Source organism: Flavobacterium sp. P3_A6, from assembly GCF_056403035.1.
Window position 1 is genome coordinate 1 of sequence record NZ_JBFUGG010000012.1, and the last position, 115,343, is coordinate 115,343.

The following is a 115,343-nucleotide window of genomic DNA, read 5'->3' on the forward strand; positions in this document are numbered from 1 at the left end:
CTGTCTGTTTTACCATGATTCGAGTCTTTCCAAAGGAGTAACGCATCTGCGGAGCATGAAAGCTGCCAAAATAGAGTATTTGGCAGACGGTTCAATTGTTACTTTAGATCCTTATGATAGAGATAAAAAAGAATGAATAATAATAGATAAGAACATAAAAAAAGCAGGTTAAATATTTTTTTTTAAATGTTAACATTTTTTTTAAAAAACTATTTTTTTTATTGGATAAAAGTGAGTAGTTTAGCATACCAGAACAGAACAGTATGATTGACGAGAATCAAGAAAAATTTGTCTTTGTTATTAATCATGAAAGTGATATTCCAAAATACCAGCAATTGGTAAACGGAATCACTAATGCAATAGCAGAGAACATATTACAGAAAGGAGAATTGCTGCCATCGGTTAATAGTATCTGCAAAACAAATCAGCTGTCAAGAGATACTGTTTTTAAAGCGTATTCGATATTAAAAGAACAAAAAGCTATTGAGTCTGTTCCTAATAAAGGCTATTATGTTTCAGGCGAAACGAGAAAAGTGCTTTTGGTATTGGATACTTTCAAAGCGTATAAAGAAGTTTTATATCATTCCTTTGTAAACAATCTGGCAGACAATGTAATTACTGATGTGCAGTTCCATCATTATAACATAGATGTTTTTAAAACGATAATTAATAACAGTGTCGGAAAATATTATAAGTATGTGGTCATGAATTTTGATCATAAAGACATAATCCCCACGCTGTCGGTAATTTCAAATGATAAATTACTCCTAATTGATTGGAATATACATTCAAAAAAAGAGAATAATTATATTTTTCAAGATTTTGGAAAAGCCTTTTACGATTCTTTGACACAGGCGGTCGATTTGTTTAGGAAATATAAAAATATACAGTTTGTATTTCCTGATTATACAAATCATCCAAAAGAAACAGCTGTGTATTTTAAGAAATTCTGTGTGGATTATGATTTTGATTATAAAATAATCAAAGATCCAAAAGAGTTTAGCATAAAAAAAGGAATTGCCTATATAAGTGTAAGCGATAGGATTTTGGGACATTTTTTAGAACAATGCAAAGAGAAGAATTTAGAGCCTGGAACAGATGTTGGTTTTTTGTCGTATAACGAAACGCCAATGAAGAAATTTATATACAAAGGAATTTCAGTTGTATCAACTGATTTTGCAGCATTAGGAACAAAAGCAGCAGCATTTATTACACATGACGAAATAGTTCAATGTTATGTGCCAACAAATTTAATATTAAGAGAATCATTATAAAGTTATGTATTATATAGGATATGACATTGGAAGTTCTTCGGTTAAGGTAGCCTTGGTTGAAGCAGCGACAGGAAAAAAAGTAATTGTTTTGAATGAACCTCAAAACGAAATGGAGATTGTTTCCCTGCACTCAGATTGGGCAGAGCAAGATCCTGAGATTTGGTGGCAGCATATTTGCGTAGCAACCAAAAGAGCTATTCGTGAAGCCAATATTGAAGCTTCAAAAATTCAAGGGATTGGTATTTCGTATCAAATGCACGGGTTGGTCGTTGTTGGTGAAGATGGCAGTTCTTTACGCAACTCTATCATTTGGTGCGATAGTAGAGCAGTTGAAATAGGAAACAAGGCTTTTGCAGAATTGGGCGAAGATAAATGTATGTCACATTTGTTGAATTCTCCAGGAAACTTTACTGCTTCAAAATTAAAATGGGTAAAAGAAAATGAGCCTGAGATTTACAAAAAAGTGTATAAATACATGCTTCCAGGGGATTATATCTCTTATAAATTGACAGGCGATATTACTACAACCAAAAATGGTTTGTCCGAAGGAATGCTTTGGGACTATAAAGAAAATAAAGTAGCTGATTGGTTATTGGAGTATTACGGAATTGAAACTTCAATGACACCAACGATTGTTGAGAATTTTAGCAATCAAGGAGTTACAAACGAAAAAGGTTCTCAGGAATCAGGGCTTCCTGTTGGAATTCCGATTGTGTATAGAGCGGGAGACCAACCTAATAATGCATTGTCTTTAAATGTTTTAAATCCGGGTGAAGTAGCTGCAACAGGCGGAACTTCAGGAGTTTTTTATGCCGTAACCGATGCTACAATTGGAAATAGTACACGTGTAAATAATTTTGTGCATGTTAATTTTGAAGAAAAAAATCCTCGAATCGGGAAGTTATTAAATATCAATGGAGCTGGAATTCAGTACCGATGGCTGCGTAACAATATGGGGGATGAAACCTATGAATCTATGAACCACAAAGCTGCTAAAATTGCAATTGGTTCAGAAGGGTTGGTAGTAATCCCTTTTGGAAATGGTGCAGAGCGTATGTTTAATAACAAAAACATTGGGACTCATTTTTTAAATCTAAATTTAAACATTCACAGTAATTCTCATTTATTCAGAGCCGCTTTAGAAGGAATTGCTTTTTCTTTTGTGTACGGAATGGAATGTTTGAAAGATGACAATGCAACCATTGGAGTTATTCGTGCAGGGAATGATAATTTATTTCGTTCCGAAATATTTTCGAATACCGTTGCCTCTTTAATTGGACACGAAATTGAAATTTATAATACAACAGGAGCAGTGGGGGCAGCAAGAGCAGTAGGATTAACGGATGGTGATTTTGAAAAATTTGGTTCGAATATTTCGAAAAATGATCACGTTATGACATTTTTGCCTTTGCAAAATAGCGAACCATATCAGGAAGCTTATCAAAAATGGAAAAAAGAATTAGAATTAATATTAACAAATAAATAGTAGAGAAATGATAGTTTTAGGAAACAAAGAGTACTATAAAGGTATCGGACAAATTAAATTTGAAGGAAAAGAATCTGATAATCCTTTGGCTTTTAAATATTACAATCCAGACCAAGTTGTAGCTGGTAAAACAATGCGTGAGCATTTTAGATTTGCCATTGCATATTGGCATACTTTCTGCGGACAAGGGAGCGATCCTTTTGGACCAGGCACACAGCATTTTGCTTGGGATCAGCCTGCTGATGCGATTGAAGCGGCAAAAGAGAAAGCAGATGCTGCATTCGAATTCATTACTAAAATGGGCTTTGGTCACTATTGTTTTCATGATTATGACTTGGTTAGAGAAGGTGCAACTTTTGCAGAATCAGAAAGCAGATTAGCTACAATAACTGATTATTTGAAAGAAAAACAAGCGGCTTCCGGAGTAAAATTGCTTTGGGGAACTGCAAACTGTTTTTCTAACCCACGCTACATGAATGGTGCTGCAACTAATCCAGATTTTAATGTATTGGCAAGAGCTGGAGGACAAGTAAAATTGGCTTTGGATGCTACTATCGCATTAGGAGGAGAAAACTATGTGTTTTGGGGAGGACGTGAAGGTTATATGACTTTGCTTAACACCGATATGGGAAGAGAATTGGATCACATGGGGCAATTTTTGGCGCAAGCTAGAGATTATGCAAGAGCGCAAGGATTCAAAGGGAATTTCTTTATTGAGCCAAAACCAATGGAGCCATCAAAACACCAATACGATTTTGATTGTGCTACTGCTATTGGATTTTTGCGTCAATACGGTTTGGAGAAAGATTTCAAAATGAACATCGAGGTAAACCACGCGACATTGGCACAGCATACTTTTCAGCATGAGATTGAAGTAGCTGCCAAAGCTGGAATGTTAGGAAGTTTGGATGCCAACAGAGGAGATTACCAAAATGGTTGGGATACAGATCAGTTCCCAAACAATATTCAGGAAACTACCGAAGCTATGCTGGTATTCTTGAAAGCAGGTGGTTTGCAAGGCGGTGGAATTAATTTTGATGCTAAAATCAGAAGAAATTCTACGGATATGGAAGATGTTTTCTTAGCACACATTGGCGGAGCGGATACTTTTGCAAGAGCATTGCTGACTGCGGATAAAATTATTACTTCTTCTCCTTATGAAAAATTAAGAACAGAAAGATACAGTTCTTTTGATTCTGGAAATGGAAAAGCTTTCGAAGAAGGAAAATTAGATTTGCAGGCTTTGTATAAAATTGCTCAAGAAAATGGAGAATTAAATCTTCAGAGCGGTAAACAAGAATTGTTCGAAAATATTATTAATCAATATATTTAATAGTTAAAAGCGAATATTGCAAAAATGTGTATTTCAGTAATTGCCTGCTTGATTTTTATATAAGATTTTGGATTAAGATTTAAAGGTTTAGTTGCTTTTTTTATAAATCTTAATATAAAATGGAAAGTTAGCTCTAGGGATGTTTTTAGGTTATTTATCAAATGGTTTCTTAAAGACTAACGCAATTGGAATGCACATTTTTACTCATTTTCTTGAATTAATCAGAGAATCTGATTATTGTTTAAAGTTTAATAAAAAAAGAATATGAAATTTTTTATAGATACAGCCAATTTAGAAGATATTAAAGAAGCTCAGTCATTGGGAGTTTTAGACGGGGTTACAACAAATCCGTCTTTGATGGCTAAAGAAGGAATTGCCGGGAAAGAAAATATCCTGCAGCATTACCTTGATATTTGCAATATTGTTGAAGGAGATGTTTCTGCCGAAGTTATTTCAACAGATTATGACGGAATGGTAAGAGAAGGTGAGGAGCTTGCAGCTTTACATCCGCAGATAGTAGTGAAATTGCCTATGATTGCTGATGGCGTAAAAGCTTGCAAATATTTTTCGTCAAAAGGTATCAGAACTAATGTTACTTTAGTATTCTCAGCTGGTCAGGCACTTTTGGCTGCAAAAGCCGGGGCAACTTATGTTTCTCCTTTCTTAGGAAGATTAGATGATATTTCGACTGATGGAATCCATTTAATTTCTGAAATTAGAGAGATTTATGATAATTACGATTATCAAACCCAGATTCTTTCAGCTTCAATCAGACACACTATGCATATTATAGATTGTGCAAAAGTTGGATCGGATGTGATGACTGGGCCGCTTTCGGCAATCAAAGGTTTGTTAAAACATCCTTTGACGGATATTGGTTTAGCGCAATTTGTAGCAGATGCCAAAAAGATGAATCTTTAAAGGTTCACTTGTGATTTTTAAATCATTATTAACTCTCTTCAAAAGGCATTGAAGGGAGTTTTTTTTAACTAGTATTTTCGGCAACTTATTTTTATATTTTAAAAATAACAAAAACAACCGATTGTGTTACTTGAATTATTTAATATATTTGAATGAATTACATCAAAAAATATGGCAGTATCTAATAGTTATTTCATCTAACGGATTATCACAATAAATTTTAAAAGAAGTACAATGAAAGTTTTAGCAAAATTTATTTTAACACTTATCACAATCTGCTCTTTTAGCCCATTAAAAGCAGCCGAACCTTTTATTACGACCGAAAAAAAACCAGATGCAGTTGTTCTCAAGGAAAAGTCATTACGGCTTTCTTTGTTTGTGAATAGTGGGGCAGATAATGGTGTTGTGCGTGCAGTAAACAATCTGCAGGCTGATTTTGAAAAAGTTACAGGAGATAAACCAGTTATTTTCAATCAAATTAGCAGCTCTTCATCTGCATTTATCATCATTGGGACAATTGGTACTAATTCGGCAATTGACGATTTAATAAAACAAAGAAAAATTGACGGTAAAGAACTGAAAGGCAAAAATGAAAAATTTATTATTCAAAGTGTTAAAAACCCTTTCAAAGGAGTAGAGGAGGCTATTATAATTGCAGGAAGCGACAAACGGGGAACTATTTACGGGATTTACGAATTATCCCGTCAGATAGGTATTTCGCCTTGGTATTACTGGGCAGATGTGCCAGTCGAACATAAGGAGAATCTATATTTTAAAAAAGGAATTTATACTGATGGCGAACCAGCTGTGAAATATAGAGGTATTTTCCTGAATGATGAGGCACCAGCTTTAAGCGGTTGGAGCAAAGCCACTTTTGGAGGATTTAACAGTAAGTTTTATGAAAAAGTTTTTGAATTGCTCCTTCGTCTCAAAGCAAATTACATGTGGCCCGCTATGTGGGGAAATGCTTTCTATGATGATGACGGCAGCAATGGCCCGCTGGCAAATGAAATGGGAATTGTAATGGGAACATCTCACCACGAACCAATGGCTTTGGCACAACAAGACTGGAAACGGTACATTCAAAAAAATAATCTCCCGAATGTTTGGGATTATTCCAAGAATAAGCAGGTCTTAGATGAATTCTGGAAAACTGGAATTGAGCGCAGTATGAATTGGGAAAAATTAATCACCATTGGAATGCGTGGCGATGGGGATGAAGCAATGAGCGAAGATACCAATATCAGTTTACTGGAGAATATCGTGAAAAATCAGCGTCAGATTATTGAAAAAATAACTAACCAAAAAGCAGAAAAGACCCCGCAGGTTTGGGCTTTATATAAAGAGGTTCAGGAATATTATGATCAGGGAATGAAAGTTCCAGATGATGTAGTTTTGCTGTTTTGTGATGATAATTGGGGAAATGTGCGTAAACTCCCAGATCCAACAAAACCTCTGCATAAAGGAGGTTACGGAATATATTATCATTTTGACTATGTTGGCGGTCCAAGAAACTCAAAATGGATCAATATTAGTCCAATACAAAGAGTTTGGGAACAAATGAATCTTAGTTATGGACACGGCGTTGATAAAATTTGGATTGTAAATGTTGGCGATCTTAAACCTATGGAATTTCCAATTAGTTTCTTTTTGGATATGGCTTGGAATCCAAAGCAGTTCAACTCTAAAAATCTTTTTGAATTTACCGAAAATTGGGCAGCGCAGCAGTTTGGAAAAACACACGCAAGAGAAATAGCAAGATTATTAAACACCTATCCTAAGTTTAACCGCCGTATAACTCCCGAAATGCTGAACAGTAAAACATATAGTCTTGAAAATTATAACGAATTTGAAACCGTAGTAAATGATTATAAGAATTTGACGCTGGATGCTTATCGTCTTTACGATGAAATTCCTCAGCAATACAAAGACGCCTATTTCCAGTTAATACTATTTCCTATTGATGCATGCAGTAATTTGTATGAAATGTATTTTGCACAAGCTAAAAATCAAAAACTGGCCAAAGAAAAAAATATTTTAGCTAATTATTATGCTGATAAAATGAAAATGCATTTTTTTCGTGATTCTATTCTTCAGAATAAATATAATAATGAAATTGCAGGAGGAAAGTGGGCACACATGATGGATCAAATGCATATTGGATATAATAGCTGGCATGATGAAGCAAAAAATATCCTTCCGGAAGTGACCTATATTTTAGAAAATGCAAAACCGGCTAAGAAAGTATTTATGGAAAAGAATGGTTATGTTTCTATAGAAGCTGAAAATTTTTCTAAATCAAATAATTCAGATAAAATTCATTGGGATGTGATTCCCGATTTTGGAAAAACAAAGTCTGGCATTACTACATTTCCACAAAATGCTTATCCAAAAGAGGATGAAAATGTTTTTGTGGAATATGATATTGACTTTGTTTCCAGTGGTGAGTTTACTGTTGAGATGCTTTTGGCACCCACTTTAAATTTTAATAGCAATAAAGGATTGCGCTATGAAATTTCTTTTGATGGAGAAAAACCGCAAATTATAAATTTCAACGGTCATTATCGCGGAGAATTAGGCAAATGGCAAGCAGAGCAAATAATAAGGTCTTCGGTTAAGCTTTCTGTTTCGAAATCAGGAAAGCATACACTTCGTTTTCGTGTTTTAGAACCTGGCATTGTTCTGCAAAAAATTTTGATAGATACAGGTGGATTACAGCCGTCCTATTTGGGGGCTCCAGAAAGCGAAGTTATTGATTAAAACTGTCTTTGAATTTTCTTAAAGGATTAACTTTCCTCTATAAATTATTAACTCCCTTCATTATTAAATGAGGGGAGTTTTTTTGCTTTTATAAGCAACCGATTGCTGTTTAAAATCTTTTATAGAAATAGTTCTCATCATTAAAGCACTTATTGTTTATTGAGATACGAAATGTGGCTTTTTATGTTTTTTTTATGTTTTTGCTTAAAAATATTTATTTTCTACAACGTTTTCGCTGTGTGGTTAGCTGTTTTTGATGAATATTTAAAATTTTACCAATATAAATAAGTATAATATTTTTTTAACCTTTATTTTTTTTCATATTTCTAATAAAAAACAACACAACCGATTGCATTTTATTGTTTTTTATGTATATATTTGTTTCAAGGATGCCTTATTATATGTTTGATTTTAATATATAATAAGGTATTATAAAAACTAACTAAACCATTCTATTAACTAATTAAAACAATTATTTATGACTAACTTTTTAATTACTAAAAGCAAATCAAAATACTTTAAAAACTTGGGATATCTATTCCTGATGTTAGTATTTTCTGCTGCGGTAAATGCTCAAACGACTGTTTCAGGGACAGTTTCTGATAGTGGGGGACCAATTCCTGGAGTAAACATTATTGTAAAGGGAACTGCGATCAGTGCTGTTTCCGATTTTGACGGTGGCTATACTTTAAAATCAGTCCCAGCTAATGGAGTTTTGGTTTTTAGTTTTGTAGGTTACAAAACCAGAGAAATTACAGTGAATGACAGAGCCAAAATCGATGTTGTTCTAATAGAAAATGCAAATGACTTAAAAGAAGTTGTGGTAGTTGGGTATGGTACTATGAAGAGAGGTGATTTAACGGGGTCTGTTTCTACAGTTTCAAGTAAAGCAGTTGCTCAAACGGTAACCACATCTATTGAACAGGTTTTGCAGGGACGTGCTGCTGGTGTTCAAGTATCGCAAAATAGTGGAGCGCCAGGTGCTGCTTCCTCTGTTCGTATCCGTGGTATAAGTTCATTAAACGCATCAAACGAACCAATTTATGTTATTGATGGCGTAATTATTGATGGTGCAACTAGTAATAACAATAGTAATCCTATTGCATCGATTAATCCTTCGGATATTGTTTCTATTGATATTTTAAAAGATGCTTCTGCTACAGCAATTTATGGTTCTCGTGCCGCTAATGGAGTAATTATGGTAACTACCAAAAGAGGTAAAAAAGGAGAATTAGCTTTGTCATTAGACAGTTATGTAGGATGGCAGGAATTGCCAAAACATTTAAATGTCCTTAATCTTCAGGAATATGGAACACTCAAAAATACCCGCTCTGATTTAGGAATTGTAGAAAGAGATCCTAATTTTATCCGCGTTGATTTATTAGGAGAAGGTACTGATTGGCAAAATGAATTGTTTACTACTGCTTTGGTTCAAAGCCATAATTTATCAGCTTCAGGAGGTACGGATAAGAGTACCTATTATATGGGGATTGGTTATTTGGATCAAAAAGGTATTGCTGTTGGTTCTGCTTTCGACCGTTTGAATTTAACCAGTAATCTAGATTCGCAGGTAAAAGATTATTTTAAGGTTGGTCTGAATTTCGCATTGAGCAATTCTAAGCAAAAAACTACAGTTACTGACCAGTCTTTGATTCCTACTGCGTTAAAACAAACGCCAAATGTAGCAGTACGTAACGCTGACGGATCTTTTGACGGTCCGGATACAGATCAATTTGTACAAAACAACCCAATTGGTTTGGCAAATATTAATGACAACCATAACGAAAACATAGGAATTAGAGCAAATACTTTTGCCGAAATTACTTTTACAAAAGGATTGACTTTTAAAACTCAATATTCTTTGAATTATGGTTTTACAAACGATTACACTTTTAATCCTTCATATACTTTTGGAGCTATTACAAATGATATTCGTCAAGGTACCCGCAGCAAAGGGTTTAGTAAATTTTGGAATTGGAACAATGTCTTAAATTATGCACGCACTTTTGATAAGCATTCTGTAAACGCGATGTTGGGTCAGGAAATGCAGGAGTCTTATTGGGAAAATTTATATGGATACATTTCTGGATATTTAACCAATACTTCAACGGATTTGTCTATGGGAGATCCTACAACTGCAAGAACAACGAATAACAGTAGTAACAGTTCGTTAAGTTCATATTTTGGAAGATTGTTTTATTCTTATGATGATAAATATTTGTTAACAGCAACAATACGCCGTGACGGCTCTTCGAAATTTTACGAAGATAACCGTTGGGGCTGGTTTCCTTCAGCCGCTTTTGCCTGGAAAGTTTCTAATGAAGATTTCTTAAAAGATAATGCAGTTATCAATAATTTAAAACTTCGTTTGGGCTGGGGGGCTGTCGGTAATCAAAATGTGCCAAATTATGCATATACTTCTACTTATAATTCTAGTGCTACTGCTAATTGGGGAACTGGATTATTAGCTTCGAATACTGCAAATAAAGATTTGAAATGGGAAACAACTTACTCATCTAATGCTGGTATTGATATAGGCCTTTTTAATAGCCGTATTGAGTTAGTAGCCGATGTGTATTACAAAAAGACGGATGATTTATTAAATCAGTTAGCATTGCCGGCTTATGTTGGCACATCTGGGCAAGGATCAACTTCGGCACCTTGGTACAATATTGGATCACTTGAAAATAAGGGACTTGAAATCGCTTTGAATACGATTAATTTTAAAAATGAAAATTTTAGTTGGATTTCAAACTTTGTTTTCTCAATGAATGAAAACAAAGTGCTTTCATTAAACAGTGAATCAGGACATTATGATGAAGCAATCCAGCAGGGATCTGATGTTACGGTAGTAACCCGTACAGCAGTAGGACAGCCAATCAGTCAGTTTTATGGCTACAAAGTAATTGGCCGTTTTGAAAAAGCAACCGATTTTTATTATAAAGACGGCGCAGGGAATGTTGTGCCAACAGCTTTGCCAAAAAATATGAAAATTAGTGAAAATGGTGTTTGGATTGGTGACTATATGTTTGATGACGCTAATAAAGATGGTGTAATTGATGAGAAAGATCTGCAATATATTGGAACTCCTTTGCCAAAATTCACTTTTGGTATAGGTAATACGTTTTCTTATAAAGGGTTTGATGTGAATATCTTTCTAGATGGATCTTATGGAAATGATGTAGTAAACTACCAGCGCCGATGGTTAGACAATCCTCGTGAGAATACTAATTTATTCTCAACAGCTTTGGGTTATGCCCAATTAGGCTTAATTGATCCAACTGGTCCAAATGATTATCGTAATGTACAAATCGTAGGAGGTGATCCTTACATGCCTCGTATTGCTGCTTCATCAGCTTCATCGGCTTCCAACTTTCGTTTTAGTGACCGCTTTGTAGAAGATGGATCTTTTGTACGTATCAAGAATATATCAGTAGGATATAATCTGCCAAGCTCTTTTGTTTCCAAAATTGGTGTAGCAGGGATTAAAGTATATTCTAACATGCAGAACATTCTCACATTTACTAAATATTCCGGGTATGATCCTGAAGTAGGTTCGTTAAACCAAAATGCTCTGATTTCAGGCATTGACAATGGCCGTTATCCTTCACCACGTTTTACAACCTTTGGAGTGAATGTTAAATTTTAAACATAAAATAATATGAAAAAGATACATATTAAACGCATTTTTCTTTTTGCTGCTTTGTCTTTTTTGGGAACAGGCTGTAATGATGACTTTCTTGATAAAGAGCCAAATGATTTGATAACTAAAGAGAATTTTTTCAAAACAGAAGGTGATTTTAAAGCGGCTACTGCTCCCTTATATAACAAAGTATGGTTTGATTTTAACGATAAATTTTATTACGGATTAGGAGATGGCCGTGCATACAATTTATACGCTCCTTATTCAGATTATATTTATCCTTTTGCTGATTTGACAGAAACAGGATTAACAGGGCCATTAGTATCGGCTTGGGGATCTTTATACAATGTAGTGCAGCAGTCTAATAATGTTATTTTAGGGATTGAAGGCAGCAGTGAAAGTACGGCTGTTAAAAACAAATACATTGCTGAAGCCCGTTTTATGCGAGGAACTGCCTATTGGTATTTGGCATCTTTATGGGGTAATGTAATTATTTCTACAGATCCGGGAGTTTTAGTGCAGAATCCTGTTGTGAATACCAATCCAACAAAAGATGTATATGAATTTGCTATTCGCGATATGGAATTTGCGGCAAAATTTCTTCCAGATGCTGCGCCGCAAACAGGGCGTTTAACAAAGTATAGCGCATACGGAATGTTGTCTCGTTTGTATTTGTCAGTTTCGGGTTTAAGTGATAATCCCAATTCAGGCACCAGAAGCCAAGCTTATCTTGATTTGGCTAAAAAAGCAGCTTTAAAAGCAATTAGCGGCCCTTATTCATTAATGGCTAATTATGCGGATTTATTTAAAATAGACAATAACAATAATGTTGAATCGATGTTTGCTTTGCAGTGGGTACCTAACGGAAGTTATGGAGTAACGAATACGCAGCAGGCTTATTTCGCTTTAAGTTCAGATATTACAGGTGATGATGCCGCTTGGGGCTATTGGACAAGAGCTTCAAATGATATCTTGTACGAATATGAAACAAAAGATAAAAGACGGCATGACACTTGGATGGCAGATGACGATTTTTATCCAGAAATTAATAAGGCAAACGGAGGGTATACTGTAGATCATGCGAATACTTTTGTGAATGTTAAAAAAGGAGTTGTTGGATCAACCAAAGACAACAGTAAGATTTCAAAACAAAACTCAGCTTTGAACACTTATATGTTACGTATGGGGGAAGTGCTTCTTAATTATGCTGAAGCGGCTTTAGGAAATAGTGCCTCTACTTCGGATGCTACTGCTTTAGAATTTGTAAATAAGCTTAGACTTAGAGCCGGACTTGATGCGAAAACATCGCTAACGTTCAAAGATCTTATGCACGAACGCAGAGTGGAGTTGTGCATGGAAGGGCAGTATTGGTATGATTTAGTAAGAAGATCTTATTATAAACAGCAAGAAGTTGTTAATTATATCACTGGCCAGTCAAGAGGAGTTATTGTGCCAATTACTTATGCTGCAGCTACTAATACTGTTTCAGTAGATGCTACAAGGGATAATTCACCAAGAGCGATAGGAGCTATAGATACTTCAATCTTTTTATTGCCTTATCCAGAATCAGAAGTAATTCAGAATCCATTATTAAATGAAGCACCTGTTCCTTATGATTTCAAAGAGGCTAAAATAACTGATTTATTTAATTAAACTGAAAAGACAAAATATGAAAAATTATATTTTAAATAAAAAGTATTGCGCTGCTATTACAATTGTATTCGTGATGCTGGCATCGATGTTATTCAATGCATGCGATAACAATGACAGCAGTGACGGTGAGCCAATAACTATAAGCAAAGTTTATCTGGAGGATGTAAATTCATCAGTGCCGGACAGAGAAGTTACTTTTGCACGTTTAGGACAGTTGATTCGTGTTGAAGGAACTGGTTTTACGGGTTTAAGAAAAGTGTATATTAATGGTTTTGAAACCTATTTTAATGTAGTATTTGTTTCGGATACTTCTATGCTGGTTAATATTTCAGCCGATACACCAACAATTGGTGCCGATCCAGCGGTTCGCAACACTATTCGTTTTGTAAATGATTCTAATGAGGTTATTTATTCTTTTAATATTCGTTCAGGAGCGCCAAAAATTACTTCTATTTCAAACACGCTGCCAAAAGCAGGTGAAGTGATCACCGTTTATGGAACAGGTTTAACCGAAGTTAAAAAAGTAGTTTTTCCAGGTAATATTGCAGTAACCAGCGGTATCGTATCTGATGTTAAAGGGGAATTTTTTACAGTAACTGTTCCAGCAGGAGTTTCTCCTGAAGGCGGTTCTTTATTAGTGGAAAGTGCCAATGGAGGCGTGTATTCTCCTGCTTATTTTAATTTCAAAAAAGGGGTTATCCTTGATTTTGACGGAAATGGGACACAAGGTTTTTGGGGAAGCACAACCAGCATGATTAAAGACACTGATTTATTATCTTCGGTAATCGGTGCAGGCAATGTTTCTCAAGGGAAATATGTACCGCATCGTCCATCACGTATCGCTTCTTTTGCAGCAGCTACTAACCGCTGTACTGAAGTTTGGACAGCTGGAAATGGGGTAGACAATTGGAGAGGTCAATTGACCCCATATATTCCTGCCTCAACATCATTAGAACAAGTTGCTTTGCAATTCGATATTTATGTTCCGACTGCATGGACAAATACTGGTTTCTTGAAAGTATGCTTAATTAATAATTTTAATGGCGGCGAATGGACTGGAGCAACTTATAATTTTGTGCCTTGGATAACAAGTGAAGGTAAAGTTGTGCCTTTTCAAACAACAGGCTGGCAAACAGTAACCATTCCATTGAATAAATTGTACAGTTTTTCAAAAGCAGCTTTTACATTTGATGATGTTCTTAAGGCTAGAGAAGCAGCAACCTATCAAAACTTTGGTATCTATTTTGAAAATTCTGATATCAAATTGACTAATGTAACCGGACAAGCGAGTGAAGTTGTATTAGCATCATCGGCTACTTCGGTAAGTGTATATACAGATAATTGGAGAATTGTATCATTGAAAACACCAACTTACAGCGATTTTCCTAATTAATAAAGACTTTGATATTGTTTTGAATCCTAATAAACAATAACATATTAGTTTCACCTTAAAAAAGAATTAAATGAAATATAATAAAATACTGCCAGCAATTGCTTTGTCTTGTATCTTGTTTTCATCTTGTGATGATAATTTGATGGAATGGGGAAAAGATCCTTCGCATGGAGACATAGCCTCTTCAGAACTTCCTTTGGAATTAGCTGAAAAAATAAGCCGTTATGAACCGCTTAAAACGTATACAGACTTCAAACTTGGAGCAGGAATAGGATTGGACGAGTACATGAATGATGCCGATTATCGTAAGATTGTAAACGAAAATTTTGACGAGGTGACTGTGGGGTATGCAATGAAACACGCTCCAATGGTAAGTGCCACAGGTGTTATTAACTTTACTAAAGTTGATGCTTTTATTGCCAAAACAAAAGAAGCTGGGCTGTCTGTTTTTGGACATACCTTGGTTTGGCATTCCAATCAGAATGCAAGTTATTTGAACAGCTTAATTGCTCCAACTATAATTCCGGGTTCCAGCGGTCCAAACACAATAAGTCTGACAGGCTTGAAAGACGGAACTTTTAGCGGTTGGTCAAGAAATAACCCTGGAGCAGGAATCACATTGGTTGACGCTGCTGGATTGTCAACATCATCCAAAGCTATTAAGTTAGTTTCCAGTGCATCTTCATCTGCAGCTTATAATCTGCAGTTAACTTCTCCTGCTATACCTGCGGTGAGCGGACACAGATATGAAATTTCGTTTTTTATCAAATCCGATCAAGCGGGTAAAGGACGTATTTCTTTTGACAGTAATGTTGCAAATCAATATCCTTATGCAGACTGGTATGCTACTGGCGGGGCTTATACAGAAGCTTTTGCAACGGCATCACTATGGAAACAGGTTAAGTTTACTATTAATAATACTAAGGCAGGTTCGTCAACATTTGCATTTAATTTCGATTTAGGATATTTACCTAATGTAACATATTATATTGATGTAAATAATATTGGCGTAGTTGATCTAGACGCTGCTCCAACAGTTACAAATCTGGTTGCTAATGGCAATTTTAATACTGATATATCAGGCTGGTCCAAATGGAATGGAGATGCAAACGCATTAAATCTGGGCACTGCAGCTGAGGCTTATGAAGGAAATGGATCAATGAAAATAATTAATTCAACTAACAATCCTGGCAGCCAGTATAAAACTCAAATTCATGCTAATTTCACAAGTAAATTAAAGGCAGGTACTGCATATACTATTTCTTATTATATTAAATCAGATGCTATAGGTTCTGTACGTTGTTCTACCACAGGAAATGCGATGTACCAAGGAGATCAGAATACTTCATCAGTTTGGAAATATGTGGAATGGAAAATTACAGGAACTGGTGCTGAGGATGGATTCAACTTTGATTTAGGAGCCGTTGCGGGAACTTATTACATTGATAAAGTAGTAGTAACTGATGGAGTTGCTAGTGGCGGTGGAGCTGGTACACCGGCAGTAACTATTGAAAAAACAGATGCTGAAAAAGCTACCCTTATTGGTAACGCTATGACAGATTGGATTTCTAAAATGGTGAGCCATTATAAGAATGATGTTAAAGCTTGGGATGTGGTAAATGAACCAATGAAAGAAGGAGGAACCTTGCGTGACGGAGTAGTTACAACATTAGCTTCTGATGAGTTTTATTGGGTAAAATACCTTGGTAAAGATTACGCTGTTAAAGCATTTAAATTAGCTCGCCAATATGGAAATGCTACCGATATATTGTTTATCAATGATTACAATTTAGAAGCTAGTTTACCAAAATGTGACGGATTGATTGACTATGTAAAATACATCGAAAGCCAAGGCGCGACAGTTGATGGTATTGGTACGCAAATGCATATTTCATTGACTACAGATAAAGCCAAAATTGTTGAAATGTTCAAAAAAATGGCAGCTAGCGGTAAGCTGATAAAAATTTCGGAATTGGATGTAAGATTGGGAACAGCTACACCAACTTTAGAACAATTAGCAAGTCAGTCTGCAATGTACCAATATGTTATTGATTCTTACAGACAGTATATTCCTAAAGCACAGCAATACGGAATTACTATTTGGGGTATTTCAGATAAAAAAGAGGAGCACGTAAACTGGCTGCCAAACGAATCTCCAAACGTGTGGGATGCTAGTTACAAACGCAAACATTCCTATAAAGGTGTTGCTGATGGTTTAGCTGGAAAAGACGTAAGTTCAGGATTTTCTGGAGATTTAGTAAAAAAATAAATATTTTTACTGATTAATAATAATCCATAGTATAAATTCATCAAAGAGTTTATGCTATGGATTATTTATTTCTTAACTTTTCAATTCTATTTTTAATATTAAAATATAAAAGATGTTTCATTTTATAAACAGCAGATTTCTTTTAACCGCATTATTGGTTACGCAACTGGGATTTTGTCAAAATTCAATACCAAGCCTTCAAAAAAAAGGGAATAAAACACAATTAATTGTCAATGATAAGCCATTTATTATACGGGGAGGTGAGTTAGGAAATTCATCTGCTACTAGTATGGAGAGTATGGAACCCATTTGGTCAAAACTGACCGATATGAATCTTAATACCATTTTGACGCCAATTTATTGGGAACTTATAGAAAAGGAGGAAGACAAATTTGATTTTTCTTTAGTTGATGATTTGATTCTTAAAGCCAGAAAAGAAAACCTTAAACTAGTTTTTCTTTGGTTTGGATCATGGAAAAACAGCATGTCAAGCCATGCTCCGGCTTGGGTAAAACTGAATCAGAAGAAATACCCAAGAATCAAAGATGATAAAAATAAAAGTCATGAGATCTTAACGCCTTTTAGTGAAAACAATTTAAAAGCAGATTTAAATGCTTTTCAGAAACTAATGGCACACATAAAAGATTTTGACCAGAAAGATCAAACCGTTATAATGATTCAGGTGGAGAATGAAATCGGAATGTTGCCAACAGCAAGAGATTATCATTCATCAGCAAACGAAGCTTTCAAAAAAGAAGTGCCCAAAGAATTGTTGCAGTACATGCAAAAAAACAAAGAAAAACTGGTGCCAGAGTTTTTAGAATTATGGAAAAATAATGGTTTTAAAACCTCTGGAAACTGGGAAGAAGTTTTTGGCAAAGGACTGCAGACTGATGAAATTTTTATGGCTTGGTTTTTTGCAAAATTCACGAATACAATTGCCAAAGCAGGGAAAGACAGTTATGCAATACCCATGTATGTGAATGCAGCTCTAAATGCTCCTGGAAAAAAACCAGGCGAGTATCCAAGTGCTGGTCCTCTGCCGCACGTAATGGATATTTGGAAAGCAGCAGGAAATAAGATAGATTTTCTAGCACCGGATTTTTATAATCCTTCCTTTAAACAATGGAATGATTTATTTACTCGTCAAGGCGACCCATTATTTATACCAGAACATAAGTTTGATGCTACAGCGCCATTCAAAGGGCTGTATGCAATTGGTCATTATGAAGCTATTGGTTTTTCCCCATTTTCTATTGAATCGGTTGAAGATGGTAAAAAAGAACCGTTGGGAAAGATATATGATCTGATCAAGCAGTTAACTCCAGTTATTGAGCAATACAAAGGGCTTGGCAAGATTGACGGTGTGTTTTTGGATAAAGAAAATGCGGTCCAGATTATTACATTAGGCAATTACGAATTTACTTTTAAACACGATTACACTTTAAATTGGTCTGATGATGCCAAAGAAGCGGTTTGGCCAATGTCGAGTGCCATTATCATAGAAACCGCACCAGATGAATTTTATATTGCCGGCTCTGGAATTGTGGTGACTTTTAAACCATTAAAAAATAATGATCTAAATGCCGGAATTTTAAAAGTTGATCAAGGACGATTTGATGATGCTGTTTGGAGAACAATTCGTCATTTTAACGGAGATCAGACGCATCAGGGAAGACATCTTAGAATTGCTGTAGGTGATTATGAAATCCAAAAACTGAAATTATATACGTACGAATAATTCTATTTGAGATATAATTCCTCAGCCACTCCCTCTCCAAAGGTGAGGGAGTGGCTGAGGATAATTTTTTTTTAAATGCTATTTTTTACAGTTATAATTCTTTTAATCAGTCCGCTGCTGGATGCGTTATGTTCATCAGGCTGGTGTCCGCCTACTGCAATTTCTACTTTACCGTCCAGTTGTCGAAGTTTGCCCTCTTCGGTAACATAAGACAGATCTTGAGGAGTCAAGGTAAAGGCTATAGTTTTGCTTTGTCCCGGATTAAGTGAAACTCTTTCAAAACCTTTTAGTGTTTTTATAGGAACTTTTATTTTTTTGCCTTGGTCAAGCACATAAAGCTGCGCCACCTCTTCACCTGAAAATTTGCCCATATTTGTAATGGTTACTGATACTTTGACATTTTTATTTTTTTCAGTCTGCATCGGCATTTCTAATTTGCTGTATTTAAAAGTGGTATAGCTCAGCCCGAAACCAAAACCATATTGCGGTACGCCTTTGAAATATCTATAGGTTCGATTTTCCATATTATAGTCATTGAAAGAAGCCAGGTCGCTGTCTCCTTTGTAAAATGTTACAGGCAAACGGCCTGATGGATTATAGTCGCCAAATAAGATATCTGCAACTGCGGTTCCAGCTGACTGGCCTCCATACCATGCATTTAGGATAGCAGGAATGTTTTCGGACTCCCATGGCGTAGCGATGGCACTTCCTGTCATCATCACAAATATTACGGGTTTGCCAGTTGTTTTTAGGGCTTTCATTAGTTCAGTCTGTACAGTGGGCAGTTGTATTGAGGTGCGGTCTCCTCCCTCAAAGCCAGGGTCACTTACTTTCATTTCCTCGCCTTCAAGCTGTGGAGATATCCCTCCTGTAAAAATAAAAGCATCGGCATCTTTGTATCGGCTTGCAATTTGATTATAATCGGTTTTAACGTAGCTGCCCGCATTCATTTTGATATAGGCGCTTCCGTCACCCTGCCAGTATTCTGCAATTAAGGTGTAGTGGGAGTCTTTTTTTACTGCAAGCTCATAGGTTTTTGAGCCCCAGCGGTTTTTCCCCCATGAATCAATAACAATTGTGCCGTTTACTATAAATCGGTAGCCGTCATCGCCTTGGAGTTCAAAAGTTATTGCACCATCTTTATCAGCTTTAAAATCTGTAGTATATCTGGCCGAGAAATTATTAGCTCTTATAGTGCCGGTTACTGTTTGGCCTTCCTGCCAGATATTGTCCACTTTGGTCTCACGAGTTATCACAGGAGTACCTTCGAGGTCTTTGTTATTGTAATATTCGGCTTTAAATCCCTGTTTTCCTTCGTAAGAATATTGTTGGGATAAATCCTGATACTGTAAAAGATTGTTATTGGTAAAGTTGATTGCTTTTTCAAAAATAACTTGGGTATTTGCGCCAACTTTATCTTTTATGCCTTGGAGTACTGTTTTCAGCTTAGAGGGTGTTCCATTGTAATTGCCTAAAATAGCTATGGGATTATCTGCATTTGGCCCTAGCACTACAATCTTTTTTAGTTTTTTGCTTAGTGGCAGGGTTTGGTTTTCATTCTTTAGCAATACCATTGACTGTTGTGCCATTTTTAGGGCATGGTCAGCGTGTTCTTTGCTTTCCAGAACATTATCAGGTGTTTGTGCATATTTAACCATAGAGGCAGGATCAAACATACCCAATCGGAAACGAACCATAAATAAGCGCTTAACCGAAACGTCTATCTGTGCCTCTGTAATTTTGCCCTGTTTTACTGCTTGAACTAAGGCTTTGTAGGCATCAGTACCGCAATCAATATCTGTACCATGAAATACTGCGTCTGCTGAAGCCGATGCAGCATCCGGGTGTGTTTTATGATTTTTGAAAAAGTCATCAATTGCCCAGCAGTCGGAGGTTACGTAGCCATCAAATTTCCACTGATTTCTAAGTATGTCAGTCATTAATATATCGCTGGCGCAGCATGGCTGTGTCCTGAAGGCATTATAGGCACACATGACTCCGACAACATGAGATTCAGTAATTAATTTTTGAAAAGCAGGAAGGTATGTATCCCAAAGGTCGTAGGCACTAACATTTACATCAAAAACGTGTCTTAGAGGTTCAGGACCGCTATGCACCGCATAATGTTTGGCGCAGGCCGCCGCCTTAATATATTTTGGGTCATCACCCTGAAGCCCTTTTACAAAAGCATCACCTAGCACGGCAGTGAGGTAAGGATCTTCCCCATAAGTTTCTTGTCCGCGTCCCCAGCGCGGATCTCGGAATATATTAATGTTTGGTGTCCAGTAGGTAAGTCCTAAGTATCGTTCGTTTGTTCGGCCGGAAGCGACTGCTTTATTATAAATGGCTCGTCCCTCAGTAGCAGAATAATCGGCCATAGTAAACAGCGAATTTTTATCAAATGTTGCCGCCATAGCAATGGCTTGAGGATAAACGGTCACTTTGAAGGGGGTGCGTGCCACTCCGTGCAGTGTTTCGTTCCACCAGTCATATGCAGGTATGCCCAAACGTTCTATGGCAGGGGAGGAGTTAAGCATTTGTGATACTTTTTCTTCAAGAGTCAGATGAGATACAAGGTCATTTACCCGTTCTTCAAAGGTTAAATTATAATTTTGAAAACGATATTGGTTTTGCGCTGCACAATTGAAAGTACTGTAGGCAATACTAATGATTAGGATTATAAAATTTTTACTTATTTTCATTGTAAAGTTTTTTTAGCTGAAAGGAGTATAATTTAATGTTGCAAGACCATAAATGGAGTGATGTTTCCTTAATCCAATTGATGATTTTCGCGAAGATATAAAAAAGATGCTATTGATGAGATAAAAAAAGCAACCGATTGTTTTAAAAATAAAAAAGATAGCATTGAATATTACTTCAATGCTATCTTTTTTATAAAATGATTAAATATTCTAAGAAATACTATTTTTTACTTTATGGCCAAATACACCAAAATAAAGAATAATCACAAAACAAACCAACGGAATAATGTACCCCGCCTGAATATCATCATGTTTCATATCAATTAATGTTCCCATAGAATAAGGAAGTATTGCACCGCCTACAATTGACATTACTAACCATGACGAACCCGTTTCGGTATTTGATTTTAAGCCTACTAATCCCAAAGAGAAAATAGTTGGAAACATGATAGACATGAAAAAGCCTAATCCGCCTAACGCGTAAATAACGTAAATACCTGATCCGTAAATAGCTATTAAACAAAGAAAAACACTGATTATGCAATAAATGGAAAGCAATACGTAATCTTTAATAAATCTTAGAAAGAAGGTTCCAATAAAGCGTCCAGCCATAAACAAAAAGCCGTAAATCCCGAGATAATACCCAGCGGTTTTTTCGTCTAATCCTGCACCTTGCTGTGCAATTCTGATAAAGAAACTAGTTATACAAACCTGTGCGCCCACATAAAAGAACTGAGCCACAACTGCCCAGCTTAAATGTGAAAATTTCAAAACAGAGAAAAAACCCGGTTTAACTTCTACTTCTGTATGCTGAGGTTTCATTGAGGGCAGATGCATAAAATAGAACAATATAGCCACCAAAACCAATACGCTTCCTAAAATGATATAAGGCAGTTTTACAGCCGAAGCTTCTTCCAGTAAGTATGCTGCTCTCGTTGCGTCTGGCATCGCAGCCATTTGCTCTGGAGTATTAGTTTTTCCCGAAAGGATAAACATCGAACCCACAATTGGAGCGACCATTGCAGCCAATCCATTAAATGAAGCAGCTAAATTCAATCGTTTCGATGATGATTCGGCTGGACCTAAAATAGCAGCATAAGGATTGGCACTGGTTTCCAAAATGGTCAGACCGCAGCCAATTACAAATAAGGCAAACAGGAACAATTCATAAGTTCTAGTATTTGCAGCTGGAACGAAAAGAAAAGCTCCGGTTGCGAAAACCAATAAACCAATGATGATGCTGTTTTTATAACCAAATCTTTTAATTAGCATTCCCGCAGGAATTGCCATAATAAAATAGGCAAAAAACACCGAGGTATCAATCAATGTCGATTGGCGATTGTTTAATTCACAAGCTTTTTTTAAGTGCGGAATTAAGATAGAATCTAGATTATGCGCCATTCCCCAAAGGAAAAATAAGCTGGTAATTAAGATAAAAGGCAACAAATATTTAGTTCCTGTTCCTTGTTCTGTTGGCACTTCGTGTTGATCGCCAATTTGGTTTGTTACTTGCATGGATATAATTTTGGTTTAAGGTTATTTCTTTTTTATTAATAATAAATGATTGCACATTGGCACCACTTCTCCTTTTTGGTTGATGATTTTAAGATGCTGGGTAATAGTGCCCATTTAGGGTCTTTTGGCTTCTCTTTTTTAAAAATAGTAATTTCCGAATGGATGGTGTCGCTAATGTGAACGGGTTTCACAAACCGCATTCTGTAATAGCTTTTAGAAAAAGCTTCCGGATTTATTTCAAATGCTGTCAAGCCGATGCCAATGCTGAAAATCATTGTCCCGTGGGCAATCCGCTGTCTGATAAAGGATGTATGGCATTGGTTTGCGTTCCAAAACCAGTCCACGGATGGCCAATGACTAACAGGTTAAATCTTTTTGCTAAATCTTCAATAGATGCATCGGTAAATTCCTGTAAACTTTTTTTCTCCCGGCTAATTTCAATCTCGGGATTAAGTTTGGTAAAACGCTGCGCTGTGGCAACCATAGGTAAAAGTCCTCTAGTATGGTTCCATGTTATGCCTTCAAGTTTTGTCATTTTTTATGATAAATTGATTGTTTTTTGGCTTAAAAATTATAAATGTGAAAAATACAATTACAAATGTATAAATTATGTTTGGAATATTAATATTTAAAATTACATTTGTGTAATCGATTACATTTTTGAAGGTTTTTTTGTATAGAAAATTACAGCAAAAAGTTAAAGAAATTAAAATAATATTAGTGACGCAAGGATGAATAATAGACTAGGAATTGATTTTTTTGCAAGGATATGTCTGATGTTTGTCTTGTTAGTGTCAGGAAGTTATAGTATGGCTCAAACAACCGAGATTGGAATAGCTTCTGGAAAACAAAAAAATAAAATTTCGGACAAACTGAAATGGTCTGAGCGAATGGCCTTGACTCTCATGCAGCGTCATCCGCAGTCCTATAGTATTGATGATGCAAAAAATCCTCATTGGGATTATGTACATGGATTAGTTTTATATGCTTTTGAGGAATTGAATAAACAAAAAAAGGATCAAAAATATGCTGCTTATATCAAAGAATATGCAGATGATTTAATTGATGCCGAAGGGAATATCAAAACCTATGAATTTAATTCTTATAATATTGATAATATAGTCGCAGGGAGATTATTGTTTGGTTTATATAAAAAAACAAACGATAAGCGCTACTTAACTGCTATTCAGACTTTAAGCAAGCAAATACAAGAGCAGCCACGAACTCCAAGCGGAGGATTTTGGCATAAAAAAATGTATCCTAACCAAATGTGGCTGGATGGGCTGTACATGGGAGAACCATTTTATGCACAATATACTGCAGTGTTTGAAAATGGTAAAAACTTGGATGATGTAGCCAAACAATTTGAATTGATCCAATTACATGCTACCGATAAAAAAACAGGATTGTTATACCACGCCTGGGATGAAAGCAAAGCAATGCCTTGGGCGAATAAAACAACGGGCACTTCTCCCAATTTTTGGTCAAGATCTATTGGCTGGTACGTGATGGCTTTGGTTGATGTATTGGATTATTTTCCTAAAGAACATCCGAAAAGAAAAGAATTAATTGGTTATTTGAATACTATTTCAAATGAATTAATTAAATTTCAAGACAAATCTGGCATGTGGTATCAAGTAACAGATATGGGAAGCAGAGAAGGAAATTATTTAGAATCTTCAGGTACTGCTATGTTTGCTTATGCTTTTGCAAAAGGAGTAAATAAGGGATATTTGCCCGAAAAATTCAAAAAAATTGCAAATAAAGCATTTGACGGATTGACAAAACAATCAATGAAAATTGATTCAAATGGCGAAATTGAATTAACTAATGCTTGTGCTGTAGCAGGTTTGGGTGGAAATCCGTATCGCGATGGTTCTTTCGAATATTATATTGCCGAAAGAAAGAAAAATAATGACCCGAAAGTAACTGGGCCTTTTATTTTGGCAGCTTTAGAATTGAATAAATAAAATTAAATTTTAATAAATATGTTTTCATTACAAAATAAAAAAGCAATAGTAACAGGAGGAGGCAGCGGTATTGGCAGAGCCATAGCTACGCTGTTTGCTAAACAAGGAGCTGAGGTTCATATTATCGATTTAACGATCGAAAGCGCTCAAGAAGCTGTGGAAGATATTAAACAATCTGGAGGAAAAATATTTTCTTATGCTTGTAATGTAGCCAATCAAAAAGAAGTTATTGAAACTTTTGAAAAAATAGGGAACATCCATATTTTGATAAATAATGCAGGAATTGCTCACGTAGGAAAAGTAGACACTACGCCAGAAGCCGATTTTGACCGAGTGATGAATGTAAACGTAAAAGGAGTTTACAATTGTTTGTACGCTGCAATTCCACAATTTCGATTGTCAAACGGAGGGGTAATTTTGAATATGGCTTCTATTGCTTCATGGGTTGGGATTCCTGATCGTTTTGCTTATTCTACAGGAAAAGGTGCTGTAATGGCAATGACTTTGTCTGTTGCTAAAGACTACATTAATGAAGGCATCCGCTGTAATTCAATTTCGCCTGCGAGAGTCCATACACCATTTGTTGATGGTTTTATCAATAAAAATTATCCTGGAAAAGAAGCCGAAATTTTCGAAAAACTATCAAAATCGCAGCCTATTGGAAGAATGGGCAAACCAGATGAAGTTGCTGCATTAGCACTGTATTTATGCAGTGATGAAGCAGGTTTTATAACTGGTTCGGATTACCCCATTGACGGAGGTTTTATCAAGTTAAATAACTAAAAATGTGACTAAGCCACTAAGCGAATTAAGATTAAAAAAACTTAGAAACTCAGCAACTTAAAAAAATAACTAATTAAAAAAATATAAAAAAATGAAATTAATACGTTTTGGAGCTATAGGACAGGAAAAACCAGGAGTTATCATTGGAGAAAAAAGATATGATGTATCTTCAATTGTAACCGATTTTAATGAAGCTTTTTTTGAAGAAAATGGATTAGAAAAATTAAAAAAAGCATTAGAGAGTAATCCTGTTTTACCAGAAGTAGGTGCGAATGTACGTTTGGGTTCTCCTGTGGCGAGACCATCAAAAATAATCTGCATTGGTTTAAACTATGTAGATCACTGTAAAGAAACCGGTGCACCTATTCCAGCAGAACCAATTATCTTTTTCAAGTCAACTACTTCTTTATGCGGTCCAAATGATGATCTGATTATTCCAAAAAACAGTGAAAAAACAGACTGGGAAATCGAATTGGCATTTGTTATAGGCAAAAAAGCAAGTTATGTGGAAGAAGCAGAGGCTTTGGATTATGTAGCGGGTTATGCTTTATTAAACGATTACAGCGAAAGAGCTTTTCAAATCGAAATGGGAGGACAATGGGCTAAAGGGAAAGGCTGCGATACGTTTGCKCCACTTGGGCCATTTTTGGCTACTCAAGATGAAATTGCCGATGTAAATAATATTCCGATGTGGCTGACGGTGAATGGTAAAAAATTCCAAGACAGCAATACCTTAAACCTGGTTTTTAAAATTCCATTTTTAGTGCACTATTTAAGCCAGTTCATGACATTAATGCCGGGTGATATTATCAGTACAGGAACGCCTCCAGGAGTTGGGTTAGGAATCAAGCCAGATCCAATTTATATCAAACCCGGTGACATTATTGAGCTGGGAATGGAAGGTTTGGGATCTAGCAGACAAGTAGCAAAAGCATACAGTAAATAATGCAAATTTAGAAGTTATAACTCTCAAAAATTAATTCTATTAAAATGAAATATATTGTTTGCGAAAAACCGAAAGAGTTTCTGATGAAAGAGAAACCAATGCCAGAACCCAAAGAAGGAGAAGTACTTTTGAAAATTAAAAAGATAGGAGTTTGCGGTACCGATATTCACGCTTTTGGAGGAACACAGCCTTATTTTGAATACCCAAGAATTTTAGGCCACGAATTGGCTGCTGAATATATAAAAGGAAATGCCAAAGGTTTTACACCTGGAGATAAAGTAACTTTTATTCCTTATTTCAGCTGCGGAAAATGTGTGGCCTGCAGAAACGGATTAACTAATTGCTGTGCCAATATTAAAGTTTTTGGTGTGCATATTGATGGCGGAATGGCAGAGTATGTGACTGTTCCTGAGCAATATTTACTGCACGGACAAGGTTTGGATTATGATGAATTGGCTTTGGTAGAACCGCTTGCCATTGCTGCTCATGGTATCCGCAGAGCAGCTGTAAACGCAACTGATACTGTTTTGGTAATGGGCGCAGGACCTATCGGATTGGGATTGATTCAATTTGCAAAAATTGCCGGAGCCAAAGTTATTGTTATGGATATCAATGAATACCGTCTTAATTTTTGTAAAGAAGCACTGCAGGCAGATGAAACAATAAATCCTTTGCATGATGATGTGGCAGCAAGATTAGCAGAGCTTACTAATGGAGACATGGCCAATGTGGTGATTGATGCTACCGGAAACCAAAAAGTGATGAATAGTGCTTTCAACTATATTTCTCATGGCGGCCGATTTGTTTTGGTTGGTCTTCAGAAAGGGGAATTGAGTTTCAGCCATCCTGATTTTCATAAAAGAGAATCCACTTTAATGAGCAGTCGTAATGCTACCATCGAAGATTTTGAATATGTAATGCAATGTCTTAAAGCAGGTAAAATTGATCCTAAAAAATACATCACGCACAGAGCTGATTTTTCGGATATGATTACCGAATTTGAAAAATGGATTGATCCCAAAAATAATACTATTAAAGCAATTATTGAATTGAATTAATGCTAAAACAACAACAATTATGGATTTAAATTTAAAAGGAAAAATTATAGTAGTATCAGGTTCGGCTGGAAAAGAGGGAAGTATTGGTGAAACCATCATCAATCGATTGGCAGATGAAGGTGCGATTCCAGTTCTTGTGGATAGAAACAGCAGAGGTTTTGGATATGCCGAAGCATTGCAGAAAAAAGGAATCGACTCTTTATTTGTTCAAACGGATGTTACTAATCCTGATGAAATGCAGAACGCAGTCAATAAAATTGCTGCAAAATATGGAAGAATTGATGCAGTTATCAATAACGTAGGAGTAAACGACGGTGCAGGATTAGACGCTTCTTATGAAGAGTTTATGAATTCATTAAAACTGAATGTAGTGAGCTACTTCTTATTGGTGAAATTTGCGCTTCCGTACTTGAAAGAATCAAAAGGGAATATCTTAAATATTGGTTCAAAAGTTGCTTTGACAGGGCAGGGAGGAACTTCAGGTTACGCCGCCGCAAAAGGCGGAGTACTAGGATTGACTAGAGAATGGGCTGTAGACTTGATTCAGTTTGGTATCCGTTCGAATGCGATAATTATTGCTGAATGTTATACTCCAGCATACGAAGACTGGATCAAAACGGTACCGGACGGTGAAGCAGTTTTGAAAAAAATCAATAAAAGTATTCCATTTGAGGGAAGAATGACCAAAACAGAAGAAATTGCAGATACAGTACTTTTCATAATTTCGGATCGTTCGTCACATACAACAGGGCAATTTGTTTTTGTTGAAGGGGGTTATGTACATCTTGATCGTGCCTTAATTAGTGATGTAAATTAATTAGGAATGAATAAACGAATTGATTCCCACCAGCATTTTTGGAAATTCGATCCAGTTAGAGATAGCTGGATCGACGATTCGATGCAAAAGATTCAAAGGGATTTTTTACCCGAAGATTTACTGCCTTTGCTGACCGAAAATAAATTTCAGGGCTGTGTAGCAGTCGAAGCGCATCAATCGGAAGAACAGACTAATTTTTTAGCTGATTTGGCTTCTAAAAATGATTTTATAAAAGGTGTTGTAGGCTGGGTAGATTTACGCAATAAAAATGTAAGCGAAAGACTGAATCATTTTTCGGCTAATAAAATCATCAAAGGTTTCCGTCACGTAGTACAGGCCGAAGCCGATGATTTTATGCTGCGAAATGATTTCAGAAATGGAATTACATCACTTGCCGCATTTGATTTCACGTATGATATTCTCATTTTTCATCGACAGTTACCGGCTGCAATAGATTTGGTAAATCGCTTTCCGGAACAAAAATTTGTTATCGATCATATCGCGAAACCGAATATCAAATCGGGCGAAATTGTTTCTTGGGAAAAAGATATTAAAGAGATTGCTAAAGCTGAAAATGTATTGTGCAAAGTTTCCGGAATGGTCACAGAAGCCGATTGGAATAAATGGAAATCGCAGGATTTGATACCATACCTTGATGTTGTTTTTGAAAATTTTTCTACAGACAAATTGATGTTTGGATCGGACTGGCCTGTTTGTAATGTGGCTGCCAATTATTCGGAAGTGGTTGGGATTTTAGAGCAGTATTTGGCTCAGTTTAGAATTTCGGAACAGGATAATTTTTGGTTTGAGAATGCTAATTCTTTTTATAAACTGAATATTTAATAGTATTGTTATAGAAATTAAAAAGTTTATTGGTTGAAAAATCAATAAACTTTTTTTTATGGTTTTCAATGAATTTTTAAATAGAAAATTGATTGTATTAACAGGTGGGTACAGGATGGTCTTTTTGTTTGTTCATTTTAAATTGCTTGCTAATTCAGAAAAGAATTTTAAAAAAAGTAATAACAAGGTTTAAATGGGGTAAATAGTATTTTGAATCGTTTAAATCTTGTCTAAAATAAAGCAAAATGCGTCTAAAGACTTTTAAAATAATATTGTCCGTTTTTTTAATAATGAGTTCCTTGTTTTCGGCCAATGCCAGCGAAATCTGGGTTTCACCTCAAGGAAAAGACACTAATCTCGGAACAAAATCCAGTCCTTTAGCGACGGTACAAATGGCAGTAAGAAAAGCCAGAGAATTACGCCGTCTGAAAGATGCTTCCATAAAAGACGGAATTCGTATTATTGTAATGAACGGAACGTATTATTTGAACGAACCTTTATTCGTAAGGCCTGAAGATTCGGGAACAACCGACAGTCCAACTACTATTGAAGCGGATGCGAATGCTAAGCCTATTTTGAGCGGCGGAATCGAAATCAAAAACTGGAAAAAATCTACACTTGCCATAAACGGCTTAAAAACAGGAACAATTTGGGAAGCCGATGCGCCACAGCAGGCGGGAGAAATTATCAATTACCGTCAGTTATGGGTGAATGGCAAAAAAGCGGTGAGAGCCAAGAACACTGCCGGAGATAAAATGGACAGAATTTTGTCATGGGATGCTGCAACTGAAACCTGCTGGATTCCTTTCAAAGATAAATCGGTGAAGTTCGAGCCGGGAATGGAAATGTACATCGTGCAATGGTGGGCAATTGCCAATCTTCGAATCAAAAATATCGAAATCAAAAAAGACAGTGCCCGACTTTCTTTCGAACAGCCGGAAAGCCATATTCAAAGCGAACACCCATGGCCAGCACCTTGGATTTCAAAAAATAACGGAAATTCAGCTTTTTATTTAAATAATGGCATTTCGATGCTGAATGAATCCGGAGAATGGTATCTGGATAGAAAAAAGGGCAAAATCTATTATATTCCAAGAGATGGAGAAGATTTGGCTTCGGCTAAAGTAACTGCTCCGGTTTTGGAAAATTTGGTAAAAATAGAAGGTACTTTAGATACTCCCGTACAGCATTTTAATTTCAAAGGAATTTCATTTCAGTACAGCAATTGGCTTCGTCCTTCGCAGCAAGGTCACGTCCCGTTGCAGGCAGGAATGTATTTATTGGATGCCTATAAATTGAAAATTCCAGGAACTCCTAATCAAGCCAATTTAGAAAATCAGGGCTGGGTAGGAAGACCAAGAGCAGCCGTTGAGGTAAACTATGCCAACAATACTCAATTCGAATCCTGCAGTTTTGAGCATTTGTCTTCAACAGGTTTGGATTTGCACAAAGGAACAAATCATAATACCGTAAAAGGAAATTTATTCAAAGACATTGGCGGAAACGGAATCAATCTGGGCGTTTTCTCCGAAGAATCTGTAGAGGCGCATTTGCCTTATACCGTAAAAGACGAAAGAATAGTTTGTTCGGACGAATTGATTTCGGATAATTTGATTACTAATGTTGCTAACGAAGATTGGGGATGTTTAGGAATTGCAGCCGGTTTTATAAAAAATCTGACCATCGAACACAACGAAATTTCGGATGTGGCTTATAGCGGCATTTCAATGGGCTGGGGCTGGACTCACACCGAAAATGTGATGCGCAACAATAAAATTTTGGCAAATAAAATTCATCATTATGCCAAGCATTTGCACGATGTGGCCGGAATTTACACGCTTTCATCACAGCCTGACAGCCGGATAGAAGAGAATTACATTGACAAAGTCTACAATAGTCCGTATGCACATGATCCGTTTTTGTGGCTGTATCTGTATACCGATGAAGGAAGCCAGCATTTCACCATTAAAAATAACTGGATTCCGATTCAGAAAATATTAAAAAACAACAATGGTCCCGCTGGAAATATCTGGCAGGACAATTATGCTTTTGTAGATCCTAAAATCAAAGAAAACGCAGGAATCCGTGCACCATACAGTAGTTTATTGGCTAAAGAAGTTGTCGTTGACGAAGCCTGGGGCTTACAGGAAATGCCAAAAGCGGTTGCGATTGAAGTAATCGGAAAAGATCTGGATATCGAAAAAATCAAATCGACCATAAAAGGGTTTCGAATTGTAGGCGAAGAATTGTATCAATGGGAAAATCATCTGGTGATTTACGGATTGATGAATCAGCCGGAAAGAACGAAGAGAAAACTGGCTTTAGCTTTCCCTAAACTGGAAATTAAAATCTACGAAAATCCAATTTATGATTTTCAAAATTTCGAAAGATGCAAAGATGCAAAAATAGCTTCGGAATGGGAAAATATTGTTCTTACTGCGAATTTGATAGAAGACGAAAAACTGCAAAAAGAATACGTGGATTACCACACAACCCAATTCGAAAAATGGCCTGAAATTGCCAAAGGTTTCTGTAATGCCGATTTTCAGCAATTGCAGGTTTTCAAAAACGGGAGACAATTGATACTAATCATCAGCATTCCAAAAGGAGAAAATTTGGATAAACTGAATCCAAAAACAACCGAAAACAATCCGCGTGTAGAGGATTGGAACAACTTAATAAAAAAATACCAAACGGGAATTGAAGGTGCAAAACCAAACGAGACCTGGATATTTTTGAATAAAGTAAATACAAAATAATCACACATAAGTTTTCTGACAGGTTTCCAAAACCTGTAAGGTATGTTTTAAGCCATCAATAAAATATTAAGCCACAGATTAGAATGATTAACAGAGAATAAAATTTTTCAAAGAAAGTCCGACTAATTCAATTGTAAGGAATCAAATTCTTTAAAAAAATAGATGACAATTAAAACCAATCTAAAATAATTAGTTCTAACTCGTTATACCCAGCACGAACCTTTTAGTATGGTATTAGATATTTCTCCAAAAAATGCTCCCAAAAACGGGAGCATTTTTTTATTTCAGCATAGCACAGGACAGTACAGGATGTGAAATGTAGAAACAACACTTATCTTTATTGCTAAAATATCTTTTTATGCGAAATCGATTTCTAAATTTTAAAAAATTATTTGTTTTTACAGTTTTATTTTCTTCCGTTTTTGTATTTGCTCAGGAAAATAAGCCTGCGACTTGGATTTGGTATCCAGGTGATTTTGAAGTTTGGTTAAGCAATAAAATGCAGGTAAGACGTACAGAACGCGAAGCAGTATTTCCACCGCTTTGGCAATATTATAGTCCGTATGCTCTGGTAACTTTTCAAACAGAAGTAGATATTCCAGCTCCAGACGAGGCAAAAATTTACTCGGAAGGTTCTTTTCAATTACTTTTAGATGGTGTTCAAATTTACGGACAGCCAAAATCAATAAAAATTCCTGCTGGAAAACACAAAATTTCCTTTAAAGTATATAATCAGGAAGTGTTGCCGGCTATTTATATTGCGGGTAAATATGTTAAATCTAATGCATACTGGAAGGTGACCAATGAAGACAAACTTTGGATTGATGAAGCCGGAAAAGCACAACAATCAGGAACACCATGGGTACCTGTAGGTTCCTGGAATTTTGATTCACCAGAAAATAAACCTTCCGGATTTAAGTTAACAACCACACCTTGGAACGCTAAAAAAACAGAAAAAATAGGAGCTGGTCAGTTAGTCGATTTTGGCAAAGAAACTTTTGGCTATATTAAAATTCACGGTTTAAAAGGAAAGGGAAAACTAGCACTTTATTATGGTGAATCTCGTGAGGAAGCTTTGGATTCTGCCAAATGTGAAACATTAGATCATTTATCTTTTGATGGAAATCAGCCAGAAACCTACACACATAATGGATCGAAAGCATTTCGTTATGTTCAGGTGCAGGCAGATGCAGGGGTAAAATATGATTCTATTTCGATGCTTTATGAATATTTACCATTAGAATATCGCGGTGCATTCAAATCTTCTGACCAGGAATTGAATAAAATCTGGGATGTGTCGGCTTACACGATGCATTTAACATCCCGCGAATTTTTTATAGACGGAATTAAACGTGACCGCTGGGTTTGGTCTGGCGATGCTTATCAAAGTTATTTAATGAATTATTATTTATTCTTTGATTCGGCTTCAGTAGAACGAACGCTGTTGGCGCTTCGCGGTAAAGAACCTGTGACGGCTCACGTCAATATCATAATGGATTATTCGCTGTATTGGTTTGTCGGTGTTTACGATTACTATTTACACACGGGCGACACGAAATTCATCAAAACTTTTTATCCACGAATGAAATCATTGATGGAATTCTGCTTGGAAAGAAGAAACAAAAACGGATTCCTGGAACCATTAGAAGGAGATTGGGTTTTTATTGACTGGGCGAACGGATTGCCAAAAACTGGCGAGGTTAGTTTTGAGCAAATGCTTTTAGCCAGAAGTTTAGAAGCCATGGCAGTTAGTGCTAAAATTGCAGGCGAAAACGAAGACCAAAAACAATATCAAAAATTATCAGATGATTTAAAAACAAAATTATTTGACGTGTTTTGGGACAAGAAAGAAAACGTGATGAAGCATCAGCGTATCGATGGTAAAATGCAGGATATTGTAACCAGATACGCTAATATGTTCGGTATTTTTTTCAATTACTTTAATGAAGAACAAAAACAAAGCATCAAAAATAAGGTGTTGCTCAATGATAAAGTGCTGAAAATTACAACACCATACATGCGTTTTTACGAGTTGGAAGCCTTGTGTGCCATGGGCGAACAAGATTATGTGCTGAAAGAAATGAAAGACTATTGGGGCGGAATGCTAAAAGAAGGTGCTACTTCTTTTTGGGAAGAATACAATCCAACGAAAAAAGGAACAGGACATTTAGCAATGTATGGACGCCCTTATGGAAAAAGCCTTTGCCATGCTTGGGGTTCCAGTCCAATTTATCTGCTTGGAAAATATTATTTAGGTGTAAAACCAACTGCTCCGGGTTATGCTGAATATGAAATCAAACCTAATTTAGGCGGACAGCAATGGATGGAAGGAAAAGTGCCAACCCCAAACGGAGAAGTCGCCGTATATTGTAGTACCACAGCAATCAAAGTAAAAGCATCTGAAGGCGAAGGAAAATTGATTTTCGAAAGTTCAAGCAAGCCAAAAATAAGTTCAGGAACGATTACAGAATTGGCAAAGAACAAATACCAATTAACGGTAAAACCGAATGTGGAGTATAAAGTAAGTTATAAAGCGATTTAAGTTCTTAGTGATTAGTCCTTAGTTCATAGTTTGCGACGCTATTTTTGTCATTTCGACGTAAGGAGAAATCACACACGTAACCACAAAGATTGTCGATTATAGTTGCGGAGTTTCCAATGTGATTTCTCCTCCGTCGAAATGACAAGATTGAACTTTTAAAAAATAAAACAATGCTTTTAAAAAACACAAAATACAATTTCAAATTAAAAACAGCTTTTCTGCTGTTGCTTTCAGTATGTCTTCAATTTTCAGTCTTGGCTCAAAACTCAGCATGGAAACCAGCACCTTTTGAAGTAGTCAACAAGTACAAAACTTTCAAAACAACACAATACGCACACGTTTTTTCAGGAAGCAAACACAATATTGTCAAACTTGCTCCGGAATTACAAGGATTAACAGGAGTTGAACTTCCTTTAGCTTCATATAAAAACGGAACAAACGCGCCTCTACAATTAAAACTTAAAGAACCAGTTCAGATTTTGATTGGCGTATTTCAGGAATCAGACAACAAAGAATTTCTTCAGTCGAATGCAATAGAAAACGGGAATCTGATTCTAAAAAACGGAGTTACCATTACAGGTTTAGCTCCCGTAAATGTATATGCGATTGCGTATCCAAAAGGAACACAAACCATCAATCCCGGAAAAGGATTATTCGCCGTTTTAGGAGTAGTAAAAGCTTCTCAAAAACTGGAATTCAGAAATGTAGAACTTCCAGATGGGAAATTGTGGAATCCAACCTATATCGTTGAAGGATTTTCAGATGAAAAACCACTTTTCGAAATCATTGGCGGAGAAAATAAAGCCGTTATCGATGAAGGAATGCCCGGAACCGAAGATATTCAGGGAGGTTTTGAAGGCGGACGAGTGGTAAAAGTAGGCGATACTTATCATATGTTTCCAACCGAAAGAGCAGGAGAAAAAGGCGTTGATTACTATTACGATCGTGTCAAAACTAAAATCGGACATTGGACGAGTAAAGATGCGATTCACTGGAAAAGGGAATCCACGATTTATCAGGCCAGCGGAGTGTATGCCGTTACCGAAGATGATAATCCGATGAATGACCGACGTTCGGCAATCTGGTCGTATATGCCGGTTTTTAGCGAAAAGGCAAACAAATGGTACGGCTATTATTTAGCTTACACAGTTAGTAAGACTATAGAACCAAATCACTCTTTCGGAAGAATCTGGCGTTGCGAATCGACTGTCGATGGAATCAACGGAATTGGTGGTCCTTACAAAGATATGGGCATCATTATGGAACCGGGTTTGGATTCACAACCTTGGGAAGGACGTCAGGGAGTAGCTTCGTTTTTTCCGTATAAAGTCGGCGATAAATATTTCGGATTTTACAGTGGAGCCTATCCATTTGCCTCCTGGGCAGATTATCCGAAGAAATCAGGAAAAGGCTGGTTCGTTGCTTTGGCAGAATCGAATAGTCTCGAAGGTCCGTGGAAACGATTAAATAAAGGTTTGGAACCGATAAAAACTTTACACCCACAATTTGTTGAAAATCCGATTGTGAGTCAGTTGCCAAACGGTTTATACATCGCCATTTTTGATGGAGGCCCGGAAGGCTGGGGACATCATTTACCCAATATGATTGGATATTCACTTTCGAAAGATGGAATCAATTGGGGTGAAGCAAGATATTTACCAATAGAAACCAAAGTCGATAAATGGTGGGATATTATGCGAACGCCATTGTGTTTAATCCCCGAAGGAAATGATATTTATACCATCGTGTACAACGCCATCGATCTGAAAAGAAGATTTCACCCGACAGGAATGGTAAAAGTAAAACTGAATAAAGATGTAATGGAATCGCGATTAAAGGAATTGAAATAAAAGATGGAACGCGGATGAGGCGGATTTACTTCGTAAAGACGCGGATTAAAACGGGTTTTTAATAATTCAAAATAATAGAAATCTGCAAAAATCCTTTTAAATCTGCGTGAAAAAATATAGCACGCAGATTTAGCAGGTTTTATGTTGATAGATTAAAGAAAAAAATCCGCTTTAATCAGTTTAATCCGTGTCATCCGCGTTCCATTGAAGCAAATTATTTGAAATGAAAAATAGAATACAATATATCGTAATTGGAATCACAGCTTTGCTGATAGCGAGTTGTGCCACCAAATACAAAAAAAGGGAAATCAACGAAACCGTAATGCAGGAGATTTACAACGAAATCAAAACGCCTTACAAATACGGTTTGGTAATGGTTCCAACGGACAACTCCTATAAAATGGACTGCCCGAGCGTGTTCCGAAAAGACGGAAAATGGTTTATGACCTATTTAATTTACGATGGAAGAGGCTACGAAACCTGGCTGGCAGAAAGCGATGATTTATTGCATTGGAAGTATTTAGGAAAAGTAATGTCCTTTTCAGAAAATGAAAAACACTGGGACGTGAACCAAAAAGCAGGATATATTTCACTACAAGATCCAACCTGGGGCGGAAGTTACGAATGGGAAAAATACGATGACAAATACTGGATGAGTTATTTTGGCGGGAATACTAAGGGATATGAAGCTGGTGTTTTATCAATCGGAATGGCTTATACTAAAGAAGCCCCGACAAAACCACACGAATTTCAAAGATTGGAAAATCCAGTTTTGACACCAAAAGATAAAGACGCTAAGTGGTGGGATAATAGTACGATGTACAAAAACAGTGTGATTCGTGATAAGGATAAAGTAACAGGACACAATTTTATCATGTATTATAATGCCCGTGGCGATAGTTTAAATCCTGCAAAAGGCGCAGAGCGTATTGCGATGGCAGTATCGAACGATATGAAACAATGGAAGCGATATGGCAATAAACCATTAATCAATCATCATAAAGGAATCTCGGGAGATGCCTATATTCAGCGTATTAATGATACTTGGGTGATGTTCTATTTTGGAGCTTTTTGGACGGGTTGGAATCAAGGTGCATTTAACCGTTTTGCAGTTTCAAATGATTTAGTAAACTGGATCGACTGGAAAGGCGATGATTTAATTAAATCTTCTGAGCCTTATGACAATATGTTTGCGCACAAATCATTTGTGGTAAAACACGACGGCGTTGTCTATCATTTTTACTGCGCAGTGAACAAAGCAGAACAAAGAGGAATTGCAGTAGCAACTTCGAAGGATTTAGGGAAAAGTAAAATGAATTTTGTGGCTCCGCCAGAGAAAAAAGAGAAGAAATAATGAATAATTTTAAGGTACTAATTTTTATATTATTTGGAATAACTGTCCAAGCGCAATCCGTAACCGGCGAACCTGCAGGAATTCCTGAATTGCACAAAAAATACGAGTTTGCTCCTTGGGAAGATCCAACAGTTACCAGTATTAATAGACAGCCTTCGAGAGCAACAGCATATTCGTACACGAGTGTTGAAGATGCGCTAAAAGGCGACAGAACCAAAAGCCGAATTCAAATGCTGAACGGCGATTGGGATTTTAAATACGCGGTGAATCTTGAAAAAGCATCAAAAGATTTTTATAAAGCCACAGTTTCAGGCTGGGATAAAATTGAAGTCCCTTCCAACTGGGAAATGAAAGGGTATGATAATCCAATTTATAAAAGTGCCGTTTATCCGTTTCGGCCAATAAATCCGCCTTACATTCCTAAAGATTATAATGGGATTGGTTCGTATCAACACAGTTTTACCATTCCTGCCAATTGGAAAGATATGACGGTGACCTTGCATTTTGGCGGAGTAAGTTCCGGTTTTCAGGTTTGGCTGAATGGAGAGTTTTTGGGTTATGGAGAAGACAGTTGTTTGCCTTCGGAATTTGATATTACACCTTATTTAAAAGAGGGAGAAAATGTGGTTTCGGTTCAGGTAATCCGTTGGGTGGATGGTTCGTATCTCGAAGATCAGGATCATTGGCGTATGAGCGGAATCCAGCGTGAAGTGTTTATTATGGCAGAGCCAAAACTGCGTATTCAGGATTTCTTTGTGCAAACGAAATTAGATAAACAATACACAGATGCTATTTTTAAAGTGCGTCCAAAAGTAGAGAATCTGACTGGAGAAAAAGTCAAAGATTACACTATGAATGTTCAGTTGTACGATGCCAACAATGTGGCGATGTTCAAAGAACCGCTTCAAAGGCCTGTGATTGATTTAATCAACGAAAGTTACCCGCGTCTAGACAATGTGCGTTTTGGATTTTTTCAGGAAACTATCAAAAATCCAAAAAAATGGAGTTCTGAAGAGCCGAATTTATACACGATGGTCATTTCCATAAAAGATAAAAACGGTAACATCACAGAAGCGAAAAGCTGTAAAGTAGGTGTTCGTTCGATCGAATTTTCGAAAGAAAACGGTAAAATGTTAATCAACGGAAAAGAGACGTACGTATATGGCGTAAACCGTCACGATCATAATCCAATCCGTGGAAAAGCGGTAACAAGAGAAGATATCAAACAAGATATTACAACGATTAAGAAGTTCAATTTCAACTTTATCCGGACCAGCCATTATCCAAACGATCCCTATTTTTATGAATTATGCGATCAATACGGAATTATGGTGATGGACGAAGCCAATCAGGAAACTCACGGAATTGGCGGAAAATTAGCCAATGACCCAAAATGGACAAACGCTTATTTGGAACGTATGTCCCGAATGGTCGAAAGAGATAAAAATCACCCATCGGTGGTAATGTGGAGTTTGGGTAACGAAGGCGGAAAAGGACCAAATCATTCCGCAATGTCAGGTTGGGTTCACGATTTTGACATTACACGTCCCGTACATTATGAGCCTGCACAGGGGAATGCAAAATTAGACGGTTATATCGATCCGCTTGACCCGGGATATCCTAAAACAATCGATCACGCCTACCGATTCGAAAACCCGCAGGATGATTCGTATGTCGATATGGTCAGCCGTTTTTATCCAGGTGTTTTCACTCCGAAATTTTTAGTGGATCAGAAAAAAGATACCCGACCAATTATTTTTGTGGAATACTCACACGCAATGGGGAATTCCGTTGGAAATTTAAAAGAATTATGGGATGAATTCCGTTCACTTCCAAGAGTGATTGGAGGCTGTATCTGGGAATTTAAAGATCAGGGATTGGTGAAATTCGATTCCAGATCAGGTCAGAATTATTTTGCTCACGGTGGAGATTTTGGTGAAAGATACCACGATGGAAATTTCAATACCAAAGGAATTGTCGATTCCAACGGAAAACCAAAAGGTTCACTTTTTGAAAATAAATGGGTGTATCAGCCCGCAACTTCAACGTTGAAAGAGAATAATCAATTAGAAATAAAAAATCGCAGTGCTGTAAAATCTTTAGCAGATTACATTCCGGTTTTGAAAATTCTGGAAAACGGAAATGTGATCAAGACGCAAATTTTAAAACCTTTCAATGTAGAAGCAGGACAATCGACCACTTTAAATGTAAGTCAGTATCTTCCAAAAATGAAAGCAGATGCAGAGTACATTTTGAATATCGAATTCCAGCTTTCGAAAGATGAACTTTGGGCTTCAAAAGGATACGCTGTCGCAGAAGATCAGTTTCTGCTGAAAAAGAAAGAAGTTGTTTTAGAATCCAAAAAAGGAAATCTAAATGTTTCCGAATCAGATTCAGATTTTAACATCAAAGGAAAAGCTTTCGATATAAAAATTAATAAAACAAACGGAGCCTTGAGTTCGTATGTTTTCAACGGAGAAGAACAGGTTTTTGCACCTTTGCTTCCAAATTTCGTTAGACCGCTTACGGATAATGACAAACGAGGATGGAAATCGCAAAAGCTGTTGAAACAATGGTATAAAGTAAAACCTAAATTGGTCAATATTTCAATTGATAAATCAGCTTCTGAAATCAAAATCACAAGCGATTACGAAATCATAAAAGACAGTGCGAGCGTAAAAGTAGTGTACAATATCAAACCAGATGGCGTGATAAAAGTAAACTACAGTTTAAAAGCTTCGGACAAACTGCCTAACATTCCAAAAATAGGAATGCAGATGGGAGTTCAAAGAAAGTTTGACCAAATTTCATGGTACGGAAAAGGAGAATTGGAAAATTACAACGACAGAAGTTTCGGTTCGTTTGTTGGCAAATATTCGCTTCCAATAAATGATTTTATCGAACATTACCCAAAACCGCAGGAAAACGGAAACAGATGTGATGTAAGATGGATGGCGCTTACAACCCCTCAGAAAAATCAAGGTTTTTTAATTACAAATGATACCAAAGTTTTGAGCATGAGCGCATGGCCTTACACACAGGAAAATTTAAGCGGAGCTTCACATACTTACGATCTAAAAGATCCGGGATTTTTGACAGTAAATATTGATTTAATGCAGATGGGAGTGGGAGGAAACGACAGCTGGACATTGGTTGCACAGCCAATTGAACAATATCAGATTAAGTCAGGAGATTATCAATATAGTTTTTATTTGACACCTTTCAGCGGTTCAAAAAATCAATTGGGAAGTAGTTTGAAGAAGTTTAAGTATTAGAAAAAAATAAAAAAGAATCTGCCTAATCTGCTAAATCTGCGTGCAAAAAATATACTCACGCAGATTTAGCAGATTCAGCGGATTTAATAAAAGTAAATTCAGCAATGTTTCAAAAAAAACACCTCTTTTTTATCTTACTCCTTGCGGGAATCATTTCCGCACAGGAAGTCCATAAAAAAGAAAATATATCGTTTCAACCAACAATCGAATCCTCAAAACCCTGGGTGTATTGGTATTGGATGAAATCGGCATATTCCAAACCCGGAATCACAGCCGATTTAGAAGCGATGAAACAAGCCGGGATTGCAGGTGCCTATTTAATGACTATCAAAGGTCCGGCAAATCCGCCATTAATAGATCCACCAGTTTTACAGCTGACACCCGAATTTTGGGATATGATTCATTGGGCTTTTAAAGAAGCCAACCGATTAGGATTGAAAATTGCTTTTCACGGAGCCGATGGTTTTGCCGTTGCAGGCGGACCCTGGATTACACCTGAAATGTCGATGCAAAAAATCGTTTGGTCAACAATAGAAATTGCAGGAGGAAAATCGATTAATACAAAATTACCAGTTCCGGAACATTACAAAGATTATTATAAAGACATTGCGACTTTTGCTATTCCGATAAAAGAATATCAAACCAACTCGCAAATTCTATTACCAAAAGTTACAACATCTAATAATACAGATGCTTCGTTTTTGGCTGATCCTAAAAAGGATGAAAATTTTAAGTTTGCCGAGAAAGGCTGGATTCAATATGAATTTGAAAAACCGTTTACCTGCAAATCCATTGTAATCGAAACCAAAGGAAGAGATTTTCAGGCACAGCGTTTAATTGTTGAGGTTAGTAATGATGGAGTTAATTTTAAATTTCACGAAAGAATGGTTGCCCCGCGCCACGGTTGGCAGGACATGGATTTTTCACACACACATACCATTACACCAGTCACCGCAAAATATTTCAGATTTGTTTATGATCCGGTTGGAACAGAACCCGGTGCTGAAGATTTGGATTTTGCGAAATGGAAACAGAATCTGAAAGTGAGTAAAATTACACTTTCGAATCAGGCGTTGATAGATAATTTCGAAGGAAAATCAGGAGCCGTTTGGCGTCTAAGTCCGGAAACTTCTTCAAAACAAATTCCGAATTCCGAGTCCTTCAAAAAATCTGAAATCATCAACATTACCAATTTAGTAGATGCCAACGGAAATTTAAACTGGAAAGCACCCAAAGGAAAATGGAAAATTATCCGAATGGGACATACTTCTACCGGACATGAAAATGCAACGGGCGGAGCAGGAAAAGGTTTGGAAGTAGACAAATTTAATCCTGAGTTAATTCGTTTTCAACTCGATCATTGGTTTGGTGAAATGATTCGTACAATCGGGCCTGACTTGGCTTCTAAAACTTTAGAAATTCTGCATTTTGATAGTTGGGAATGCGGAAGCCAAAACTGGTCCTCGGTTTTTCAGGCCGAATTTCAAAAAAGACGCGGTTATAATTTGGTAGATTATTTGCCTGTAATGGCAGGAATTCCAATTGAAAGTGCTGAGGTTTCAGAGAAAGTTTTATACGATGTCCGAAAAACAATTTCCGAATTAGTAGCAGATAATTTCTACGGAACTGTTGCCCAGATTGCCAAAGAAAATAATGTAAAATTAAGTTCAGAAAACGTGGCACCAACTATGATGAGTGATGCTTTGTTGCATTATAAATATGTTGATTATCCGGGAGGCGAATTTTGGTTAAAAAGCCCGACACACGATAAACCGTTTGATATGATCGATGCTATTTCAGGCGGGCATATTTACGGAAAAGATATCATTCAGGCAGAATCTTTTACGGCTTTACGAATGGATTGGGACGAACATCCGGGGAATTTAAAGACGCTGGCGGACAGAAATTATGCTTTAGGAATTAACCGATTGTTTTATCATGTTTTCGTACATAATCCTTGGACGGATAGAAAACCTGGAATGACTTTAGACGATATCGGAACTTTTTTCCAAAGAGACCAAACCTGGTGGAAACTCGGAAAAGCTTGGTTTGACTATTGCCAAAGAGTACAATTACAATTGCAAAAAGGAAAACCGGTTATAGATTTAGCAGTTTTTATTGGCGAAGATTTTCCTTCACGCTCTTTTGTGCCGGATCGTTTAGTGCCGTTTATTCCGAATGTGTTTGGCAAAGAAAGACTGGAAAGTGAAAAATTAAGATTAGAAAATGAGGGTCAGCCCACTGCAAAAATGCCGAAAGAAGTGACGTATTCTAAAAATATTACCGATTTATCGCAATGGATTAATCCTTTAAATGGATATCAATACGATTCATTCAATGCTGATGTTTTGATCAATCGTGCGAAAATAGAAAACGGAAAAATCACTTTTGGTGGCGGAATTGAATACGGGGCTTTATTGTTTCCGGGAAGTCATAAAATGGCTCCCAACAAAATGATTTCTTTGGCTTCCGCCGAAAAAATCCTGCAATTGCTAAATAATGGTGCAACGATTTTTGTGGATGAAAAACCAAACATTCAGCCGGGAATTCAATCAGAATCCGATCATAAAAAATGGCTGAATGTTATTGATGAAATTTGGAATAACGCTAATTCATCAACATGGAAAATAGGAAAGGGTACTGTTATTAAGTTACCGTATTTAGGAAATGATTTTGCAGAAATCGGAATTACGCAGGACATTTATTTTCCAAAATTAAACAGAGCCGATTCACAAACTATTGCCTGGACGCATCGTAAATCTGAAACTGAGGATATTTATTTTCTTTCAAATCAAAAAGAGGAAAAACGTTCTTTTGAAGCTTCATTTAGAATAGATGGGAAAATTCCGGTTTGGTACAATCCTGTTACTGACAAAACATCGGCTTTAACCAGTTGGAAAATCGAAAACGGAAGAACAATTGTTACAATTTCATTAGCTGAAAATGAATCCGGTTTTGTGATTTTTAAAGATAAAACCGAAATGATTTCTGTTAAAGCAACACGAAATAATTCGGAATTTGAAACGGTTCAGACTTTAGATGAAAATTGGGAATTGCAGTTTGATCCTGAATCTAAAGGTCCGAAAGAAGTCGTAAAAACGAACAAACTTTTCGACTGGAGTACTTCTGAAAATGATCAGATAAAATATTATTCGGGAACAGTACTTTATAAAAAAGAGTTTGTCTGGAAAGGAAAAACCAATTATAAAATTTGGCTGGATTTGGGTACAATTGCCAATATTGCTGAGGTAAATATCAACGGAAAAGACTGCGGAACAATCTGGACTTTTCCATACAAAATAGATATTTCAGAAGCCTTAAAAAAAGGAAAAAACAAAATAGAAATTAAAATCACCAATACCTGGGCCAACCGATTAATTGGTGACGAGAAATTACCAAAAGAAGAAAGGTTAACGTGGACAACCGCTCCTTTTAGATTGGAGGGAGAACCATTGCTGAAAGCGGGATTATTGGGGCCGGTTACGATTGTAAAAGAAAAAACAGAAAAGAAATGATACATTTTAGAAACCATATTATTGCGATTTTTTTGATTTTAGTAAGCTTTCAAATCAATGCAAAAATCAAACTGCCGGCATTGTTTACTGACAATATGATGTTACAGCAAAAATCGAATGCACCAATGTGGGGCTGGGCAGATAAGAATGGAAACGTGAGTGTAAAAATATCTTGGAATTCTAAAATCTACAAAACAAAAGCCGATAATCAGGGAAAATGGCGTGTAGAATTACAGACTCCTGTGGCAGGTGGGCCTTTTACGATTGAAGTCAATCAGGGAAAAGAAACCATTGTGATAAAAAATGTATTGATTGGCGAAGTCTGGCTATGCTCTGGTCAGTCTAATATGGAAATGCCTTTGAAAGGTTTTCAGGGTCAGCCTGTAAAAAACGGAAACGAAATTATTGTCAGATCGACCAATAAAAACATTCGTTTAATTACGATTCCACGTGCTACCGTTTTAGAACCTAAGGATGATTTTGAAGGAAAATGGGAAGTTGCTTCACCAAAATCTACGGCTAATTTTAGTGCGACTGCCTGGTATTTCGGCTCACTTTTACAGGAAGTTTTACAAGTTCCGGTTGGATTGATTCACGTTTCGTATGGCGGTTCAAGTATGGAAGCCTGGATGAATCAGGAAATGCTGAAAGATTTTGCAAGCGCTAAAATTCCAACTACTAAAGAAGAATTGGCAAAAGACCCAAATCGTGTTCCTACGACTTTGTTTAACGGAATGCTTTCGCCAGTTATTGGGTACGGAATCAAAGGCTGTATTTGGTATCAGGGCGAATCGAATTACGAACGAGCTTCTGAATATACGGCTTTGATGAAAAAGATGGTCAGCAGTTGGAGAAGTTTGTGGAAACAAGGTGATGATTTTCCTTTCTACTATGCACAAATCGCCCCGTTTAATTATGCACAATTTCATCCAAAAGACAATTTAGAGAAATACAATTCGGCTTATTTGAGAGAAGCACAACTGAAGGCTTCACAGGAAATTCCGAATTCGGGAATGGCAGTTTTGATGGATGTTGGTGAAGAAAATAACATCCACCCAATGGACAAGGAAAAAGGAGGAAACCGTTTGGCATTTCAGGCTTTGGCAAAAACCTATGGAATCGAAGGCTTCGAATTCGAAAGCCCAAGATACAAATCGATGGAAATAAAAGACGGTTCTGTAACCGTTTCTTTTGATAATGTTGAAAACGGAATTACGGCTTATGACAAAGAAGTAACCGGCTTTGAATTGGCGGGAGAAGACAAAATTTTCTATCCGGCAAAAACGGTTGTGCGTAGAAAATCGGTGGTTTTGACTTCTGATAAAGTAACCAAGCCAGTTGCAGTGCGTTATTTATTTAAGGATTTTGTAAAAGCAGAATTATTTAGTGGAGGAGGTTTGCCAATTTCGTCTTTTAGAACAGATGATTGGTAGTAGGAGTTATGAGTAATGAGTTTAGCACTTAGTTTGTCATTTCGACGAAGGAGAAATCACACACGAAACTCCGTCCCTAAAAGCGCCAATCTTTGTCGAATTACTAGTGTGATTTCTCCTTCGTCGAAATGACAAGTAGACTAAAAAAATAAAATATCTGCCAAATCTGCTAAATCTGCGTGAAAAATAATAGCACACAGATTTAATAGATCAAGCAAATTATAAATAAAGAAATTTGAAAAATACAATAATTCTATTTTTTCTAATTAGTACGCTTTTAGTAAAGGCGCAAATCCCTGCGCTCAATAATTACAATCAAATCTGGACAACACAAAGTAACAATGCATCAGAATCGATGCCTTTGGGTGGTGGCGATATTGGTTTGAATGTCTGGGTAGAAAAAGGCGATTTGTATTTTTATTTTTCCCGAAGTGGCACTTTTGACGAACATAACACCTTATTGAAATTAGGTCGTGTAAAAGTAACTTTGACTCCAAATCCTTTTAAAGATAATGAAGGATTTCGCCAGGAATTGGTTTTGAAAGACAGTTATATTTCGATTACTCAAAAGGATACTAAAATTAAACTTTGGGTTGATGTTTTCAAACCCATAATTCATCTGGATTTAGAAAGTAAAACAGCTTTAAAAATGACGGCTTCGTATGAAAGCTGGCGTTATAAAAACAGGGATTCCAAAGGAAAAGCCAATAATGCGAATTCTTATAAATGGGCTCCGCAAGGCGAAATTGTAACATTCAAAGATTCCATTGCTTTTGAAAATAACGGAGTTCAGTTTTATCACAGAAATCGTGAGCAAACTGTTTTTGATGTAGCTGTAAAACAGCAGAAAATGGAATCGATAAAAGATCAAATGATGAATCCATTGGCGAATTTGACTTTCGGAGGATTTATGACAGGTGATAATTTGAAACCAGACGGAACGTATTCAGGGACTTATCAAAACACAGATTTCAAAGGATTTAGTTTGTCGAGTGTTAAACCTTCCAAAAAACAAACTTTCCAAATTCATTTATACACGAATCAATCTGATACCAACTCTTGGAGTAAAGATTTAAAAAATCAAATTTCAGAATATAAAATCAAGGGAAAACAAGCTGAAAAAAATACAATAAGATGGTGGAATGATTTCTGGAACCGCAGTTTTATTTATACACAAAAAAATCAATCCACTTCAAAAGATTCGGTGTATCAAATCGGGCAGAATTATCAATTGTTCCGCTATATGCTGGGCTGTAATGCGTACGGAAAATATCCAACCAAATTCAACGGCGGATTGTTTACAGTTGATCCGGTTTTTACGAATCCTGATTTGAATTTTACCCCTGATTTCAGAAATTGGGGAGGCGGAACGATGACGGCTCAAAACCAGCGATTGGTTTATTTTCCGATGGTGAAAAGCGGTGACTTTGATATGATGAAATCGCAATTGGATTATTATTTGGGTTTGCAGAAAAATGCCGAATTGCGTTCACAGGTCTATTGGAAACACGGCGGAGCATCATTTACAGAACAATTGGAAAATTTTGGTTTACCCAATCCAGCCGAATACGAATGGAAACGCCCAGCCGATTATGATCCGGGAATGGAATACAACGCCTGGCTGGAATACGAATGGGACACGGTTTTTGAGTTTTGTAAAATGATGTTGGAACAGAAAGAATATGCGAAAGAGGATATTCAAAATTACAATTCGTTTATCATCAGTTGTCTGCGATTTTTTGATGAACATTATCAATATTTGGCAAAGCAAAGAGGAAGGAAAGCATTGGACGGAAACGGACATTTGATTCTTTTTCCGGGTTCGGGAGCGGAAACGTATAAAATGGCAAATAATGCGAATAGTACCATATCGGCTTTGACCGTAATTACAGAACAGCTTTTAAATCTTTCTTCAACACAATTATCCAAAGAAGAAACGGAATATTTGAAAGGCTTTCAAAAACGAATTCCGCCTTTGAATTTTGGTCAAATCGAAAACCATAAAGTTTTACTACCGGCCAAATCCTGGGAACGCATCAATAATTCCGAAGTACCACAATTGTATCCCGTTTATCCTTGGGGAATTTACGGTATTGGGAAACCTGATTTGCAAACCGCTTTGAACACTTGGAAATATGATATAGATGCGATAAAATTCAGAAGCCATATTGGCTGGAAACAGGACAATATTTTTTCAGCTCGTTTGGGATTAACTGCAGAAGCAAAAAAATACAATTTGTTGAAAATGGCAAATTCAGAAAGAAGATTTCCGGCATTTTGGGGACCGGGATTTGACTGGGTTCCGGATCATAATTGGGGAGGTTCGGGAATGATTGGTATGCAGGAAATGCTTTTGCAGGAAGCTGATGGGAAAATTTATCTTTTTCCGGCCTGGCCAAAAGACTGGAATGTACATTTCAAATTACATGCTACTCAAAACACCACCGTCGAGGCTGAACTCATAAACGGTGAATTGAAAGGTTTAAAAGTGATTCCTGAAGACAGGAAAAAGGATATAATCAATCTGTTGAATACATCAGCAGAAGAAAAAATAAAATAAAATTAAAAGAAAATGATAAAGAAATTAGCGGGCACTTTTGCTTTGGGAATGCTTTTGACAGCAAACGGGCAGGCGCAGAATACCGACAAACAAATTGTAAAAGTCGATTTTGACTTTTTTCAACGAAGATTGGAAGAAGTTCACGATCCGGGTTACGAATCCTGGGTGGTTAACGATCAAAAAGAAGCAGAGAAATCTTTTAATAATGTAATCTTCAAATTGAAAGGAAATTTTACTTCAAAATGGTATAAAGTAGGAATGAATGCACCTCATTACAACAGATTAGGAAGCGACGGTTTAGTTACAGCTGAAAATTTGGAATTGAAAATCAGCGGATTGAAAGAAGGAAAACACACGCTTTTGACTTTTCATAATGCCTTTGATGTGATTACAGGAAAGACTTTTTCCCCAATTAAAATCTATGTGAACGGAAAATTGGAGGAAACGGTAAATGCAAGTCAGAGAGCGAACGCAAAAATTGATGCGACGATGGCGTATATTCCTTTTACTGTAGAAAAAGGAAAGGATGTAATTGTTCGTTTTGAAATCGATCCAACTACAAATCCTGATGTTGTAAAGCAAATTGTTATCAACGGTTTTGAAATTGATTCACCAAATTTGATGAATCAGGCACGTACACCTAAACCGGAAAACAGAAACGAGCACATTGTAGCTGTTGACAAAAAAATAGTGTTGGAATGGGATGCTTCCAAAAAAGCAGTCGCTCATGATTTATATTTTGGAGAAAACACTAATGCGGTTGCCAATGCCAATGAATTTTCAAAAGAATTTAAAGGAAAGCTAAGCACAACCCAATTTCCACTTACCGATTTGCACAGTGGTTCGACCTATTACTGGCGTGTGGATGAAGTGGACAGCAAAGGGGATGTGACTTTAGGAAATGTCTGGTCGTTCAAACCCGCACAATTGGCTTTCCCGGGAGCAGAAGGTTATGGACGTTTTGCTTTGGGTGGCCGTGGAGGAAAAGTAGTCGAAGTAACGAATTTGAATGATGATGGACCGGGAAGTTTGCGTGATGCCATCAATCAGGAAATCGGACCGAGAACCATTGTTTTTAATGTTTCGGGTAATATCAAACTAGCTTCACGATTAGTGGTCAATCAGCCCTATATCACCATTGCAGGACAAACAGCTCCGGGTGAAGGAATTACAATTAGCCGTGCTCCAATTGGATTAACAGGAAACGACGGAGTTGTCCGGTTTTTGAAAGTTAGAATCGGTGGCGGAACGACTTATGATGGAATGGGACTCACGGGTGCCAATTACAGTATTATTGACCACTGTTCCATCAGTTGGACGATTGATGAATCCTTTAGTTCCCGTGGCGCACATCATATTACGTTACAAAGAACCTTGATTTCCGAAGCTCTCAATATAGCGGGTCATGATAAATATCCAGCCGGAAAAATGCACGGTTATGCGGCTACTATTGGTGGTGATATCGGAAGTTTTCACCATAATTTATTAGCACATAATGAAGGACGAAACTGGAGCATAGGAGGAGGTTTAAATGGCGATGGATATTACGGAGGAAAAATAGATATTAGAAACAATGTAGTTTACAATTGGGGAAATCGTGCTACAGATGGTGGAGCCAGTGAAGTGAATTTTGTAAATAATTATTACAAACCAGGAGCTTCTACCTCAATATTTGTTGCTTTGAATGCTCAGATTGAAGGGGTGGGTAAAGGAAAACAGCAATATTATTTTGACGGAAATGTAATGCCAGGTTATTTTGATGAAAAAAATCAGGAGAAAGGGAGAAAATTTACAATATCCAATAAGGCGATTGTAGATTATGAGGTGTTTTTGCCAAAACCATTTTTTGAATCTCAAGTAGCAACACAATCGGCGAGAGGAGCTTATAAAAATGTACTTTCGGATGTTGGAGCGAATCAGCCATTTTTTGATAAACACGATAACCGTATTGTTGATGAAACCTTAAAAGGGACATATACTTTCAAAGGAAGTAAAAGTGGTTTAGGAGGATTGATAGATAACGAAGCTGATGCTGGAGGTTTTCCAAATTTTGCCAGTGAAACACGTCCTGCTGATTGGGATACCGACCACGACGGATTGCCAAACTGGTGGGAAAAAGCGTTTGGCTTAAACGAAAATTCGAAAGCCGGAGATTTTTCAGATGCTAATTCAGATACCGATAAAGACGGATTTACGCAATTGGATAATTATTTAGACTGGCTGGCACAGCCTCATTATTTTGTAAATGCCGGTGAAAAAACAAGTTTGACCGCGGCAGATTTTTTCAAAGGATACGAGAAAAAACCGGTTTACACTTTTTCAGAAGTTAAAAATGGTAAAGTCGTTTTAAAAGGAAAAGAAGCCCAGTTTACGCCAAATGAAAAAGGATTTGGTTCTTTTGTTATTTCTGTTAAAGATGCTGATGGAGATTCAATGAGCCGTACGATTAATTTCTTTGTTAAGTAAAAAATAATCTGCTTGATCTGCTAAATCTGCGTGCTATAATTTTTTCACGCAGATTTAGCAGATCAAGCAGATTCTAAAATTAAATCAAAATTAAAATGAAAAAGCAAGTCATCGTGTTATCAGCAGTACTTTTTTCAACTGCTTCTGTGGCTCAGAATAAAGGTTTGGTTGCCAATTCAGAAAGCCCTTATTCTAAATTGCAGAGTGTAGGTCTACAGGATGTGAAATGGACAAACGGTTTTTGGAAAGAGCAATTTGATGTAGAAACCAAAAATACTTTGCCGTATATGTGGGATTTGTATCATAATGATTCGATTTCGCATGCCTATAAAAACTTTGAAATTGCCGCTGGTGAAAGTAAAGGAACTTTCAAAGGACCTTCTTTTCACGATGGGGATTTTTATAAGATTTTTGAAGGAATGGCGGCGATGTATGCGGTAACAAAAGACAAGAAACTGGATGCCGAAATGGATGAAGCCATTACACTTTTTGCTAAAGTGCAACGTAAAGATGGATACTTACATACTCCGGTTTTAATCGACGAACGCTGGGGAACTTTAGGACCTGATGAGGTAAAAAAACAATTAGGTTTCGAGAAATACAATATGGGACATTTGATGACTGCTGCCTGTATACATTATCGTGCGACCGGAAAAACTAATTTTCTGGAAATCGCAAAAGGGGTAGCTGATTTCTTGTATGATTTCTATAAAAAAGCATCGCCTGAATTAGCCCGAAATGCGATTTGTCCTTCACATTATATGGGAATTGTCGAAATGTACCGTACAACGAAAAATCCAAAATATTTGGAATTAGCCAATAATCTAATCGATATCAGAGGAACTACCAACGATGGAACCGATGATAATCAGGACAGAATTCCATTCAGACAGCAGACTACAGCTATGGGGCACGCGGTAAGAGCGAATTACTTGTACGCAGGTGTAGCCGATTTATATGCCGAAACGGGAGAGAAGAAATTACTGGATAATCTGGAATCGATTTGGGATGATGTGACCTACCGAAAAATGTACATCACGGGCGCTTGTGGTTCTTTGTATGACGGTGTTTCTCCAGATGGAACTTCGTATAATCCTGCCGATGTGCAGAAAATTCATCAGGCATATGGACGGCCTTTTCAATTGCCAAATGCAACTGCACATACAGAAACCTGTGCTAACATCGGAAACGTTTTGTGGAATTGGAGAATGCTTCAGATTACTGGTGATGCCAAATATGCTGATATTGTAGAATTAGCCTTGTATAATAGCGTGTTGTCAGGAATTAGTCTGGAAGGAAAGGAATTCTTTTATAATAATCCGCTGAATGTTTCCAAAGATCTGCCTTTTAAACAAAGATGGAGCAAAGAACGTGAAGGTTATATCGCTTTGTCGAACTGCTGTGCTCCTAATGTAACAAGAACAATTGCTGAGGTTAGCAATTACGCTTATAGTTTTTCGAAAGAAGGACTGTATGTGAATTTATACGGAAGTAATAATTTGAATTCAATTGCACTTACGGGTGAAAAAATTGAAATCGAACAACAAACTAATTATCCTTGGGATGGGAAAATTACGTTGAAAATTGTAAAAGTTCCAAAAGACAGTTATGCTTTTTTTTTAAGAATTCCGGGATGGAGTCAGGGAACAACAATTTCAGTTAATGGTAAAAATATTAATGATGCAATTGTTTCAGGTTCGTACCAAAAATTAGTACAAAAATGGAAAAAAGGAGATGTGATCGAATTGAATATCCCAATGCCTGTAGAATTGATGCAGGCGAATCCATTAGTAGAAGAAGTGAAAAACCAGGTTGCCATAAAAAAAGGGCCGATTGTGTATTGCCTGGAATCAAACGAGCTTCCTGCGAATGTGAAAGTGAATGATGTCATTTTGAATGTAAATTCTAAATTCGCTACCGATTTTATCAAAATAGGTAACAGAGAATTATTGAGTATAACTGCCAGTTCGTTAATTACTCCCGATAATTCTTGGGATAAAAAATTGTACAAACCCATTTCTGCAAAAGACAATAAGGAATATACTATAAAATTAATTCCTTATTTTGCTTGGGGTAATCATGGTAAAGGAGAAATGTCCGTTTGGTTATCACATTAATTCTTTTATGCTTTATAATTTAAGTTTAGATTATGAATATCTTTTGATTTATTTATKAGAAKAATAATTATTTCTGATATTATTTAATGCATACTTTTTAATAATAGTAAATATTTTAAACACCAATTATTTAAAAATAGCTGGTGTTTTTTCTTTTATATTGTTAATATTTAATTTTTTTTCACTCATTTTTATCATAATTGTTTTTATTTCATTTTTTTTTTAATAATTGAGCAAATACAGCATAGTACAGGATGCATGAGTATGTGTATCATTATAAATTTGGGATATATAATAAATGTTGTTTTTACATTTAAATAACGAAAACGATATATGTAATTGTTTGCATTTATTTTTATTAACCTAACCTAACAAATTAATAATTAACTAAAACAAATTTTATGAAACAAACACTAGTAGTGAGAAGATGTAGTGTTATTTTATTTGTACTGATGAGTATGATTACTTATGCTCAAAATTCAAGCAGTGAAGTAACAATTATAGGTACAGTTACCGATAATGCAGGTGTTCCTATAACAGGGGTAAACGTTGCTGAAAAATCGTCTAAAAATGCGACAAGTACAGATTTTACAGGAAAATATGTATTTAAGACAAAAGCTGGTGCAACATTGGTATTTTCCTTTGTTGGAATGCGAAAAGTTGAAATTCCTTTAGCAGGCCGTACTGTTTTGGATGTAAAATTGCAAGAAGACAATAATCAGTTAGATAATGTTGTAGTTGTTGGATACGGTTCTCAGAAAAAGAAAGATCTTACAAGTGCTATTGCTACAATAAAACCACAAGAGCTTATGGATTTGCCTGCGACTAACCTATCTGACGCATTAAGAGGTTTGGTTCCAGGGCTTAATGTCTCAAGTTCGTCTGGACGTCCTGGAGATTCTGGAGCTATCTCTATTCGTCAAACTTTTGGTTTTTCAAAAGATGGGAATTCAACTATACCGTTAGTCATAATAGATGATATGATTCAGGTGGATCCAGCTACTGGTAGAGCTACATTAGATACTTTTAACAGATTGGACCCTTCTGAAATTGAAAGTATGTCTATTCTAAAGGATGCATCTGCCGCTATTTATGGTTCTCGTGCAGCACAGGGTGCTATTATAATAAAAACGAAGAGAGGAAAATCGGGTAAAGCTAAATTTAGTTATAATAGCCAGTTAACAATTAACGATGCTGTAAGCCATACAAAAACCATGGATTCTTATCAGTATGGTGTATTTGCTAACAGATATTATACCGGAGGATTACTTCCAACTGCTGTAGTTGACCCTGCTAAGATGTTTTCTGCAAAAGAATTGGAAGAAATGAAAAGTTTGAATTACAATTGGCTAGATGAGGCTTGGAATACTGCCATCCAGCAAAAACATTCATTGAATGTAAATGGAGGTAATGATGGTGTTACCTATTTTGCAGGAGCAACTTATCTTACGCAAGATTCGAATATGGGTTATCAAAAATATGACAAGTGGAATTATCGTACAGGAATTAATGCAAAAATTGCAAATAATTTAGATTTCTCCGCATCTATTTCTGGAAATACTGGTTTTGTTGATAAATCGTTCACTAAAGCATCATCAAGTATTACTGATGGTAGTTATGGAAGTACTGCTTCTGGTGAACAGGCTGATTATGGATACTTGGTGCACATACCAAAATACATTCCAATTCAGACTACGGTTGGAGGTATAGATTATTATACGTCCCCTTTTAACCGTCCTGACAGAAATATGGGAACGGCAAATAACAGATCATCAATTGCAGGGTGGAATTATTTTGCGAATTTGAATAATGGCTCGCATCAAACAAACGATGACTCTTCGTTCAATGTGAATGCTTCCTTAAATTATAAATTAGCAGCTGTTAAAGGTTTGTCCTTTAAGGCAAATTTTGCTAAAACAAAAAGTTCTAATTATACGGAACAAGCCCAATTGCCATATGATTTAGCAAGAATTAGAAATTACGAAACACAGGATAATAAGCTTGCCAGCGAAGCAAATCCTAGTGTCTATAACGCTACGACTAATCCTTCAGGTGATTATTTAATTGAAACCAATGTACAGTCAACAAGAGTTGCCTATAACTCTAATTTTGCTGCAAGCACGCAATTAAACTTTTTTACCAATTATGAAAGAACTTTTGGAAATCATCAAATTAGTGCGATGGCTGGAGTTGAAAAGTCAGAGTATGACAATCAAAAGGTTAGTTTACTTTATATAAATACACCAAAAGATTACCTAGGAGATTATCGTACCGCAGGAACAGTAGATACTGGAAATTCTCAATCAGCTAGAGCAGAGGGTGGTACACTTTCATATTTTGGGACTGTTAACTATAATTATAAATCAAAATATTTGGCACAATTTGTTTTGCGTTCTGATGCTTCTACAAAATTTGCACCAGAAAATTACTGGGGCACTTTTCCTACTCTAGGATTGGGTTGGGTAGTGTCTAAGGAAGATTGGTTTGAAAAGAATGTACCAGCAGTGAATTTCTTTAAATTACGCTATACTATTGGTAAAACAGGAAAAGACAATCTTCAGGCTTGGAAATGGTATCAATTTTATCAAGTTATTGTCAATAAAGGTGCCACATTTGGACCTGGTGGAGGACAGTTGGGTGCAGGTTTGACTCCCGAAGTGAATCCAAACAGAGATGCAGCATGGGATAATATATTAAAGAATAATATTGGTATTGATTTGGCTTTTTTAGATAATAGGTTACAATTTAATGCGGATTTCTATTATGACATAGCAAAAAATGTCTTGACAGATATGGGTAGCGCTGTTGGTGTACCAATTTCTATTGGTGGAGCTTTTGCTGAACAGAATTATGCAGGTTATGATGCTTGGGGATCAGAGATTAGCATAAATTGGAGTGATAAAATAAAAGGTGATTTTAGCTATAATATAGGTGTGAATTTTGGTTATGGAGATAATAAAGTAACAAAATACCCAGATCAAGGAAACCTTCTTCCATCTAATAATACCAGAAGAGAAGGATATTCAGAAGGATTTAATCCAGTTTGGGGATTCCGTACCTGGAAAGAAACCTCTACAGGTGATGGTATTTTGCGTACTGACGCAGATATTGCCAATTATTGGAGTTATTTGAAACAACATGCTGATGCTGTGGGTGGTACTCCAAATTATTTTAATATAGTGGATCCTGCTAAAATTCTGAAAGGTTCGTTAGCTTATGAAGATGTAGGAGGACAACTTAAATCTGATGGAACTGTAGGTCCGGCCGATGGTCAAATTGCAAAAGATAATGATTATGTAAAATTGGCAAATAGTGCAAGAATATATACAGTTAATACCAATTTGGGTTTCAAATACAAAAATCTTTCTTTTAAAACCCAAATCGCAACTTCTTGGGGAGGTGCTACATTTGTTGATTTAATAGGAATGGGGAATAGTGCTGCGAGTATTTGGTCACGTGAAACTTTTTGGAGTGATATGTATGGTGCAGACAATCTAAATGGAAAATATCCTAATATTGCAGGGACTGAAGTATTGAATAAATCTGATTTTTGGCAATTGGATACCTTCCGTTGTTATATTCAAAATTTAACAGTGGCGTATGAAATTCCTAAGCAGGCTCTTGCTAACACAAAAATTCAGAATATATCTTTTGGTCTAACAGGTAATAATCTTTGGGATTTTTACAATCCTTATCCTGAAAAGTATCGTAATATGTATGATAGCTCTTCTACACCGTATCCTACACTTAGATCTTGGACAGTTAATTTGAACGTATCATTCTAATTTAAATATTTGATAGTAATTATGAAAACAAAACTTAATATATATATAACGCTAGGGCTTGTGCTTGTATTGGGCGCTTCCTGTAGCGATAACTTTCTGGAAGATATGAAGCCTTATGGAAAGTACGATGATTCATTCTGGAAAGTCCAAGAGCGTGTAGGGAATTATGTTGATAATCAGTATAATGAATTTTATGCAGCTTATAAATCACCTACAGCAACTGTAATGGGGTCATATACAGATACCTATAGCAAGATGACCGAAGAATTAGGTGGGGTTCAGCCTTTAATTAATCCAAACAATAATTATATTAATTCAATTGATGCCTCTGGTTATTATGGTCTGAAAATTGGAGCTGGATTAAATCAAGGGAGTAATCCTTATGGAAGAATTAGAGAATGTACTATCTTATTGCAGGATATTGATGTTAAAGGTGCCAATTTAGATAAAACATTCCGTGATCAGGCAAAAGGGCAAATGTATTATATGCGTGCTATGCAATATTTCGATTTGATGCGTATTTATGGAGGAGTCCCTATTGTTACCACTGTTGAAGATGCGGCTGTCGACAACCCAGCTATTCAGCTTCCGAGAGCAAAAGTTTCTGAGGTAGTAGCACAAATAGTAAAAGATTTGGATATGGCAGCAAGTCTGTTGCCTGCAAACTGGCCTGCATCAAATTATGGACGTTTCACAAGGGGAGCAGCTTTGGCACAAAAATCTCGTGTTCTTTTAACGTTTGCAAGTCCTTTGTTTAATAAAAATTGGGATGGCTCTAATGAGCGTTGGCAAGCGGCTTTAAATGCTGGATTGGCTGCAGAAACGCAACTAACGCAAGATGGATACGGTTTGTACGGAAGTTCAGCAAAAGATTGGGAGTCTATGTTTTATATAAGAGATAATGCTCCTATTTCTGAGGCTATTACGATTCAACTTTGCGGTATTGCAAGTGCAGATTTGACCTTGAACATTAACAATAGCTGGGAAAAAGCGATTCGTGTGGCAGGTCAAGGCGGATCTGCTGGAAGCGGAGGTGTTGCAGCTCCTAAAGAAATGATAGATTTGTTTCCAATGGCTGATGGTAAAAGACCAACTGCTGCTACTTATAACGATTTTACATTTTTTGTTAACCGTGATCCTAGATTTTATAGAACATTTGCTTTCTCTGGAGTTAGATGGCCTTATAAGGAAAATACTACTTCTGTTGTTTGGACTTATCGTTGGTTAGATAGTGCAAATAAACCCTATTTCTCTGATGGTAATACAGGGGCGTCAAGTCCTGCTATTGTTCGTAAAATGTCAAATACAACAGTTACTAATGGAGGTACTTTAAATTATGGTCAATCAGGTACTGATATTATGGAATACCGTTATGCTGAATTGTTGTTAAACATTGCTGAATGTTATGCTGCATTAGGACAAACGGCTAATACGCTGGCTTATTTAGGCAAAATTAGAGCTCGTGTAGGTATTCCATCCGCAAATAATTATGGAATTGGTACATTGGCAGATAAATATGCTGCTATTGAAGCTTGTCTTTATGAAAGAAGAGTTGAATTAGCTTATGAAGGCAAACGTTATTGGGATGTTCAGCGATGGATGCTTTATGCTGACGCATCACTGCCTGGAATTGCTGGTGGTACTGTTAGTAAATTACGTTTGACTGCTATCAACGGTACACAACGTACTGGAAATTATTTGGAGAGCAAAACTAAAGGTACTGCTACTGTTGATCCTTTAGCTACACTTCGTGCAAGTCAGGCGGCAGATCCGGATTCTCCTAATTTCCAAACTCAATTGACAGCTTTAGCAACATTTTATAATGCTAATTTTGTTCGTACGGCTTTAATTACACCTTTGGATAATGTTAGTGGTACTCCAGCTACAATTAAATTTAATCCAAATTATTATATTAGTGGTCTTAATACAACTGCTTTTACATCAAATCCATGGTTACTGCAAACTTTAGGATGGAATGATAATCTTGGTTCTGCTGGAACATTCAATTACCAGGAATAGTTAATAATATAAAGTATTTGAAAAAAATAAAAACAATCACCTGTATTCATAAGATACAGGTGATTTGCTTAAAAAGATTGCCAAAATTAAAATTAGTATGAAAAATTTCACTTTATCGGCTATTTTCCTTTTATTTTTAGGAAGTATCCAATGTTTTGCTCAGTATCCAAAAATAAGCCCTGAAGTTGCAGCACAATCTAAAGCTTTTATAGATGAGGCTGATAAACGTTCAGATGAAGCTTGGGAAAAAGCTCTTATAATTATTGAAGAAGAAGCCAAACAAGGTAAACCATATATTCCGTGGGCATCAAGACCAAATGATTTACCGCAAGCCTCTATACCAGCTTTCCCGGGAGCTGAAGGAGGAGGAATGTACACTTTTGGAGGTCGTGGCGGAAATGTTTACACCGTTATAAGTTTGGAAGACCGCGGACCAGGAACCCTGCGCGAAGCCTGCGAACAAGGAGGAGCGAGATTCGTTGTTTTTAACGTTTCAGGAATTATCAGAATTAAAAGTCCTTTAATTATTCGTGCACCGTATATTACTATTGCCGGACAAACTGCCCCTGGGGATGGTATTTGTGTGGCAGGAGAATCGATTTGGATAAATACACACGATGTTATTATCAGGCACATGCGTTTCCGCAGAGGTGAAACTTTTGTAGGTCGTAGAGATGATTCCATTGGGGGAAATCCTGTTGGGAATATCATGATTGACCACGTGTCAGCAACTTGGGGATTAGATGAAAATATGTCTATGTACCGACACATGTACAGCCCAGGTGCAGGTTATCCTGACGAAAAGAAACCTACTGTAAATATCACAATCCAAAACAGTTTGTTCGGAGAAGCATTGGATACGTATAACCACGCCTTCGGAAGTACTTTAGGAGGAGAAAATTGTTCTTTTATGAGAAATATGTGGGCAAGCAACGCAGGAAGAAACCCATCTATTGGCTGGAACGGTATTTTTAATTTTGTAAACAACGTGGTATACAATTGGTACAACAGATCAACAGATGGTGGTGATTATACAGCCAACTACAATATCATTAATAACTTTTACAAACCAGGGCCTGTAACCGATTTAACTCAACCAATCAGTTACAGAATCTTAAAACCGGAATCAGGAAGAAGTAAATTGCCTTATATGGTTTTTGGTAGAGCTTATGTAAATGGAAACGTCGTTAACAATAACGAAAAAGTAACCAAAGATAACTGGGACGGAGGTATTCAGATCGAAAACAAAAAAGGAGAATTGATGACATACGATGAAGCCAAAACTTATTTCGATAAAATGAAAAGTGACAGACCTTTCCCAATGCCGTGGTTTAGCAAAATTATGACTGCCCAGGAATCTTATGATTTTGTCCTTAAAAATGTAGGAGCTACTTTGCCAATCAGAGATAAAGTGGATGAAAGAATCGTAAGAACCGTAAAAACTGGAGTTCCCGAATATGCAAAAGGATTGGAGAAAAAAGAGTTCTACCAGTTTGAGCACCGTCGTTTGCCTATGGATTCTTATAAACAAGGAATCATCACTGATGTTTCGCAGGTGGGAGGATATCCGGAATACAAAGGAAAACCTTATTTAGATACTGATAAAGACGGTTTACCAGATGTATGGGAAAAAAAATACGGTCTGAATCCAAAAGATTCATCTGATGCAAAAGGAGATTTAAACGGTGATGGATATTCTAATATCGAGGACTACATCAACGGTGTAAACCCTGCTATCAAAGTAGATTGGAAAGACTTAGCCAATAACAAAGAAACCTTGGTTAGACCTTTATTAGATTTAAACTAAGGAATGAATTTTGGTAACATTCTTGTTTTAGGATTACTGAATTATGAAACAAGAATGTTTTCAAAAACTAAAATAATGTAAGATGAAATCAATAAAAAAAATAAGTCTGCTGTTTTTACTTTTTGTTTTTTGCAAATTAAGCGCACAGCAATATGCAGATCCCGAATATATCAAAGTGACTAATGAACGAGCAACAAAAATTGTTGAGAAGTTAGCTTTGGGGAACAAAGAAAAAGAAACCGCTGTAACCAATATTATTGCACAGCAGTTTCGTGATTTGAGTAAAATTCAGGATGCAAGAGATGCTGAAATCAAAAAAGTAAAAGACGACAGCAGTTTAGCCAAAGAAAAGCAAAACGAGAAAATTGATAAACTGAAAGCCGATGCCGATAAATCAATTGACAAACTGCACAAAGCCTATTTAAAAAAATTAGGAACTCAGTTAAATGAAGCTAAAATCATCGAAGTAAAAGACGGAATGACCTACGGCGTACTTCCAATTACAGTTGCCGGTTATAACGATATGTTGCCAAATTTGACTGAAGCACAAAAAAAATACATTTACGATGCCTTGGTTGAAGCCAGAGAACATGCTATGGACGGAGGTTCATCCAAAGAAAAACACGGATGGTTTGGTAAATACAAAGGAAGAATCAACAACTATTTATCAAAAGAAGGTTACGACTTGAATAAAGAAAGTACGGATTGGCATAAACGCATCGAAGAACGTGAAAAGGCTAAATCAGCTAAATAATTATTAGTAATTAGCTTTTGAACATAAGCTAATCACTAAATTAACTCTTAACAAGAATTCCAATGTTTAATATTTTCCAAAATAACATTACGAATAAGATTTTTTTGGCAGTTGCTTTCTGCTTGTCTTTTTCGTCCGCATTTGCCCAATATCCGGAAATTCCGAAAGAAGTTCAAGCCAAAACCGACACTCTTTTAGCCAGAGAAGAAAAGCGTTTGGGCGAAATCTGGAAAAACAATGCCAGCATTCTTAAGGAAGAAGCAAAGCACGGAAAACCTTATTTGCCTTGGGCTTCCTATCCAAAAGATTTTGTTCAGGCAGATATTCCAGCTTTTCCTGGAGCCGAAGGAGGAGGAGCTTTTACGCAAGGAGGTCGTGGCGGGCGAATATTTGTAGTGACTAGTTTGGAAGACAGCGGAAAAGGAACTTTTCGTGAAGCCTGTGAAGCAGTTGGTGCGAGAACAATAGTATTTAACGTTTCGGGAATTATTCGATTAAAAAACCGCATTAGCATGCGTGCGCCTTACGTTACCATTGCAGGACAAACAGCTCCCGGTGACGGAATTTGCATTGCTGGTGAAACTTTAGAAATCGATACACACGATGTAATTATTCGTTACATGCGTTTTCGCAGAGGAGCAACTGATGTTGCTCGAAGAGATGATGCTCTTGGCGGAAATCCAATCGGGAATATAATTGTCGATCACTGCTCAATAAGCTGGGGATTAGACGAAAATATTTCATTATACAGACACCAGTTTCAGGCAAACGATAAATCAAAACTGGAAAAACTGCCGGCTTGTAACATTACTATTCAAAATACTATTTCATCCGAAGGATTAGACACTTACAATCACGCTTTCGGAAGTACAATTGGTGGATTAAATAGTACCTTTATGAGGAATTTATGGGCCGATAATATTTCCAGAAATGCTTCTATCGGAATGTATGGCGATTTTAATTTTGTAAATAATGTGATTTTTAATTGGTGGAACCGTTCTCTGGACGGAGGTGATTATCGTTCGATGTTTAACATCATCAACAATTATTTCAAACCAGGACCAATAACACCAACAAATCAGCCAATTCGTTACAGAATCCTGAAGCCGGAATCAGGTTACATGAAACCTAAAACCTACGGAAGAGCGTATGTTTCAGGAAATTTCATCGTAGATTCTCCTGAAGTTACAGCAGATAACTGGAATGGCGGTGTACAATTGGAAGATCAATCGGCAGAAGAAACAAAAGATTATTTAGAATTGATTAAACAGGCAAAACCTTTTTCAATGCCTAAGTTTAACATAATGAAAGCGGAAGAAGCGTATGAATTTGTACTGAATAATGCCGGCGCAACCTTGCCAAAGCGTGATGCAGTAGATGAAAGAATCGTAAAACAGGTTCGTACCGGAAAAATTGAGGTAAAAGATGGTTTGGAAAATGCGATTGGAAAAGAATATATTAAAAGAAGATTACCTGCCGATTCATATAAAAAAGGAATTATAACACATCCTGATCAAGTGGGCGGTTATCCGGAATACAAAGGAAAAGCCTATAAAGATTCTGATAATGACGGAATTCCTGATGCTTGGGAAACTAAATACGGTTTGAATCCGAAAGATGCATTTGATGCAAACAAGGATTCAAATGGAGACGGGTACACCAACTTAGAAAAATATTTTAACGGAATTGATCCAAACAGTAAAACAGACTGGACAAAACCGGAAAATAATAAGGATACTTTATCGAAAGTTTTATTGCAGTAAAGATTAATATAGAATAGAATAAAAATTATAGAAAATAGAATATAGAGAATAGAAAAAAGAGAGAACTCATCATGAGAAAATCTATATTCTTTATTCTGTTTTCTATATTCTAAAAGAAATCTAAAATTAAAATGAATTTTATTCAACTCAAAAATATCATAACAAAACAGGATTTACTCGTTTTATCCTGTTTTGTTATTTTCTTTAGTTCGAGCATCAACGCCCAAAACACATTCCCCGATATTACAAAATCCAAAGAAGGAAAACTGGAACGTACTGCTGATGCAAAAGGAAACCAAATTCCTGATTTTTCTTTTGCTGGATATAAAGCTTCATCAGTAGCCATTCCAAATGTTGATGTTAAAGCTTTTGTGCCCCATATCGAAGGCGATGCAACCAAAACAATCCAATCAGCAATTGATTATGTTGCCAAATTGAAAGTCGATAAAAATGGTTTTAAAGGAACAGTACTTTTAGACAAAGGAATCTTTAAAGTTTCGGGTGAAATCAATATCAAGGAAAGTGGAATCGTATTAAGAGGAAGCGGTTCAGGAAATAATGGAACCATTCTTTTAGGAACCACAACCAACAGAAAAGCCATTGTCAATATCAGCGGAATCAATAATCAGGTTTTAAAAGAAACATTCCAATTAGATGCAAATTATACGCCATTAGGAGCAACAGTTTTATCCGTAAAAAATGTATCTGCACTCAAAAAAGGAGATCACATTTTAATCAATACAACAATCACAAAAAAATGGATTGATCTTTTGTCAATGAATGATTTTGGTGGAGAAAGCGGATGGATAGGCTGGAAAGCGGATGATTTTGTCATTCGTGCAGACAGGGAAATTAAAGCTATTGATGGAAATAAAATTACAATTGATGCACCTTTGACTAATGCTTTAGATGAAGAATTATCAAAATCAACAGTAGCCAATTACATTTGGTCAGGCCGAATTAATAACGTAGGTGTAGAAAACCTGACTTTGAAATCAGAATATGACACAACAAATCCCAAAGATGAACAGCACCGTTGGACAGGAATTTCTGTTGAAAATGCTGAAGATGTTTGGGTACGACAGGTCAATTTTGAACAATTTGCAGGCGGAGCCGTTTCGGTTCTAAAAACAGCCAAAAGAATTACAGTTGAAGATTGTCTTTCACTGAACCCAATTTCGGAAATCGCATCATTCAGAAGAAATACTTTTTATACCGAAGGACAGCAGACTCTTTTTCAAAGATGTTATTCTGAATTCGGATACAATGATTTTGTGGTTGGAGGTTATGCGACTGCAGGATCAAATGTTTTTTTGCAATGCGAATCACATCTGCCGTACAGTTTCAGCGGATCTGTCGGAAGCTGGGCAACCGGAATCCTTTTTGATGTTTCTCTAATTGATGGAAACGCTATCAGTTTCAAAAATAAAGAACAAGACGGAAGAGGTTTAGGATGGAATGTTGCCAACAGCGTTATTTGGGAAACATCGGCATCAAAAATAGAAAATTACAGTCCGCCAACAGCTAACAACTGGGCATTTGGAGTCTGGGCGCAATGGGCAGGAAACGGACATTGGAAAGACGTGAACAATCACATAAGCCCAAGAAGTTTATTTTATGCTTTGCTAGAACAGCGTCTGGGCAAATTACCGATGAATGCTCAAATTATGGACTTGGGCACAGAACCTTCTTCGAGTCCTACATTGGAACAAGCAAAAGAATTAACTGCCGAAGCTTACAAATTAAATGAAACTTTAAAAGAGTTCATAGGTAAAGCCTCAGCCCGAAATCCTATTGCGGTTGATTATGCCAAAGCAAAACGAATTGACGAAGTAAAATCAGATATAGTTACAAATACCAATATCGATAAAATAACCATAACTAATGGATTTTTAGCCACTTCAAAAGGAGTAATCACCGGAGAAGTTGTAGATGTACCGTGGTGGAGAGGAAGTTTGCGTGAATCTGAAATTTCAAAATCAAGACCTCATATTACCCGATTTGTCCCGGGACATTATGGAGTTGGTTATACCGATAATCTGGAGGAAACCGTAAATTATTTAGTCGAAAATAATAAATCGGCAATAGACCATAATTACGGATTGTGGTACGAACAAAGAATGGCCGACCACGAACGCATCCGCAGAATCGATGCCGATGTTTGGGCACCATTTTACGAACAGCCTTTCGACAGAAGCGGACAGGGAATTGCCTGGGATCATCTGAGCAAATACGATTTGACACGATACAATGCCTTTTATTGGGACCGATTGAAAACCTTTGCAGAATTAGCCGGACAAAAAAATAAAATCTTATTAAACGAAGCGTATTTTCAGCATAACATATTAGAAGCAGGAGCACATTGGGCAAGTTCGCCTTGGCGTCCAGCCAATAATATCAATACAACTGGCTTGCCGGAACCGCCACCATATGCAGGAGACAAAAGGATTTTTCTTGCCGAACAATTTTATGATATAAAAAATGCCGATATACGTAAATTGCACGTAGCATTCATTGAAAAAAATCTGGAAAATTTTAAAGACAATGCTAATGTTTTGCAACTAACAAGTGCCGAATATACAGGCCCGTTAAGCTTTATGCAATTTTGGATTGATGTGATTGCCAATTACGAAAAGACAAATCAAAACGAATCCAAAATCGTTTTAAGTGCGACAAAAGATGTTCAGGATGCTATTTTAAATGACAAAGCAAGAGCAAAAACAGTAGATGTAATTGATATTAGATATTGGTATTACAAAGAAGACGGAACACTTTACGCTCCCGAAGGCGGAAAGAATTTAGCACCACGCCAGCACGCACGTAAAATCAAAACCGGAAAAGAAACAGACGATCAGGTTTACAGAGCTGTTCGCGAATACCGTGAAAAATATCCGGAAAAAGCAGTGTTATATTCAACGATGGGAGCACCAAGATTTGGCTGGCCGGGATTGATGGGAGGAGCCTCTTTGGCAAATGTTCCAAAAATTGAACTTTCTGCCTTTCATTCTGCCCTTGCTGGTATGAAGTTTGCAGAAGGAACTACTTTTTCAGACAAGTTTTGGGCACTCGAAAATAAAGGCAATGCCTATCTTTTTTATCTGAAAAATGATCAGGATGTTTCAATCGATTTATCAAATTACAAAGGAACTTTCGAAATATATACAATCAATGCTTCCAATGGAACTATCACCAAAAAAGCAAATATCAACGGAGGTAAACAAGTCGTAATTCCACAAGCTGAAATCAAAGAAAAAGTACTATTCGTAGTGAAGAAAAATTAATCAAAGAATACCGATTACAGGCATAAAAAAAATCTGCCGAATCTGCTAAATCTGCGAGAAAAAAACAAATACATAATTCAAAATAAAAATAAAATGAACCTGAAAATTAAATATTTATACGCCCTTTGTATAAGTTTTATGTTGACAGCACAAAGCGGATTTTCTCAATCCAAAAACCTGCCAAAACTTAAAGTTTCCCCAAATCAGCATTATTTTGTTACCGAAGATGGTAAACCATTTTTCTGGTTAGGCGATACAGGCTGGCTGGCATTCAGCAAACTGGATAGAGAAGGCGTTGTTAAATATTTTGAAGACCGAAAAGCAAAAGGATTCAATGTAGTTCAGGTAATGGTGTTGCATAATTTGAATGCAGTAAATGTATATGGCGATCAGGCCTTAATGAATGAAAATGTGGCTGATCAAATTACTTCACCGGGCAATGATCCAAATAATGCTCCTGAATATGATTACTGGGATCACATAGATTATACTTTGGATGTGGCTCAAAAAAACGGAATCTACGTTGCAATGGTCCCGGTTTGGGGAACCAACGTTTCAAAAGGAAATAAAGTAAGTAAAGAACAGGCGACCAAATACGCTAAATTTTTGGCAGACCGATATAAAAAGAGAACCAATATAATTTGGTTAAACGGAGGAGATACTAAAGGAAATGAATTTCAGGATATCTGGAATGCCATTGGAACAACAATCAAAACCAATAATCCAGATCAGCTGATGACTTTTCACCCTTTTGGGAGAACCGATTCATCAGAGAATTTTCATAATGCGAGCTGGTTAGATTTCAATATGTTCCAGTCCGGACACAAAACCTATGCCCAGGAAACTGATCCGACAGCTTTCAAAGAAGACAATTACAAATTTGTTTTAAGAGATTGGGATTTAAAACCAACCAAACCAACACTGGACGGCGAACCATCTTACGAAGGAATTCCACACGGATTGCACGACACCTTACAGCCAAAATGGAATGCCAATGATGTCCGTCGTTACGGATATTGGTCTGTTTTTTCAGGTGCTTCGGGCTACACTTATGGACACAGCGCCGTAATGCAGATATTCAGAAAAGGTGACAAACCCGCTTACGGAAACAAAATGTTGTGGACAGATGCAATCAATGATCCAGGAGCCGAACAAATGATTTATATCAAAAACCTGATGATGGAATTTCCATTCACAGAAGGAGTAGCCGATGCTTCGATAATTGCAAATCAAGGTGAAAAATACGATTATTTACCAGCTATAAAAGGAAAAGAGTACGCTTTGATTTATACCTACAACGGAAGAAAAATTACAGTGAATATGGGTAAAATCACAGGAGATAAAGTAACCGCAACCTGGTACAACCCAAGAAACGGAGAAAGAACACAGATTGGAATTTTTGATAACAAAGGGAAAAAGGAATTCCAGCCTTCCGGCAAAAAAGAAGACGGAAATGACTGGGTTCTTATTCTAACGTCAAACAAATAAAAAATAGCTCTCGCAGATTTAGCAGATAAAAAAATCCTGCACAATCTGCACAATCTGCGAGAAACAAAAAACACAAACTATGAAAAACATCATAATCATACTTTTCTTCATCACTGGACTGAATACCGCTTTCGCAAACGACGGCTGGCTAAACATCCTAAACGAAGGCGGAAACAACAAAGGAATTAAATGCACCGAAGCCATTCAAAACGCTATCGAAAAAGCATCTAAAAACGGAGGGGGAACCATATTTTTCCCAGCCGGAGAATATTTAACAGGAGCTTTAAAACTAAAAAGCAATATCACCATCCATTTGGATTCTGGAGCGCTTTTAAAATTTTCAGAGAATTTTGATGATTACCTTCCGTACGTAGAAATGCGTTACGAAGGCATCGTGATGCAGTCATTCTCGCCATTATTTTATGCCAAAGATGTAGAAAACATCACCATCACAGGTAGAGGTGTAATCGACGGACAGGGGAAAGCGTGGTGGAATGAAGTCTACCGAATCGAAACCGCCAAAGGTCCAATTCCCGAAACGAAATACCAAAAAATGTGGACCGAGCAAAACAAAGGAATCGTTTACGAGCCATATTACAAAAGAACGATTGACAAACACTTTTTCAGACCTTCATTTTTCCAGGCGTACAATTGCAAGAATATTTTAATCGAAGGCGTAACCTTCAAAAACTCGCCTTTCTGGACGATAAATCCTGAATTCTGCGATAACGTAACCGTAACCGGAATTACAATTAACAATCCGCATTCCCCAAACACAGACGGCATCAACCCTTCGTCCTGCACCAATGTACACATTTCGAATTGCCACATCAGCGTGGGCGACGACTGTATTACCATCAAATCGGGTCGCGATGCAGACGGCCGTAAATACGGAAAAGCAACCGAAAACGTAACCATCACTAACTGCACAATGCTTAGCGGTCACGGAGGTGTCGTTATCGGAAGCGAAATGTCAGGCGGAATCAAAAAAATCACGATATCCAACTGTGTTTTCGACGGAACCGATCGTGGAATCCGTATCAAATCAGCTCGCGGTCGTGGCGGAGTAGTCGAGGACATTCGCGTCGACAATATCGTAATGAAAAACATCAAGGAAGAAGCCATTATTCTGGATCTTTTCTACGACAAAGACAATCCCGTAGAGCCTGTTAGTGAACGCACGCCGATTTTCAGAAACATCCACATCAGCAACGTTACGGGCGGAAATGTCAACAAAGCCGGATTCGTTCGCGGAATTGTTGAAATGCCAATCCAGAACATCACGTTCTCCAACATCAATATGGACGGCAAGGAAGGTTTCACCATAAACACGGCGACCGATGTAGAATTTCACGACGTAAAAGTCAACGCAACCGTGGGTTCCTCTTTCAAAATCACAGATTCCAAAAACCTGATTCTGGACAATGTAGGTTCATCGACACCGATAAAAGGAGTTCCGGTTATCAAAATCGACAACGCTTCGAACATTATGATCAACAACAATTTTCCGTTCAACGCCACCGATATTTTCATCGAAGCCAATGGAAAAGACACCAAAAATATCTTCCTTAAAAACAATGTGTTCAATAATGTGACTACAATTGTGAAAAAAGGAAAAGACCTGGATAAAAAAGCAATTACAGAATAACGTAATTATTTTCAGGAGCAGAAACATTGGGCATTTTAGGAAACATCGTCCCGCTCTTCGTTGCAATCTTGCGTGCCGAACCCCGGCACACAAGGATTTTCACTTCGATCGGGGCTAAAGAGAAACATTTTGCTTTTTAAAAATCATCCAAAAAGGAAAATATAATAAAGATTCGTGTTTAAACATCTTTGTCAAAGTTCAAAACTTTGACAAAGATTAAACCAATAACAATGAAAAAAATATTCATCATACTAACGCTTTCACTTTTCGCTGTAAGCTATTCCCAGAAAAAAAAGGAAATCTTCCTTTTCACTTCTTTTAGGGAACCCGCTACCGAAGGTTTGTACCTGGCATACAGTGAAGACGGTTACAATTGGAAAGGTTTGGAAGGATCATTCCTAAAACCCGAAATCGGTGCCAGCAAAATTATGCGTGATCCGTCCATCACAAAAGGTGCAGACGGAACCTACCATATGGTCTGGACAACCGACTGGAAAGGCGGAAACGGTTTCGGATACGCCAGTTCAAAAGACTTAATTCATTGGTCAAAACAGGAATACATTCCCGTAATGAAACACGAACCCGAAGTCGTAAACGTGTGGGCACCCGAAATTTTTTATGACGATATCAAAAAACAATACATCATTATTTGGGCATCCACAATTCCATTCCGATTTGAAAAAGGAGTAGAAGACGAGAAAAACAACCACCGAATGTATTACGTAACTACGAAAGATTTCAAAATATTTTCGGATACAAAATTATATTACGATCCCGGTTTCAGTGTCATTGATTGCGTCATTGTAAAAAAAGGCAAAAAGGATTATGTTTTGGTTTTAAAAGACAACACCAGACCAATGAGAAACATAGAAGTAGCTTTCGGTAAATCGCCTTTAGGACCATTCGAAAAAAGATCAAAACCCCTTACCGAATATTTATCAGAAGGACCAACAGTCGTAAAAGTCGGTAAAAACTGGCTGTTGTATTATGACAACTACGGTTCCAAAAATTACAAAGCCCTAAGCACTTCTGATTTTGTAAAATTCGAAGATGCTTCCTCAAAAATAACCCTTCCCGAAGGACACAAACACGGAACCATAACAACAATTTCCGCTGACGTTCTAAAAGGATTAATTGAAAAGAAGTAAAAAAATAATCTGCTAAATCTGCAGACCCGAGCGAAAGCGAACAGGCGAAGCAATCTGCGAGAGTAATTTTTTCACGCAGATTTGGCAGATTGAGCAGATAAAAAGTTGAAAACAATGATTGCATTTCAAAACATAAAAACCAATATCGTATCAGCAACAACCATTTTGTTAAGCTGTGTCGTAGTCAATTCGGCGCAAGCCCAACTAGACACAATACGATATACAGGCAAAACACTTTCCAATGTCGATTACCACCACGGGCAATTAAGTCCGGCAGTTGGAGTTCACGCAACGCAGATTATGCGCGCCAGCCGTGAACATCCGGAAAAAGCAGACGGATTTGGCTGGACGTACAATCACCAGTCGATGATGGCGTATTGGAACAATACCTTTTACCTGCATTATTTAAGCGATCCTTCAGGAGAACACATTCCGCCGAGCCAGACTTTTATTATGACTTCCAAAGATGGAGTGAACTGGACAAAACCAGCCGTACTTTTTCCAATCTACCACGTTCCAGACGGCTTCAAAAAAGAAGGAGTAGAAGGCGTTGCTAAAAACATCGATGCTATTATGCACCAACGAATGGGATTCTATGTTTCTTCCGACAACAGATTGCTGGCAACCGGTTATTACGGAGTTGCCTTAGACAAAAAAGATGATCCGAATGACGGAAAAGGAATAGGTCGTGTAATTAGAGAAATTTATAAAGACGGAACGTATGGACCCATTTATTTTATCAGATACAATAAAACCGGAAACCCATTGCCAACCACATTTCCATTTTACACCAAAAGCAAAGACAAAAAATTCATCAAAGCCTGTGATGAGCTGATGTCAAAACCTTTGTTAATGCAACAATGGGTCGAAGAAGCCGACAGAGATGACGCTTTAATTCCGTTAAAAAAACAATACAAAGCCTTCAATTATTACCATTTGCCAAACAGAAACGTAATCGGTTTATGGAAATTTGCTTTGACATCTTTAAGTAAAGACAATGGAAAAACCTGGGAATATACGCCTTTAAGAGCACCGGGATTTGTAAACAGCAATGCCAAAATCTGGGGACAAAAAACCTCCGATAATCGTTATGCAACCGTCTATAATCCATCAGAATACCGTTGGCCATTGGCGATTTCAACCAGCGACGACGGACTGAATTACAAAGATTTATTGTTGGTTCACGGTGAAGTAAGCCCGATGCGTTACGGAGGAAACTATAAATCAGCCGGACCTCAATACGTTCGCGGAATAAACGAAGGAGACGGAACTCCGCCCGACGGAAAACTGTGGGTAAGTTACAGCGTCAACAAAGAAGATATTTGGGTAGCTTCTGTTCCTGTTCCTGTGACCAGCGAAGTAAAAGAAAACGCTAACGATGTCTTCAACGATTTGCCCAACGGAGAAGAATTAAAATTATGGAATACCTACGATTTATCCTGGGCATCCACCAAAATCGAAAAGAAAACAGACGGTAAAAAATGGCTGACTTTACGAGATCAGGATTTTTTTGACTATTCCCGTGCCGAGCGTGTAATTCCGTTTGCACAAAAAATGGAAGCGACTTTCACCGTAAAACCAGAACAAAATAATCACGGCTTACTGCAGGTGGAGTTCCAAAACAAACAAGGATTGCCTGCAATCCGCATCGTTTTCGATTCGGATGGAGAAATAAAAGTAAAACACGGAGCCCGTCACGGCGGAATTGGGAAATATGAAGCCGGAAAAGAATACACAATAACAGTCAAACTGGATGTAACTTCCCGCTCATACACGGTAAAAGTAAATGACAGCAAAGAAACCAACAAAATATTCTATGCTCCGGTTGACGGAATTTCAAGAATAATGTTCCGTACTGGCGATCAGCGTTACACACCAAATGCCGACACAGAACCGGACACACCGGACTTTACGGATTTGCCGGATACAGGAAAATTAATTCAGGAAGCAGTATTTAATATTAAATTATTGGTTACTAAAAAATTATAAAAAATATAACCACAAATTGCACAAATTCCAGCAAATATTTTAGCTGAAATAAAAAGATAATTTGTGAAAATTTGTGCAATTTGTGGTAAAAAAAAATAAAAGCGTGAAGTTTTTTAAAAATATATTATTCCTCTTTTGTCTTCTGATAACTTTCATCTCGAATGGACAGATTTCTGCTGTGCATTTACGATGCGAAATGACAGAAAACCCATTGGCTGTAAACACAACTCAACCAAGATTAAGCTGGCAATTGGTTTCTCAAAAATCAAATGTAACCCAATCGGCATATCAAATTTTAGTTGCTTCATCAGAAGAAAAATTAAAGAAAAATGAAGCCGATATCTGGAATAGCGGAAAAGTAGTTTCCAATAAAAATCTTCAAATCACATACAGCGGAACTCCATTAAAAAACGAATTCAAATACTTTTGGAAAGTCAAAGTCTGGAACCAAAAAGACAAAGCTTCCAATTGGAGCAAAACAGCTTTTTTCAGAATCGCACCTTCAGCATCAGCATCAAATCCAATTTGGATTGGCGCGATTACCAAAGCCGATAGTCATTTGCCTGAAGGCCGAAATTACCACACCGCCACTTTTAACAGAGAAAAAAAGAATGCTTTAATCAATGCTTCCGATTCGTTGTCACGCAGAAGTATTATGCTTCGTAAACCATTTTTGGTCAACAAAGAAATCAAGGAAGCACTAGTATATATTTCCGGTTTGGGACATTATGAATTAACTATTAACGGAAAGAAAATTGGCAACAGCGAGTTTGCGCCTTTGTGGACAGACTACGACAAAACCGTCAATTATAATACTTATGAATTATCCGCTGAAGAACTAAAAAAAGGTGAAAACGTAATTGGCGTTTTATTAGGCAACGGAATGTACAACACGCTTGCCGAGCGCTATTCGAAATTCTATGTAAGTTTTGGACCGCCAACTTTATTTTTCAAAATGAAAATCATTTACAAAGACGGTTCCGAAGATCTTATAAAATCAGATGAAACCTGGAAATACAGCAAAAGCCCGATCACTTACAACAGTATTTTTGGAGGGGAAGATTACAATGCCAACTTGGAACAAAAAGGCTGGAATGAAACTGGATTCAATGATAATAATTGGAAAAAAGTAATCGTTCAGGAAGCGCCAAAAGGAATTTTACGTCCACAGATTACAACACCAATTACAATCCAAAAACAATACGAAGTTAAAGAAGCAAAAGAACTGAAACCTAACTTTTTTGTTTTCAATATGGGACAAAATCTTTCGGGATTTACCACCATAAAAGTCAAAGGAAAAAAAGGGCAAACCGTTCGTGTTTGGGTGGGCGAAAGCCTAAATGAAGACGGAACTGTCGGACAGGGAAAAACAGGAAAACCGTATTATTACGATTATACGTTGAAAGGCGAAGGCTTTGAAGAATGGCAACCTAAATTCAGTTATTACGGTTTTCAATATGTACAGATAGAGAACATCAATTACAAAGAAACCAAGAATGAAAATCTGCCGACATTGGTAGATTTGAAATCAAATTTCATTTACAATTCTGCAGGGGAAGCAGGAACTTTTGAATCTTCCAATCACATTTTCAATAAGACACACTTGCTGATTAACAACGCGATAAAAAGTAATTTTCAAAGTGTCTTTACCGATTGTCCGCAACGCGAAAAATTAGGCTGGTTAGAAGAAATTCACTTAAACGGACCTGGATTATTGTTCAATTACAATCTGGAAAGTTTTATTCCGGCGACAATGCAGAACATTTCAGATTCACAGCGAGACAACGGATTAATTCCGACCATTGTTCCCGAATATGTGGTTTTTGGAGGCGATTTCACTGATTCTCCGGAATGGGGCGTGACGGGCGTGATTCTCCCTTGGATGTATTACGAATATTACGGCGACGCTTCGTTAATCGAAAAATATTATCCCGTAATGAAAAGATATGTGGATTATTTAGGAACCAAAGCCACCAATCATATTGTTTCGCACGGATTGGGAGATTGGTACGATTACGGAACGCATCCGGCGGGTTATTCCAAAAACAGTCCGATTGCGCTTTCGGCAACTTCGCATTATTTTTATGGAGCGAGTTTATTGGCAAAAGCCTCAAAATTACTGAACAAAACAGAAGATATTGCGAAATATGAAAAGCTGACTTTGGATATCAAAAATGCTTTCAATAAGGAATTTTTCAATCCAGAAACCAAACAATACGGAACCAGCAGTCAGTTTAGCAATGCCGTTCCCGTTTTTATGGACATCGTGGAACCGCAATACAAACAAGCGGTGATGCAGAATTTATTGAACGACATCAAAGCAAAAGGCGACCGATTAACTACGGGCGATGTCGGAAACCGTTATTTATTTCAGGCCTTGGCACGAAACGGCGAAAACGAAACAATGTATAAAATGAACAATCATTACGATGCGCCGGGTTATGGATTTCAGATTAAATTTGGACTAACGACTCTAACCGAGCAATGGGATCCACGCAAAGGAAATTCGTGGAATCATTTTATGATGGGACAAATCGAAGAATGGTTTTATCAAAGTCTGGCCGGAATCGTTCCCGATGATCAAAATCCGGGATTCAAACATTTCTTTATCCAGCCGGAAATTGTGGGTGATATGACGTTTGTAAAAGCGACTTACAAATCGATTTACGGAAATATTGCTTCGGCTTGGGAGAAGAAAAATGGAAAGTTAATCCTGAAAGTGGAGATTCCTGCCAATACATCAGCGACCATAAAATTGCCAATCGCAAATAATTCAGAAATAAAAGTCAACGGAAAACCGACTAAAAATTTGAAATTAGGTTCAGGAAAATATACAATTGAATGCAAATTATAAGATTTAAAAATGACTACAATTAAAAACATACTTTTTGCTTTTTTAGTTTCAATCTTTGGATTGACGCATACAAACGCGCAATGTACATCCGATACGAATTTCAGAAAACCGGTTTCAGAAACCATAAAAAATATCGAAACCATTTTCAAAATCACCGTAATTGACGACCGTGGTTTACTGAAAGGAAAAGAACTCGATTACGCCGATTGGCGAATTGAGCAAGGAAATTTAGAAGTTTCTCTTGCCAATATTTTAGTGCCTTTTGAACTGACTTATTTTAAACAGCCGGACGGTAAATACCAAATCCGAAAATATGAAAACCACAAAGTTTCAGTCGATAAAGGAAAAGAGCGTTTGGATTATTTAACGACTTTATATTCCAATGTTTCCGATTGGGAAAAACGTAAAAACGAAATAAAAGCCTGTATGATTACGTCATTTGGTTTGGACAAAGCACCGTCAATGCCAAAATCAAAACCAATCTTAACGCCAAAAAGAATCTATAAAGATTATAGCGTCGAGAATATCGCATTGGAAATTCTACCAGGCGTTTACACCACAGGTTCGATTTACAAACCCTATCCGTTAAACAAAAAATCAGCGATTATCTTAACGCCCGACGGACATTTCGGCGACGGAAGATATAGAAAAGACGAGCAGTACCGTTGTGCCATCATGGCGAAAATGGGTGCGATTGTCGTGAGCTACGATTTGTTTGCCTGGGGCGAATCCCTATTGCAATTCCCGGAAGAGACGCATCGAAACAGCATCGCATCAACCGTTCAGGTCTTGAGCGGAATCCGATTATTGGATTATTTGGCCACCATAAAAAATGCGGATATTTCAAGAGTTGGCGTTACCGGCGGTTCCGGCGGAGGTTCGCACACGATGTTTTTGGCCGCTTTAGACGATCGAATCACCGTTTCGGCTCCCGTTGTGATGGTTTCCTCGCATTTTTCAGGCGGTTGTCCGTGCGAGAGCGGTCGCGGAATCCACCTTTGCGGAAACGGAACCAATAATGCAGAAATCTCGGCAATGATGGCGCCAAAACCACAATTGATTGTGTCTGACGGAAAAGACTGGACATTGGCTGTTCCTGAATTGGAATTCCCTTTTGTCCAAAGAACTTACGAACTCTACGGAAAAAAAAATCTGGTAGAAAATGCCCATTTTGCCAAGGAAGGCCACGATTTTGGCGTTTCAAAGCGTATGGCATTGTACCCGTTTATGGCGAAATATTTGGGTTTGGATCTCAACAAAGTGAAGAACGAAAAAGGTGAAATAGACGAATCGACTTGTGTGATTGAGCCTTACGAAAAATTATATGTTTTTGGCAACAAAGTCGAAAATTTGCCTAAAAATGCCCTGAAAGACATCAACAAATTATATGAAATGTTCGGAGAAAAAAATCTGAAAGTGTATGAAGTGAAGAAGTAATAGTTGGGCGTGACCCTATTTGAAAAAGTGGGCAACTCTCGAAACCGTTCAGTCGCCCCCTTTCCCAAATCGGGTCGGGCTATCCGCGCTACTTCGGTAGCTTGCTTCTATCCCTCACGCGCTCTCGTAACTCAAGAATATTTGTCTTTTGATTAGAAATTTAGAATAAAAAAATATGAATTTAATAATTGATTAACCAACAACAATCAACTATTAACCATCAACCATAAGCTATGAAGTTAAAAAGTAAAATTACAGCCGTCTGTTTCGGAATTGTTTCCTTCGCTACAACTGCGCAAACCAAAACCGAACTAAAACTATGGTACGACAGACCTGCTACCATCTGGAACGAAGCTTTGCCATTGGGTAACGGCCGTTTGGGTGCAATGGTTTTTGGCGATCCCGCAGTGGAGCGTTTGCAATTGAACGAGGAAACTATTTGGGCAGGTTCACCAAACAGCAACGCGCACACCAAATCAATCGAGGCGTTGCCAAAAGTAAGACAGCTGGTTTTCGAAGGAAAATTTGATGAAGCACAGGATTTGGCAACCCGAGATATTATGTCGCAAACCAATGACGGAATGCCGTATCAGACTTTCGGAAGTGCTTATATTTCGTTTCCGGGACATCAAAAATACACGAATTATTACCGTGATTTGGATATCGAAAACGCTACGGCAAAAGTAAAATACACGGTAAACGGAGTAGAATTTACCAGAGAAATACTGACGTCATTTTCAGATCAGGTGATTGTGGTAAAATTGTCGGCGAGTCAGCCGGGACAGATTACGGCCAATGTTTTTATGAACAGCCCGATAGACAAAACCGTTCCTTCGACAGAAGGGAATCAAATTATACTTTCGGGAGTTGGAACTAATTTTGAAAACGTAAAAGGAAAAGTAAAATTTCAGGGACGAATCGAAGCGAAAAATAAAGGAGGAGAAGTTTCGGCAAGCAACGGAATCCTAATCATCAACAAAGCGGATGAAGTGACTCTTTATATTTCGATTGCGACCAATTTCAAAAACTATCAGGACATTACCGAAGACGAAGTAGCAAAAAGCAAATCGTTTTTGGAGAAAGCTTTGCCGAAAAGCTTTGATGAAATCAAAAAAGCGCATATTGCTTATTACCAAAAATTCTTCAACAGAGTGGCTTTGGATTTAGGTTCAAACGATGCCATCAAAAAACCAACAAACGAAAGAATCCGTGATTTTAAACAGCAATTTGATCCGCAACTGGCGAGTCTGTATTTTCAGTTTGGACGTTATTTATTGATTTCGAGTTCACAGCCGGGAGGCCAGCCAGCCAATTTACAGGGAATCTGGAACGATATGGTAACTCCGCCCTGGGATTCTAAATACACCACAAACATCAACGCCGAGATGAATTATTGGCCGGCAGAAGTAACCAATCTTACCGAAATGCATGAACCCTTTATCCAAATGGCAAAAGAATTAAGCGTGACGGGAGCAGTAACGGCAAAGACAATGTATAATGCCAACGGATGGGTTTTGCACCACAATACTGATATCTGGCGTGTAACCGCTCCTGTTGATTCGGCTGCGTCAGGAATGTGGATGACTGGTGGTGCCTGGGTTTCGCAGGATTTATGGGAACGCTATTTGTACACAGGCAATATCAATTATTTAAAAGAAATTTATCCTGTAATAAAAGGAGCAGCCGATTTCTTTTTGGATTTTATGATTACCGATCCAAACACAGGATACTTGGTAGTAGTACCATCAAGTTCTCCTGAAAATACACACGCAGGCGGAACCGGAAAATCGACTATTGCTTCGGGAACTACGATGGACAATCAATTGGTTTTCGACTTGTTTTCAAATGTGATTAAAGCTTCGAAACTGGTTGCTCCGGATGAAAATTATACGAAAAAATTAAGTGAAGCTTTGGCAAAAATGCCTCCGATGAAAATCGGAAAACACAGTCAGTTGCAGGAATGGCAGGACGATTGGGACAACCCGAAAGACAATCACCGACACGTTTCGCATTTGTACGGACTGTTTCCGAGCAATCAGATTTCGCCAATCAAAACACCGGAATTGTTTGAAGGAGCCAAACAATCCCTGATTTACAGAACAGACGAATCGACTGGCTGGTCAATGGGCTGGAAAGTAAATTTATGGGCAAGATTATTAGACGGAAATCACGCCTACAAACTAATTCAGGATCAATTACACTTGGTAACCGCTGATCAAAGAAAAGGTGGTGGAACCTACCCAAATATGCTCGATGCACATCAGCCGTTTCAGATTGACGGTAACTTTGGATGTACTGCCGGAATCGCCGAAATGCTGATGCAGAGTCAGGAAGATGCGATTCATTTATTGCCTGCTTTGCCAACAGTTTGGAAAGACGGAAGCATCAAAGGTTTGGTAACCCGAGGCGGATTTGTAATTGATATGACCTGGAAAAACAATAAAGTTTCGACTTTAAAAGTCTATTCAAAATTAGGAGGGAACTGCCGATTGAAATTGGAAAATACATTAAGAGCAGACAAAGGAATTGCACTTAAAAAAGCAAAAGGTAAAAACCCAAATCCGTTGTTTTATGATGTGGAAGTAAAGAAACCGATTATTTCAAAAGAAGCGAAATTGCCTAAAGTACAATTGCCAAAGTGCAATGAATATGATGTTGAGATGAAAGCGGGGCAGACTTATAGTTTTTCTGCGAATTAATTATTGATCATAATAAGTCTTGTTTGTCATTTCGACGTAAGGAGAAATCACACAAGTGGAGCACTCACTGTTGTGGAATATTGGATGTGATTTCTCCTCCGTCGAAATGACAAAACTGTGCGAAAAGATATAATGAAAACCTTGAGAAGTAGGAATAAATAAATGTTATTGTTAGTCCGCGTGAGTGATGGCAGTGGAGCTCTTTTTTTGAGAGGCTTTTTTCAGCCGAACAAAAAAAAGCGGGAACGTACAGCACGACCCGAAGTTTTTCACGAAGGGTCACGCCCAAAAAATTAAAATAATTTGAATATGTTACACCAATTTAAATACAAAATAATTGCTTTTGTTATCCTGATTTCGGCTTTGAACAGCGGTTGTAAATCGGGAGCGGGGCATTCTAAAAAAGGAACTTCTGTGGTTTTGAAAGCGGATAATTTTAAGCATTATGTGGATTATTTCAACACGATGGAGGACGAGAATCTGAAATTTGCGATTCCGAATGACAGTGCGTGGGCGTGGATGGAAAAGAATGTTCCGTTGTTTGAATGTCCACAGCAGAATTTTGAGGAGATTTATTATTATCGTTGGTGGACGGCTCGAAAACACATCAAGAAAACACCACTTGGGTTTGGAATTACAGAGTTTTTAGTAGATCGTTCGTATGCTGATAAATACAATTTGATTGCTTGTGCGGTGGGGCATCACATTAACGAATTTCGCTGGGTTCACGATCCGCAGTACATTGAGCAGGATGTCAAAATTTGGTACCGTGGCAATGAAGGAAAACCGATGAACAAATTGTATAAATTCAGTAGTTGGACGGCTGATGCGTTGTACAATCGGTATTTGGTGAATAAGGATGAAAAATTCTTGTTGGATATGTACCCGGATATGGTTACGGATTATGCGGTTTGGGAAAAAGACCGTCAGCGCAAAGATGGTTTGTTTTGGCAACACGATGTAAAGGACGGAATGGAAGAATCGTTGAGTGGCGGGCGAAAAGTACAAAATGCAAGACCGACGATTAACAGTTATATGTTTGGAAATGCTGTGGCGATTTCGAAAATGGCATCGATGAAAGGCGACAAAGAAGCGGAGGCTAAATTTAAAGCCAAAGCGGATGTTTTACAACAATTGATGGAAACGAAATTATGGAATCCGAAAAGTGAATTCTTTGAAACCTTTACGGAGAAAGATACACTGGCTCAAGTGAGAGAGGCGATTGGATTTATTCCGTGGTATTTTAATCTGCCGGAAAAAGACAAAGGTTTTGAAAAAGCCTGGGAGCAGATTAAGGATGAAAAAGGATTTTCGGCTCCTTTTGGTTTGACAACAGCAGAGCGCAGAAGTCCACGTTTTAGAACACACGGAACCGGAACCTGTGAATGGGACGGAGCTATTTGGCCTTTTGCCAGTTCACAGACGTTGACAGCTTTGGCGAATGTTTTGAATAATTACAATCAGAATTTCGTTGCCAAAACGGATTATTTCAAGCAAATGGATTTGTATGTGCAGTCGCAATATTACAGAGGAAAACCATACATTGGAGAATATCTGGACGAAACAACCGGTTATTGGCTAATGGGCGATAAAGAAAGAAGCCGTTATTACAATCATTCGACTTTTAACGATTTGATGATTACGGGATTGGTTGGTTTGCGTCCGAGAGCAGATGAAAAAATTGAAGTAAATCCGTTGATTCCACAGGATAAATGGGATTGGTTTTGTCTGGATAATGTGTTGTATCACGGGAATATCATCACGATTCTTTGGGATAAAACGGGGGAGAAATATGGAAAAGGAAAAGGTTTCAGGATTTTTAAAAATGGAAAAGAAATTGGGGTTTCAGAAAAATTGGAGAAATTAGTGTCGGAATAGAAAATTTAAAGACTACGTCAAGTTTGTCATTCTGAGGAACGAGGAATCTCCATTAGTGGCTCTACAAAGATTGACGATTTTGATTGTGGAGTTTCTTGCGAAGATTCTTCCTTCGTCAGAATGACAAAAATGAGAAAAAATATCTGCTCGATCTGCAAAATCTGCGAGAACAAAAAAATAAAAATAAAATGAAAAAGTTTTTTTTACATCTTACATTAACCGTTACACTTTTTACATTTTCGGCGAAAGCCCAAACAAAAATCAGTGTTACAAACCTGCAATGCGAAATGCTGAACAATCCGGAAGGAATTGATGTGGTTCAGCCTCGTTTGAGCTGGCAGATAAAGTCGGATGTGAATGATGTCAAACAAACGGCGTATCAAATTATGGTTGCTTCGACTTTAGAAAATCTTAATGCGAACAAAGCTGATTTATGGGATAGCGGAAAAGTAACAAGCAACGAATCTGTCAATATAATTTACAGCGGAAAAAAGCTGGGCGACCGACAAAATGCGTTTTGGAAAGTAACTGTTTTTACGAATAAAGGAGAAATTAAATCTACTGAAACTGCCCATTTTAGCATCGGGATTTTAACATATGCCGACTGGAAATCGACTCGCTGGATTGGCTATGAAAAATTGTCGAAAAATGATAGCGTTTCCCAGTATTCAAGATTGTCTGCACGTTATTTGAGAAAAGAAATTGATTTGAAAAAGCAAGTCAAATCTGCCAAGGTTTACATTATGGGAATGGGTTTGTATGAGCTGTACATCAACGGAAATAAAATTGGCGATCAGGTTTTAGCACCCGTTCCGACGGATTATACCAAAAACGTAAAATACAATGTTTTTGATGTGACTTCGCAATTAAAAGAAGGCAAAAATATGCTGGGAACGATTTTAGGAAACGGACGTTTTTTTGCGATGCGTCAGGATTACAAACCGTATAAAATCAAGTCATTTGGTTTCCCGAAATTGGCTTTGCAATTGTTTGTTGAATATGCGGATGGAAGCAAAGATGTAATTCGAACAGACGACACCTGGAAATTAACTACCGACGGACCGATTTTATCCAACAACGAATACGATGGCGAAGAATACGATGCCCGCAAGGAAATGAAAGGCTGGGCTACGACCAATTTTGATGATAAAAACTGGGTAAATGCCAGATACGTTCAGGAACCGGGCGGTTTTTATGAAGCGCAGATGACGCCGAATATGAAAATAATGGGCGAGGTAAAACCAATTTCCATAAAAGCGACTGCCAAAGGAACTTATATTTTGGATATGGGTCAGAATATGGTGGGCTGGTTGCAACTGAAAGTCAAAGGGAAAAGCGGTGACCAGATCACAATGAAATTTGCCGAGTCTTTGCAGGCTGATGGTTCGTTGTACATTGCCAATTTGCGTGATGCCAAAACTACCGATGTTTACACTTTGAAAGGCGAAGGTGAAGAAATCTGGGAACCACGTTTTATATTCCACGGTTTCCGATTTGTAGAAATTTCGGGTTTTCCAACCAAACCAACATTGGATAATTTCGTTGGAAAAGTGGTGTATGATGATATCAAAACTACTGGAACTTTTGAATCTTCGGATGCGACGATGAACCAGATTTTCAAAAATGCCTGGTGGGGAATCCGCGGAAATTACAAAGGAATGCCAATCGACTGTCCACAGCGCAACGAGCGTCAGCCTTGGTTGGGAGATAGAACGACGGGTGCTTATGGCGAAAGTTTTTTATTCGATAATCAAACATTGTATGCCAAATGGCTCGACGATATCAAATATTCGCAAACACAAGATGGAGGATTACCGGATGTAGCACCGGCATTTTGGCGTTATTATACCGATAATGTGACCTGGCCGGGAACTTATATTACAGTTGCAGATATGTTGTACCAACAATTTGCAGATAAAGAAGTGATTAAAAAACAATATCCGTCTATGAAAAAATGGATGGTGTATATGGAAGAAAATTATCTGAAAAAGAATTTAATGGACAAGGACAAGTATGGTGATTGGTGTGTACCGCCGGAGTCATTAGAATTGATTCGTTCCAAAGACCCTGCCCGTTTAACAGATGGACAATTGTTGTCGAGTGCATTTTATTATCAGTTATTGGACATAATGAAAAAGTTTGCAAAAATCGCAAATGCAGATGTTGATATTGCCCATTATGATGATTTGACAACAAGAATCAAAAAAGCATTCAATACCAAATTTTTAAATACGGATAAAAACTACTACGCCAATAACACCGTGACGGCAAATGTGTTGCCTTTGGCTTTTGGTTTGGTTCCAGAAAACTTAAAAGAGAAAGTATTTCAGAATATGGTTCACGAAATTGAGGAAACTAAAAAAGGTCATATCAGTACAGGCGTAATCGGAACGCAATTCTTGATGCGAACCCTGACAAACTTCGGTAGAGGAGACTTGGCTTATAAACTGGCTTCCAACAAAACCTATCCAAGCTGGGGTTTTATGGTCGAAAATGGAGCAACAACTATTTGGGAATTATGGAACGGAAACACCGCAGACCCATCAATGAATTCACAAAATCACGTGATGCTTTTGGGCGATTTACTGATTTGGTACTACGAAAATATAGCAGGTATCAAAAGCAATCCTGAAACTCCGGGTTTCAAACAAATCATTATGAAACCGGATTTCAATGCGGGATTAACTTTTGTAAATGCGTCTTACGAATCTATTTACGGACTGATTAAAAGCGACTGGAAGAAAAATAAAAATACTTTAGAATGGAAAATTACCATTCCAGCCAATTCATCGGCAGTGGTTTATTTGCCAACTGCTGATGCTTCTTCGGTAGCGTTGAACAATCAAAAATTGACTCAATTTTCTACCTCTTATAAAGCAGAAAATAATAGTATAGTCCTGACTTTAGAATCGGGTACTTATACTTTAAACCTAAAGTTCCAATAGATAATTCAGCACTGTACAGGATGCACCTTTAATTTTTTAGTGTCATTTTTACACTTAATAAATTTTTGCATCATGATATTTACATATTGCATTGAAAACAAGCTCTATAAATTTTAAAAGATAAGTAATGAAACTCAAACATATAACGATTGCCTTTTTTGGACTGCTGATTTTAGGAAGCTGTAAATCGGCTTTGGAAAAAAAGACTTGGAAAGAAGGAATTTTGGTAGATGAATTTATCTATGACAAAGCGCCATATCCTTCCTGCCACGCCGTAACCATTGTGGAAGCAACCAATGGTGATTTAGTGTCGGCTTGGTTTGGAGGAACTCACGAAAGACATCCTGATGTTTGTATTTATGTAGCGATCAAACCAAAAGGAAGTGATAAATGGGGTGACCCCATTAAGGTAGCAGATGGTGTAATGAAAGACGGGACAAGATTTCCGACCTGGAATCCTGTTTTGTACCAAATTCCGGGAGGTGATTTAATGCTGTTTTATAAAATCGGACCAAAACCATCCGAGTGGTGGGGCGTTTACAGAACTTCTTCTGATGGCGGAAAGACTTGGTCTGATAAGATTGATATGCCGAGTAAAGATTTCTTGGGGCCAATTAAAAATAAACCGGTTTTATTGAGTAACGGAACATTATTGCTTCCTTCAAGTACCGAAGGAAATGGCTGGCATTTGCATATGGAATCCACTCCCGACTTCGGAAAAACATGGATTATGGGCGATACAATTTCAAGAGGAAAAGAAAAGATAAATGCTATTCAGCCAAGTATTCTGTTTCATAAAGACGGAAGCATTCAGGCGATTGGAAGAACGAGAAACAGAGCTATTTTCAGCACGTTTTCCAAAGATAACGGAAAAACCTGGTCAGATTTAGAACTAATCGGATTGCCAAACAACAACTCCGGAACTGATGCGGTAACCCTTAAAAACGGAAAACATTTGTTGGTTTACAACCACGTTTTGCCTCCGGGAAAAGAAGCCAAAGGACCAAGAACACCTTTAAATCTTTCTATTTCAGATGACGGAATCAATTGGAAAGCGACGTTAGTTTTGGAAGATTCAAAAATCAGCCAATATTCGTATCCATCAATCATTCAGAGTTCAGATGGAATGGTTCATATCGTGTATACGTGGAGAAGAGAAAAACTGAAATACGTAAAAATTGATCCAAACAAATTAAAAGCAATTCCAATCAAAAACGGAATCTGGCCGGGACAAGAAGGTGTTGAAGTGAAGGCTGTTAAAGCGGAAGAAGAGTAAAAATTTTAAACCATATAAGTCATATAAGTTTCATTTAATCTGTTTTTAATTAGGAATTAACTTATATGGTAAAAAAAGAATTATGAAGAATAATATAAGTTTCATTAAAACTATCGCTGTAGTTCTGACAATTGTTTTTTCAGGAGCTTTCAATAGTACAGTTTCTGCACAATCCAACAAAAAGCAACGTTACAAAGTAGCGGTTTGCGACTGGATGATTTTAAAAAGACAAAAACTCGGAGCCTTTGGTTTGGCAAGCGAAATCAAAGCAGACGGAATCGAACTCGATATGGGCGGTTTGGGAAAAAGACCCACATTCGACAGTAAATTAGGTGACCCGATTGAAAGACAAAAGTTTCTGGATAAGTCCAAAGAAACAGGTGTTGGAATCAGTTCAATCGCCATGTCCGGTTTTTATGCACAATCCTTTGCCAAAAGAGATTCAATCACACTGATGATTAACGATTGTGTGGCAACCATGAAAAACATGAAGGTGAAAGTTGCTTATCTGCCTTTGGGTACCGAAAGTGATTTGACGAAAAATCCGGAATTACGCCCGATAATTATCGAAAGATTAAAATGGGCAGGCAAACAAGTCGGTAAAATAGGAGGAGTGATCGCAATCGAAACTTCATTAAACGCTACCGAAGAGAAAAAACTATTGGAAGAAATTGGCTGTAAACACATCAAAAGCTCTTTCAATTTTGCAAATGCAGTAGATAACGGAAGAGATATCGCAACCGAATTAAAGATTTTAGGCAAAAAACATCTGGCTCAAATTCACGCTTCTACAACAGATACTGTCTGGCTGGAAAACGATAAAAATGTCGATATGCCAAAAATTAAAAAAACGCTGGACGAAATGAAATGGAGTGGCTGGTTAATCGTAGAGCGCTCGCGTGATGTAACGCAAGTGCATAATGTAAAAGCGAATTACGGAGCCAACGTAGCGTATTTGAAGAAAATTTTTCAGAATTAATATAGGAATCAACAGACCTAACAGGTTTTAAAAACCTGTTAGGTCTCGAATTACAAAATACAATGAAATATTTAAGCTTACTCTTTTTAGGACTATACGCCACTTTTGCATCGGCACAAAGCATCATCATCGTTCGTGATGCTAATGCGCCAAGAGCGGAATATGGAGCCGAAAAACTATCAGAAACCGCAACATCCAAAGGATTCAAAATAACTTTCGCAGACAAGACACCTAAAAAATCAAAAGACAAAGTAATCGTCATTGGCGAAAAAGGAACCGATTTTTGGAACCAAAACGCCAAAACTGCTAAAATCGACGACAGCCAATTAACAAAAAAAGAAGGCTTTCAAATCCGCACACAAAAAAATACTATTTTCATTGAAGGAACCGACGCAACCGGAGCATTGTATGGCGCTTTGGAATTGGCAGACCGAATCAAAACTTCAGGTGAAATTCCATCAGAAATAAATATCGACGACAGCCCTGAAATGGTATTAAGAGGCGCTTGTATCGGAATGCAAAAACCGGTTTATCTTCCCGGCAGAGACGTTTACGAATATCCATACACTCCCGAAACGTTCCCTTGGTTTTATGACAAAAAGTTATGGACGAAGTATCTGGATATGATGGTCGAAAACCGAATGAATTCTCTGTATTTATGGAACGGGCATCCTTTTGCTTCATTGGTAAAATTGAAAGATTATCCTTTTGCCGTTGAAGTAAGCGACGAAGATTTCAAAAAAAATGAAGAAATCTATAAATACCTGACCGTAGAAGCCAACAAAAGAGGAATCTGGGTCATCCAAATGTTCTATAATATCATTGTTTCCAAACCATTTGCGGAACACTATAATATGAAAACGCAGGATCGTTCACGTCCAATTACGCCTTTGCTTTCTGATTATACCAGAAAATCAATTAGTGCCTTTATCGAGAAATATCCAAATGTTGGTTTGTTAGTTTGTCTTGGAGAAGCCATCAATACAATAGATGATGACGTAGAATGGTTTACCAAAACCATTATTCCGGGCGTTCAGGATGGCCTAAAAGCATTGGGAAGAACCGACGAACCGCCAATTATTTTGCGTTCTCACGATACCGATGGGCCTTTGGTGATGGAAAAATCACTTCCGTTGTATAAAAACCTGTACACAGAAAGCAAATATACAGGAGAATCTTTGACGACTTACACGCCAGGCGGACCTTGGGGAGAAACGCATAAACAGTTAAGCGCGTTAAAATCAATTCATATCGAAAACGTACATATTCTGGCTAATCTGGAACCTTTCCGTTACGGTTCGCCGGATTTTATTCAGAAAACAGTTAAAGCAATGCACAGCGTTCATGGAGCCAATGCATTGCACTTATATCCGCAGGCATCGTATTGGGATTGGCCCTATTCAGCAGATAAAACCAAAACTGGCGAGCGATTACTCGAAATGGACCGCGACTGGATTTGGTACAAAGCCTGGGCAAGATATGCCTGGGACAGCAAAAGAGACAGAAATGAAGAAGTTAAATTTTGGGATAAAGATTTGGCTGATAAATACGGAACCGATTTAGAAGGCGCCGATAATATCTTAAAGGCCTACGAAGAAACCGGAGAAATTGCCCCGAAAACGCTAAGACGTTTCGGAATCACCGAAGGAAACCGTCAGACTTTATTATTAGGAATGTTCGAAAGCCAGTTGGTGAATCCATCAAAATGGCGAGTATATCCGGGATTCCACGAATCTTGCGGACCTGCTGGAGAATTGCTTTTGGAATACGCCAAAAAAGAGTGGAACAAAGAACCACATTCAGGGGAATTGCCAACGCAAATCATCGCCGAAATCACTGAACACGGAAGATTAGCCGTTGAAGCCATCGATAAAGCCGAGGCCAGCGTAACCAAAGACAAAGAAGAATTTCTGCGTCTTAAAAACGATGTACATTGCTATAAAACTTTCGCCGATTTCTTTTCAGAGAAAGTAAAAACCGCTTTGTTGGTTTTAAGATACAGTTATTCCAACGACATTGCCGATTTGGATAAAGCCCTTCCGCATCTCGAAAAAAGTATCGAATATTATGAAAAATTGGTCGATTTAACCAAAGACCATTATTTATATGCCAACAGTATGCAGACCGCACAACGCCGAATCCCGATTGGCGGAGACGACGGAAACAACAAAACTTGGGCTGAATTATTGCCACATTACGAAAGAGAATTGGCTAATTTCAAGCGAAATCTGGAACTTTTGAAATCCTCAAAAGACGGTAAAGTTGTAACCAAAGAAAGTAAGCCGTGGAAAACCGCTGAGGTAAATTTATTAAGCGAAAGCAAAGGAACTTACGCAGTTAAAAACGGAATAAAAGTGTACGGAACACCAATTTCGGAACTGACAAAAATAGCTCCTGAATTGCAAAACCTAAAAGGAATTGCATTCGATGAAGCATCACAAAACGAAAACGGAACACACCTGAAATTCAAAAATACCAAAGCCGTAAAACTGGTGGTGGGTTATTTCAATTCCGATCAGAAAAGATTTTTATTTCCGCCAAGTTTGGAAACTGATGCGTCCGGAAATGCCCACGGTCAGGCCGAAGTAATTTTGGCAAGCGCGATGAATTTGAAAGAATTGCCAAGGATAAACATTCACACCTACACCTTTCAGCCGGGCGAAAACAAGCTCGATTTAGGCAAAGGTAGAGTGCTTATTTTAGGCTTCATCGATGCTGATCAAACCATTACAACACGTGATGTCGGTTACATCGATGCAGGCGAAAAAGGCGCGGTAGACTGGTTGTTCTATTAAAATAATTTGGGAGTGACTCTCCGTGACCCGAGCCTCAAAGGCGAACTGGCGAAGCAAAACTCTGGGTCGGGCTGTACGTCCCCACTTTTTTTATCCCCCGAAAAAAGGGGATAAAAAAGAGTTTTACTGCCATCCCTCACGCGAGCGAACTCAAAATAACAGGTCGTCCCTACGGGACTTTTGTTGGCGGATGGATTTGTTTTTTACAAACAGTCAGTCCCTCTGGGACTAAAGGAAATGAATTAGAATTTTATTTTTGTAGAAACCCAAATGGTCCATTAGTATTGGTACTAATAAGAGTTTAATTAGAATTTTATTTTTTATTGAACCAGAAACAACTCCGTTAGGAGTCTGATGTTTGTAGAAAAAGATAAGGTTGGAACAAAAAGCTCCGTAGGGGCGAACTGTAAAATTCAAATCGTTTTGGCGAGATTGATTATATGAAGAAATTAATTTACATACTATTTTTTACAACTGCTTTTTCGTGGTCGCAAACCAAAGAGAAAGCAACTTCATTTCGTAAAGAAGTTTCGCTGAACTCCTCCTGGGAAACCATTGTTTTGGACAAGCTTCCTGAGCAGGAAGAAACCTTTGTGCAAAATCCGAAAGTAGATTCGCAATGGCAAAAAGTAAACGTACCCCACAATTGGGACCAGTATTACGGATTGCGAAGAACCAAACACGGCAATTTACACGGTACTGCCTGGTACCACAAGACATTACAACTTGATAAAAAAGATAATTCAAAAAGACTTTTCCTCTTTTTCGAAGGTGTAAGTTCTTATGCCACAGTTTGGGTAAACGGCAGAAAAGTAGGTGAACACAAAGGCGGAAGAACCATTTTTACAGTCGATATTACAAAAGCCGTTTCTTTCGAAAAGACAAATAATATCATTGTCAAAGCCTCGCATCCATCCTTCATTGCCGATTTGCCTTGGGTTTGCGGAGGCTGTTCAGGAGAGTGGGGATTCTCAGAAGGCTCCCAGCCAATGGGGATTTTCAGACCTGTAACTTTGGTTGTGACCGATGAAGTTCGTATAGAACCTTTCGGTGTTCATATCTGGAATGACAAATCAACTTCCAAACAAAGAGCAATTCTGAATGTTACCACCGAAGTCAAAAACTACGGAACTTCAAACCGAAACATAAGTATCGAAAACACCCTTTTTGATAAAAAAGGAAAGAAAGTGGTTAGCGTAAAAAGTGATGTCAAAAACACTTCAGGAGAAACAAAACAAATAGCACAAATACTTCCCGAGATTGCAAACCCAAAATTATGGTCGCCAGCCAATCCGTATTTATATGAATTGGTTACTACAATTTCGGAAAACGGAAAAAAAATAGACGAATTAAAAACACCATACGGAATCCGTTGGGTAAGCTGGCCGGTCAGTCGTGACGGAAAAGACAATCGTTTTTACATCAACGACGAACCATTGTTCATCAACGGAACTTGCGAATATGAACATTTAATCGGAAACAGTCATTCGTTTTCAGATGAGCAAATCCATTCGCGAATCGAACAGATAAAAGCGGGAGGATTTAATGCTTTTCGAGAAGCACACCAGCCTCACAATTTAAAATATCAGGAAGAACTAGACCAAAACGGAATTCTTTTTTGGAGTCAGTTTTCGGCACATATTTGGTACGACACACCCGAATTCAAAGAAAATTTCAAAACCTTATTACGAGAATGGATCAAAGAACGCCGAAATAATGCGTCAGTCGTAATATGGGGATTGCAAAACGAAAGCACGATTCCAAAAGAATTTGCAGAAGAATGCACCCAAATCATCCGCGAAATGGATCCAATGTCAGCTTCGCAACGCATTGTTACGACCTGTAACGGAGGTGAAGGAACAGATTGGAATGTCGTACAAAACTGGTCGGGAACCTATGGTGGCGATCCGTTTAATTACGATGTCGAAATGAGCACGCAATTACTAAATGGCGAATATGGCGCCTGGCGTTCACACGATCTCCATACCGAAGGCGAATTTGACCAAAAAGGAGTTTTGAGCGAAAACCGTTTCTCGCAATTAATGGAAATCAAAGTCCGCGAAGCCGAATCGGTAAAAGATAAAATCGCAGGGCAATTCAACTGGCTTTTTGCTTCGCACGAAAATCCGGGACGTGTTCAAAACGGTGAAGGATTTAGAGACATTGACAAGGTTGGACCAGTAAATTACAAAGGGCTTTTCAGTATTTGGGGTGAACCTTTGGATGCCTATTATATGTACCGTGCCAATTATGTTTCGAACAAAACCAATCCGATGGTGTATATTGTTTCACACACTTGGCCGAACCGTTGGGATGCTCCGGGAATCAAAAACGGAATCGATGTCTATTCGAATTGTGATGAAGTGGAATTGTTCAATGATGTCAATAAATCATCACTCGGAAAACTAAAAAATCCGGGATTAGGCCAGCATTTTCAATGGAATAATGTCAACATTCAATACAATGTTTTGTATGCTGTAGGTTATGTAAACGGAAAAGCCGTTGCCAAAGATTATATTGTATTAAACAATTTGCCAAAAGCACCTAATTTCAATGCTTTAGAAACGAAAAAAGAAACGATTTTACAGCCTCAAAAAGGTTATAATTATATTTACAGAGTGAACAGCGGAGGCAGTGAAATCAAAGATTCTAACGGAAATGTTTGGAATGCTGATGTTCATAAAAGCGGAGAAAACACCTGGGGTTCTTTGTCGTGGACGGATAGTTTCAAACAATTGCCTGATTTTTATGCGAGCCAAAGAACCACTTTCGACCCAATTTCAGGAACAAAAGACTGGAAATTATTTCAGAGTTTCAGGTACGGAATCGACAAATTGCGTTACGAATTCCCAGCTCCCGACGGAGAATATCTGGTAGAATTGTATTTTACAGAGCCGTGGTATGGAACCGGTGGTGGACTCGACTGCAAAGGCTGGCGTTTGTTTGACGTAGCCATCAATGACAATGTGGTACTGAAAGATTTGGATATTTGGTATGAAGTCGGACACGATTCGGCGCTAAAGAAAACTTTTGTTGTAAAAAGCAAAAACGGAAAAATTGTTATTTCATTCCCGAATGTAAAAGCAAGTCAGGCAATTATTTCGGCAATTGCCATAGCGACCAAAGATAAAACGGTAAAAGGAGCTTCGGCTTCGCCACGAAATATTCAGAATGTTGAGAGTAATTCAGAAACTAAAATCGGTTCGTGGCTGGATATTAATTCGAAACAATATTCAGATTCTGATGTTGTTTTTACGCAATTGCCTTCAGAAGTTTATGGAGCCGATTATTTACAAGTATCATCTAAAGCTAAATCTTTAGGTTCATTCGTAACCAAAGAAGATTCGGAAATTTATCTTTTCACTCAATCAGAAGATTCAATTTCAGGTTATAAAAGAATAAACGAAATCGCTAAAAATTCAGATAAAGTGGAATTTTCGGTTTTCCATAAAAAAGTCAAAAAAGGAGAAAAAGTTGGTTTTGAAAATAGCACTATTGCTGTTGTTCCAACCTATGATATGGGTGAAAAAGACGAATCAAGACCCGTTGTACTTTTGGAAGCTGAAACTGCCAAAACCACCGGAAACGGAATAGAAAAAGGCAATTTCAAAAAAGCCGATTATATCGAATTTAAGGAAAAAACAAAAAACAGCATTCAGTTTGAAGTGAAACCCGGAGTTGCCGGAATTTACCTGATGCGCTTCCGATTTATGAACCGAAATGAGACACCGTTGAAAGTCAAATTCAAAATGGAAGATGCCTACGGAATTATGATGCGAAATGATACGATTGAGTTTCCATCTGCTACGGAGAAATGGAAAGTTTTGAACACAACTTCTGGCGGTTACATCAACGCAGGAACCTACAAAATCACGATAGAATCTGATGATATGAAGGGATTGTTATTGGATAATTTTGAGTTTCAATAAAAATTAAAATGACCGCAAATTCGCAAATTATTAATCCAAATTTGGAAAAATAAAATTTGCGAATTTGCGGTAAAAAGTAAGCTTATGAAAAAACATAAAAACGTTTTACAAAAAATTGTAATAGCCTTAATAATACTTATTTCAACAGCAGGTTTTGCACAAGCCAAAAAAGCCAGAATTGTCGAAGATTTCAATAAAAACTGGAATTTCAAATTAGGAGATCATCCACAGGCGATCAATGCGGATTTCAGTACTGCCGATTGGAGAGGCTTGCAACTGCCTCACGATTGGAGTATCGAAGGAGCATTCAATAAAGATTTTCCAACAGGAACTAAGCAAGGATTTTTGCCGGCAGGAAAAGGCTGGTACCGCAAAACATTTACCTTGCCAAAAGATTGGGCAGGCAAATCGATTTCGATAGAATTTGACGGTGTTTTCAAGAACAGCGAAGTATTCATCAATGGTCATTCATTGGGAAAGCGTCCTAGTGGATACATTTCATTTGCTTATGAAATGACTCCTTACTTGCATTTCGGAAAACAAGAAAATGTTATTGCCGTAAAAGTCGATAACGATGCACAACCCAATTCCAGATGGTACACAGGTTCTGGAATTTATAGAAACGTACATTTGGTGGCTGTCGAAAAACTGCACGTAGCACATTGGGGAACTTATGTAACCACTCCCAAAATCAGCAAAGAAAAAGCATCCGTACACTTTGAAGTGACTGTAGAAAATAAAGCAAATACTGAAAAAGAATTCAAATTCGTCACCTCCATTGTAGACGCTAAAAATAAAGAAGTAGCTAATGCGGTGTCAACAGAAAAAATAGAGGCAAATGCCAATTCTAAAAAAATACATAATTTGGAAGTGAAAAACCCAAATTTATGGGATACCGAAAATCCGTATTTGTATAAAGTGCTTACCAAAATTTACGAAAATAAAAAATTGGTTGATACATATGAAACACCATTAGGAATTCGATTTTTCTCTTTTGATGCCGAAAAAGGATTCTCTTTAAACGGAAAACCAACCAAAATATACGGAGTCTGCCTGCATCACGACAACGGTGCTTTGGGAGCTGTGGAAAATATTCACGCCGTTCGTAGAAAACTGACTTTGCTAAAAGAAATGGGGGCGAATGCCATCAGAATGTCGCATAATCCGCATTCGTTGGAAATGATGCAATTGTGTGATGAAATGGGTTTCATTGTTCAGGACGAGGCATTTGATGTTTGGAAAAAACCAAAAGTAAAGAATGATGCTCACAAAGAATGGGATTCTTGGTACAAAAGAGATTTAGAAGATTTAATTTTAAGAGACCGTAACTATCCGTCGGTGATGATGTGGAGCATTGGAAACGAAATACGTGAACAATTCGACAGTACCGGAATTGCTATTACCAGAGAATTGGCTCAAATCGTAAAAAATCTCGATACTACTCGTCCAATAACAAGTGCGTTGACAGAGAATGTTCCGGAGAAGAATTTTATTTATCAATCAGGAGCTTTGGATTTGCTGGGATTCAATTACAAACACGAAGATTACGCAACCTTTCCAACCCGTTTCAAGGGGCAAAAGATAATTGCTTCCGAGACTGTTTCGGCTCTCGAAACCCGTGGACATTATGACCAGCCTTCGGATGTGGTTAAAGCGTGGCCTGTTAAATACGGAGAGAAATTTGATGGTAATGCCGATTTTACGGTTTCGGCTTACGATAATGTAAAATCATTTTGGGGTTCGACGCACGAAGAAAGCTGGAAAGCAATAAAAAACTCCGATTTTATTGCTGGTACTTTTGTCTGGACTGGTTTTGATTATATCGGTGAACCCGATCCATACCCATTTCCTGCACGCAGTTCGTATTTCGGAATCATCGATTTGGCGGGACTTCCAAAAGATGTCTATTATATGTACCAAAGCGAATGGGCAAAGAAACCCGTTTTGCACATTTTTCCGCACTGGAACTGGACTGCAGGACAGGAAGTCGATGTTTGGGCGTATTACAACAATGCCGATGAAGTCGAATTATTCCTGAACGGAAAATCACTGGGCAAAAAAGCCAAACAAAATGACGATCTGCATATTTCCTGGCGCGTAAACTTCGAACCCGGAACCATTAAAGCCATTTCCAGAAAAGACGGAAAAGTAGTTTTAGAAAAAGAAATTCACACCGCTGGAGAAGCTTCCAAAATAGATTTGAAAGCCGATAAAGTAACCATAAAAAATGACACTTATGATTTGGTTTATGTAACCGTTTCTATTGTTGATAAAGACGGAAATCTTCTGCCAAATGCTAATGATCTAATCAATTTTGAAGTTACAGGCGGAGGAAAATTAGCGGGTGTTGATAACGGTTATCAGGCAGGTTTGGATTCGTTCAAAGCCAGTTCTTGCAAAGTCTTTAATGGAAAATGCATCGCCATCATTCAATCCAACGGCAAGAAAGAAAACATTCAGTTAAAAGCTTCCACCGTGAACGGAATGTCAGCTACAGTAATTGTAAAAGTAGAATAAGCATTTCAGGAAATAATTGTTTTTTTGCGTAATTCTTCGCGAACTTTGCTGTTAATTTTTTAGGCATACAATATCAAATACAGCTTTATTTTTCCTCAAAACACTTATATTTACTTATTAAAAAGAAAAACTTCAATGGAAAATAATATAAAAATAAAATGGGGAATTGTAGGTTTGGGAAATATTGCCCATGAATTCGCCAGAGATTTGCAATTGGTAGAATCGGGAGAACTTTGTGCGGTAGCTTCAAGAAATATCGATAAAGCCCAGGAATTTGCCAATAAGTTCCAATGTCCAAAAGCCTATGGTTCGTATGATGAGCTTTTTAAAGACGAAAATATTGATATTCTCTATATTGCAACTCCGCATGATTCACACGCTGAGCTGACCATTAAGGCACTGCAGAATAATAAACACGTGTTGTGTGAAAAGCCGTTGGCCTTGCATTATAATGATGTTTTGCAAATGATTACTGTTGCTAAAAAACACAATAAATTTTTCATGGAAGCATTTTGGACCCGTTTCAATCCTTCTATACGTGAAACTTTAGAACATATTCAAAACGGTGCGATAGGAGAAGTAAAATATGTCAATGCTGATTTTTCCATTAAATTCGAAAATCCAGATAATACCAGAATGACTGATATTAAATTGGGGGGAGGAGCACTGATGGATATTGGCGTTTATCCATTGTTTTTGGCTTATTTAATATTAGGAAAACCTAAAGAAATTTTGGCAAAATCCAATTTTCATGCCACTGGAGCCGATACACAAACCTCTATTATTTTGCAATATGAAAAAGCGCAAGCCGTGCTGCATTCCAGTTTTTTATATACTTCCAATGTAGAAGCTACAATAAGCGGCACCAAAGGCCGAATTAATCTTGACCCGCTTTGGTTTATGACCGAATCGTACAGTTTGACTCAAGGCGATCAAAAGACAAAATTTGAAAGACCAACATTGGGCAAAGGCTACACTTACGAAATCGAGGAATGTCACGCTTGCCTTAGAGCCAATAAAACGGAAAGCGAACTTTGGTCTCATCAAAACAGCTTAGAGCTTTCCGCAATTGTGGAGGAAGTAAAAAATCAAATAGGTTTAGTATATTCTTAATTTACGTTTTAAATTGTATAAAAGCAACAATATTTTGTTATATAAATTATATTAAGTAAGAATTTGATTAATTGTTTTTGGTTTAAAGTAAAATAGTATTTACATTTAGAAAAACTATTTTTATATGTTAATCAAAGTTTACGGAAGTGCTGTTTTTGGAGTTGAAGCGACTACAATCACTGTTGAAGTCAATATGGATAAAGGAATTGGCTATCATTTGGTTGGACTGCCAGACAATGCTATTAAAGAAAGCAGTTATCGTATAGCCGCCGCCCTCAAAAATAACGGCTATGAAATGCCAGGTAAAAAAATCATTATCAACATGGCGCCAGCCGATTTGCGTAAGGAAGGTTCAGCCTATGACTTGACATTGGCAATTGGGATTCTAGTAGCTTCGGCACAAATAAAAACGGATAACTATGAACAATATATCATTATGGGAGAGCTGTCGCTCGATGGCAGTCTGCAACCCATTCGGGGGGCTTTGCCTATTGCAATAAAAGCCAAAGAAGAGGGATTTAAAGGTTTCTTTTTGCCTATTCAAAATGCAAAAGAAGCTGCGATTGTAGCTGGACTTGATGTGTATGGGGTTTCGAATGTGCAGGAAGTGATTGACTTTTTAGAAGGTAAAGGAACATTAGAACCCACAGTTATCGATACCAGAGCCGAATTTTATAAAACACTCGACTTTCCTGAATTTGATTTTAGTGATGTCAAAGGTCAGGAAAGCATTAAACGCTGTATGGAAATTGCGGCGGCTGGCGGTCATAATATAATTCTCATAGGGCCGCCTGGTGCCGGAAAAACCATGCTGGCCAAAAGACTGCCCAGTATTTTACCACCAATGACTTTGCGTGAAGCATTAGAAACTACCAAAATTCACAGTGTTGCCGGAAAGCTGAAAGAAGTTGGATTGATGAACCAGCGTCCGTTTCGCAGTCCGCATCATACTATTTCGAATGTTGCGCTTGTCGGGGGAGGAAGTTATCCACAGCCGGGAGAAATTTCGATGGCGCACAACGGTGTTTTGTTTTTGGATGAACTGCCGGAATTTAAGCGCGATGTTTTGGAAGTAATGCGCCAGCCCTTGGAAGATAGGGAAGTGACAATTTCCAGAGCCAAGTTTACGGTGACTTACCCGTCGTCTTTTATGCTGGTGGCAAGCATGAATCCAAGTCCGAGTGGTTTTTTTAATGATCCAGATTCTCCTCAAACATCTTCACCGCACGAAATGCAGCGTTATTTAAGCAAAATTTCGGGGCCTTTATTGGATCGAATTGATATTCACATCGAAGTAACTCCCGTTCCTTTCGAAAAATTATCTGACGACCGAAAAGCCGAAAGCAGTGTTGATATTCGAAAAAGAGTAACATCAGCAAGAGAAATCCAGTCCAAAAGATTTGAAGAAATGGATCACATTCATTATAATGCCCAAATGAATACCAAACATATTCGGGAACATTGCGCTCTTGATGAAGCTTCGAAAGAGTTATTGAAAACTGCCATGGAACGGCTGAATCTTTCGGCCAGAGCCTATGACAGAATCCTGAAAGTTGCAAGGACAATTGCAGATTTGGATGATGCTCCTCAGGTTGTTTCAGGACATATTGCGGAAGCGATTCAGTATAGAAGTTTGGATCGAGATGGTTGGTTGGGATAGTGTTTTAGCATGGTTTCGATTGTGAATTTTTATTTTGGAAAATTTGAAAGAAACAAAAATCTCGATTTATAGCCCCGATTGCAGTGAAAATACTCTCTCGTTTTTTTTCAACGAGAGAGATTGTAACGTAAAGCGGGAGGAATCTTCAAAAGAAACGAAAATTGGCTGCTCTTAAAAAATAATATAACTCAGGTTCTTAGGTAAAATTATCTATTAGAACGCCTGTCATTATTTTGGCTTGGGCGTCTTGGACCAAAACTATTTGTACTGGTTTTTTTTGTATTATCAGTTTTTGGTTTCTTAGGAGCTGCATTGCGTTGTTGTCTCCCTTGACCTTGTTTAATAGGTTCGGTGGATGCATTAGGATCCGGTTCAAAACCTTTGATGTTTTCTTTGGGTAATTTCAGGCCAACCAATTTTTCTATATCGCGCAAAAAAGTGGTTTCGTCCGGGCTAACTAGTGAAATAGCTTCGCCGCTTGCTCCAGCTCTTCCAGTTCTTCCAATTCGGTGAACATAATCTTCTGGAATATTGGGCAGTTCAAAATTAATAACATGTGGTAACAACGGGATATCCAAACCTCGTGCGGCAATATCTGTAGCGACCAAAGCGGTTAGGCTTCCGTTTTTGAAACCGGCTAAGGCTTTGGTTCGTGCGCCCTGACCCTTGTTACCATGAATAGCTGCCGCTTTTATGCCGGAATTAATCATGTTTTCAGTCAGCTTGTTGGCTCCTTGTTTGGTTCGAGTAAAAACCAAAATCTGTTTCCAGCGGCCTTCAGTGATAAGTTTAATTATTAATTCTGTTTTTTTCTCTTTGGCAACAGGATATATTTTTTGAGCAATAGCGTCCACTGTTGTGTTTTCCGGAGTAGCTTCAACATGAACTGGATGGTGCAAAATGCCCATTGCCAGTTTTTTAATATCTTTTGAGAAGGTTGCCGAGAATAGCAGGTTTTGTCTTTTTGGAGGCAAAACCTTTAGAATGCGTTCGATATCCCGTAAGAAACCCATGTCCAGCATACGGTCCGCTTCATCTAAAACCAAGATCTCAACTTTTGAAAGTGAAATTAAACCTTGATTTTGCAGATCGATTAATCGGCCAGGAGTTGCGACTAAAATATCAACACCTTGACGTAACTGGCTTACCTGCGGATTTTGGTTTACGCCGCCAAAAATAACTGTACTGCGCAAATCCAAAAATTCACTGTACTCTTTTATATTGGCATAAATCTGAGCTGCCAATTCTCGTGTTGGGGTTAATATTAAGGCACGAACGGGTCTTTGTCTTAAGTGCTGCCCTTGTGATAATAATTGTAATATTGGAAGTGTAAAACCTGCTGTTTTTCCTGTTCCTGTCTGTGCAGATGCTAATACATCTTTTCCTTCTAAAATTGGCGGAATTGCTTTTTGCTGTATTGGGGAAGGAGTTGCATATCCTTTTTTGCTGATGGCTTTTAATAAAGCATCAGATAAGCCTAATGAATTAAATGACATAAATTGTTGTTATGAAGTAAACCTATTATTTAGTTTACTCCTTTTAAGTTGGCGCAAAGGTACTGCTAATTTTCCGATGTGGTTTGATTGCTTTACTTTGTTTACTTAAAGACAGACAATATGTTATTTTTTAGGTCTTATTTATGAATTGATATTGCCGTTGAAATTATTTCACTTCACTTCTGAAAAAGTATCTCCTTTTTTTATGTCTCCAGTTTCAAATCCTCTGTTGAACCAATACATTCTTTGTTCGGAAGTGCCATGAGTAAAGGAATCGGGAACAACCTGTCCTTGCATTTTTTTCTGAATTGCATCATCACCTACAGCATGTGCAGCGCTCAGAGCTTCTTCAATATCGCCGGCTTCCAGCATTTTATTTTGTTTTTCGTTGTAATGTGTCCAAAGACCTGCATAAAAATCGGCTTGCAGTTCTAAAGCTACAGATAATTTATTGCCTTCGGTTTCACCTCGGTTTTCTTGTAATTGTCGTACTTTATCTGAAGTTCCTAATAGTGTTTGGATATGGTGTCCAAATTCATGAGCCATTACATAAGCAACTGCAAAATCGCCGCCTTCAGCTCCAAATTTGGTTCTCAGTTCATCAAAAAAAGACATATCCATATAAATGGTTTTGTCGCCAGGACAATAAAAAGGACCAGAGGCTGAACTGGCTCCTCCGCAGGCTGTTTCTACTTGACCGCTAAACAGAATAAGTTTTGGGGCTTTAAAAGTCAGGCCGTTTTCTTCAAATATTTTTGTCCAAACATCTTCATTGTCGGCCATAAGTGTTTTGACAAATTCACCTTCCGTTTTTTCGGCTTCGGTCAGCGTTCTGTTTTCGGTTTGCGTAGTCTGCTGTTGGTTGAACTGTTCTAATATTGGGGTAATCATTCGTGCATTTTCTCCACCAAAAGCATTTACAAGCAAAATAATAATTCCAATTATTCCTCCGCCTACTATAGTTTTACCTCCAGAGGACATTCCTCTGCGGTCTTCAACATTATCGCTTTGTCTTCTTCCAATCCATTTCATAGCAGGTACAATTTATTGGTTAGTACTTAAATAATATGATGTTTTTTTAAATAAAGATAAGTTTATAAAGTGATATTTTTTGGTTTTAGCCATTTTTCTAAAATATCTTCAAGAGTTTTCTTTATGATAGGTTTTGAAACATAATCATTCATGCCTGCTTCTATGCATTTTTCTTTTTCTCCCATTATGGTTCCTGCTGTAAGGGCAATAATGATGGTGTCTTGTAAATTTTCTATTTTTCGGATTGCTTTCGTGGCTTCATATCCATTAATTAGAGGCATTTGAATATCCATGAAAATGATGTCCGGATTAATTTCTAACACTTTATCAAGTGCTTTTTCTCCGTCGCTGGATTCATAAATGATGCACTTTGGAACAATTTGCTTGACTAAAGTTTTAGTCAAAAGCATATTGATTTTATTATCTTCTACAATTAGGATTTTTGGCTCTTCATTTTCAAATTGCAGTATGCGGTTTTCTGAAATTACTTTTAAAGAATTTATTAATTTGTTTTGTTTTAATTTATTACTGCTTTTTAATTTTATGTCAAAGAAAAAGGTACTTCCTATGTTATACTGACTTTTTATCTGCAGTTTACTATTCATTAGACTTAACAACTGATTTGAAATTGTTAATCCTAATCCTGTTCCTCCAAATTTTTTGGTAGTTGAGCTGTCTTCTTGAGAAAAGGCCTGAAAAATAATTTTTTGATTACTTTTTCGAATACCAATTCCTGTATCTTTTACTGAAAACCTCAAAGAAGTTGAATTTTTATGGACATCTAATACTGATATAGTAAGATCTATTCCGCCAACATGGGTGAACTTAATTGCATTAGTCAATAGATTGATAAGTACTTGTTTTAGGCGGATATAATCAACCCAAATGTATTTTGGGACATCCTCATCAATTATATAATTTATTTGTAAATTTTTGGAATGGGCTTGATAATTGACCAATTCTTTTATTTGGAGGATAATATTTTCAATGCAGTATTTCTCAATATTAAGCTCAAGCTTACCGGACTCAATTTTAGAAAAATCGAGTATGTCATTAACCACTTCCAATAAAATATTAGCCGATTGGTTAATGGTTTTCATGTATTGTTTTTGAGTAGTTTCGAGTTTGGAATTCATCAGCAGATCGGTGTAGCCTATGATTCCGTTTAAAGGTGTTCGTATCTCATGGCTCATATTGGCAAGAAATTCGGATTTGGCTTTATTTGCAGCTTCAGCCAATTCTTTTTCTTTGACAATGGATTCATTCTTTTTCTTTTCGGTAATATCAATAAATATTCCTTCCATAAAAGCAATTTCACCATTCTTTAAAATTGAATCTCCAAATTCTTCAACCCAAACGATTGAACCATTTTTGTGAGTAATTCGGTATACAATATGTAATGCTTTTTTCTCTTCCAGAGCAATTTTGTTTTTTAATAAAACACCTTCTATATCTTCATGAAAAATTAGGTCTATAAAAAATATTTTGTTTTCTAAAAAATCAGATTTAGGATATCCTGTCAGTTTTTCAATTTCATCGTTGAGATAAATTTTTGTGTATTTTTCATCATAATTGGACAAATATACGGTACCAGGGATATTATTAGCTAATAAGCGAAATCGTTCTTCGCTTTCTTCAATTATAGATTCATTGATGTTTCTCTCAATAGAAGAGGAGATATTCTTAACTAATAATTGTAAAATCGAAATTTCATCCGGACTCCAGATCCGCTCGCTGGTTGAGTTATCAAATGCAAAAAAACTGTCAAATTCATTTTTTACAAAAACAGGAAAAAACAGTATTGAACTGGAATTTAAATGACTCAAGGCAGATTTTACCTTTTCATTTTTAAGATTATTTTTAATGCTTTCAAAGAATTCTGCTGGAGATAAATCTTTTAGATTACTGTCAAATTCAGTAAATTCAAGATTTTGAAGAATAGGATGAACAGCATCAAAATCCTGCAGTTCATTTGTCCACATGCATTTTTGGTCAAAAAAATTGGTTTTTTTATCTTTTTTTAAAAATGAAATGCGTTCAGATTTTGTTACTTTACCCAGTTCATTAATGATTCCCTTGATAAGCTTTTCGTTGCTTTTTTCTAATAAAAACTGATTTGTATTTTTATTTATAACTAACAGCAACTCACTTTTATAAGCCAGTTTCCGTTCGATTTCTAACCGCATCTGAGAGGCCAAAGCGATTATAATTAAATCTGAGATTGATTTAGTGAAATTAATATCTTCATTGTCCCAGTTTTTAACTTGCTGTGTTGATTCGAAAGAGAGAATGCCTTTTAATTTACCGTCAAAAAAAACAGGAGTATCTAGTGTCGAAAATATATTATTGCTGTAAACATAAGTGCTTTTTATTTTATTGTTGGTAGAATAAGATCTAATATCTGATTGTACAACTTGAAGTTTATTTTCAATTTTGCTAAAATAATCTGGATTTTCATGTTTATAAAACTCAATTTTACTTTCCAGAATGTCTGTTTGTGATTCATATAATTTATAACAAATGATCTTATCTGTGTCATAAATCCAATAACCAGCTCGGTTTACACCTAATGCTGCAGAGGTGATTTGGAGAATATTAATAATAGTTTGTTCAAAATCATCATTATTAGAATGGTTTAATACCGCCAAATCTTTTAGGGTTTTGCTGTACTCTTCGATTTTAAACTGCCGTTTTGCTTTTTCGTCTTCAATGTTTTTTAAGAGCGTAATATCACGTGCAATTCCTGAGTATCCATCTATTTCTCCAAAACTGTTTCTTCTGACAAAAACGTTTTGAGATATCCATATTTCATCTCCGTCTTTTTTGATAATGGGAAATTCAAGTGTGGTGAAATTTTCTTCAATATCAAGAATGTTTTGGTAAAAACTCATGGTATTGGTAATGTAATCTTTTCTGATTAACGAAGAGAAGTCTTTGGAAAGGAGTTCTTCTTTGGAGTATCCTAATGCTTTTATTCCATAATCATTGACAAAAATAAAGTTACCTTTTGAATCTGCTTCAAAAATTATATCGACAGCAGTCTGAATCAAGGTTTCATATTGTTTTCTTATTTTTATTTCATTGGTAATGTCTTGTCCTATTCCAATAATACAGTTTTCATTGAATTTTTTATCAATCCATTGAATGAATTTGTATTCTCCGTTTTTACATTTTAATTTTCTAATGTATAAACGGTTGTCTATAAAATTTTTATAATAATCGACCCCAATGAATTCCGGATCTTCCGTAAGTGTCCAAAAGCCATATCCCATTACTTCCTCAGGAGTATATCCTAAAATGGATGTTATAGTATCACTGCAAAAGGTTATTTCTCCCATTTTGTTTGTGGCAATGGTAAGTGAGTTTCCTCTGTTTACAATTTCATTTGTAAAATTGACTTTTTCCTGAATTTTATATATTGCGATATGTTTTATATGATTTATTATAAATATCATTATAGAATAATTGATAAGTATAATAGCCTTAGCAGCAGGAACTATGCTGAAAGCAAGTAACATAATTAAATAAGCAAAAACGCATCCGCAGAAAATCCAATACTTTTTTATGGGTTTTATAATAATGTACGAAAAGAAAAATGCTAAAATGAATGTGTAAGTTGGTATGTTATCCTTTGGTAAAAAAACTATATTGTAGGCAGTTAATATAAAATGAATATAGAATAAGCCAGTAAATATTGTTTGAATTCTATTGAATAAATATTTTGATTTTTCACTCAATATAAAAAACAATAAAAAAATGACTCCAACGGAAAAGTAATAATTTAATAAGCTTTTGGGTCTCACCTTAAACAATTCAAACAATATTTCTATAAAAGGAAGAGCTAATCCGAGAAATAATAAATAAAGAAGATATTCCCTTTTGTCTAATTCTTTTGATGTAAGATTATCTATATTTTTTAATATAGAATTTATTTTGTGGTTGGAATATATAATTGCCAGTAATATGATAAAAAACAATGCTATCAAAATGCTGTTTCGATTCGTAATATCTATCAATAAATTTTGCACTAGGCCTAATGCCACAGGGGTACAAACTGAACTTGATAAAGAAAAGTTGAAGTTGAAAAACAGTAAAATTCCACAACATAATAGCATAGTCGTATGGGGGATAACTATTTAATTTAATGTTTAATCGTTTGCAATTTAATGTTTATAGTTAAAATATTATTCATTTTCGGCAGTATTATCCATTCCTACAATAGCACTGTAAATAGCATAATTCATAGAGTAAATAAAAGGTATTGTGAAAAATAGGCCAACGCAGCATGCCATAAAACCTATTAGTGAGCCAATAATTGCTACAACTATTAATCCTAATAAAACAACTGGCTGTTTGAGAACAATTTGAATACTGTATTTTATAGCATCAATTGCTTGTAAATCGCCAAATATGATCAGAGGAATGGTAAGAAGTGTTATAAATGATATGAAATAGTTAATTATGATGCCTAGAATATCAAGTTTTGCATATCTCAATAAAGTAGCTTGAGCAAAAGTGATTACCGTAATGATTAAAGTAGAAATTATAATTTCTTTTAAATAAGGTGATTTATAGAATGAAAATAAAGAAGAAACTGGAAAATTTTCGTCTCTGTCTCCATGGTCTGCCATTTTTAAGAAAGCCGCTTGAAACGGGCTAAGCAAACAAGAAATAATTATGGAAATGATTCCCGTGGCTAATAGATTAGTCTGAAGAAGGTTTTCTATTTTAAGCTGTCCCGAAGAAAGTTCTTTTGTCATTTCCGTTACGCCTAGAAATGATATTATAGAAAAAGCACCAAAAACCATAAACAATATGCTAAAGATGACTATTACTGATCCCGCATATAAAGCAATTTTTTTGTAATTTTCAAAGGCATGATTGAATACATTTCCAAAATCTATTTGGTATCCGTTTTTTTCAATTTCCTGTAATCTTTTTAGAGTTTGGTTCATTTATATTGTTAGGTTAGTTATTTTATTAGATTTATATTTTTAAAAAAAATAGACTTTTCAAATGATATCTGGTAAAATTATATTGTATCCTCAATCACGCATCAGTTATTATAAAGGTCTGTATCAGTGTGTAAATTTACTATTTTTTTTACTTTTAATAAGCGAAGAAGTTTTTTCGGCGCTTTTTTTAAGTTTAGTTAATTTTTGTTTGTTATAACCAGTTTAATAATTTTTTTAGAGTATTAATTTTATTATTTGTGTAAGGAGCGTATCTTAAATTTAAATCCAGCCAATTTGCTTTTTTTACAATTCCTTTGTGATGTGAGAAAGTGTCAAAACTCAATTGACCATGATATGCTCCAATACCGCTGTGGCCTACACCGCCAAAAGGAAGCTTTTTATTTGCAAAATGAACTGCCGTATCGTTTATACAGCCTCCGCCAAATGAATGCTCTAAAATTGTTTTTTTTGCAAATTTTTTATCATCAGTAAAGACATATAAGGCAAGCGGTTTCTCATATTTTGAAATTATTTTATCGATTTCTTTTTCATCTTTATAAGTAATTATTGGGAGCAAGGGGCCAAAAATTTCCTCCTGCATGAGTAAGCTGTCAAGATTGTTTTCCTCTATTAATGTGGGTGAAATATAGCAGTCTTCAACATCAGTTTTACCTCCCGTAATTATCTTTTCAGTTTCAATCATGCTCACTAAGCGATGCCAGTTTTTCTCGTTTATGATTCGGGCAAAATCTGGAGAATCTTTCGGGTTTTCTCCATAAGCATTTGTGATTTCATTTTTCATGAAATCTATAAAATGGCTTTTCATTTTTTCTTGAATTAAAATATAATCTGGAGCAATACAGGTTTGGCCGGCATTCAAAAATTTTCCCCAGACTATTCTCTTGGCAGCGAGTTTTAAATTGGCTGTTTCATCAATAATACAAGGATTTTTTCCGCCTAATTCAAGAGTTATGGGAGTGAGATGTTTTGCAGCTGCTTTGGCAATAATTTTGCCTACAGCAATACTTCCTGTAAAGAAAATGTAATCCCATCGCTGTGTTAATAATTTTTGAGTAGCTTCAACACCGCCTTCAATTACTTTAGCATGCTGATGCTCGAAAACTTTTTCTATAATTTTTAAAATTATAGCCGATGTTTTTGGAGTTAGTTCTGAAGGTTTTAGCGTAACCTGATTGCCTGCGGCTACAGCAGCTATCAATGGACTTATGGATAATTGAAATGGATAATTCCAAGGTGCTATAATCAAAACTTTTCCGTAAGGTTCTTTAACTATATAATCTGTTGAAGGAAAATTAAGTATAGAAGGGGTTACATTTTTAATTTTGGCCCATTTTTCAATATTCTTTATGGTACTTTTTAATTCCGAAATGATATAGCTGGTTTCGGTTACAATCGATTCAAAGGTTGGTTTTTTGAAATCCTCATATAATGCTTGGATGATCTCATTTTCATGCTTGACAATTTCATCCATTAATTTTATTAAAGCTTCTTTTCTGGCACTAATATTCAGTTTGTAACTCATAGCAAAAAAGATTTAAATCATTATGTAAGTGCAAGTTAAATTTAAATTTCAAAATATAATCTTTTTCAGACTGAAATTTAAATAGCTTTCCAAATAACTTCTTCTGGAGTAGGAGCAATTATAGTGATACTTTCTTTAGAAACAGGATGGACAAAAAACAGCTTCCTGGCATGTAAATGAATGCCTCCGTCAGGATTGCTTCGGTCAAAACCGTATTTTAAGTCCCCTTTTATCGGAGAGCCAATAGCCGATAACTGCGCCCGTATTTGGTGGTGTCTGCCTGTGTGCAGTTGAATTTCAAGTCCATAATAATTATCCAGTTCTTTGATGATTTTATATTCTAAACTAGCTATTTTACTGTCAGGAACTTCTTTAAGATGGGCTTTTGAAGTGTTATTTTTTTCGTTTCTTTTGATGTAATGAACGAGCGTATCTTCATTCTTGGGCGGTTTGTTTTTGACTACTGCCCAATATGTTTTTTGGGTTTCTCTGTTGCTGAACAGCTCATTCATACGGGTTAAAGCTTTGCTGGTGCGGGCAAAAACCACAATTCCAGTAGTAGGTCTGTCCAGTCGATGAACCACTCCTAAGAAAACTTCGCCAGGCTTATTGTATTTGTCTTTGATATATTCTTTTACAACGTCGCTTAATGGTTTGTCACCTGTTTTGTCACCTTGCACAATATCACCCACACGCTTGTTTACCACGATAAGGTGGTTGTCTTCGTGCAGGATTTGGAGATTGGATTTGTTGGATATTATTTTATTGGACAATGCTGATTGTTTAAGGTTGTTTAAAGAGGTTTAAAATTGTTTCACTGTTAAGCGAGTGGTGAATACTGAATACTAATACTGCTCTTTTTCGTTTGGAAAATCTTTGGATTTTACATCTTCAACATATTGACTGATTGCAGAAGTCATTCCTTCGTATAAATTCATGTAACGTCTCAAGAAACGAGGACTGAATTCATTATTCATTCCCAGCATATCATGAATTACCAATACTTGCCCATCAACACCACCACCGGCACCAATTCCAATGACTGGAATAGAAATGCTTTTGGCTACTTTTTCGGCTAAATTCGCAGGGACTTTTTCGATAACAATTGCAAAACAGCCTAATTGTTCCAGTAATTTAGCATCTTCAATTAATTTTTCGGCTTCTTGTTCTTCTTTGGCACGAACGGTATAAGTACCAAATTTATAAATAGACTGGGGAGTTAATCCCAAATGTCCCATAACTGGAATTCCTGCATTCAAGATTTTTTTGATAGAATCTTTTATTTCTTTGCCACCTTCCAATTTCACAGCGTGACCGCCGCTTTCTTTCATAATTCTGATGGAAGAACGCAATGCTTCTTTCGAATCAGATTGGTAGCTTCCAAAAGGCAAATCAACAACAACTAAAGCTCTTTCTACAGCTCTAACTACTGATGAAGCGTGATAAATCATCTGATCCAAAGTGATGGGTAAAGTGGTTTCGTGACCCGCCATAACATTGGAAGCTGAATCTCCAACCAGAATTACATCTATTCCGGCAGTATCCACAATCTTAGCCATTGTATAATCATAAGCCGTTAACATAGAGATTTTTTCACCATTGGATTTCATCTCGATTAAAGACTTAGTGGTAATTCTTTTGTAATCTTTTTTTATTGCAGACATCTAAATAATTATTTTATTTCCGAAATGCTCGGTATTGATTTTGTTTTGAGAGTGTAAAAGTACTAAATAGAAATTTTTTAAATTGAATTTTTAAGAAGAATGTCACAAAAGGGACTGCGTAAATTACGGTATTACGATTTAAATATCCTATTTTGAAGAATTCTTGTAAAAATACTGAATTGGCTAAACTTTAATCCTTATTTTGTTTTCATCAGGGCAAATCAAATCTTTATAAAATCTTTATATCCAGCCTTGTTATATTATAAAATACTTATGGGATATGATTTAACTTTGTCTTATCAAATAAATACGGGGATTATGAATAGCATTTTGAATCAAATAAAGATTAAAAACCAATATTTAATAAGCATTTTATCGGTTGGGACAGTCGCATCATTGTGTTTGTTTATCAGAGACTATTTGGACTATAAAATTGTTGGTTATCTTCTGTTGGTGGTTGTTTCGGTGCTCTCTATGTTTTTGGCAATATTACCATTATTGCTCAGTGCTATTTTGAGCGCACTGATTTTGAATTTTTTCTTCATTCAGCCATATTACACTTTTCATATCAGCAATGCCGAAGATTCATTACTGTTGTTTTTATTTTTCATAATTGCTCTTGTAAATGCAGTTCTGACCCACAAAATAAGAAGAGCCGAAAAGATACTCCAGGTAAAAGAAGTCAGGGTCAATACCATGAAACTGTACAATGCTTTATTGGATTCGTTATCCCATGAATTGAGAACACCAATTTCGACTATTATGGGTGCTATCGATACAATTCAAAGCAAATCGGTACATATTTCCGAAGAAAATAAAGAAAATTTATATTCAGAAATTGAAAAAGCATCTTTGAGACTGAATCATCAAGTGGAAAATTTATTGAATATGTCCCGATTGGAATCAGGTGTTATTGAGCCAAAAATGGATTGGTGCGATTTGGAAGAGTTGGTTTATAACGTTTTGGATCATTTAAAAGACGATCTGCAGTTTCATAAAGTAGTCGTGAAAACAGACGAAAATTTGCCTCTTTTTAAATTGGACTACGGGCTAATGCAGCAGATTATTTTTAATTTGGTTTTTAATGCTTCTCAATACACACCCAAAGGCGCTAAAATAGAAATTAAGGTTTCTTATAATGCAGATGTCGATTTTGAATATAATCCCGATAAGTTATGTCCTTGTGTGATAACCATTACCGATGACGGCGTTGGGTTTCCAGAAGCTGAAATTGGTAAAGTTTTTGATAAATTTTATCGTCTGCAAAATTCAAAAACAGGCGGAACAGGACTGGGTTTATCAATTGTAAAAGGGTTTGTCGAGGCGCAGCATGGAAAAGTAACACTTGAAAATAGGGAAGAAGGAGGTTCAATTTTTACGCTTAGCTTTCACACTTTAACAATGAATACTAAAGAAATTTCAAATGAATAGTAGTGCTCAAATTTTGGTCATTGATGATGAAATTCAAATTAGGAAACTGCTTGAAATCACATTGGACTCAAATGATTATAGAACAATTTTTGCCGTAAATGCAAAAGAAGGTTTGTCTATGGTGGCTAATCATCAGCCTGATTTGGTTATTCTTGATTTGGGTTTGCCAGACGAAGACGGACAAGTTGTTTTGAAACGTTTGCGGGAATGGTATAACAATCCAATTATAATTTTAACGGTAAAAAGTGCCGAAGACGAGATTGTGAAAGCACTTGATAATGGAGCAAATGATTATTTGACCAAACCGTTTCGCACACAGGAATTACTAGCTAGAATTCGGACTGCTTTGCGAAATATGGTTTCTAATGAAAAAGAACCGATAATTGAGTTTGGCAATGTTTCTATTGATTTGGCTTCCAGAATTGTGAGGCTGAATAATGAAATTTTGAAACTCACAACGACCGAATATAACCTGCTTTCTATTTTTATAAAAAATGAAGGACGGGTACTAACTCATCAATATTTGCTGAAACAAGTTTGGGGAAACAGTTATGCTGACCAGACACAATACTTACGTGTTTTTGTTGCTCAGCTTCGAAAAAAAATTGAAGAAGATCCCAACCGACCTAAGTTTATCATCACCGAATCGGGTGTAGGATACCGGTTTAACACCAGTTAGAATCAATTTAGTTTTTAGTGCTTAGTAATTAGTGAATTAGTGATTAGCCTTTTATTATACTAATGAAAAGAATAAGTAGAGCCTATCATAAAGCTATTTGGTTTAGTTTTTTATAAATTATAAATGTTAGATTCTGCAATGGAAAGCTAATCACTAAAGGCTATTTACTAATCACTGAATTTAAAAGAATGTAATATGGAGTGTTGTATTCACCTCATATAGGACTTTCTATGTCCAAAAATTAATGAATTATAATGAATAAAAATTAAAATAAAATGAATAAATCAACGGTTCAAAAAGTAACGGCAGCATCACTTTTGGTTGCTCTCGGAATTATTTACGGAGATATTGGAACCAGTCCGTTATATGTTATGAAAGCCATTATTGGGCATAGAGAAATATCAAAATTATTGGTTTATGGAGGGATTTCGTGCATATTTTGGACGCTTACTTTTCAAACCACCTTCAAGTATATTTTATTGACGCTTTCGGCAGATAATCATGGCGAAGGCGGTGTTTTTTCGCTTTATGCGTTGGTCAAACGTTTTGGAAAAGGAAAGCTAGTGATTCCAACTATTTTAGGAGCTACAACACTTTTGGCAGACGGGATTATTACACCTCCCATTTCAGTGGCTTCGGCAGTTGAAGGATTAGGGGATGTCGTTCCTGGTATTCCAACACTTCCTATTGTGATTGTGATTTTGTCTGGATTGTTCTTTTTTCAACGATTTGGAACCCAAAAAGTAGGTTTCTTTTTTGGACCAGCCATGGTAGTTTGGTTCACCATGCTTTTAGTATTGGGATTTGTGCAAATACTAGGACATCCTGCTATTTTGACCGCATTAAATCCAATTTATGCTTATGAATTGTTAGTTGAATATCCTCATGGATTTTGGCTATTGGGCGCCGTTTTTCTTTGTACTACTGGGGCAGAAGCCTTGTATTCGGATCTTGGACATTGTGGAAAAAAGAACATTAGATTCACTTGGATTTTTGTAAAAATTGCATTGATTGTCAATTATTTGGGTCAAGCTGCTTGGCTTATGAATCAAGGAAAACCATTGCTTGAGGGAAGAAATCCTTTTTATACCATTATGCCACAATGGTTTCTTTTTTCGGGTGTTATTATCGCTACTTTTGCAGCAATAATTGCTTCTCAGGCTTTAATAAGCGGATCTTATACGTTAATAAATGAAGCGATGTCTCTTAATTTTTGGCCTCGAGTTTCTATGCGAAATCCGACTAATTTGAAAGGACAAATTTATATTCCGTCAGTAAACACGATTCTTTGGATTGGTTGTATTTTGATGATTTTGTATTTTAAAAATTCCTCAAATATGGAGGCGGCTTATGGTTTTTCCATTACCATTGCCATGCTTATGACAACAGTTCTTTTAAATTATTATCTGATTTATATAAAGAAAATGAACAGGATTTTGATAACCATAATTATAACGGTTTTTGGGATTATCGAAATTGCATTTTTTGTTGCCAATATTATAAAAATCAAAGAACGTTGGATGTTTTTGTTCTTTGAACTATTCATTTTCATGACCATGTATACTTGGTTTTTCGCTAGAAAAATCAATAATAAATTTCTAAAATTCACCAATTTAGCGGAGCATACACAACAACTTCAGGAATTGAGTAATGATCATAGTATTCCAAAGTATTCCACCCACTTGATTTATTTGTCCAAAGCTGACAGAAATTATGAAGTGGAAGAAAAAATATTAAAATCAATTTTTTCAAAAAAGCCAAAAAGAGCGGATGTTTATTGGTTTTTTCATATCAATAGAACTAGTGAACCCTTTACTTTAAATTATGAAGTAATCGAATTATTGGACGATAAAGTAATTAAAATTGTGCTAAACATTGGTTTCAGAATTCAACCCAAAGTAGAGTTATATTTCAAAAAAATTGTTCAAAATTTGGTTGAAAATAAAGAATTGAATTTACATATTCGTCCAGATGGTTCTACAAAATACAATGCCGAACCTGATTTTAAATTCATTATTATAGAAAAATTTCTTTCTGTCGAAAATGAATTTGCTGTGAAAGATGCGATGCTGTTGAATTCCTATTATATGCTAAAAAACTGGTCACTTTCAGATATTAGAGCATTTGGATTGGATAAAAGTGATGTTGAAATTGAAGAGGTACCTTTTGTGTATCAACCTATTTCAAAATTAGAATTGGAAAGGAAAAAGACTTAAGAAAAGTTAGCAGATTTCAGATTAAGAATGTTAAACATCTTATCTGAAATCTGTTTTTTTTTGCTGTCTAAAAATTACAAACTGCAAAGTGAAATCTGAATTCTTCCTTAACAGTCCGCCATATTCACGGCAATTGCCAGTCCGCCTTCGGAGGTTTCCTTGTATTTGGAGTTCATGTCTTTGGCTGTTTGCCACATAGTATCAATAACTTTATCCAGAGATACTTTGGCATTTTTGGCATCGGTTTCTAAAGCGAGTTCTGCTGCATTAATCGCTTTTATGGCACCCATTGTATTTCTTTCGATACAAGGTATTTGGACTAAACCGCCAATAGGATCACAGGTCAGACCCAAGTGATGTTCCATTGCGATTTCGGCTGCTATCAATACTTGGTCAGGTGTTCCTCCCATCAATTCGCATAAAGCGCCAGCGGCCATTGCGCTTGAAACGCCAATTTCGGCTTGACAGCCTCCCATTGCCGCAGAGATGGTTGATCCTTTCTTGAAAATACTGCCTATTTCGCCTGCGACCATCAAAAACTGCATGATTTCTTTTTCGCCTGCCTTATGGTTTTCGATAACCAAATAGTACATTAAAACAGCTGGAATTACCCCGGCACTTCCATTGGTTGGAGCGGTTACCACACGGCCTAGCGCAGCATTTACTTCATTAACAGCCAAAGCAAAACAGCTAACCCATTTTAGAATCTGCCTAAATTTAACTTCGGTCTTTCTAATTTCTTCAAGCCATTCCTGCGGAGTGGAGTAATTGGATAAACCAATCAGATTTTGGTGCATATCAAAAGCGCGTCTTCGTACATGCAGTCCTCCGGGAAGTATGCCTTCCGAATGACAGCCGATATACATGCATTCCAGCATAGTATTCCAAATACGCATTAATTCCTTATGAATTTCTGCTTCGGAGCGCATCGATTTTTCGTTTTCATAAACGATTTCCGAAATGGATTTATTTTCTTTTGTGCAATACGCCAAAAGTTGGCTGGCTTTGTCAATAGGGAATGGGAAAGCACATTTTATGGCTAACTTGTTTTGGGCATTTTCCCGTTCTTCTTTAACTACAAATCCGCCTCCTATGGAGTAAAATGTTGAACTGTATTCGGTTTCATTGTCAAAATAGGCTGTAAACGTTAATCCATTGGCATGAAAAGGAAGAAAGTTTTTGTTGAAAACAATGTCTTGAAGAATAAAAAAAGGGATATGGATTTGGTTTCCCAAATGGATTTCTTTTTTAGCTTCAATCGATTTGATAATGCCGTCTATATTTTGAACAGGAATATATTCAGGATCTTGTCCGCTAAGCCCAAGCATTATGGCCAAGTCAGTTGCATGTCCTTTTCCTGTCAATGAAAGAGAGCCGTACAAATCGACTTTAACTCGGGTTATCGCATTAATGTCATAATCGTTTCTTAGTTCAGTTAAGAAGCGTTCGGCGGCACGCCATGGTCCTAGAGTATGGGAACTTGACGGACCAACACCAATTTTTAGCATATCAAAAACTGAGATACATTCTTCCATAAAATTTATTTTGATGAACAAATATAACTATTATTCGAGGTATGATTACT

At 36.9% G+C, this 115,343-nt stretch carries 63 protein-coding genes; 51 read left to right on the forward strand and 12 right to left on the reverse strand.

All coding sequences use genetic code 11. The features are described from left to right. The first annotated feature begins 263 nt into the window (after positions 1-263). The 10 genes from AC1DVP_RS13015 (at position 264) to AC1DVP_RS13060 (ending at position 18,473) form a co-directional block, all read left to right on the forward strand. Positions 264-1,274, forward strand: coding sequence for a GntR family transcriptional regulator (locus AC1DVP_RS13015; RefSeq protein WP_477183906.1), 1,011 nt, complete (start codon positions 264-266; stop codon positions 1,272-1,274). 4 nt (positions 1,275-1,278) lie between these two features. Continuing rightward, on the forward strand, positions 1,279-2,760 hold the full coding sequence (locus AC1DVP_RS13020) for a xylulokinase (RefSeq protein ID WP_477183907.1): 1,482 nt from the start codon (positions 1,279-1,281) through the stop codon (positions 2,758-2,760). 7 nt (positions 2,761-2,767) lie between these two features. Continuing rightward, a complete protein-coding gene (gene xylA / locus AC1DVP_RS13025; RefSeq protein WP_477183908.1) occupies positions 2,768-4,093 on the forward strand; it encodes a xylose isomerase in 1,326 nt (441 codons plus the stop codon). A gap of 264 nt (positions 4,094-4,357) precedes the next feature. Further along, complete coding sequence (gene fsa, locus AC1DVP_RS13030; protein ID WP_477183909.1) at positions 4,358-5,014, forward strand: fructose-6-phosphate aldolase; 657 nt, start codon at positions 4,358-4,360, stop codon at positions 5,012-5,014. A 234-nt stretch (positions 5,015-5,248) separates the two neighbouring features. Continuing rightward, a complete protein-coding gene (locus AC1DVP_RS13035) occupies positions 5,249-7,774 on the forward strand; it encodes a glycosyl hydrolase 115 family protein (RefSeq protein WP_477183910.1) in 2,526 nt (841 codons plus the stop codon). 478 nt (positions 7,775-8,252) lie between these two features. Beyond that, entirely contained in the window at positions 8,253-11,423 is a 3,171-nt protein-coding gene (locus AC1DVP_RS13040) for a SusC/RagA family TonB-linked outer membrane protein (protein WP_477183911.1), read from the forward strand. A gap of 12 nt (positions 11,424-11,435) precedes the next feature. Next, positions 11,436-13,070, forward strand: coding sequence for a RagB/SusD family nutrient uptake outer membrane protein (locus AC1DVP_RS13045; protein WP_477183912.1), 1,635 nt, complete (start codon positions 11,436-11,438; stop codon positions 13,068-13,070). A gap of 16 nt (positions 13,071-13,086) precedes the next feature. Then, positions 13,087-14,463 (forward strand): glycan-binding surface protein, encoded by a 1,377-nt coding sequence (locus AC1DVP_RS13050; protein ID WP_477183913.1) that lies wholly within the window; start codon positions 13,087-13,089, stop codon positions 14,461-14,463. A 70-nt stretch (positions 14,464-14,533) separates the two neighbouring features. Continuing rightward, positions 14,534-16,732, forward strand: a complete 2,199-nt coding sequence (locus AC1DVP_RS13055) for an endo-1,4-beta-xylanase (protein ID WP_477183914.1) — start codon at positions 14,534-14,536, stop codon at positions 16,730-16,732. 112 nt (positions 16,733-16,844) lie between these two features. After that, positions 16,845-18,473: a GH35 family beta-galactosidase gene (locus tag AC1DVP_RS13060; RefSeq protein ID WP_477183915.1), complete on the forward strand. Its 1,629-nt coding sequence runs from the start codon at positions 16,845-16,847 to the stop codon at positions 18,471-18,473. 71 nt (positions 18,474-18,544) lie between these two features. Here AC1DVP_RS13060 and AC1DVP_RS13065 read toward each other — a convergent pair whose 3' ends face one another. The 4 genes from AC1DVP_RS13065 to AC1DVP_RS13080 all read right to left on the reverse strand — a co-directional run bounded on the left by AC1DVP_RS13065 (position 18,545) and on the right by AC1DVP_RS13080 (position 23,225). Continuing rightward, positions 18,545-21,175, reverse strand: a complete 2,631-nt coding sequence (locus AC1DVP_RS13065; protein ID WP_477183916.1) for a glycoside hydrolase family 3 C-terminal domain-containing protein — start codon at positions 21,173-21,175, stop codon at positions 18,545-18,547. 210 nt (positions 21,176-21,385) lie between these two features. Beyond that, complete coding sequence (gene fucP, locus AC1DVP_RS13070; RefSeq protein WP_477183917.1) at positions 21,386-22,690, reverse strand: L-fucose:H+ symporter permease; 1,305 nt, start codon at positions 22,688-22,690, stop codon at positions 21,386-21,388. Between the two features lie 35 nt (positions 22,691-22,725). Then, entirely contained in the window at positions 22,726-22,965 is a 240-nt protein-coding gene (locus AC1DVP_RS13075) for a hotdog family protein (RefSeq protein ID WP_477183918.1), read from the reverse strand. Continuing rightward, entirely contained in the window at positions 22,962-23,225 is a 264-nt protein-coding gene (locus AC1DVP_RS13080; protein ID WP_477183919.1) for a hypothetical protein, read from the reverse strand. Before AC1DVP_RS13080 ends, AC1DVP_RS13075 begins: the two co-directional genes overlap by 4 nt. Before the next feature lie 196 nt (positions 23,226-23,421). Between AC1DVP_RS13080 and AC1DVP_RS13085 the strand changes: the two genes are divergently transcribed. From AC1DVP_RS13085 to AC1DVP_RS13270, 38 genes are all read left to right on the forward strand, one after another. After that, complete coding sequence (locus AC1DVP_RS13085; RefSeq protein WP_477183920.1) at positions 23,422-24,660, forward strand: glycoside hydrolase family 88/105 protein; 1,239 nt, start codon at positions 23,422-23,424, stop codon at positions 24,658-24,660. A gap of 18 nt (positions 24,661-24,678) precedes the next feature. Next, entirely contained in the window at positions 24,679-25,443 is a 765-nt protein-coding gene (locus AC1DVP_RS13090; RefSeq protein ID WP_477183921.1) for an SDR family NAD(P)-dependent oxidoreductase, read from the forward strand. 91 nt (positions 25,444-25,534) lie between these two features. Next, entirely contained in the window at positions 25,535-26,389 is an 855-nt protein-coding gene (locus tag AC1DVP_RS13095; protein ID WP_477183922.1) for a fumarylacetoacetate hydrolase family protein, read from the forward strand. 44 nt (positions 26,390-26,433) lie between these two features. Next, on the forward strand, positions 26,434-27,447 hold the full coding sequence (locus AC1DVP_RS13100) for a zinc-binding alcohol dehydrogenase family protein (protein WP_477183923.1): 1,014 nt from the start codon (positions 26,434-26,436) through the stop codon (positions 27,445-27,447). A gap of 19 nt (positions 27,448-27,466) precedes the next feature. After that, on the forward strand, positions 27,467-28,264 hold the full coding sequence (locus tag AC1DVP_RS13105) for an SDR family oxidoreductase (RefSeq protein WP_477183924.1): 798 nt from the start codon (positions 27,467-27,469) through the stop codon (positions 28,262-28,264). A gap of 6 nt (positions 28,265-28,270) precedes the next feature. Further along, positions 28,271-29,107, forward strand: a complete 837-nt coding sequence (locus AC1DVP_RS13110; RefSeq protein WP_477183925.1) for an amidohydrolase family protein — start codon at positions 28,271-28,273, stop codon at positions 29,105-29,107. A 290-nt stretch (positions 29,108-29,397) separates the two neighbouring features. Continuing rightward, complete coding sequence (locus tag AC1DVP_RS13115; RefSeq protein ID WP_477183926.1) at positions 29,398-31,866, forward strand: right-handed parallel beta-helix repeat-containing protein; 2,469 nt, start codon at positions 29,398-29,400, stop codon at positions 31,864-31,866. Positions 31,867-32,224: 358 nt separating this feature from the next. Beyond that, positions 32,225-34,408: an alpha-L-rhamnosidase-related protein gene (locus AC1DVP_RS13120; protein ID WP_477183927.1), complete on the forward strand. Its 2,184-nt coding sequence runs from the start codon at positions 32,225-32,227 to the stop codon at positions 34,406-34,408. Positions 34,409-34,578: 170 nt separating this feature from the next. Beyond that, positions 34,579-36,258: a glycoside hydrolase family protein gene (locus AC1DVP_RS13125; protein WP_477183928.1), complete on the forward strand. Its 1,680-nt coding sequence runs from the start codon at positions 34,579-34,581 to the stop codon at positions 36,256-36,258. 223 nt (positions 36,259-36,481) lie between these two features. Beyond that, the gene (locus AC1DVP_RS13130) at positions 36,482-37,612 is read left to right on the forward strand and encodes a glycoside hydrolase family protein (protein WP_477183929.1); all 1,131 of its coding nucleotides are present in this window, start codon (positions 36,482-36,484) and stop codon (positions 37,610-37,612) included. Beyond that, a complete protein-coding gene (locus AC1DVP_RS13135) occupies positions 37,612-40,887 on the forward strand; it encodes a glycoside hydrolase family 2 TIM barrel-domain containing protein (RefSeq protein ID WP_477183930.1) in 3,276 nt (1,091 codons plus the stop codon). Before AC1DVP_RS13130 ends, AC1DVP_RS13135 begins: the two co-directional genes overlap by 1 nt. 104 nt (positions 40,888-40,991) lie before the next feature. Continuing rightward, on the forward strand, positions 40,992-44,402 hold the full coding sequence (locus AC1DVP_RS13140; protein WP_477183931.1) for a glycosyl hydrolase: 3,411 nt from the start codon (positions 40,992-40,994) through the stop codon (positions 44,400-44,402). Further along, positions 44,399-45,835: a sialate O-acetylesterase gene (locus AC1DVP_RS13145; RefSeq protein WP_477183932.1), complete on the forward strand. Its 1,437-nt coding sequence runs from the start codon at positions 44,399-44,401 to the stop codon at positions 45,833-45,835. Before AC1DVP_RS13140 ends, AC1DVP_RS13145 begins: the two co-directional genes overlap by 4 nt. A gap of 235 nt (positions 45,836-46,070) precedes the next feature. Further along, positions 46,071-48,395 carry a DUF5703 domain-containing protein gene (locus AC1DVP_RS13150; RefSeq protein WP_477183933.1) on the forward strand — a complete coding sequence of 775 codons (2,325 nt, stop codon included), beginning with the start codon at positions 46,071-46,073 and terminating at the stop codon, positions 48,393-48,395. A 12-nt stretch (positions 48,396-48,407) separates the two neighbouring features. Beyond that, positions 48,408-50,861: a pectate lyase family protein gene (locus AC1DVP_RS13155; protein WP_477183934.1), complete on the forward strand. Its 2,454-nt coding sequence runs from the start codon at positions 48,408-48,410 to the stop codon at positions 50,859-50,861. Positions 50,862-50,956: 95 nt separating this feature from the next. Beyond that, on the forward strand, positions 50,957-52,978 hold the full coding sequence (locus AC1DVP_RS13160) for an aceric acid hydrolase (RefSeq protein WP_477183935.1): 2,022 nt from the start codon (positions 50,957-50,959) through the stop codon (positions 52,976-52,978). A 401-nt stretch (positions 52,979-53,379) separates the two neighbouring features. Beyond that, entirely contained in the window at positions 53,380-56,763 is a 3,384-nt protein-coding gene (locus AC1DVP_RS13165) for a SusC/RagA family TonB-linked outer membrane protein (RefSeq protein ID WP_477183936.1), read from the forward strand. A gap of 21 nt (positions 56,764-56,784) precedes the next feature. Continuing rightward, entirely contained in the window at positions 56,785-58,782 is a 1,998-nt protein-coding gene (locus tag AC1DVP_RS13170) for a RagB/SusD family nutrient uptake outer membrane protein (protein WP_477183937.1), read from the forward strand. A gap of 97 nt (positions 58,783-58,879) precedes the next feature. Further along, positions 58,880-60,589 (forward strand): pectate lyase family protein, encoded by a 1,710-nt coding sequence (locus tag AC1DVP_RS13175; RefSeq protein ID WP_477183938.1) that lies wholly within the window; start codon positions 58,880-58,882, stop codon positions 60,587-60,589. An 82-nt stretch (positions 60,590-60,671) separates the two neighbouring features. Further along, positions 60,672-61,343 carry a DUF3826 domain-containing protein gene (locus AC1DVP_RS13180; RefSeq protein ID WP_477183939.1) on the forward strand — a complete coding sequence of 224 codons (672 nt, stop codon included), beginning with the start codon at positions 60,672-60,674 and terminating at the stop codon, positions 61,341-61,343. 62 nt (positions 61,344-61,405) lie between these two features. Then, on the forward strand, positions 61,406-63,106 hold the full coding sequence (locus AC1DVP_RS13185) for a polysaccharide lyase (RefSeq protein ID WP_477183940.1): 1,701 nt from the start codon (positions 61,406-61,408) through the stop codon (positions 63,104-63,106). Between the two features lie 131 nt (positions 63,107-63,237). Then, positions 63,238-66,387, forward strand: a complete 3,150-nt coding sequence (locus AC1DVP_RS13190) for a DUF6298 domain-containing protein (RefSeq protein ID WP_477183941.1) — start codon at positions 63,238-63,240, stop codon at positions 66,385-66,387. A 93-nt stretch (positions 66,388-66,480) separates the two neighbouring features. After that, on the forward strand, positions 66,481-67,875 hold the full coding sequence (locus AC1DVP_RS13195) for a glycoside hydrolase family 140 protein (RefSeq protein WP_477183942.1): 1,395 nt from the start codon (positions 66,481-66,483) through the stop codon (positions 67,873-67,875). A 79-nt stretch (positions 67,876-67,954) separates the two neighbouring features. Next, positions 67,955-69,523, forward strand: a complete 1,569-nt coding sequence (locus tag AC1DVP_RS13200; RefSeq protein ID WP_477183943.1) for a glycoside hydrolase family 28 protein — start codon at positions 67,955-67,957, stop codon at positions 69,521-69,523. Between the two features lie 230 nt (positions 69,524-69,753). Further along, positions 69,754-70,671: a glycoside hydrolase family 43 protein gene (locus AC1DVP_RS13205; protein WP_477183944.1), complete on the forward strand. Its 918-nt coding sequence runs from the start codon at positions 69,754-69,756 to the stop codon at positions 70,669-70,671. A 114-nt stretch (positions 70,672-70,785) separates the two neighbouring features. Then, positions 70,786-72,660, forward strand: a complete 1,875-nt coding sequence (locus AC1DVP_RS13210; RefSeq protein ID WP_477183945.1) for a six-hairpin glycosidase — start codon at positions 70,786-70,788, stop codon at positions 72,658-72,660. A 103-nt stretch (positions 72,661-72,763) separates the two neighbouring features. Continuing rightward, positions 72,764-75,514: a glycoside hydrolase family 78 protein gene (locus AC1DVP_RS13215; RefSeq protein ID WP_477183946.1), complete on the forward strand. Its 2,751-nt coding sequence runs from the start codon at positions 72,764-72,766 to the stop codon at positions 75,512-75,514. A 9-nt stretch (positions 75,515-75,523) separates the two neighbouring features. Beyond that, positions 75,524-76,951 (forward strand): acetylxylan esterase, encoded by a 1,428-nt coding sequence (locus AC1DVP_RS13220; RefSeq protein WP_477183947.1) that lies wholly within the window; start codon positions 75,524-75,526, stop codon positions 76,949-76,951. Positions 76,952-77,184: 233 nt separating this feature from the next. Then, on the forward strand, positions 77,185-79,650 hold the full coding sequence (locus AC1DVP_RS13225) for a glycoside hydrolase family 95 protein (protein ID WP_477183948.1): 2,466 nt from the start codon (positions 77,185-77,187) through the stop codon (positions 79,648-79,650). A 309-nt stretch (positions 79,651-79,959) separates the two neighbouring features. Further along, on the forward strand, positions 79,960-81,528 hold the full coding sequence (locus AC1DVP_RS13230; protein ID WP_477183949.1) for an MGH1-like glycoside hydrolase domain-containing protein: 1,569 nt from the start codon (positions 79,960-79,962) through the stop codon (positions 81,526-81,528). 188 nt (positions 81,529-81,716) lie between these two features. After that, a complete protein-coding gene (locus tag AC1DVP_RS13235) occupies positions 81,717-84,473 on the forward strand; it encodes a glycoside hydrolase family 78 protein (RefSeq protein ID WP_477183950.1) in 2,757 nt (918 codons plus the stop codon). Positions 84,474-84,600: 127 nt separating this feature from the next. Next, positions 84,601-85,749: a sialidase family protein gene (locus AC1DVP_RS13240; RefSeq protein ID WP_477183951.1), complete on the forward strand. Its 1,149-nt coding sequence runs from the start codon at positions 84,601-84,603 to the stop codon at positions 85,747-85,749. Between the two features lie 82 nt (positions 85,750-85,831). Continuing rightward, positions 85,832-86,728, forward strand: a complete 897-nt coding sequence (locus tag AC1DVP_RS13245; protein WP_477183952.1) for a sugar phosphate isomerase/epimerase family protein — start codon at positions 85,832-85,834, stop codon at positions 86,726-86,728. Between the two features lie 62 nt (positions 86,729-86,790). Next, complete coding sequence (locus tag AC1DVP_RS13250) at positions 86,791-89,523, forward strand: alpha-d-galacturonidase (RefSeq protein ID WP_477183953.1); 2,733 nt, start codon at positions 86,791-86,793, stop codon at positions 89,521-89,523. Positions 89,524-89,963: 440 nt separating this feature from the next. Continuing rightward, positions 89,964-93,452 (forward strand): malectin domain-containing carbohydrate-binding protein, encoded by a 3,489-nt coding sequence (locus tag AC1DVP_RS13255; protein ID WP_477183954.1) that lies wholly within the window; start codon positions 89,964-89,966, stop codon positions 93,450-93,452. A gap of 84 nt (positions 93,453-93,536) precedes the next feature. Next, positions 93,537-95,969: a glycoside hydrolase family 2 TIM barrel-domain containing protein gene (locus AC1DVP_RS13260; RefSeq protein ID WP_477183955.1), complete on the forward strand. Its 2,433-nt coding sequence runs from the start codon at positions 93,537-93,539 to the stop codon at positions 95,967-95,969. Between the two features lie 135 nt (positions 95,970-96,104). Next, entirely contained in the window at positions 96,105-97,082 is a 978-nt protein-coding gene (locus AC1DVP_RS13265; RefSeq protein WP_477183956.1) for a Gfo/Idh/MocA family protein, read from the forward strand. Between the two features lie 124 nt (positions 97,083-97,206). Beyond that, positions 97,207-98,742 (forward strand): YifB family Mg chelatase-like AAA ATPase, encoded by a 1,536-nt coding sequence (locus AC1DVP_RS13270; RefSeq protein WP_477183957.1) that lies wholly within the window; start codon positions 97,207-97,209, stop codon positions 98,740-98,742. Between the two features lie 206 nt (positions 98,743-98,948). Here AC1DVP_RS13270 and AC1DVP_RS13275 read toward each other — a convergent pair whose 3' ends face one another. From AC1DVP_RS13275 to panB, 7 genes are all read right to left on the reverse strand, one after another. Beyond that, on the reverse strand, positions 98,949-100,238 hold the full coding sequence (locus AC1DVP_RS13275; RefSeq protein WP_477183958.1) for a DEAD/DEAH box helicase: 1,290 nt from the start codon (positions 100,236-100,238) through the stop codon (positions 98,949-98,951). A 171-nt stretch (positions 100,239-100,409) separates the two neighbouring features. Continuing rightward, positions 100,410-101,270, reverse strand: coding sequence for a KPN_02809 family neutral zinc metallopeptidase (ypfJ, locus tag AC1DVP_RS13280; RefSeq protein WP_477183959.1), 861 nt, complete (start codon positions 101,268-101,270; stop codon positions 100,410-100,412). A 62-nt stretch (positions 101,271-101,332) separates the two neighbouring features. Next, positions 101,333-104,725, reverse strand: coding sequence for a PAS domain S-box protein (locus tag AC1DVP_RS13285; protein WP_477183960.1), 3,393 nt, complete (start codon positions 104,723-104,725; stop codon positions 101,333-101,335). 729 nt (positions 104,726-105,454) lie between these two features. After that, a complete protein-coding gene (locus AC1DVP_RS13290; RefSeq protein WP_477183961.1) occupies positions 105,455-106,225 on the reverse strand; it encodes a hypothetical protein in 771 nt (256 codons plus the stop codon). Positions 106,226-106,436: 211 nt separating this feature from the next. Then, positions 106,437-107,768 (reverse strand): aldehyde dehydrogenase, encoded by a 1,332-nt coding sequence (locus AC1DVP_RS13295; RefSeq protein WP_477183962.1) that lies wholly within the window; start codon positions 107,766-107,768, stop codon positions 106,437-106,439. A 77-nt stretch (positions 107,769-107,845) separates the two neighbouring features. Next, positions 107,846-108,541, reverse strand: a complete 696-nt coding sequence (locus tag AC1DVP_RS13300; RefSeq protein ID WP_477183963.1) for an RluA family pseudouridine synthase — start codon at positions 108,539-108,541, stop codon at positions 107,846-107,848. Between the two features lie 72 nt (positions 108,542-108,613). Next, positions 108,614-109,432 carry a 3-methyl-2-oxobutanoate hydroxymethyltransferase gene (gene panB, locus AC1DVP_RS13305; RefSeq protein WP_477183964.1) on the reverse strand — a complete coding sequence of 273 codons (819 nt, stop codon included), beginning with the start codon at positions 109,430-109,432 and terminating at the stop codon, positions 108,614-108,616. Positions 109,433-109,705: 273 nt separating this feature from the next. Here panB and AC1DVP_RS13310 point away from each other — a divergent pair, with 273 nt between their 5' ends. The 3 genes from AC1DVP_RS13310 (at position 109,706) to AC1DVP_RS13320 (ending at position 113,758) form a co-directional block, all read left to right on the forward strand. Then, positions 109,706-110,863 (forward strand): sensor histidine kinase, encoded by a 1,158-nt coding sequence (locus AC1DVP_RS13310; RefSeq protein ID WP_477183965.1) that lies wholly within the window; start codon positions 109,706-109,708, stop codon positions 110,861-110,863. Then, positions 110,856-111,542 (forward strand): response regulator, encoded by a 687-nt coding sequence (locus tag AC1DVP_RS13315; protein ID WP_477183966.1) that lies wholly within the window; start codon positions 110,856-110,858, stop codon positions 111,540-111,542. The genes AC1DVP_RS13310 and AC1DVP_RS13315 overlap by 8 nt, the downstream gene beginning before the upstream one ends. Before the next feature lie 275 nt (positions 111,543-111,817). After that, positions 111,818-113,758, forward strand: a complete 1,941-nt coding sequence (locus tag AC1DVP_RS13320) for a KUP/HAK/KT family potassium transporter (RefSeq protein WP_477183967.1) — start codon at positions 111,818-111,820, stop codon at positions 113,756-113,758. Positions 113,759-113,865: 107 nt separating this feature from the next. Here the strand turns inward: AC1DVP_RS13320 and AC1DVP_RS13325 are convergent, their stop codons facing one another. Further along, a complete protein-coding gene (locus AC1DVP_RS13325) occupies positions 113,866-115,293 on the reverse strand; it encodes an L-serine ammonia-lyase (protein WP_477183968.1) in 1,428 nt (475 codons plus the stop codon). Positions 115,294-115,343: the final 50 nt, after the last annotated feature.

What these genes read in the sequence shown, in the direction of transcription:
- AC1DVP_RS13015 (WP_477183906.1), top strand. Translation starts at nt 264, where the DNA reads ATGATTGACGAGAATCAAGAAAAATTTGTCTTTGTTATTAATCATGAA.
- AC1DVP_RS13020 (WP_477183907.1), top strand. Translation starts at nt 1,279, where the DNA reads ATGTATTATATAGGATATGACATTGGAAGTTCTTCGGTTAAGGTAGCC.
- xylA (WP_477183908.1), top strand. Translation starts at nt 2,768, where the DNA reads ATGATAGTTTTAGGAAACAAAGAGTACTATAAAGGTATCGGACAAATT.
- fsa (WP_477183909.1), top strand. Translation starts at nt 4,358, where the DNA reads ATGAAATTTTTTATAGATACAGCCAATTTAGAAGATATTAAAGAAGCT.
- AC1DVP_RS13035 (WP_477183910.1), top strand. Translation starts at nt 5,249, where the DNA reads ATGAAAGTTTTAGCAAAATTTATTTTAACACTTATCACAATCTGCTCT.
- AC1DVP_RS13040 (WP_477183911.1), top strand. Translation starts at nt 8,253, where the DNA reads ATGACTAACTTTTTAATTACTAAAAGCAAATCAAAATACTTTAAAAAC.
- AC1DVP_RS13045 (WP_477183912.1), top strand. Translation starts at nt 11,436, where the DNA reads ATGAAAAAGATACATATTAAACGCATTTTTCTTTTTGCTGCTTTGTCT.
- AC1DVP_RS13050 (WP_477183913.1), top strand. Translation starts at nt 13,087, where the DNA reads ATGAAAAATTATATTTTAAATAAAAAGTATTGCGCTGCTATTACAATT.
- AC1DVP_RS13055 (WP_477183914.1), top strand. Translation starts at nt 14,534, where the DNA reads ATGAAATATAATAAAATACTGCCAGCAATTGCTTTGTCTTGTATCTTG.
- AC1DVP_RS13060 (WP_477183915.1), top strand. Translation starts at nt 16,845, where the DNA reads ATGTTTCATTTTATAAACAGCAGATTTCTTTTAACCGCATTATTGGTT.
- AC1DVP_RS13065 (WP_477183916.1), bottom strand. Translation starts at nt 21,175, where the DNA reads ATGAAAATAAGTAAAAATTTTATAATCCTAATCATTAGTATTGCCTAC.
- fucP (WP_477183917.1), bottom strand. Translation starts at nt 22,690, where the DNA reads ATGCAAGTAACAAACCAAATTGGCGATCAACACGAAGTGCCAACAGAA.
- AC1DVP_RS13075 (WP_477183918.1), bottom strand. Translation starts at nt 22,965, where the DNA reads ATGATTTTCAGCATTGGCATCGGCTTGACAGCATTTGAAATAAATCCG.
- AC1DVP_RS13080 (WP_477183919.1), bottom strand. Translation starts at nt 23,225, where the DNA reads ATGACAAAACTTGAAGGCATAACATGGAACCATACTAGAGGACTTTTA.
- AC1DVP_RS13085 (WP_477183920.1), top strand. Translation starts at nt 23,422, where the DNA reads ATGAATAATAGACTAGGAATTGATTTTTTTGCAAGGATATGTCTGATG.
- AC1DVP_RS13090 (WP_477183921.1), top strand. Translation starts at nt 24,679, where the DNA reads ATGTTTTCATTACAAAATAAAAAAGCAATAGTAACAGGAGGAGGCAGC.
- AC1DVP_RS13100 (WP_477183923.1), top strand. Translation starts at nt 26,434, where the DNA reads ATGAAATATATTGTTTGCGAAAAACCGAAAGAGTTTCTGATGAAAGAG.
- AC1DVP_RS13105 (WP_477183924.1), top strand. Translation starts at nt 27,467, where the DNA reads ATGGATTTAAATTTAAAAGGAAAAATTATAGTAGTATCAGGTTCGGCT.
- AC1DVP_RS13110 (WP_477183925.1), top strand. Translation starts at nt 28,271, where the DNA reads ATGAATAAACGAATTGATTCCCACCAGCATTTTTGGAAATTCGATCCA.
- AC1DVP_RS13115 (WP_477183926.1), top strand. Translation starts at nt 29,398, where the DNA reads ATGAGTTCCTTGTTTTCGGCCAATGCCAGCGAAATCTGGGTTTCACCT.
- AC1DVP_RS13120 (WP_477183927.1), top strand. Translation starts at nt 32,225, where the DNA reads ATGCGAAATCGATTTCTAAATTTTAAAAAATTATTTGTTTTTACAGTT.
- AC1DVP_RS13125 (WP_477183928.1), top strand. Translation starts at nt 34,579, where the DNA reads ATGCTTTTAAAAAACACAAAATACAATTTCAAATTAAAAACAGCTTTT.
- AC1DVP_RS13130 (WP_477183929.1), top strand. Translation starts at nt 36,482, where the DNA reads ATGAAAAATAGAATACAATATATCGTAATTGGAATCACAGCTTTGCTG.
- AC1DVP_RS13135 (WP_477183930.1), top strand. Translation starts at nt 37,612, where the DNA reads ATGAATAATTTTAAGGTACTAATTTTTATATTATTTGGAATAACTGTC.
- AC1DVP_RS13140 (WP_477183931.1), top strand. Translation starts at nt 40,992, where the DNA reads ATGTTTCAAAAAAAACACCTCTTTTTTATCTTACTCCTTGCGGGAATC.
- AC1DVP_RS13145 (WP_477183932.1), top strand. Translation starts at nt 44,399, where the DNA reads ATGATACATTTTAGAAACCATATTATTGCGATTTTTTTGATTTTAGTA.
- AC1DVP_RS13155 (WP_477183934.1), top strand. Translation starts at nt 48,408, where the DNA reads ATGATAAAGAAATTAGCGGGCACTTTTGCTTTGGGAATGCTTTTGACA.
- AC1DVP_RS13160 (WP_477183935.1), top strand. Translation starts at nt 50,957, where the DNA reads ATGAAAAAGCAAGTCATCGTGTTATCAGCAGTACTTTTTTCAACTGCT.
- AC1DVP_RS13165 (WP_477183936.1), top strand. Translation starts at nt 53,380, where the DNA reads ATGAAACAAACACTAGTAGTGAGAAGATGTAGTGTTATTTTATTTGTA.
- AC1DVP_RS13170 (WP_477183937.1), top strand. Translation starts at nt 56,785, where the DNA reads ATGAAAACAAAACTTAATATATATATAACGCTAGGGCTTGTGCTTGTA.
- AC1DVP_RS13175 (WP_477183938.1), top strand. Translation starts at nt 58,880, where the DNA reads ATGAAAAATTTCACTTTATCGGCTATTTTCCTTTTATTTTTAGGAAGT.
- AC1DVP_RS13180 (WP_477183939.1), top strand. Translation starts at nt 60,672, where the DNA reads ATGAAATCAATAAAAAAAATAAGTCTGCTGTTTTTACTTTTTGTTTTT.
- AC1DVP_RS13185 (WP_477183940.1), top strand. Translation starts at nt 61,406, where the DNA reads ATGTTTAATATTTTCCAAAATAACATTACGAATAAGATTTTTTTGGCA.
- AC1DVP_RS13190 (WP_477183941.1), top strand. Translation starts at nt 63,238, where the DNA reads ATGAATTTTATTCAACTCAAAAATATCATAACAAAACAGGATTTACTC.
- AC1DVP_RS13195 (WP_477183942.1), top strand. Translation starts at nt 66,481, where the DNA reads ATGAACCTGAAAATTAAATATTTATACGCCCTTTGTATAAGTTTTATG.
- AC1DVP_RS13200 (WP_477183943.1), top strand. Translation starts at nt 67,955, where the DNA reads ATGAAAAACATCATAATCATACTTTTCTTCATCACTGGACTGAATACC.
- AC1DVP_RS13205 (WP_477183944.1), top strand. Translation starts at nt 69,754, where the DNA reads ATGAAAAAAATATTCATCATACTAACGCTTTCACTTTTCGCTGTAAGC.
- AC1DVP_RS13210 (WP_477183945.1), top strand. Translation starts at nt 70,786, where the DNA reads ATGATTGCATTTCAAAACATAAAAACCAATATCGTATCAGCAACAACC.
- AC1DVP_RS13220 (WP_477183947.1), top strand. Translation starts at nt 75,524, where the DNA reads ATGACTACAATTAAAAACATACTTTTTGCTTTTTTAGTTTCAATCTTT.
- AC1DVP_RS13225 (WP_477183948.1), top strand. Translation starts at nt 77,185, where the DNA reads ATGAAGTTAAAAAGTAAAATTACAGCCGTCTGTTTCGGAATTGTTTCC.
- AC1DVP_RS13230 (WP_477183949.1), top strand. Translation starts at nt 79,960, where the DNA reads ATGTTACACCAATTTAAATACAAAATAATTGCTTTTGTTATCCTGATT.
- AC1DVP_RS13235 (WP_477183950.1), top strand. Translation starts at nt 81,717, where the DNA reads ATGAAAAAGTTTTTTTTACATCTTACATTAACCGTTACACTTTTTACA.
- AC1DVP_RS13240 (WP_477183951.1), top strand. Translation starts at nt 84,601, where the DNA reads ATGAAACTCAAACATATAACGATTGCCTTTTTTGGACTGCTGATTTTA.
- AC1DVP_RS13245 (WP_477183952.1), top strand. Translation starts at nt 85,832, where the DNA reads ATGAAGAATAATATAAGTTTCATTAAAACTATCGCTGTAGTTCTGACA.
- AC1DVP_RS13250 (WP_477183953.1), top strand. Translation starts at nt 86,791, where the DNA reads ATGAAATATTTAAGCTTACTCTTTTTAGGACTATACGCCACTTTTGCA.
- AC1DVP_RS13255 (WP_477183954.1), top strand. Translation starts at nt 89,964, where the DNA reads ATGAAGAAATTAATTTACATACTATTTTTTACAACTGCTTTTTCGTGG.
- AC1DVP_RS13260 (WP_477183955.1), top strand. Translation starts at nt 93,537, where the DNA reads ATGAAAAAACATAAAAACGTTTTACAAAAAATTGTAATAGCCTTAATA.
- AC1DVP_RS13265 (WP_477183956.1), top strand. Translation starts at nt 96,105, where the DNA reads ATGGAAAATAATATAAAAATAAAATGGGGAATTGTAGGTTTGGGAAAT.
- AC1DVP_RS13270 (WP_477183957.1), top strand. Translation starts at nt 97,207, where the DNA reads ATGTTAATCAAAGTTTACGGAAGTGCTGTTTTTGGAGTTGAAGCGACT.
- AC1DVP_RS13275 (WP_477183958.1), bottom strand. Translation starts at nt 100,238, where the DNA reads ATGTCATTTAATTCATTAGGCTTATCTGATGCTTTATTAAAAGCCATC.
- ypfJ (WP_477183959.1), bottom strand. Translation starts at nt 101,270, where the DNA reads ATGAAATGGATTGGAAGAAGACAAAGCGATAATGTTGAAGACCGCAGA.
- AC1DVP_RS13285 (WP_477183960.1), bottom strand. Translation starts at nt 104,725, where the DNA reads ATGATATTTATAATAAATCATATAAAACATATCGCAATATATAAAATT.
- AC1DVP_RS13290 (WP_477183961.1), bottom strand. Translation starts at nt 106,225, where the DNA reads ATGAACCAAACTCTAAAAAGATTACAGGAAATTGAAAAAAACGGATAC.
- AC1DVP_RS13295 (WP_477183962.1), bottom strand. Translation starts at nt 107,768, where the DNA reads ATGAGTTACAAACTGAATATTAGTGCCAGAAAAGAAGCTTTAATAAAA.
- panB (WP_477183964.1), bottom strand. Translation starts at nt 109,432, where the DNA reads ATGTCTGCAATAAAAAAAGATTACAAAAGAATTACCACTAAGTCTTTA.
- AC1DVP_RS13310 (WP_477183965.1), top strand. Translation starts at nt 109,706, where the DNA reads ATGGGATATGATTTAACTTTGTCTTATCAAATAAATACGGGGATTATG.
- AC1DVP_RS13315 (WP_477183966.1), top strand. Translation starts at nt 110,856, where the DNA reads ATGAATAGTAGTGCTCAAATTTTGGTCATTGATGATGAAATTCAAATT.
- AC1DVP_RS13320 (WP_477183967.1), top strand. Translation starts at nt 111,818, where the DNA reads ATGAATAAATCAACGGTTCAAAAAGTAACGGCAGCATCACTTTTGGTT.
- AC1DVP_RS13325 (WP_477183968.1), bottom strand. Translation starts at nt 115,293, where the DNA reads ATGGAAGAATGTATCTCAGTTTTTGATATGCTAAAAATTGGTGTTGGT.